Source organism: Gammaproteobacteria bacterium, assembly GCA_034522055.1.
Lineage (GTDB): Bacteria > Pseudomonadota > Gammaproteobacteria > JAABTG01 > JAABTG01 > JAABTG01.
This window is the reverse complement of sequence record JAXHLS010000002.1, coordinates 2963737-3079079: the sequence shown is the minus strand read 5'-3', so window position 1 is coordinate 3079079 and position 115343 is coordinate 2963737. Positions and strand designations below refer to the sequence as shown.

Genomic DNA, 115343 nt, shown 5'->3' with positions numbered 1-115343 from the left:
GCCGGGCATGCCGGTCACGGTATCCCTGCCCTACCTGCCGGGGCGTACCTTCGCAGGCATGGTGGATTACCTCTATCCGTATCTGGACGGCCAGAGCCGCACCGGGCGGATCCGCGTCGTGCTCGATAACCCCGACGGGATGCTCAAACCGCAGATGTACGCACAAGTGCGGCTCGAGGCAAGGCTCGGCCCGCGGCTCACCGTGCCCGAAGAGGCCGTCATCATCGCCGGCGAGACGCGCGTGGTGTTCGAGGATCTCGGAGGCGGGCGGCTCGCCCCGCGCATCGTGGAGACCGGCCAGCGCGCCGAGGGGCGCATCGAGATCCTGAGCGGCCTCGAGGCCGGGGACCGCGTGGTGACCTCCGGCAATTTCCTCATCGCCTCGGAAAGCCGGCTCAAGGCAGGTATCAAACAATGGTAGATCAGGAACACCGACAAAAACCCCATGTCCCGCCCCCGGAGGGCGAATCCATAGGCTGGCTGCAAGGCGTGATCGGTTACTGTGCCCGCAACCCTCTCCTGACCGTGGTGACCGTCGCGGCATTGGCCTTCGGCGGCTATCGGGCCTTGCTCAATGCCCCCCTGGACGCCATCCCCGATCTGTCTGACGTGCAGGTGATCATCTTCACCGAATGGCCGGGACGCAGCCCGGACCTGGTGGAGGACCAGATCACCTATCCCCTCACCACCACGCTGCTGGCCGCGCCCGGCGTGAACTACGTACGGGGCCAGAGCTTCTTCGGGCTTTCCTTCGTCTACGTGATCTTCGACGACGGCGTGGACATGTACTGGGCGCGTTCCCGGGTACTGGAATACCTCAACAGCGCCACCGCCCATCTGCCCGAGGGCGTCAACCCGACCCTCGGGCCCGACGCCACCGGCGTGGGCTGGGTCTACCAATATGCCCTCAAAGATACCACCGGGCAACACAGCCTGGATGAGCTGCGCGCCCTCCAGGACTTCAACCTGCGCTACGCCTTCGAATCCGTGGAGGGCGTTTCCGAGGTCGCCGCCGTGGGTGGTTTCGAACGGGAGTACCAGATCAGCCTGGATCCCAACAAGCTGGCCTCCTTCAACATTTCCCTCGCAAGGGTGAACGAGGCGGTGCGCGACTCCAACAACGACGTGGGCGGGCGCATCCTGGAGGTGGCGGGACACGAACAATTCATTCGTGGCCGGGGCTACGTGCGTTCGGTGGCCGATCTCGAAAAGGTGGTGCTCAAGACGACGCCGGGTGGCGTGCCCGTCACCATCAGCGACGTGGGCACGGTGGCCCTGGGGCCGGCCATGCAGCGCGGTCAGGGTGAGCTCGACGGCCAGGGTGTGACCGTGGGTGGCATCGTGGTGATGCGCTATGGCGAGAACGCCCTGGCGGTGATCGAGCGGGTCAAGCAGCGCCTGGCGGAGATCGAGCCGGGGCTGCCGGAAGGGGTCGAGATCATACCGGTCTACGACCGGTCCACCCTCATCAAGGAGGCCATCGACACCCTGCAGACGACCCTGCTGGAGGAGATGGCCATCGTCTCCCTGGTGATCCTGGTGTTTCTGCTCCACGTCCGCTCGACCCTGGTGGCCATCATCACCCTGCCGGTGGCGGTGCTGCTGGCCTTCATCCCCATGTACTACCAGGGCCTGACCGCCAACATCATGTCCCTGGGCGGCATCGCGGTGGCCATCGGGGCCATGGTGGATGCCGCCATCGTGATCATCGACAACGTCCATAAGCGCCTGCACCACTGGCAGGCGGACAACGCGCCGCCGGAAGAGAAGGCCAAGGCGCGTACCGACGTGATCATCGAGGCCATGCAGCAGGTGGGCCCGAGCATCTTCTTCTCCCTGCTGATCATCACTGTCTCGTTCATGCCGGTGTTCGCCCTGGAAGGCACGGAGGGCCGGTTGTTCAAGCCCCTGGCCTTCACCAAGACCTACTCCATGGGTTTCGCAGCGTTGTTGTCCATCACCCTCGTTCCAGCGCTGGCCGTATGGCTGATCCGCGGCAGGATCCGGGCCGATCGCAGCAGGCTCAATCAATGGCTGGTGGCCGGTTACCGGCCCGTCGTACAGCTCGCGGTCAGACTGCGCTGGGCGGTGGTGGGGCTGGCCGTTGTCACCCTGGCGGTGACCGTTATCCCGTTCCGCTCCCTGGGCAACGAATTCATGCCCCCGCTCAATGAAGGCTCCATCCTCTACATGCCCACGGCGCTGCCGGGCATGTCCATCACCGAGGCCACCCAGACTCTGCAGACCATGGACCGCATCATCGCCGATATCCCCGAAGTGGAGCACGTGTTCGGCAAGATAGGCCGCTCCACCAGCGCCACCGATCCCGCGCCCCTGTCCATGGTGGAAACGGTGATATCCCTCAAACCCAGGGACCAATGGCGCGAGGGGCTCGACTGGGACGGCCTGATCCAGGAGATGGACGGCAAGCTGCGCTTCCCCGGTATGCCCAACATCTTCTGGATGCCCATCCAGACCCGCACCGAGATGCTCGCCACCGGCATCCGCTCCACCCTGGGCATCAAGGTCTTTGGTCCGGACCTGAAGACCATCGAGAACACCGGCGTTGCCATCGAGGAGGCCCTGCAGGCCGATCCGCGCACGGCGCCCTATACCCGTAGCGCCTTCGCCGAACGGACCACCGGCGGCTACTTTCTCGATTTCACCGTCGACCGTGGCGCGGCCGCACGGTTCGGTCTCAACGTGGGTGACGTGGAACGGGTGATCCTCGCCGCCATGGGAGGCACGGTGGTGTCCCAGACCGTGGAAGGCCGGCAGCGATTCAATATCCTGGTGCGCTACGCGCGCGACTACCGCGACAACGTGGAGGCGCTAAAACGTGTGCTGGTACCCACACCCACCGGTGCCCAGATCCCCATCACCCAGGTGGCCGACATGGCGTTTCGTACCGGACCGCCCAGCATCCGCAGCGAGGACGGTCAGCTCGCGGGCTTCGTGTTCGTCGATGCCAAGTCCGACATCGGCATCGCCGACTACGTGGCCCTGGCCAAACAGGTGGTCGCCGACCGGGTGGACATCCCGGCCGGCTACCGCCTGGCCTGGGCCGGCCAGTTCCAGTACTTCGAACGGGCCAAGGCCAAACTGAAGGTCCTGGTGCCCCTGGCGGTGTTCCTGATCTTCTTCATGCTCTTCATGCACCGCGGTTCCCTCATGGAGACCCTGGTGGTCATGGTCAGCGTACCGTTCTCCCTGGTGGGTGCCGTGTGGCTGCTGTGGTGGCTGGACTATAACCTGAGTGTCGCGGTGTGGGTGGGCATGATCGCCGTGGCCGGCCTGGCCGTCGAGTTGGGGCTGCTGATGATGGTGTACCTGGACATCGCCTATCGCGACCGCCTGGCGGGACAAAACCTCCGTACTCGCACGGACCTGAACGAGTTGATCCAGGATGGCGCCGGACAACGCATCCGCCCCATGCTCATGACCGGCCTGGCCCTGTTCATGGGCCTGGTGCCCATCCTATGGAGCAGTGGCAGCGGCGCGGACGTGATGAAGCGCATCGCCGCGCCCATGGTGGGCGGTGTCCTCTCCGCGCTGATCATGGTTTTGATCGTGTTTCCCGCAATATTCGCCGTGTGGCGCGCTGGCGGATTGCCGAAGGATGAGCCCGGCGCCTGAGACGCCGGCGGTTAGCCTCTCTGGCCCTCGTTCTGGCCCTCGTTCCGGCCCTTGTCCTGGCCGAGGCTGGCGATGATGGCGCAACGTCCCTGCCGAGACGCATGGTCCCGGCAGGCCACGATCAATGCAGTCAGCTCATGGGCCATGGCACCGAGATCGTCCATGCGCCGGCGAATGGCCTCGAGCTTGTGCTCCGCCATGAGGCGCGCCTCGTTGCAGTCACCGTCATTCAGGGACAGCAGCTCCGCGATTTCCCGGAGATTGAATCCCAGCTCCTGGGCGCGCTTGATGAAGCGGATACGCTCCACGGCATCTGGCGGATAGCGACGGTAGCCACGGGCGGGCTTCACGGGTGCGATGATGAGGCCGATGCGCTGATAGTAGCGGACTGTCTCCACGTTGACGCCCGCCACCGCGGCGAGGCGCCCGATGGTAAGCCCTGGTTCCGCCCGCCCGGCCGCCTTCGTATTCACCTTACTGCCCCCTTGCCGAACACATATTCTCCGGGCGCCATTCTGGGCCACCCGGGAGGCCCCGTCACCCGGCACAGCAGGAGAGTCGGGCCACGTCCCGGGAAAAGGTCTGGGCGCAGAGCTTGAGGCCCTCCACCATGGTGAGATAGGGAAACATCTGATCGGCCAGCTCCGGGATGGTCATGCGGTTGCGGATGGCCAGCACGGCCGTCTGGATGATCTCGCCACCCTCGTGCGCCAATACCTGACAACCCAGGATGCGGCCGCTGTCCTTTTCTGCCACCAGCTTGATGAAGCCACGGGCGTCGAAGTTGGCCAGCGCCCGCGGCACGTTCTCCACATGGAGGCTGCGACTGTCGGCCGCGATCCCTTGCGCCTTCGCCTGTGCCTCGGTGAGGCCCACCGTGGCCACCTGTGGATCGGTGAACACCACCGCCGGCATGGCAGTCAGGTCCAGGGCGACATCTTCGCCGGTCATGTTGCGCGCCGCCCGCGTGCCGGCGGCTGCCGCCACATAGACGTACTGAGGCCGGTCGGTACAGTCGCCGGCGGCATAGATGTGCTCGACGTTGGTACGCATGTGGTCGTCGACGACGATGTTGCCGGCCCGGGTGGTGGCGACGCCCGCGTTTTCCAATCCCAGCGTGTCTGCATTGGATCGCCGTCCGGTGGCGACCAGCAACCGATCGCCGTGGATCTCGCCCGCGGCGGTACGCACCACGAAGCCCTTGCCATCATGGTGTATGCTCTCGGGTACCGTGTGCAGCGCGATCGCCATGCCTTCCCCTTCCAGCACCGTCTTCAGGCCTGCACCGAGGTCAGCGTCCTCCCTCGACAACAGGGTACTGCGTGCCAGCACCGTGACTCGCGCGCCCAGCCGGCGGAAGGCCTGCGCCAGTTCCAACGCGACCACGGAGCCGCCCAGCACCATGAGGTGCTCCGGGATCGCTTCGGCCACCAGGGCTTCTGTCGATGTCCAGTAGGGCGTCGCGGTTAGACCCTTGATGGCGGGTATCGCCGGGCGCGCGCCGGCCGCCAGCAGGATGCGATCGGGGCGCAGGATCTGTTCAGTACCATCGGCCCCGCGAACGATCAGGGTAGCGGGATCTTGGAAACGCGCCATACCGCGCAGCAGCTCGATGGCCGGATTGGATTCCAGAATTCTCTCGTACTTGGCGATGCGCAATCTCTCGACGAGCCGTTGTTGCTGGCCCACCATGGCGCGACGGTCGATGACCGGCGTGGTGCGGGGGATGCCATCAAAGGCGTGATGAGTCTGCATCTCGGCGATCTGGGCGCCGCGGATCATCACTTTGGACGGTACACAGCCGACGTTGACGCAGGTACCACCTATCAACTCCCCGCCCTCGACAAGGGTGACGCGCGCAGCCCGATCCGCGGCCTCGATGGCGGCAGCGAAGGCGGCTGAGCCGCTGCCCACGATGGCGATGTGCAGGCTCATGGTCTCACCACTGCGGAACCACAATCCCGCGGGCCGCAACGGTGATGGGCGGGGGCCACGAAGTCCCACACAGCCACCCCCAGCATCAGTATCAACCCGGCATACAGGGTCCAGGTGCTCCAACCATAACGGAACCATGGGTAAAGGCTCAGCAGCACCACCGCCGGGCCCACCATGCCGAGCACACTGCGATGCCATTGGCGGTGGCCGAGCCAACCCAGGCCGTTGGCGGCCAGAGCCAGCCAGGCGAACAGCGGCAGCAAGGTATTGATGAACAGGCTCTCCCATTGCGCCAGGAATCCCAGGCCCGGGGCCGCGCCGATACTGGCCAGGGCCGGAAAGCACATGGCGCAGCCCATGGTGGAGACGATGGCGCCGAGGGCGCCCGTCTTGTAGCCCAAGCGGGCGAGCCAGATCATCATGGCATGCATGGATTGCTCCCGGTGGAAGGTTTATGTCTCAGTTCGTCATGCAAGGCTAAACGACGTACCCGCGTACGGAGTCAAGACCGAACCGCCGCCCCGGTGAGCGGCCCGCCGATACAGCCATCGGAGCTTGACCTGGAGTCGGCTCCAGGGGATACCCTGCTCTTCAAACCCCAACGGCAATATTCCATGAAGAGCCTCATGATTAGATCCCTCATCATCAGATCCATCATCGCCGCCGCCCTGGTGGGGCTGGCCATCGCGGCAGCGGCCGCCGGCACACGCTACGAGCTGCGGGTGGACGGTCTGGCCTGTCCTTTTTGCGTCTACGGCATCGAGAGAAAGCTGCAGGAAATCGACGGCGTGGAGCAGGTGGATGTCGATCTGAGCCAGGGCCGTGTGACCCTGCAGGTGCGTGACGGCGTGGAGATCGCGGAATCACAGATGAAGACCGTGATCCAAGAGGCGGGCTTTACTTATCGCGGCATGACGAAACATCCACAATGAAGGCCGAACACCGACAGCTGAGAGCCAGTGGAGTGACCATGGCCGCTTGCCACTCACGGCGATGGCGCCCGGGCCCCAGCCTTGCCTTGGCGCTGTCTTGCTCGCTGGCCTGGAGCAATTCCCCTCAGGCCGCACCCATCACCTTCAACACCGCCCTGCCCGTCGCCCGAGGGGTGTTCATGGCCCGCGAGCAATTGGTCGTCCATCGGTCTGGTGAGGACCCCAGTGAGGCCCAACGGGAGCGCACCGAGGTCGCCGCCATCAGCGTGCTGGGTTACGGCATCACAAATCGGTGGGCGCTGTTCGGCGAACTCGCCTACCGGGACATCGATCTGGACCGGACCACGGACGGGCAACGGATCTCCCGCAGCACCAGCGGCTTCGGTGACCTTTCCCTCCTCGCGCGCCATACCGCCTATCGGCATGATCGGCTCGGGCAAACCCTGCGCGTCGCGCCCTTCGCCGGGATCAAGGCGCCCACGGGCGAGCATGACGACCGTGATTCCCATGGCCGGCTGCCGGCCAGTGTGCAGGCGGGCACCGGTTCGTGGGACTATTTCGGCGGCATCGTCATGACCTACCAGACCCTGAGATACCAGATGGATGGGCAGATCGCTTATCGGGAGAACACGGTGGCCGACGACTTCGAGGCCGGGGATGTCTGGCGCCTGGATGGATCTTTGCAATATCGCTTGCATCCTTTGGAGCTTGCCGGTGGCGTACCGGCCTTCATCTACGGCGTCCTGGAGGCCAACCTGGTCCATGAGGGCAGGAACCGTATCGATGGCCGCAGGGACCCGGACTCGGGCGGTACACGGTTCTTCCTCACACCGGGGCTTCAATACGTCGGCCGACGGTGGCTCCTGGAGGGGGCGCTGCAGGTGCCGGTAGCACAGAACCTCAACGGCGGCGCCCTGGAGACCGACTACCTCCTTCGCGCCGGTGTCAGGTTCAATTTCTGAGCGTCGGGATCTGTGCGTGAAGGACACGGACATGGGATGGGAAGAACATGAAGACATCCGCGTCACCCAGAGATGGCCATCATCGTATAGGCAGGGTGTCCCGCTCGACAGGCCTATCCGTGGATACCCTGCGCTACTACGAACGCATCGGCCTGTTGCCGACGGTGATGCGCACTTCTTCCGGTATCCGTACTTACACGGACGAAGACATCGCACGCCTCAGATTCATCCGGCGGGCCCAGGGCATGGGCTTCAGCCTCGCAGAGATCGGGACCCTCCTGAAGATGCGGGACGACCCCCAAAATGCCCGCAGCAGCGTCCGGGCCATCACCGCCGCAAAGCTGGAAGAAGTCGAAACCCGCCTGCAGGAGCTGACGACCCTGCGCGACGAGCTGCGACAGCTCGTTGAGAGCTGCCATGGAACCGACAAGGGTTGCCCCATCATCGACGCCATCGGCCAGAACGATCCAAAGGTTCGGTGCCGCCGCCAATGACAACACCAGCGTCGCCTCGTAGAGCGAAACAGGACCGACGGCGGGCGACGCGGCTTGTCGGGCTTTACTTTTTCGGGAGCCTGCCACGAGCAGCAAGAACAGAACGGCGAAGCAACTGTTCGCCTCGCATGACATAAAGAATATAGGCGCGCGAATCCTCTTCCCGATAAAAGATGCGGCATGGAGGCTCGACGATTTGTCTGTAACGCCACCCCTTGAGTTCCTGGGGCTTGGAGCCGCTCTTGGGGTGATCAGCGAGCTGATCTACGTGGCGAAAGACGCTTTGAACCAAGGTTCTTGCTGCGTCTGGGTTATCCAGAGCAATATAGTCCGCAATGGCATCCAGATCGCTAAGTGCGGGCTCGGTCCAAATTATTTCAGCCATCGATCCATGCGCTTCCTTGCCTGCGCATGGGTGAGGGTTCGCCCATCCTCGATGGCTTTCTCCCCTCGTGCGATCCCCTCAAGCAGTCTCATCCTATGTTGCATTGCTTCGTATGTTTCGACATCCACCAGGTAGGCGCTCGGAACGCCATGCTGCGTGATAAGAATGGGCTCCCTGCTCCTTTCAAGTTCGGAAAGCAGTTCGGTGGCCTGACGCTTTAGAGTTGTGACGAGTTCAGTTCTCATGAAGTGATACTATAGTGGCACTTCCTCCCCGGCAAGCCCTGATTCAGCTTTGCGCGGCGACGGCGGCTACCCGGTGCCCTCTGGTGAATACAAAGGCCGGGCAGGATTGGACCTTGACTCCTACGCGCTGGCGAATGTGGGTCCTTCCTGTCGGACTATTGCCGGAGCGTTAGTAGATAATCTGGTAGATTATTCTTGATAGTGATATAAGGTTATTCTTGCAACTTATTGATTTTATTGGTGGGCCGTGAAGGATTCGAACCTTCGACCTACTGATTAAGAGTCAGCTGCTCTACCAACTGAGCTAACGGCCCTTCGAGATTGAGCTTTCCTCGCCATCCGTGGCGCTGCCTCATGATGCCCCGGCCCGGTGACAGGGCCGGTGTTCCGGCACCGGCGTGAAGCGCGCAAGTATATAGAAAAACGCCCCCGCTTTTAAATAGGCGGGTGACGATTCACTGCGCGGGCTCCTCTGGAGTGGGGGCGGGTCGCGGGTCGCCCAGGGCCTTGTGCAGCAATACCACGTCGTCTTCGTAGTTCACCTCGGCCTTGAATCCACGCTTCTTGAAGGCCTCCAGCATGCGCCGGTTCTGGGGGTCCGTCTCCGCCATTACCCGCTGCACGCCCCATTTGGCCGCCAGTTCCAGGCAGTAGTCCAGCAGCATGCCGCCTATCTTGCGCTGCTGCCACGGGTCCGAGACCAGCACGGCGAATTCGGCCGTCTCATGGTCTGCGTCCGCCAGCAGTTGGGCGATGCCGGCCATCTCGGGACCGTCCTCCAGGACCACCTCGGCGACGATGGAGATCTGGCGTTCGTGGTCGATGACGCAGTGTTCCACCGCCATGCGGTGGGAGGTCTGGCGGAACACGGAGCGGAAGCGAAAGCGGATGGACTCGGTGGAGGAACTGGCCACCAGCCCATGCCACATGGGCTCGTCCTCGGCGCGTACCGAACGCAGGGTGACGGGGGTGCCGTCGGCGGCACGGCCGTGGCGGACGAAGTCTTCGGGATAGGGCCGGATGGCGAGGTGGGGGAAGGCCTCGGCGTCAGACCCTGCGCGGGCCGCGTCCAGCACCATGAAGGCATCCAGGGCCACCACGCCGTCGCTGGTGCAGCGCAGGGGGTTGACGTCGAACTGGTCTATCTCGGGGTAATCCGCGATGAGCCGGGAAAAGCGGATGATGACCTCGACGAGACGGTCCACGTCCACCGGCGGCCGGCCGCGATAACCCTGGAGCAGGGGCCAGGCGCGCAGGGACTCCAGCATCTGCCGCACCAGGCGCTCGTTCAGGGGCGGCAGTCCGAGAGCGCGGTCGTTGTGGACGTTGGTGGCCACGCCGCCCATGCCCACCATGATCACGGCGCCGAAGGTGGGGTCCTTCTTGGCCCCCAGGATCAACTCCACCCCCTCCAGGGCCACCATGGGCTGCACGCACACGCCGTGGATATCCACGTCACCGCAGTGGCGGTGGGTATCCTCCAGAATCCGGTGGTAGGCCTTGCGCACCGCCTGCTCGTCGGGCAGGTCCAGGGCCACGCCGCCCACATCCACCTTGTGGGGGATCTGGGGCGACATGACCTTCAACACCACCGGGAAGCCCACCCGGGTCGCGGCCCGCACCGCCTCGTCGGCGGAGGCCACCATGCAGGTGGGGCACACCGGGATGCCGTAGGCCTGGAGGAAGGCCATGGCGTGCCCGGCCATGGAGGGCCGCCGTCCCGCCAGCAGGGGTTCGAGGCGCCGGCGCAGCTTGCGGCGGTTGAGGTCGAAGGGCACGGGTACGTCCCTGGGGGTCTGGTAGAGGGCCTCCAGGTTGCGCGCGTAGGAGACCAGGTGCATGAAGGCCCTGACGGCCTGCTCGGGCGTCTTGTGGGTGGGCAGGCCAGCCTCGTTGAGCACCTGGACCCCCTGGCGCACCCGCGCCCCGCCCATCCACGCCGCCAGCACCGGTTTGGCGGCCCGGCGGGCCTTGTCCACCACCACGCGGGCGGTGGCCAGGGGGTCGTTGCCCGATTGCACGGAGAAGACCACCAGCACGGCATCCACGTTGTGGTCCGCCAGCAACAACCCCAGGGCCGTGCCATAGCGCTCCGGGGGCGCGCCGTCCAGGATGTCCACCGGGTTGCGGTGACGGGCGGCGGGGGGCAGCAGATCCCGCAGCCCCGCCTCCGTGGCCTCCTCCAGTGCGGCCATCTCGCCGCCCCGACTGAGCAGGGCATCGCTGGCGATGATGGCCGAGCCGCCGGCGTTGCTGAGGATACCGAGGCGCGCCCCTCGGGGCAGGCGCTGGGAGGCCAGCACCTCGGCCACGTCGAAGATGTCGTCCAGCTCGTAGGCCCGCACCACGCCGCAGCGCCGGAAGGCCGCCTCGAACACCGCATCCTCGCCCACCATGTCGCCGGTGTGGGAGGCCACGGCATCCACGGTCTCGGCGTAGTGGCCCGCCTTGTACACCACGATAGGCTTGGTCATGGCGAAGGCCCGCGCCGCCGACATGAAACGCCGGGCATGGGTGAGGCTCTGCAGGTAGACGATGATGGCCTGGGTCTTGGGGTCGTTGCCGCACCAGTCGATGAGATCGCCGAAGCCGATGTCGAGGCGGTTGCCGGTGGAGACGAAGGCGGAGAAGCCGATGCCCTCCTCGGTGGCCCAGTCGATGACCGAGTTGCACAGGGCGCGGGATTCGGAGATGAAGGCCAGATGGCCCGCCTTGGGCATGGTGACGGCATGGCTGGCGTTGAGGCCAATAGTGGGCAGGATGACCCCGAGGGAATTGGGCCCGAGGATGCGCATGCCAACATGGCGCTGGCGGATGGCCTCCAGCTCGTCTTCCAGGGCGGCCCCGTCCCTACCCGTTTCGCGAAAGCCCCCCGACAGTACCAACACCCCCTTGATGCCCCGGGCACCGCAGGCCTCGACGATGGCGGGGACCTCCACCGCCGGATTGCAGATGACGGCCAGGTCCGGCACCTTCGGCAACTGCCGGACATCGGCGTAGGTGGCGACCCCGTGCAGGGCCTCGCGGGTGGGGTGGATGGGGAAAATCACGCCGTCGAAGGCGCCGCCCATGAGGTTGGCCTGGACCGCTGCGCCGAGATTGCCCGGCCGGTCCTCGGCCCCGAACAGGGCGATGCGGCGCGGCCGAAAGATCTTGTCCAGGTTCTTGACAGGAATAAGCCTGTCTCCCCTTGTCGGGCGCCGGTGCACGCCCCTGCCGGCCACGATTCAACTACGTAATTTACGAGTTTAGTCGTCTTCGTGCCCGGGGGTGGACCATCGGATGACAAACTCGGCACCCGGGAAAGAACGACGTCAGGCACAGGACGATTCCGGGCGCCCGTTCCTTACAGTAACCTGGCTTTATCATCTTCGCTCGCCACCGGGGTCCCCGCCGTCATGACCATGGCCATCGTCACCCACCCCAGCTGCCGTCTCCACGACATGGGTGACGACCACCCGGAGCAACCGGCCCGCCTCGGCGCCATCCATGACGCCCTCCTGGCCTCGGGCCTCGACTTCACCGTGCGCCATGTGGATGCCCCCACCGTCACCCGGGAACAGCTGCTGCGGGTCCACGACCCGGAATACCTGGACCTCATAGAGGCCGTCAGCCCCACCACCGGCCTCAAGCCCCTGGACGACGACACCCTCATGAACCCCCACAGCCTGGAGGCCGCGCGCCACGCCGGCGCGGTCATCAAGGCGGTGGACCTGGTGATGAACGACGATATCGACAAGGTATTCTGCAACGTGCGCCCGCGCCACCATGCCGGGCACGATCACGCGGGGTTCTGCATTTACAACAACGTCGCCGCGGGCTGCCTGTGCCCTGGATGCCTACGGCCTTGAGCGCATCGCCATCGTCGATTTCGACGTGCACCACGGCAACGGCACCCAGGACATCTTCGAGGGTGATCCCCGGGTGCTCTTCTGTTCCTCCTTCCAGCACCCCTACTACCCCTTCAGCGGCGACGAGGCCACCGCCGACAACGTCATCAACATCCCCCTGCCCGCCGGCACCGGCGGCGAGGACTTCCGCCGCGCCGTGGAGGCCCGGTGGCCTGCGCCCTGGATGCCTTCCGGCCGCAGCTGGTGATGCTGTCCGCCGGCTTCGATGCCCACGCCGCCGACCCCATGGCCCAGTTCAGGCTGCGGGAGGCCGACTTCGCGTGGATCACGGACCAGGCCCGGGAGCTGGCCCTGCGCCATGCGGGCGGCCGGGTGGTCTCGGTACTCGAGGGCGGCTACGACCTGCCGGCCCTCGGCCGCAGCGTGGCCGCCCACCTGGACAGCCTGTTGGGGTTCAAATAGCGCTGCCGAAACGAAGGACGCCCTCGGAAGACCTGCGCTTCCCGGGCCAAGGCGGCATTCCGCGCCCAACCACCGAAGAAGCGACGTCATTGTGGCGCAAGCCGCAATCGAGGAGAAGGCCCCGGGCGGCGTTCCGGGATACCGGCTTACGCCGGCATGACGGGCGACCGGCTAAGCCCGGGGTTTCGCAATGCATCCTCTGGGCGAGACGCAAAGAGGCCGTGCAGTCGCCTGCACGGCCCTTCCTTTTCAATTAATGATGGGGTGAGCGAGGGGATTCGAACCCCGACCACTGGAGCCACAATCCCGACTCGCGCCTATTTCCGCTGCTTACTCGGTTTTCCTACGCTTTACTTTTTCTTTACGCCACAGGCATTTAGCGGCTACTATCTATGCAGTGGTGGTGACAGAATTTACCCGAATTTGCCGCCGTTTGCTTACTAGGTGCTTATTCGGCGATTACTCAGGAACCGAGGAAAACCCCGACATGGCCCGCATTTCCAAGCGACTCGTGGACGCTACTTCCCTGGAGAAAAGGCCCTCTTCGTCTGGGACGAAGACTTAAAGGGCTTCGGTATCGTGGTGCAGAAATCCGGCGTCAAGAGCTACGTCTTTCAGTACAGGACCGCCGAGGGACGCACCCGGCGAAAGACCATCGGCAAGCATGGGGAGGCCATGACCCCGGACCAGGCCCGCAAGGAGGCAAAAAAGCTCGGCTATCCAAGTGGCGGGCGGTATCGACCCCATGGAAGAGAAGCGTTCCCTTCGGGAGTCCCTGACCGTGAACGATCTCCTAGACGCGTATCTGAAGGGCGGCAAGTTCGCGGAGAAGGCCCAGAGTACCCGGGACATTGACGAGGGCCGCATCAAGCGCCATATCCGCCCGACCCTCGGCACCAAGTACCTGCACAAGCTGAGGGCCGAAGACGTGCGCCGCGCCTTCGCTGAAATCCGGGATGGCAAGACCGCCGCAAGCGGCCCCTCCGACAAGCCCCGGGGGCGCATCCGGGTGAAGGGCGGGGAAGGCACCGCAGCCGCAACCGTGCGGCTACTCAAGGCGATCTTTTCCTGGGGCGTGTCCGAGGGCTACATGGAGGCCAACCCGGCCGCCACTGTCAGTGTGCAGGGCACAGGCACCCGAGACGCCACCCTGAAGACCGCAGAAGATATGCCCGACTGTTTAAGGCCCTTGACCGCATGGAGGAGGAGCACCGGATCCGACGGCCCGCCGCCGACGCCATTAGGCTGATCGCACTGACCGGCGCTCGCCGAGGGGAAATTGTCGGCCTGCGGTGGCGCCATGTCGATCTACAGCAAGGCGTGATCACCCTGCCGTGGAAGGAGCACAAGAGCGGGGAAGCGCACCGGCCGGCCGCGGGTGATCGGACTCCCGACGGCGGCACAGGCAATCATCAAGCGACAGCCCGAAGGCGAGTCAGAAGACCTCGTGTTCAAGGCGGCCCGGGGCAAGGGGCCTAGTTCCCTTTCTCAGATGTTTCGGGATGTCCGGGCGGAGGCTGGATTCCCGGAGGGGATTGTCCTGCACAGCTTACCGGCACTCGCTCGGGAGCTGGCTTGCCATCTCGGGAGCGGAGTCCGCGCAGATCATGGAGGCCCTGGGGCACCGCCAGCTATCCACCGTGGCGCGCTATCTCCACTGGCATCAGGACGCCCGGGCGGAGCTGGCAGAACGCGCGTCTAGTCATATCAGTGCGGCGCTGGAAGGCAAGAAGGCGGCCGCCGACGTGGTGCCCATCAAGAATGGTGAGGTGGGCTGATGGCTAAGTCCGACGGAAAGGCACGTTTCAGTGAACGACTCAAGGCCATCGAGGAAACCTATCTACACGGGACGGAAATCAACTATGAAAACCTGTGGCGCTTCATTCAACAGGCGGTCGCACTACCGCGGCCCGAAACCCGCCCGGAAGGTATGTCGGATGAGGTGTGGAACTGGTATCAGGAACAGCCGTGGGGAGGCGACCCCGATCCCGAATCAACACCGAGTGGCGGGTTTTTTCCTTGATCGAACTGCTGGAGGCCGCAAAGCGGGGCGAGGATCTAAACGTCGCCGTGAACCAAATTCGTGGAGTGAACAAGGATCTCATCCAAGAAATTCCACCCCGACCGGGCCACCATCGACACGCCTGCATTCGGGATCGTAATGGCCTATGTCGAAGGAGAGATCGCGCGGGCGGAGGCGATGAAGGAATTCGGGAGCGCGTCATGCCCGCTTCGCCCAGGCAGATCGGCCGGTGGATTGACGCCATCGAGCCGCGGGCGGAGAAGTCTGCTCAGGCGTTCGCAATGATGGAGAAGGATCCGCTTGTCACCAAATACCCGCCGCCGCGAGAAGAATGAAGAAGGACATTTTTTGCTATGGAATTTTGTCCAGTTAAAACAATGAGCTGGTCAGTAACCGCCGGCTATCGTGACCCCTCAGGCATCGGCAACTCGGAGACACAGATGGCCGTATCGGAATACCTAACCCGCGCGGAGGCCGCCGAATACCTCCAGGCCCGTGGCGTCCACCGCACTCGGGCGACGCTGGCGAAGTTGGCCGTCAGCGGCACCGGCCCCACCTTCCCGAGTTCGGCGCCGGCCGCGGTGCGCGCGCCCTCTATACCCCTGAGGACCTCGATCGATGGATTCGATGATCAGATGTCGGCACCGGCCGCAACGACATCGGGCACGACGAGATCGGCGTCTACCAAGCCGCAGCCGGGAGGGGGTGATCCATGGCCCAGACGCGACGACGCCCGGCGGGTGGGCCGGGCGTCTGGGTCGACACATCGAGCGGACAGCTCGGCATTGATGATACTGCCGAAGACGCCGAGCAGTCTACCGACCTACACGACCCCACGAGCGGGATGGAGCGCGCCCGACCCGTGGTGCGACTGACTGAGCCTCGCCGAGTCAGTGGACGCAGCTTGCAGCCTCCTCCGAGGGTCCGCGGCACCTGTATACGTGAGGGGCGGCCTGCTGGTCCGCCCGGTGCCGCCACATGGCATCACAGGATGGCACCGGGATCAACCCGTCGGGCCGGCGCCGTGCACCTTGGCGACTGTAGATCCTGCATGGCTACGGCTTGAACTGGATCGGCGGGCCACATGGCAACGATGGGACGTGCGTTCGCATGACTGGCGAGACACAGCTCCACCGGCCGATATATCCGCCACCCTTTGCGTCGCGCCTGATGTGGGCGACTGGCCTACCCTGCGAGGCGTGGTGCAGCACCCCATCGTAGACCGCGGGGCGAGTCGTAGCCGCGCCCGGGTATGACCGCGGTACCGGACTACTCGATAGACATCGACGAGGGATGGCCCATCCCGCGTCGGCCGACCGCGCCGCCGCCGTCCAGGCAGTGGCCACCCTCGCTGACCTCATCCGACACTTCCCATTTGGGGGAGACGCAGACCGGGCTGTTGCGCTGTCCCTGCTGGTGACGGCCATCGCACGGCAGACCTTGCCGACGGCACCCATGCACGCCATAGATGCACCCGAGCCCGGTACCGGCAAGTCCCTGCTGGTCGATGTGGCCGCACTGCTGGCGACCGGCCAGCGTGCTCCGGTGCTGGACTATGGGCGCGACGAGGCCGAAGCAGCTAAGCGGCTGGACGGTGCGCTACTGGCGGGAGATAGATGGTCACCATCGATAACATCGAGCGGCCGCTAGAGGGTGCCACCCTGTGCCAGATACTCACGCAGACCCATCGACGTGTCCGGCCCCTGGGGACGTCCACGCTCGCGACAGTCCCATGCACCATGACACTGGCCGCCACCGGCAACAACCTGGTCTTACGCGGAGATATTGTGCGCCGGGCGCTGGTGTGCCGGTTCGATGCCGGGACCGAACGACCGGAACTGAGGGTGATCGATCAGGACCTCATAGCGGAGGTGCGGGACCGTCGTCGGGACCTGGTAGGCGCCATCGTTACGCTGCTGGTGGCCCACGCCGATGCGGGGTATCCGTCTCAGCTGTCGCCGTTGGGTGGCTATGCCGAATGGTCCCGCACCGTCCGCGCCGCCCTGGTCTGGGCCGGGACTGCCGATCCGGTTGATGCGATGAACAGGACGCGGGACGCCGATCCGTCGCGACAGGATACCGCCGCGCTATTCAGGGCTTGGCATGAGCACTTGGGGACGCAGCCGGCCCGTGCGGCTGACCTCATATCGGCCGCCGAGACGGTGCCGCCGTTGGCGGACGCGCTGGCCGCGGTGTCACCCCGCGGAGTAGCCACCGGCCGCAGCCTGGGTTACTGGCTGAGGGCGCACCGGGACCGCCGCGCCGGGGGGCTGGTTCTCACGCAAGGGAACCTACAACGAGGAGCACCCACGTGGGTAGTGGCCCCCGAGCAGTGGTGGACATAAGGACATGGGTGGACATAGCTACACGCAGGGGAAAAGTGTCAGTGAATATAGGTGACACGTGGGAGATGAGCCGGAAAATGCCAACCCATGTCCACCATGTCCACCATGTCCACCTGCCCAGCATGTGACGGCGAGGGGTGCGGATACTGCGAGGCTACCCCATGAAGACGAGTGAGCGGAGGCCACCCCCGTGAATAATAACCCTTTGGGTCCTGTGGTTATACCCTCAACCAACGGGGCATTGCGGCGGCGGTCGAGACTGGTGTGCGGGGTTGAAAAGTTGAATTGAATTCAAGAGGTTACGGCATGACGGGACCAAAACACGGTGGCGCAAGGCCTGGCGCCGGCCGGCCGCGAGGCACGAAAAGCACAGTTCGGCAGATCGCTACTACGAGGCACGCAGCCTCAAGGAAGAAAGTTTAAGCCGGCTGCGGCACATGGAGGCCATGGAGAAAGCGGGCACCTTGGTTCCCATTGCCGACTTCGAGATGGTCCTTGCCGAACATGCCAGACAGGTGATTATGGTCCTGGACACCTTGCCGGATGTGCTGGAACGCGATGCAGGCATATCCCCTGCGGCGGTGGAACGGTGCCAGCAAGTGATCGACGGCCTGCGCCAAGAGCTAAGCGAGCGCTTGGCGAAGGTCGCGGACCAACGGAAAGCCGCCGAGGCCGAGGGCGGGCCGCGACGCCAGTGACCACCGAGAGATCTCCGCACAGGCCACCGCCGCCATCGCGCGGGCCGAGGCATTGTCGGCACGCGATAACGCGCTACACGTTCTTGTGACCCTGCTCGACCGGGTGGCAGCCTGACCACATGGCGCCATGCGTCCCTGGTGGCGCTGGAGCTACGTCGATCGGTGGCATGGCAACGTATTCAAGCAGGCCACCGTGAGCCCCGAGACGCACGAGAGACGGCCTTAACTGCCTGCCTGCGGGCGGGGTGCCCCGAGACACAGCGGAAGCTTTACCCCCTGCTGGTGGATATTCGCTGTGACTGACCGCCACGGTCAGTGATTCACGGATACGCTTTCACCATCCACCATCAAAAGGTTCACGAGCATGACCGACTACATACCTGGCACCCCCCAGTTCCGCGAGAACGAGAGACTGAAGGCTGCACTGACCGCCGCCGCTGGCCGCCGTTTGGATACGGAGTTGGATGCATACCGGCCTTCCGGCCGTCGCCAGGACGGGCTTGAAGCGTTGGCCCACAGTCTCGGCCACATCTTCGGGCTTCGGGTGGATGAACCGCAGGTCCCGAGGCACTCGCCGTGATAGTCCGGCAGGCGCGAGCTTTCGTGATGGCAGCCATGAATGCAGCCCTGGAGTTGGAGGGCCGGCAGATGCCGCCGGGAGCATCCGCCCGAATGGTGGTGCAGGCCGCCTACAACGTCGCACTTCCCGTCCCTGCTGGAGGAAACGCTACGTGGCGTGACTGCCGCCGAGGCCGCCCCAAACGAACACCTTGCGGCCATGGCGGCGCTCACCGTGGACAACCCGGTGAAGGATTGCAGGATCGCCAGCTACAGCCGTGCCGGCCTGGAGGGTGTGCCGGAGCCGGGTACTGACAGCGATGCGCTGTACCATTTTATGCAGCCAATCGTAACGGCCGAGGGAGTGCAGGCCACGGCAAATTTGTTCTCACCCTGCCGCTCGAGCCGAACCGAGTGAGTTGTCGGTCAGGCGCAGGTAGTCGAGGATCCTTCGAGAGCTGGAGGCAAGTTGGCGCATCATTTGCGCGATCGACTGGCGGGGTTTCTGGAACGACTTCAAGATCCCCACCGCGAAGCGGCGCAGGCGCGTGACGTTCTCCGGGCCATAACCGGTGCGTATGCGGCTGCGATCCTCGTCGTAATTCCAGTCGATGATGTAGTGGGTGCTCTCGATGCGCCAGTGTTCGCGATTGATTCGCGAGCAGGCGCTCGGGCGATGCCTGCTGTGGCGAACGGCTGGTGATGCCGAGGGCGATTTCGCAGCTGCGCTTTGCGGTTTTCTTGATGAGCACCTCGCGCTCGATCAGAAAGACCTGTCCGACATGGGGGAAATCGAGGTAGCCGTTCAGTGCCGTGCTCGCCCAGATCCGCCGCGTCTCGATCCGCCCATGCGCCAGGGTGGGTGGCTCGGCGAAGTCTGGCGCGCCGGGCCGCTCGAAGTGCAGCGCGATGTCGTTTGCGAGGGTGGGCTGATTGCCTTTGACCGTGAAGTGGTAGTGCGCTTGGCGCTCGACGATGTACGCGGCGAGTGCGCGTTGTGTCAGGAGCGCATCGGCGGTGATGTCGCGGCCCGCAATCTCGCATTGCGCGAGCAGCGGGATCGCCATGCCGATTTCATTGGTCCGTTTGAGCGCGTCGCTTCCCGTTACCGGCAGCGAGCCGACTTTTTTGGGTGTAGCAGTGTCCGGACTCATGGCCAACGACGCTCATGATATGCGTTTGTTCTCCGACTTCATTGATGGCGTTCTTCATCGTCTTGCCATCGATGGCCAGCGCCTCCTCCTTGGCCGCCCAGGCCTGGTTCCAGGCATCGAGCGCCCATTCGAGCGCGCCCGGTTCGATGCGCACCAGACAGTCACGGATCACGTACTCGCTGGGCACCTCGGAATGGACCTTGCCGTTGACGCGGGTGCGGCGGCAGCCGAAGCGGGATCGTGCGCCCTGGCCAAGCCCTTTGGCCCAATCGGCCATGGCCTTGTAGCCGCGCATGCCACACAGGCTTGCGCCGGCCGCGAGCGCCAACACCACTGGCAGGCGATGACGGCGCCCGTGGGCACGGCGTGGATCGGGGATTCGAGGCAAAACAGCGAGGCAGCGAGTACATTTGTTCGGCATTGAGTTGCATCTTGGGGACTCCAGCAAGGCCCAGGTGGGCACGATCGGGATGGTTCAGGCGAGCCGGGACATTGCGGCACAGCGGCCGCACGAATACCCGTTTGGGGCACAGGCCTCGGTCGAGTAGCCCTCGCGCGTACGTCGGAAGCCGCGCGTCAGCCCGAGTTCAAGCCAGTTCGCGGCGCGGTAGACACCGCCATGGAAGCGGCGCGGATCGACAAATGTTTCGAGCAACAGCAGCGGATGCCCGAACTGGCACTGCCAATCGGCACCGATGCGCCGCTCCAGCAGCGACAGCACCTTCGAGCCCACATTCGGCCAGCGGCCTTCAGGCAGGATCAGAAAGCGGCTATCGTTCAGCGACCAGCTTGAGCCGGTCGTACTGAAGCCGGAAGTCCCAGCCGATCCAGCGATCCCGCACGCCACATTTGAGCGCCGCCGCTGAGACGCTGAGCAGCGCGACCCATTGCTCGCGCCAGGTTGCCACGTACCACAGCGTCTCGCCGATCTCGGCAGATCGCCCAGGTAGCGGTGCCGGGCCATCTGCGCTTGATAGCGCGCCTGTTCGCTGCGCGTGACCGGGCGAAGGATCAGTTCGGACAGGCATTGGCCTTGGAAAATCGTTGATGAGTTCATGCGCCCGTTATACCGGGCTTTTTCGGTCTTGTCCAGCGGTAGAGGCTAAGTTATTGGCTTCACCCAAGAAACTTGGGAGGACAAATTCGCCTGGAGTGCAGGCGCATTCCGTTTTCGGTCGGATCCTGTGGAGTGAACAGGCCATCGTCAACGATGACCGGGGTTATGTTTCGGCGGCGCTGGCCTCGGTGGGTGTCGTCGTCCCTGAGGAAGCAGGATGCAGATACTCTGTAGCCTGCTGGAATCCAACCCTGTCCTTTCGGACGGCCGTACCTTGTTCAACGCCACTGACGGCAACCTGGCGGACCCCGGCGGGCCCCGAGCCGGATCACACTTAACGCTGCCCGCAGTGCTTTACGCCACGCGCTGACTGTGGGTGGAGAGAAGTCCGACGCCAAGGCGGCAACCCTGCTGGTGCCTGCCGAGCTTGAGAGCACCTTCTACCAGGTTATGGACGAGCTGCCGGATGAGCATCGATTGCAGGTTATCGCGACGAGCTACCTCACCGACCCTGCGGCCTGGTATTTGCTGGCGGCACCGGGCCAGCACCCGGTTATTGCACGGACCCGGCTGGAAAATTCCGACTTCTCGGCAACGTCTTTGTCTGGCCTTGGCCCGGCCGCATTCGCGGACGCCAGCGGCAAGCGCTTTGAATTTCCCGGGTGAGTTTCGATCGTGGGCCACAGCGTCGGCTTTGCGGCGGTCGGGCGCACCGGGATTTACAAGAACGCAGGCGCCTAAAGAAATCGGCGCGCACGCCGAAAGGCGGGCCACAAGCCCGCGCCTCCTCGGGAACGGTCTGGCCCACCGTGTGCGCAAACGGGCCACCTAACATGAAGCCATTTGACGAGCTTGTGGCCATTGTCCGGGAGCTGCAACCGGACCTGGCCGACCGCTTTATTGAAGCTGTCACAAGCCGGCTGGCCGGCTCCCACGTCTACATTCCGCAACGCCCAAGGCTGACCCGCACCGAGGCCCAAGGCCACAGCAAAGACGCCCACCGCCTGACCAAGGCCGAGGCACTGCGACGAGTGTCACCCCCACGGGCACCCGGCCGCTGCGGTAAACCGCCCGGTATGACGATTCCCGAGAAGTTATGCCTCGCGCCTTCCCTTCACTCGTCAATTATTCTTGATATCCGCCGGACGCCACCTTTGCCGCCAGATCCGGCCGTTCCCGGTCGAGCTGGTCCATGCGCTCGACCGTGCCCGCGGTTGGTCTTGCTGGCCTTGGCTTTGGCGGTGCTTCCGGCGTAGGCGTTCTGTTTGGTGCTACCGCGGAGTAGTGGTAGCGCCGAGAAGCCCGCTCACCTTTTCGCGGGTTGCTTGTCTCGTGCTGCGCTTTCGCCTTCTCGGCCCTTGCCGCGTTCGCTTCGGCCTGGAAGCGCCGCTGTTCGGCTTGCCTAGCCGCTGTTCACCCTGTCTGGCGCACTGATATCGCCACCGGCCTATAGGCGCCCGACCGGCCGAGGCTGCACGGCGCATGGCCGCCGAAGTCCGGGAGCGTGCGCAGCAGCCGTGCACGCACCCCGACCGCCTATCCGCACAGGCCACCGCCGCCGCTGGCCGCCGCGGAGGCGCCCTCCGCAGTCACGAGGACTTCCAGCTACCGCCCTGTTGGGCTATCAACGCCTGACCCCTGCCCACGTCCTGCAACGCGCTGTGAGGTGCTTGAATGAACTGCATGGGGAGATCGTCGGAGTAAACGCCATAGGGCCGTAGGCATGTCCTCTCGGACTTCTGGAGAATGCAAATATTCATGCTAGACTTCTAAGCTCCAACATACCCCCAAGAAAGCTACAAGGAAGATGTCGATGGCTGAGATTTCCCGACCGAAGCGAGCTGCGCCAAAGAAGTCCTCGACGAAGGAACCTTCCAAGCGCACACAGAAATCACGGATCCAATTCAAGTATATATTGCTGAGGACTATCAGCCTCTATATGTAAATGGAGCGCATGGCGGTATTTCCCAAAAGGGAGAAATAGTGGTTAATTTCTTTATGGAACGGCACGGGATTCCTTACTCTTTGACCCAAGAAATTGAAAAGGATGGCACGTTGGGAAAAGAGGTAGAACGCGCACCAGCGGCTGACAATCTTTTAATGGTTCGATATGTTCCAACTGGCGTGATTCTGAGTCTCAACGCAGCCAAGCTTATACACACGTGGCTGGGAAGCCATATGGCAAACTTTAGAGAGCCTGGAGAAGACGGATGCTTCACGCGATTAGGAGAGCAAATACCACACGCTCGGGTGGCCATTACTATCCGAGCGCCTACAGTGCAGATGGAGCGGTGACCAGAGAGACTGAAGATATCTCTATAAGTAGCCATGGAAGCGTGCTAGTAGGCTATTTTAATACCACGCCATCGCGCGCGCCTCGCATGAGCTCTGAAGCATACATTAACCACCTCGTTACTCGCCCACTCGAAGAAAGCTGCAAGTATTCGTGAAAGTTGAGGACGGCGACTACTATCGCTTCTCGCCACGGACTGGAAAGATATATGGGTACGGCGAAAACCATAATGAGGCGGTCGAGGCGCTGAAAGATCAAATAGAATCTGTATACGAAGATTTAATGGAGGATGATCTCTTTACCAACGACTGGTTGGTTGTAAAGGAATATTTAAAGGGAATAGTTGTAGATGAATAATGCGCAATATAATGCTAAACAAATAAAAGATAAATGTTCGAACAAGCTGTCGATACAATTTTGAAGCAAAGAAGGAATATAATGGCTGGTATTATATTGGCGAGCTTAGAGCCGCCCAGACTTACCGTACCTAAGGGTCGAAAAAGAATAGGTATCGGCCTTTACAAAAGTATGGCCAATCAACTCTGTTTAACTGCCAAAGAGTTTGACGATCTGCTTTCTTGTTCGTTGTCAGCCGAAGCGTATGATCAAAAGCTTCGTGAGCAAAAACAATTTAACGAAACGGACTAATTTCTGGCCAAAACGCAACTAGCGTCGGGGATGTAATAGTTGGCCTAGTATTTTATTCATTCGTTTTGAGTTGTTTCCCGCCTCGATGTCGGCGTAATACGTGCATCATCTAGTCCCCGTCTTCCTGGGACAAGAGGGCATCCGAAACGTCTACCGAGAACTTCCGTTGACCGTCTATTACCTCCGCCATAAGACGGTTGAGTTTTCTCTGTTCTTCCGTCGCCTCTTCGTCATAGGGAAATCTCTCAACATCCATTTTCAAGGCCGAATTTCCATATAGGAGTTGCAGTAGTCCTCTGCGAAGCAGTTGGTTCTCCGTTTCTTGCGTTGAGTGCGCTCTCGGAGAGTAGATCCCTTTCTTGATATCCACTAAGTCGAAGTCATAATTTAGCCCCTGCCCCATCTCCACAAGCAAGGTGGCTAATAGGTCATTCGTTTTGTTTGACCAGACAGTCTGTTCCGTCTCGTTGCCGTTCTCGGGAAAGGTTCCGAGATGATCAAGATACGCGCGCCAAGCTTGTCTTGTTCTCTTAAATTCCTTTTCCCTGAACTCCAAGTCAATCAGGTTTAAGGCTTGAACATGCTCAGCTGACACACCGGCTGCTCTGGTGGCCATAAGCGTCTTGTAGATTTGAACTTTCCGCCTGTTGTCATCACGCCTTAGTTCAAGAAACTTCTCCACCTGAACGGCCAGTATGGGGCCGATGACTATAGCGGCAATAACAAGAACGTCATTGAGGGTCAGCGTCGTGTCCATTGTTTATACGCTATAGCAAGGACGTCATGGCCACGCTCACCTCCAGGGGTGCGCCGATTCCGATCCGCACTTGGTTTCCCTTCACCCTGAGGCCCGGCCCCGTGCCGGGCTTTTTTGTGCCCAGCGACTGCTTACTAGGCGCTTATTTGGCGTTCGGCGCGAATCGGGAAATCACCGCAACTTACTGCTTTTATGGGGTGAGCGAGGGGATTCGAACCCCCGACCACTGGAGCCACAATCCAGGGCTCTACCAACTGAGCTACGCCCACCATCGAACCTGTGACAATACTGGCGCCATGATAATGGCGCGCCCGGCAGGATTCGAACCTGCGACCCACGGCTTAGCTTACCACTACGCCTTTCGACGCCCCCCAGGGGCTTTGTGGTCCCAGGGGGTTTGTGGTCTGGACTATCTCTTCGCCCTCTCAGGCGCCGCACGTATAGTCTCTACGGATCCCCCCTATGCCGCCAGGGGTTTCCTCGGGATTGCCATCGGCACGACCCGTTAAGGTTTCCCCGATACGGTGCGGTCCACTCTGCGGGTTCCTGTTCCCCGCAGAGGCTCCTCGTTTGTGCGCTGTCGCGCACGCCACAAAAGGCCGTTGCTCTATCCGACTGAGCTACGGGCGCAAAATCCGGGGCGTCCGGCACCTTCACGAGGCACCCGGCGCCCCATGGGCCATCCCGGGGCCGGCATCGCGCCGCGGTGGGCGACTCGGCTTCGGGCCAGGCCCGGCCGACGGGCCTGATGGTCGGGGTAGAGGGATTCGAACCCCCGACTCCCTGCTCCCAAAGCAGGTGCGCTACCAGACTGCGCCATACCCCGGGGGAACCGTTTCAAGCAAGCGCGCAATGATCAGCCCCGCGGGTTTCGGCCGTCAATCAAGCCGCGGCCTTGCCCGGCGCCGCTACCGCAACGGCGCCACCGGCCGCGACGATACCCCGTGCCGCTGGTGGAACGGACCGGGTCATGCGAGAATTTGCCGCCCATGAAAGCCATGATAATCGACGGCAAGCAAGTTGCGGGAAACATCCGGCGGGAGATCCGGGACCGCATCGAGCAGCGCACCGCCGGAGGCCGTCCGCCCCCGGCCTGGCGGTGGTGCTGGTGGGCACCGACGCCGCCTCCGAGATCTACGTGCGCAACAAGCGCCGGGCCTGTGAAGGGTGGGGTGTTCTCCAAGTCCTACGACCTGGCGGCGGATACGCCGGAAGACGAACTCCTCGCCCTCATCGACGACCTCAACGCCGACGGCGCCATCAACGGCATCCTGGTGCAACTGCCCCTGCCTGGCCATATCGATCCGGAAACCGTCATCGAGCGCATCCATCCCGACAAGGACGTGGACGGTTTCCACCCCTACAACGTCGGCCGCCTGGCCCTGCGCCTGCCCCGCCTGCGGCCCTGCACCCCCCACGGAATCATGACCCTGCTGCGCTACGCCAACCAGCCCTTCAAGGGCCAGCACGCGGTGGTGGTGGGCGCTTCCAATATCGTCGGCCGCCCCATGGCCCTGGAACTGCTGCTGGCGGGAGCCACCGTCACCGTATGCCACCGCTTCACCGATAACCTGGCAGACCTGGTGGGCCAGGCGGACATCCTGGTGTCGGCCACCGGCAAGCGGGGCCTCATCGAGGGCACGTGGATCAAGCCGGGCGCGGTGGTCATCGACGTGGGCATCAACCGCCTCGACGACGGCCGCCTGGTGGGCGACGTGGATTTCGACGCCGCCCGGGAACGGGCCTCCTGGATCACCCCGGTGCCCGGCGGCGTGGGCCCCATGACCATGGCCATGCTGCTGGAGAACACCCTCTACGCCGCCGAGCTGGCGGGGGCCGCGGAGGCCGTGGCTGGCTGAAGCGAGGCCCTGTAATAACCCCCATTGCCGGCCCGCGGATCACGACGCTGCTGCTGATTTCCGATTGCCGTTATCTCCAAGAAGGGCAGATCCCATGAGTGGCCTTACCATACCGACCGATTCGGTCCTGCGCCGGCATTTCGAACAGCACGCGGCCGCCCGTGGTTTTCCGCCACCACCCCGAGGACTCCGTACTGCGGCGCCATTATCCGCAGGCCTTGAACGCGGCGGTCCGTCACCTGCCCCCGCCCCGGCGTCCGCCGCCAAGGCGCCCCCCGCCGAAGCGCCCCTCACCCGCGCCTGCGGCGGCACCGCCCCCGGCAAAAGGCACCGGAACCCCCGGCAGCACAGAGCCAGGGCAGCAGCGCCATCCGCCACCAGCGAGCCGCGGGCCACCACCAACGAGCCCCAGGGCTGGTTCGCCCGCCTGATGAGCAAACTCTTCGGCGGCTGACAGGCCGTGTCGAGCGCGTAGCTTGGGGTCTTGAGGAGCTGGAGAGGCAGGGAGAGATGGTTGGCGATTGGGAAATGGGAAATGGGAAATGGGAAATGGGAAATGGGAAATGGGAAATGGGAAATGGGAAATGGGAAATGGGAAATGGGAAATGGGAAATGGGAAATGGGAAATGCAAGAGTGTAGCTTGACCTGGCGCGTCTGCTAGCAACGTTTTTTTGTTTTTGCTTTTGTCTTTGCTTTTGTCTTTGTCTTTGTTTGTTTTTTTTCTTAACTTTTTCCTTTCCCTTTTCCCTTTTCCCTTGTTCGACGTTTGAGCCTGGAAAGCCCTGTCCCTGAGCACATGCGCTCGGCGCGGCCTCGTGCCCGCGGCGCGGCGGCGTGCCGTCGGGGGAGTCCTCCAGGGCGATGCCTTCGTCCACCAGCAGGTCGCGGATGCGGTCGGCCTCGGCGAAGTCGGCGATGGCAGGCCTCCATGCGTTCCGCAGCAGGCGGTCCACTCCTCGTCGCTCAACCCGAGTTGCCGGCCCGGCGGCACCCTTCGAGAAATGCCTGGGGTAACGCTGGAGCGGCCGAAGACGGCCGCGGCGGCGCAGGTACGGGCGGGCGAGGCGGTCGCTGCCGGCCTGCTGGGCACGGTTCACGGCCCTGGGCAGGTCGAAGAGCGCCCCGCCAGGGCCTCGGTGCTGAAGTCGTCCTCCATGGCGGCGCTGAAGCGGGCCGCGAGGTCGGGGTCCAGGGGGCCGTCGGCGCCGTCGTCGGGGACATCCCAGGGCGGTGTAGAGGCGTTCCAGGGCCGCCCGGGCGTTGTCCAGGTGAGTCTCGCCGTAGTTCAGGGGGCTGCGGTAGTGGCTGGTGAGGATGAAGTAGCGGATCGCCCTCGCCGGGATAGTCGGCAGTCCCCGCACGGTGAAGAAGTTGCCGAGGGACTTGGACATCTTCTCGTCCGCCACGCGCACGAAGCCGTTGTGATCCACAGGTTGACGAAGGGCTCGCCGGTGGCGCCCTCGGACTGGGCGATACGTTCTCAGCTGATGCGGGCAGCACGTGCAGATCGCATGCCCGCCGCCGTGGATGTCGAAGTGCGTCGCCGAGGCGGCCGGGTCGACATCGCCGAGCGCTCGATGCGCCCGCCGGGACGCCCCTCGCCCCAGGGGCGAAGGCCAGGCGGGCTCTGCCGGCCTCTGGCGGCCTTCCAGCAGCGCGAAGTCCAGCCGTCGTCACCTGCCCTCGTCGACACCTCCGGCGACGCGGCTGGCGCGGCCCGCTTCCAGGTCCTCGGGCTTGCGGTGCGAGAGCCGGCCGTACCCGTCGAAGCGGCTCCACGCCGGTCGACGACGTCGCCGTTGGCAGCCGCGTCGGCGTCGCCTGTCTCGGCCGAGCGCCCGGACCATGGCGACGATGCTCCTCCAGGTGGCCGGTGGCCCGGGGCACCTTCGGTCCGGCGGTCGGCACGGCCAGGAGCGCGCCCATCGTCCTCGTCGCATGCGCGGCGATGAAGCGCTCCGTCAGGGCGGTGACGGCCTCCCCGTTCTCGGCGGCGCGCTTGATGATCTTGTCGTCGATGTCCGTCACGTCGCGTCGGAGGTGGCGCTCGTAGCCCTCGTGGCGCGAGGAGAGCCAGCGCCGCCGCGTCTGGGAACACCACGCATCGCCCGGGCCGTGGCCCGGGCTGCGCAGGTCACGTCGTACGACGGTCATGCGGCGGCACAGCGACGTGCAGCTGCGGCCGCCCGGGCCGGGCTCGATGGGTTCCAGGGGCTCTTCGTGGCGGGTGAGGGTATTGTGGATGTGCAGCATGGGGGCTCGACATGGGGTGGCGAAGGGGCCGCCATTTTCCCGCCCGGCGCCGCCATTGCCAGCCTGACGGGGGCCGCGTTTTTTCCACGCCGGACCACTGCTATAGTACGCGCGGTATTCCAGCCGCGTTATCCGTACCCATCCCCACTCACCACACCCCAAGCCTCAGGAGCCCACCCATGAGTTTCCAGCGTCTTCTCCCGGCCTTCCTGCTGCTGTGTCTGGCCGCCCAGCCCCTGACGGTCGCCGCCGGCCGCGGGTCAGACATCCAGACCTCCATGGGGGTCATCGTCGTGGAACTCCACGACGCCCGGCCCCCGCCACGGTGGAGAATTTTTTGAGCTACGTGAAGGACGGCTTCTATGACGGCACCCTCTTCCACCGCGTCATCGACGGCTTCATGATCCAGGGTGGCGCGCGTGACCGCCGACCTGCGCAAGAAACCCACCCGGGCGCCGGTGATAAACGAGGCCGACAACGGCCTGAAGAACGACAAGGGCACTATCGCCATGGCCCGTACCTCCGACCCCCACTCGGCCACGGCCCAGTTCTTCATCAACGTTGCGGACAACGACTTCCTGAACCACAGCGGCAAGACGCCGCGGGGCTGGGGCTATGCCGTGTTCGGCCGCGTGGTGGGGGGCATGGAGGTGGTGGAGCGCATCGAGGCGGTGCCCACTGGCCGCCAGCGGGGCATGGGCGGGCGTCGTCCCGGAGACCGTCGCCATCGAAGGCATCAGCCTGGTGGAGGGCTCCGCCGCAGGCGAGTCGATCCCGGCCGGCCGGCCTGCGAACGACCAAGACCATCATCCAACAGGGGTTACCCATGAAAGTACGCATGCAGACCGATCACCGGCAACATCGTCCTCGAACTGAACGAGGAGAAGGCGCCCGAGACCGTCGCCAACTTCATGTCCTATGTCCGGACGGCTTCTTCGACAACACCCTCTTCCACCGTGTCATCAACGGCTTCATGATCCAGGGTGGCGGCTGCGGCCCGGCATGCAGCAGAAGGCCACCGACGCCCCCAACAACGAGGCGGACAACGGCCTGGCCAACGCAGACCGGCGCCATGCTGTCCATCGCCCGCACCCAGGACCCCCACTCCGCCTCCAGCCAGTTCTTCATCAACGTCAACGACAATACCTTCCTCAACCACCAGAGCCCCACGCCCCAGGGTTGGGGCTATTGTGTGTTCGGCAAGGTCGTGGAGGGCATGGACACCGTCAACAACGTCAAAGAGGTGGACACCACCACCCCGCGCGGGCCACGGCGGGCGCCTGCCCGTGGAGGATGTGGTGAATCGAAAAGGCGGAAGAAATCTAAAAACACCGGCCGGGGGCCGGGCCCGTTGGCTGCGCTGTTCATCTCCGACTGTCACCTCGCCGCCGCCCGCCCCGGCCCCCTGGAGGAATTCCTGGGTCTCATGGCGGGCCCGGCCCGGGCCATGGAGGCGGTGTACATCCTCGGGGACCTCTTCGACCTGTGGCTGGGAGACGACGACGACGCCCCCGGCCATGACGAGGTGATGGCGGCCCTCGGCCGGGCCGCGGCCGCGGGCACAGCGGTGTATTTCATGCGGGGTCGGCGCACGAACTTCCTGGCGGGCGGCACGGTTTCGCCCGTCGCAGCGGCTGCCGCCTGCTGGAGGACCCCACGGTGGCCACGGTGGCCAGCCGCGAGGTGCTGCTGATGCACGGCGACACCCTGTGCCTGGACGACGTGGACTACCAGGCCTTTCGCGCCCGCATGCGCAGCCGGGAGTTCGCCGCGGACCTCCTTCGCCCGGCCCCTGGGCGAGCGGCGGCGCCTGGCCACGGACATCCGCGATCGTCCCTGGCCGGCGGTGGCGGCCAAGTCGTCGGATGCCGATGGATGCCACCCCGCGGGCGGTGGAGGACGCCTTCCGCCGCCACCGGCGCGGCGTCTGTGATCCACGGCCACACCCACCGGCCCGCCGTCCACCGGCACCGCGTGGATGGGCGCACCGCCACCCGCATCGTGCTGGACGACTGGTACGAGGCGGGCTCCGGCCTGCTGTGGGAAGAGGCCGGCTTCCGCCCGGTGACCCTATCGACCCTGCTCGCCGACGCGACCATTGAAGAACCGGACCATGAACCCACCCATCGTCATCATCGGCATCGGGGAGATGGCGGCGCGTGTTCGCCCGCGGTTTCCTGCGCTGCGGCCATCCCGTCTATCCCGTCACCCGCCACATGGATCCCGATGCCGTGGCGGCGGAACTGCCCGAGCCCCTGATGGTGCTGGTGGCGGTGGCGGAGAAGGATCTCCAGCCCGCCCTCCGGGAACTGCCCGCCGCCTGGCGCCCCCGGGTGATGCTGCTGCAGAACGAGTTGCTGCCCGCCGACTGGGAGACCCACGACCTCGAGCCCACGGTGATATCCGTGTGGTTCGAAAAGAAGAAGGGCCAGGACCACAAGGTGCTGGTGCCGTCCCCCGTCTACGGCCCCCACGCCGCCCTGGTGGCACGGGCCCTGGATACCCTGGACATCCCCACGACCATCCTCGCCGACCGCGACCAGCTGTTGTTCGAACTGGTGCGCAAGAACCTCTACATCGTCACCACCAACGTGGCGGGCCTCAAGGTGGGCGGCACCGTCAGCGAGCTGCGGGAACACCATCCCCCTCATGCACAAGGAGGTGGCCGCCGACGTGCTCGCCGTCCAGGAGCACCTACCGCGGGGGTCTCCCTGCCGCGGGCGCGCCTCATGGAGGCCGTGCTCGCCAGCACTTCGACGGCGACCCCACCAGGCCCAGTGCATCGGCCGTTTCCGCCCCGGCACGCCTGGCCCGCGCCATCGCCCAAGCCGACGAGGCGGGCGTCGAGGTGCCGGCCCTGCGGCGCATCGCGGCCGAGACGGCGGCCTGAGGCCGTGCTTCGCGGCCCGGCCATGGCCCGCTCAGGGATACGCCCCGCGCCACCCACCTCGATCAATGCCATTCATACAGACCTGCCCTGACCCAGCCATCGCCGCCACGACTGACACCTTCCGCTGGTCCACCGTGGCCGCCCGCAGCGTGCCCTTCGCCATCATCTGGTGGGCCCTGACCGCAGGCGCCCGGCATCATGGTGGGTGGGTGCCGGCGGTGCTGCTGGCGGCGGTGGCCAGCGCGGCCCTCATGCCGCCCGTACCCCTCGTCTGGCGCGAGCTGCTGACGTTCGTGCCCTTCTTCCTCGAGCGCTCGCTGCTGGGCAGCCTCGACGTGGCCCAGCGCCGCCCTGACCCCGTCTGCCCATCGCGCCGGCGGTCATCGATTCCCCTGCGCCTGCCCGCCGGCCTCGCCCGGGTGATGCTGGCCAACACCATCTCCCTCCTGCCGGGCACCCTGGGCGCCGGCGTGGACGGCGACCGGCTGGCAGCCGTTCCATGTGCTCGACGAGCCCGGGCCGAACAGCATGCGCGAGATCGCGGACGTCGGCGCAGGCCGTCGCCCGGCTCTTCGGGACGCCCCTGCTGATACCTGGAGCCCGGCGCCATCGCGAACTACCTGTCCCTGCTCCTGGCGCTGTTTCTGCTGCTGCACACCTGCGGCGCTGGCATGTGGCGGGTGGTACGCGGGACCCACCGCCGCCGACCGCATGTCCGCCGCGCAGTTGTTCGGCACCACCGCGGTGGCCATGCTGCTGCTCCTCGCCGAGGCCTCGATCGCCGGCGCCCTGCGGGACGTCGCCCTGGCGTTCGCCCTGCTGGCGGCGGTGGCGGCGGTGGCCTTCGTGCGCCGCGCATGGATGGATACGGAGGATGATCATGACGGCGATTGATTACCTGTCGGCCGTGCTCCTGCTCACCGCGGCGCCGGGTTCTATCTCGCGCCGGTGCCGTGGCCCTGCTGCGCCTTCCCCGATGTCTATACCCGCCTCCACGCCCTCACCAAGGCCGACAACGTGGCGGGCCTCGGCGTGGTGGTGGCGGGGCTCGGCCCCTGCCGCAGGCGGAGTCCTGGTCGGTGGCGGCCAGGCTGCTTGTTGAGCGTGGTGGCTGGTGGTGATCGCCGGGGCCAGCGTGGCCCAACTGGTGGCCACCGGCGCCCTGCGGCGGGGGGTCAGACCGTGGAAACGCTGCAGCCCAGCCGGCCTGCAGCTACTATGCGATGCCCTGACGGCCTTCGGGCTGGTGGCCCTGGCGTGGCGCCTGCTGGCCTGCCCGCCGGGATCTGTCTCCGGGCCATCGTGCTGTTCATCGCCTTCGGGCTGCTCATGGCGCTGGCCTCGGTGCGGCTGGGAGCGCCCGACCTGGCCCTGGCGGAGGCCGCCATCGGCGCCGGCGTCTCACCGGGGCGTCTGCTGATGGCGGCCCTGGCGCGCCTGCCGGCCGCACCGGGACCGAATGGCGACAACGCGCAGGACGAGGAGACCCCGGATGACTGACAGCCCACGAGCCGCGGCGGCGCCGGCGGTCCGACATGACGGCGCTGCGCTGGTCGTGCTCCCCCTGCTGCTAGCCCTCGCCGGCGGCCTCGGCTATACGGTGCTGACTCTGCCCAGGAGGCCCGTCGGCCTGCGGGCCCTGGCCGACGCACACCTGGATACCAGCGGCGTCGCCCCCATCCGGTCACCGCGGTGCTGCTCGATTTCCGGGGTTACGACACCCTGCTGGAGATGGCGGTGTTGTTCATCGCCCTGCTGGGCCTGTGGTCCCTGGGCGACTCACCGGCCGCAGCGGGACCCCCGGCCCGCTGTTGCTGGACGCCCTCACGCGCCTGCTGGTACCGGTATTCCTGCTGGTGGCGGCCTACCTGCTGCTGGGTGGGCGCCCACGCGCCCGGAGGCGCCTTCCAGGCCGGATCCATCCTCGGTGCCGCCGGGGTGTTGCTGCTACTCGCGGGTTACCGCGCCCCCCGGGTGCTCCTCGGCTGGCCCCTGCGTCTCGTCCTGGCGGCGGGCCTGCTGGCTTTCCTGGCCGTTGCCCTGCTGACCCTGCTGGCCGGGGGTCGGCTGCTGGAGTCTCCCGTGGCCCTCGCCGGCGGCCTCATCTTCTTCATCGAGGCCGCCGCCACCGCGGCCGTCGGCGTCACCCTGGCCGCCCTGTTCCTGGGCGCGGCGCCACCGGACGGGAAGGACCGTTGAGCGCGCCCTTCCTGTACGCACTGCTGGGGGTGGGGCTGTTCTGCATCGGCCTGCACGCCCTCATCGTCCATGCCCACCTGTTACGCAAGATTCTGGCCATCAACATCATGGGCAGCGGCGTGTTCCTGGTGCTGGTGGCCCTGGCCAGACGCGGCGGCGACGGTCCTCCGGACCCCGTGCCCCACGCCATGGTGATCGCCGGCGTCGTGGTGGCCGTACTCGGCCACCGCCCTGGCCCTCGGCCTGATGCTGAAGGTCCACGAGGCCACGGGGCGCCCCGGGCTGCCGCGGATGCCGGCTCGGACTGAGCCAGGTGGCCGCGGCTCATCGCCCTGTCCTGGGAGGGCCTGCTGCTCCTGCTGCCGCTGGCGGGCGCCGTGGCCTGCTTCCTGTTTCCGGCGCTCGGCCAGGGGCCTCGGTACCCGCGCCGCCGTCGCCAGCGCCGTGGCCGTGGCGGGGCTCATCCTGGAGGCCCTGGGCGGCCCGCTGCCCGTCCACGAGGTGGGTGGCTGGGGCGCACCCCTCGGCATCGACCTCGGTGCCGACGGTCTGAGCCTGCTCATGCTCGCCATGACGGCCCTGGTGGGGGCGGGGGTGAGCCTGTATGCCGGCGGCTACTTCGAACCGGCGGCGGGGATCCGCTTCTGGCCCCTGTGGCTGTTCCTGCTGGCGGCGTTGAACGCCCTCTTCCTGTCCCGCGACCTGTTCAATCTCTACGTCACCCTGGAACTCATGGGCCTGGCCGCCGTGGCCCTAACGGCCCTGCCGGGCAGCCGCGACGCCCTCACCGGGGCCATGCGCTATCTGCTCACGTCCCTGCTGGGCTCCCTCGCCTATCTTATGGGGGTGGCGCTGCTCTACCACGCCCACGGCACCCTGGACATCGCCCTGCTCGGCGCCCGGGTGGAACCGTCGCCCGTGGCGTGGGCGGCCTTCGGCCTGATGAGTGCGGGCCTGGCCCTCAAGACGGCCCTGTTTCCCCTGCACTTCTGGCTGCCCCCCGCCCACGCCAGCGCCCCGGCGCCGGTGAGCGCAGTGCTGTCCGCCCTGGTGGTCAAGGCGTCCTTCTATATCCTGCTGCGGCTGTGGCTGGAGGTCTTCCCCGCCATCACCGCGGGCCCCGCCGAACTCCTCGGCGGGCTGGGCGCGGCGGCGGTGCTGTGGGGCTCCCTGCAGGCCCTGCGCCAGACCCGGGTGAAGCTGCTGGTGGCCTACTCCACGGTGGCCCAGTTGGGATACCTGTTCATGGTCTTCCCCCTGGCCGCGGCTACGGGTGGGGCGGCATGGAACGCATGGGCCTTCCTCGCCTTTTCCCACGGCCTGGCCAAGGCAGCCATGTTCCTGGCCGCCGGTAACATGATGCGTTTCGGCGGCCATGATCGGGTGGCCGATCTCGACCGCGTGGTGCAGCGCCTGCCCCTCACGGCCGCCGCCTTCGCGGTGGCCGGCGCGAGCATCATGGGCCTGCCGCCCAGCGGCGGTTTCAACGGCAAATGGCTGTTGCTGGAGGCCGCCATCGGCCAGGGCCGCTGGGGGCTGGTGGCCGTTATCATCGCCGGCGGCATCCTGGCGGCGGCATATATCTTCAAGGTGCTGGGCCACGCCTTCACCCGGGCCCCCGCCTCCCACGCCGCCCAGACCGTGCCGCGGCACATGGAGTGGGCAGCCATGCTGCTGGCTTGTGGGGCCCTGCTCACGGGGCTGCTGGCATCCCGATTCCTGGCCCTGGCCGGCATCGCCGATCCCTTCGGGACGGGGGTGGCACCATGAGCATGAACAACTGGGTCCCGCTGCTGGTGGTGGCGAGCTCCCTCATCCCCGGACTCGTCATCTTCGGGCTCGGCGAACAACGAGTGCGCCTGCGCACCACCCTCAACCTGTTCGGCGCCGCCTTCAAGCTGCTGTTGGTGGGCCTGATGCTGTGGGGCGTCTCCCAGGGCGCCCACTACGAATTGCGCCTGCCGTTGCTGCCGGGTCTCGACCTGGTGCTGCGGGCCGGCCCCCTGGCCCTGTTGTTCATCACCCTGTCCAGCGTGCTGTGGCTGCTCACCACCGTCTACGCCATCGGTTACCTGGAGGGGGCACCCCATCGCAGCCGTTTCTTCGGCTTCTTCAGCCTGTGCGTGACCGCCACCGTGGGCATCGCTCTGGCGGGCAACCTGCTCACCTTCCTCATCTTCTACGAGCTGCTGACCCTGTCCACCTATCCCCTGGTGGTGCACCGCGGTAGCGAACAGGCCCGGCGCGCCGGCCAGACCTATCTCATCTATACGGTGCTGGGCGGCGCCCTGCTGCTGCTGGGTAGCGTATGGCTTTACACCCTCACCGGCAGCCTCGAGTTCACACCCCGGGGCTTCGTCAGCGATCTGGGCGCCGAGCACCGCCCGGCACTGGCGGCCATATTCGCCCTGTTGATCGCCGGCCTGGGGGTCAAGGCGGCCCTGGTGCCGCTGCACGGCTGGCTGCCCAGGCCATGGTGGCGCCGGCCCCGGTCGATGCCCTGCTTCACGCCGTGGCGGTGGTGAAGGCCGGCGCCTTCGGAATCATCCGGGTGGTCTACGAGGTCTTCGGGGTGGAGTTTGCGGCGGACCTCGGGGTGCTGACGCCGTTGTTGGGGGTGGCGGCTTTCACCATCATCTACGGCTCCCTGCGCGCCCTGTTCCAGGATGACCTCAAACGCCGGCTCGCCTTTTCCACCGTGAGCCAGGTCTCCTACATCGCCCTCGGCGTGGCCATCGCCGGACCCGTCGCCACCATCGGCGGCGTGGTACACCTGGTGCATCAGGGGCTCATGAAGATCACCCTGTTCTTCTGTGCCGGCAACCTCGCCGAGACCCTGGGCATCCATCGCATCAGCGAGATGGACGGCGTGGGCCGGCGCATGCCCTGGACCATGGCGGCCTTCACTATCGGCGCCTTCGGCATGATCGGGGCGCCGCCCATGGCCGGCTTCATCAGCAAGTGGTACCTGGGGCTGGGCGCCCTGGAGGCCGGCCAGGACTGGGTAGTCCTGGTGCTGGCCGCCAGCAGTGCCCTCAACGCCGCCTATTTCTGCCCATCCTCCACCGCGCCTGGTTCGGTACACCACCGGCGACTTGGCACCAGGAGCGGGACTTCGGGTCCCGGGGAGACCGGTCGCGCCTTGCTGGTGCCGCCCTGATCACCGCCGCCCTGGCTTTCGGGGGTCGGCCTGTTGGCATCTCTGCCCTTCAGTCCCCTGGACTGGGCGCAACTCATCACCCGGCGGGAGTTCTACCACCCATGATGGACGGGAACCCCCTGCTGCTGGCGCTGGCACCCCTGGCGCCCCTGCTGTTGGCCCTGATGACGGCCCTGGCGACCGGCAGGGGCCTTGCCCTGGCCCGCGCCCTCGTGCCCTGGGCGGCCCTGCCGGCCCTGGCCGTCGGGCTGATGGGGGATACCCAACTGAGGCTCGATACCGCCCTCATGGGAGCCATGCTGGCGCTGGATGCCACGGGCCGGGTGTTTCTGCTGCCGATGTCGGTGCTGTGGCTCACCACCGCTCTGCTGATGCGCCCGCGCCTGCAGGCCCGGGACGCCGGCGACCTCGCCATCCTGATGTTGCTGGCCATGGCCGGGACCTTCGCCATGGCCGTGGCCGGCGATGGCCTGCTGTTCTACACCGCCGCCGCCATCGCCGGCTACGCCCTCTACGGGGTGCTGGCCATCACCGCAGACACCGGCGGCTGCCGGGCCGCCCGGGTGCTGGTGATATTCCTCATCGCCGGCGACCTGATGGTGTTCGAGGTCCTGATGACCCTCGCCCTAGACGCCACGGCGGCGGACTTCCGGGACCCTGCGCCAGGCCCTGTTGCACACCGCTCACCCCGGCCTCATCCTGACCCTGCTGATGGCCGGTTTCGGCGCCAAGCTCGGGCTCCTGGGGCTGCACTTCTGGCTCCCTCCGGTCATGGTGAGCGGCGGGCGCGCCCTCGCCCCCGCCGTGCTGGCCTTCACCCTCGGCGCCGGCCTGCTGGGCGGCCTGCGGCTGTTGCCGCTGGGGGATCTGACGGCCCCGGTGGCCGCCGAGGTGCTGCGATGGATGGCCTGGGTCACTCTGGCCTATGCCCTGGCGAGCGGGTTTGCTGCAGACCCACCGCCGTGGGGTACTGGCCTACGCGGCCATCGCCCTCGGCGGCCTGTGGCTCGCGGTGCTGAGCCAGCAGTTGCAGAGCCCCGGCGTGTGGCAGGGGGTGGCCGGCCCCCTGGCCACGGTACTCATCCAGGCCACCTTCGCGCTGGCGGCGTTGCTGCTCATGCCGGGCACCGCCGTGAAGGGCATAGTGGGCTGGTCGGCCGTGGTGCTGCTGGCCGCGGCGCCCGGCGCGTTGGCGGCCATGGCCCCCGGCCCATGGTTGCCGGTGGTCTCGGCCATGGGTGTCCTCGGCTTCCTCGCCGCCTCCGCCTTGTTGCGGCATTCCCCCATCCGGCGCGGGCCACCGGCCCATGCCGGCAACGGAGGCTCCACAGTACCCGCCGCCCTCATGGTGCTGCTGGCCCTGGCGGCCGCAGCCTACCGGCCGGTGGCGGGGTGGCCGGTGCTGGCTCCGGCGGCCCTCGTGGTGGTACCGGCCGCCTGGCGGCGGCCTTGCTGGCCCGGCGTTTTCTCACACCCCGCCTGCCTGCCCTGCCACCCGGCGACCTCGTGGTGCCGCTACGCCATCTCCTGCTGGCACTCCGGCGCCATGGGCTGCGGGCCACCAGCCACGGCCGGCCGCGGCCAGGCGATGGCGGCCCGACCCTGGCCGGGCGCCTGGATCCGGCTCCGCCCCGCAAAGACTGGCTGCACGGATCGAGGCGTTCCTCGGGCGCTGGCCCGTGGCGGTCATGGCCGGCCTGCTGTTGGGGCTGTTGCTGGCAGGGCCGGGGGCATGACCGGCAGCGCACTGAAATCAACATGGAAAACGGGGACAATGGCGAGCATGAATGACTCACGCGGCTGGCACCATCTGCCCGGGGACGACGTCCTCTCCAAGGTCGACTCCACTCCCTCCGGCCTCTCCGACGAAGCGGCCCGGGAGCGCCTGGCCAGCCACGGACCCAATAAGCTGCCGGAGCCGCCGCGGCGCAGTGCCCTGACGCGCTTCATGCTGCAGTTCCACAACATTCTGATTGACGTCCTGCTGGCCGGCCGATCACCGCCCTGCTGGACCACTTGGTGGACACGGCGGTCATCATCGCCGTGGTGCTGATCAACGCCCTCATTGGCTTCCTCCAGGAGGGCAAGGCCGAGAAGGCCATGGACGCCATACGGCAGATGCTGGCGCCGCGGGCCTCGGTGCTGCGGGCGGCGATGCCCGCCACACGGTGGACGGAGAACGGCTCGTGCCCGGCGATATCGTGCTGATGGAGGCGGGGGACAAGGTCCCCGCCGACCTGCGCCTGCTCGAAGGCCCATGGCCTGCAGATCCAGGAGGCCATCCTCACCGGCGAGTCCGTGGCCGTGGAGAAGGATATCGCCCCGGTGGCCGCGGAGGCTCCCCTGGGGGATCGGCTTCTGCATGGCCTTCAGCGGTACCACCGTCACCAGCGGCCAGGGCATGGGGGTGCGTCGGCCACCGGCGGTGCATACCGAGAATCGGGCGCATCAGCGGCCTGCTGTCGACCGTGGAGACCCTCACCACCCCCCTGGTGGAGCAGATGGCGATATTCGCCAAGTGGCTCACCCTGTTCATCCTCGCCATCGCCGGGCTCATCCTGGCCTTCGGCTACTTCGTGCTGCACCGCGAGTTCGACGAACTGTTCATGGCGGTGGTGGGCCTGTCCGTGGCCGCCATTCCCGAGGGCCTGCCGGCGGTGCTCACCATCACCCTGGCGGTAGGAGTCCAGGCCATGGCCAGGCGCAACGCCATCGTGCGTCGGCTGCCCGCCATCGAGACCCTGGGCTCGGTATCCGTCATCTGCTCCGACAAGACGGGCACCCTAACCCGCAACGAGATGAGCGTCGCCACCCTGGCCACGGCGGCGCACACCTTTCAAGTGGACGCCGGCGGCTACAAGCCGGCCGGCACCATTTGCCTCGACGACCGGACGGTCGCGCCGGAGGACCATCCGGCCCTGGATGCGGCGGGCCTCGCCGCGGTGCTCTGCAACGACGCCGAGCTGAAGAACCAGGAAGGCTCATGGCTGGTGGAAGGCGACCCCGATGGAAGGCGCCCTGCTCGCCTTCGCCGGGAAGACCGGGCGGTTGGTGGCCGAGACCCGGCAGCAGTGGCAACGCACCGATGTCATCCCCTTCGATTCCAAGTACCAGTTCATGGCCACCCTCAACCATGACCACGAAGGCCATGCCGCCATCTTCGTCAAGGGTGCCCCGGAGCGCATCCTCGCCATGTGCCGCGACCAGCGCAGCGACCCGGGCGCCACGGCGCCCCTGGATGTGGGCTTGTGGCGACAGCGGGCGGAGGAGATCGCACAGCAGGGCCAGCGGGTGCTGGCCCTGGCCATCCGGGAGGTACCGCCGGAGCATACCGTGGTGGAGAACGCGGACGTGGAAGGGACCCTCACCCTCCTCGGCCTGGTGGGCCTCATCGATCCGCCGCGGGAGGACGCCATCGCGGCGGTGCGGGAATGCCATGCCGCCGGCATCGGAGTGAAGATGATCACCGGGGACCACGCCATCACCGCGGCCGCCATCGGGCGCCAGGTGGGGCTGCGCCATCCCGACACCGTCCTCACGGGTCGCGGACATCGACCGACTCGATGACGCCGCCCTCGCCACGGCGGTGTTGGAAACCGACGTGTTCGCCCGCACCAGCCCCGAGCACAAGCTGCGGCTGGTGATGGCGCTGCAGGCCCACGGCCTGTCGGTGGCCATGACCGGGGACGGCGTCAACGACGCCCCGGCCCTCAAGCGGGCCGATGCCGGCATCGCCATGGGCCTGGGTGGCAGCGAGGCGGCCAAGGAGGCCTCGGAGCTGGTGCTGGCGGACGACAACTTCGCCTCCATCGCCGCCGCCGTGCGGGAGGGACGCACCGTCTACGACAACATCAAGAAGGTCGATCAGCTGGACCCTGCCCACCAACGGCCGGCGAGGCCTCCACCATCATCCTCGCCCTGCTCCTCGGCATGACCCTGCCCATCACCCCGATGCAGATCCTGTGGGTGAACATGATCACCGCCGTGAGCCTCGGCATGGCCCTGGCCTTCGAGCCCACCGAGGCGAACACCATGCGGCGCCCACCGCGACCCCGCAACGAGCCCCTGCTCTCAGGCAGCCTGGTGTGGCATATCGTGCTGGTGGCCTCCCTGTTCCTGGCCGGCGTGTTCGGCATCGTACGCCTATGCCATCGACAAAGGCTACAGCCTGGATCTGGCACGCAGCCTGGCCATGAACACCCTGGTGGTGATGGAGATGTTCCACCTGTTCTTTATCCGCAACATGTATGGCACCTCCCTCACCTGGAAGGCGGTACGCGGCACCCGGCGTGGTCTGGCTGGTGGTCATCGTCGGTCACCGTCGGCCAGTTCAGCCATCACCGACCTGCCCCCCTGCAGGCGATCTTCGCCACCGCGGCCATCCCCTTCTCGACGGGGTGCTCATCATCCTCATCGGCATGGCCCTGTTCACCATCATCGAGATCGAGAAACAGATGCGCCTGCGGCTGACCACGCCGCCGACGGAAAGATGAGGAGGACTAGTCCTCCACCGCATGACCGCCACGGCTGCCACCGTGGAACATGACCACGGGCGGCCGATTCGTCGCAGAACTGGATCGCCAGCGAGCCCGGCATTATCCACGTTCAGCCGGTAGAAGTTCTCGTGAGGGAAGGTGATCGAGGACCCCGCCGAGGATGGCGCGGATCGCCCCGGCATGGTCTTGACCCGCCGGCGACCGCTCGCCCTGGTGTGGCCCGTGGTCCACTGCATGCCAACCGGCCGTCACGCGGCTGGCGATATCTGGCCAGCGGCTCGGCACCTCGCCTAGGGCGGTTGGCCATGGGCGCGGCATCGAAGCGCCCGAGGCTCCGCCCCCAATTCGGCCTGCAGCTCGTCGCGACTGCGGCCTTCCCACACACCGAAGCCCACCTCCATGAAGCGGGGCTCCACGTGCAGAGGGACGCCGTCGGTCTGGGTTAGGGCCTCGGCGAAGGCCCGGCAGCGGATGAGCGGCGAGGTGATGACCCGCTGCCAGGGTCGGTCCTCACCCACCGCATGCCACATCTGTTGCCAGCCCCGTTCGCTCGAGGGGATTCGTCCCGCTGGCCACGATAGCGACGCCCGCCCACCGGCTCACCGTGGCGGATGAGGTCCACGAAACCCCGGGTCATGGGCCCTTCCCTGCGAGCAGCCGGTGCAGCCGCGGCCAGGCGAAGCGCGGCCCCGGGATCGGTCTTGCGTACAAGGGCGATGTCGCCAACTGCCGCCCACCATGTCGTCGACCGATGGCGGGGCCGGTGGCGCCGGATTCTCCGGATCAGCCGCCGCCAGGCGGGTGTATTGGATGTCCTCATAGGGGTCGTCATCGGTGCCTTCCAGCTCGATGCCGATGGAGAAATCGTTGCAGGCGCCGCGGCCGCGGAAGCCCGAGGGCCCGGCATGCCGCGCCCGGCCGTGCAGGGGCACGTACTCGGTGAGGCCGCCCGCGGCGGTCGATGAGCAAATGGGCGGACACTCTGAGACCCTCTATCTTCCTGGAGGAAGACGGTCTTGCCGGCGCGGGTCCAGGGTGTTGGTGAACAGGGCATCCACCTGACCCTGGCCGCCGCCATATTGGCCGGGGCGGCAGGGAGATGCCATGCACCACCACCAGTTCCACATCGCAGCCCGCACAGGGCTCCGTTGGTCGCAGTTCGGGGACACCACCCCGGGCGGCGCCCTCCGCCAGCCAGCCCGTGGTCCCGTCGAGGGCGATGGCGCTGCCCTCCTCGGGGCTTTTTACCATGTTTCCGCGGGCCTTTGGTTACAGGGTGTCGCGCACCCTCGCCGGCGCCGCGCGGCTGCCGCGTCCTCGCGATCGGCCACGCCCGGCGAGGATGAGGAGGATAGTCGCCGCCGTCGGCCTCGTAGGGGGCGAGCACCTCGAGGCCCCGATTCTTCCAGCAGGGCCGCCAGGGCCGGATAGGCGGACTTGCCGCTGATCTCCGTGAGAATGGCCTCGCCCTCGTCGAACTCGATGACATGATCCAGGCGTCCCAGCCGCACCCGTTGGGGGCGCAGGGAGGCCAGGTACATCTCGATGCGGCGCTTGGAGGGATTGAAGCAGGCGTGGTGGGCGAAGGCCGTGGGGTCGAAATCGGCCTCCAGCTCGCGGTTGAGAACCTCGAGCAGGTCGAGGTTGAAGGCGGCGGTGACGCCGGCGGCGTCGTTGTAGGCGGCATGGAGCCGGGCCGGATCCTTGAAGCGGTCGGCCCCCAGCAACAGCCGGTCGGCGGGCTTCATGCGGGCCGCCAGCTCCGTGAGGAAGGCCACCGCCTCGTCGTGGCTGAAGTTGCCGATGGTCCCCCCCAGGAACACGTAGAGGGTGGTCTCGGCGAAGGCCGGCAGGTGGTCGAGGCCGGCATGGTAATCCCCCACCAGGGGCATTCACCGTCAGCCAGTCATAGTCCGCCACCAGGCCCTGGCCGCGCTCCAGCGTGGCTCCCGGCACGCCTGAAGGGCGCGTAGACGCTGCGGGCAGCCGGCCGCCGCGCAGGCATCGAACAGGCGGCGGGTCTTGCGCGAGGTGCCGCCCAGCTCCACGATATGGAAGGGATGGACCGTATCCACGATGTGCGCCGCATGGCGCCGCAGCAGGGCGTCCTCCACCCGGGTGGGGTCGTGCTCGGGGGGTCGTCAGATGCGGTCGAAGAGGTCGGGAACCCCTGGGCGTCGGTGAGAATATACTTGGGCGGCAGGGGAGCGGGGCCGGCTGTGCACCAGCCCCTGGCGAGGGCGTCCGCCTCCAGGCTGGACGCCGGACGGGCCGGGGGAACGGCGGCGGCGCTCGAGCCGGTCGACCGCCTGCGGGCCGTCCGTCGATGTAGTCATGGGAATGGATCCTCCAACGACCATCCGCCGCGGATCGGCGTGGGACCGGAGAGACGAAAACCGCCCGGCGGCGGGTACCTTCCGCCCGCACGGGCGGCCGGCAGGGCGGTGGTTCCCGGCATGACAGCCGCCTCCACCACCAGATGCCAGCCGATGGACGCGATGGGATGGTCAGGCGATCGCTTCAGGCCGGCGCCATGTTCTCCGGGGGCCAGAGCGCCGGGGATGTCCCGCGCGTATCCCGGCGCCCACCCCTCCGTGGGGATCGAGGGCGATTTACGATGTAGGAGGCCACGCCCTGCCGCCGATTGGGCGCTGGGAGCGCCACGGCCCAGGGTTAATCGCCGAGGGGCTCGCATCCTCCGGGGCGAATCGCCGAGGGGGCTCGGCTCCTACCGGGAGGCGATTTACGATGTAGGAGGCCAGCCCCCTGGCCGATTGGACAGTTGCCGCTGAGTCTTTCGGCCACGAAAAACGACCGCCAACTGCCGGAATCCCTCGCGCTGGCACCGGGAAAAGGCCAACCGCCCTTCTCCGACCTTCCCGCGCCTTTCGCGGATTTTCGTGGTTAAACAAACTAGAGGTCGGTTACCCCGCAACCGACATCCCCGCTCGGGAACGGCCCCGGCGAGAGCCCGGGCCACTTCGTCGTGACCGGCGCGCTCTCGCCAGGGTCGTGGCGGTGTCGCCGCCCTGGTCCGCGAGTTCGACGTCGGCCCCCCGTTCCACCAGCAGGGTGGCGGTGGCGGCGTGGCCGTTGGCGGCGGCCGCCATTAACGCCGTGCGGCCGCGGGCGTTCTGGGCATCGGGGTCGCCGCCCTGGGCCAGCGGCAGGCGCCGAACGCCTCGGCCTGGCCGTCGCCGGCCGCCTCCATGATGGCGGTCTGGCCCCGCTGGTCCGCAAGGTTGGGGTCCGCCCCTTCGGTAAGAGGGATCCCCGCCGCCGTGGCGTTGCCGTAATAGGCGGCCGCAGCAGGAGAGCCGTGCGGCCCGCGGCATCGGGCTCCCGTTCGCCACTGCCGCGCATCACCAGGTCCTTCACCTCCTCGGTGCGGCCGTCCCGGGCGGAGGCCGTCGGCGCCGGGTCTCGAGGTCGGGCTGGGCGACGGCGGCGCGGCGGAGAGCGGCGAGGGAAGGAGCAGCCGGCAGCTTCGTACCATCATGGCCTCGCGCTCATGCCCTTCAGCACCAAATCCGTGAGGCTGACGATGCCGGCCACTCACGGTCCCTGACCACCGGAGCACGGGACAGCTCGAAGCGGGTGAACGGCGACGGCACAGTAGCGGATGTCGGCCATGTCCGGTGCACATTGGCGCGGGCTTGCAGATGGATCTCGTCGTTGATGCGGTGGGGGCGCGAAATCCTTCGCCAGCACCTTGCGCGCGATGTCCGAGATCGACAGCGTCCACCTCGTCGTGCTCGTCCCGCTTCTGCACCGATATGGCGCTTGGTCTCCACGTGCTTCGTCTGCGCCAGGGCCTCGGCCACCGTGGCCATGCCATCCACGGTCGAAGGAGGTCTTCATCACCTCCGACACCTTCATGATCCGACTCTTCTCAATCATAGCTCGCCCTCCACCGTTGCTCTCAGAAGCTCGGCCTGATCGGCAGCGCCCACCGGCGTCTCCGCATCGACCTGGAAAGCGATGCCCGTGCCCTTCCTGGCGGTGAACTCGCCGATGTCCATGATGGTCTCGAGGATGCGCCCGCTCAGGTGCTCCTCCACCAGGAACAGCAGCACGTTGCCGCGCTCGGTGGTGCAATTGAGCCGAAGAAGGTCTTCTCCTTCTCGATGCCCTCCCCGGGCGCTGTTGATGACGGTGGCACCCGTGGCGCCGGCGTCCCGCGCCGCCTTGAGCGCCGCGTTCGGTCTCGTCCATCCACCAGGGCGATAATCAGCTTGAAATGCATGTCGACAACCTCCACCGGCGTGGACACGCCGAATACCAGCTTTCCATGCCCCCACCCTTTCCGGGCTTCGGCGCCCGTGGGAGCACCCCGTCAATGACAATCAACCGCCGCCTCCCAATCTTCGCATCGTTCATCCCGGGGCATCATTCAGCGACATCTCGGGACCGCGCCCGCCATTCAGTTGATCTGGGCATAGCCCATACCGGTCATGATGGGGAACATAGGCGGAAGGCGATCGGCCGAACGGTACAGGCAGGTATTTCCTTCCACGGCGCATCCTCGCGGCGGGGCCCAGCCCAGGCCATCACCGGCATGCTGACCGTTGATGTGGTCGCCCACGAAGTCGTAGGCCAAGGCGATGATCAGCCGCGGCGCGGAAGAGGGTCTGCACCATCACCACCACGTAGGCGGCCATGCCCAGTGCAGGGGCGTGCCCGTGACGATGCGGTAGGTGCCGAGGAGGCGATGGCGAACAGGCGGCCGGCAGCCGCAGCCCCCATGCCCGGATGGCGCCGCCGGACACCTCCTGGGCCTTCATGGCCACGGCGATGAGGGCCGGTTCGGCGATGGCGACAGCGAAACCGATGGCCAGGGCGAAGAGATCGACCCGATGATGATCGTGCCACCGCCGCCGCCTTGGGAAACGGCACACCGGCACCATGGCTGGATGCCGGATGCCCCCGTGAGCTGGCGGGCCATGAATCTCCCCGAGGGGAAACAGGGCCTCCTGCAGCCCCACCAGAAAGCGGTCAGCCCCACCAGCACGTAGATGAAGCCGACCAGCACCTGCACCGGGTTCGCGATGGGCCGCACGCAGTCCAGGAACTGGAAGACGAAGATGATGACCACGATGGGCAGCACATCCCAGATGGTGGACAGGCCGGTGTCCATCGAGGGTGCGCAGGGTCTCCATTCAGTACGCCATGCCGTAACCCATGACGAAGATCATCGGTGTGAGGGAGGCGAAGGCGATGAGACCGAAACCGTCACCATGGGGTTACGGCCCTCGATGCTGGAGGCCAGACCGACACCGAGGGCCGTCACCAGGGGCACGGTGATGGTGGAGGTGGTGACGCCGCCGGAGTCATAGGCGACGCCGGTGATCTCCTTTGGGGCGAAACCGGTCATCACCACCACCGGATGCGCCGATGATCAGGCACTGGATGGGCCAGCCCGGATGATGCGCAGCACACCCATGACGATGGCTACCCCCACCGCCAGGGCCACGGTGTAACGCAGCCCGGCGGCATCGGCATCGCGGGCCTCATCCGTGGCCGCGATGACCCGGCCCGCCGCCGCCACCTCGGCGGCCTTGCGGCTCGCGCGATGAGGGCGGGTTCCGCCACCGTGGTGCCGAAGCCCAGGGCGAAGGCGAAGAGCAGCAGCCACGGCAGGCTGCCCTTGCGGGCGAAGGCATGGGCCATTGTCTCCCCCAGAGGGAACAGGGCCATCTCCGGCGCGGATGAACAGGGTGAGCCCAGCCACCACCGACAGGGTCCCCACCAGGATGCGGCCGGACTTCGGGGATCGTGGAGTTTATGCAGCACCAATAGCTGGAAGCCGGCAATCACCAGCAGAATGGGCGCCAGGTCCCGCGCGCTGCTTGTCATGGCCTGCAGGAAGCGCAGGAGCCCCTGTGTCATGGATTATGCCGTAGCTTTCGGTGGGTTAATCGTTCCTGAGCCTGGCATAGGCTTGAAGAGAGCAATACGCCCTCATGTTACGATTTACGGCCATTGGACGCCACGCCATGAACCGCCCCAATCCCCAAAGCACCCGCAGCATCGGCATCGCCATGACCATCGGCGCCTGGATCGTCGGTCTCGGCCTGGTGACCCTGCTGTTCCAGGTGCGCTCACCCAGCGGGACAAGCCCAACCAGGACCTCGCCGTCAGTATCGATGGTGGGGACGAGGTCGTGCTCAAACGCAACCGCATGGGCCATTACGTCGCCGGGCACATGAACAAGCGGAACCCGTTGTGGAGTTCCTGCTGGATACGGGGGCCACCACAGTATCCATCCCGGCCGCCTGGCCCGCGAACTGCACCGGGCCTGCGCGGGCCACCCCATGCGCGCCAACACCGCCGCGGGTCAGGTGACGAGCTACGCCACCCGCCTCGACAGCGTGCAACTGGGGGGCATCACCGAGCGGGACGTGTGGGCCACCATCAACCCCGGCGTGGACCTGGACAAGGTGCTGCTGGGCGTGAGCTTCCTGAAGCGCCTGGAAATAGCCCAGCGCGGCGACACCCTGACCCTGCGCGCCCCCGGGGACTAAAACGATTGCTCCTGTAGGAATGATCCGGACCTGCTAAAAGCGTAACCGGTCGGGTGGCCACGGGTGATTGCTTCGCCCGCGGCTCCCACAGAATCCGGACGTGCCCAATTAAGGCATCCGGCTCCTCGATGTAGCAAACGCTACGTGGCGTACCGCCACGTACCCGCTGGTCAAGACAGGCCCTCGGATGGGCATGGCCCACCTGCCCGGGCTGCGCTCGCCGGTGCCACGCACTTCCCGTTGTCGCGTTCGGGATGATTCCTCGCGGCTCGATGTCTGCGTCATCTGTCCCTCCCGAAGCTGTCTGCACCGGCCGGCCGCTTCCTCCCGTGGGGTCCTCTCGGTGTGAGTTCCCCACGCTCATCGGTACTATCCGCCGACTCCGAATGCTCATCCGCCATCCCGCCGCACTTCGTTGCCTTCGCTTGGCGGTACCTTGCGTCGTGCAGCGTCTTCGCGTCCACCACGCCCGGCACCCCTCGGTGGTCGTTCCTGGGGCACTATCTCATGCGACGCCCGCATCGCACTACGCGCAAGGAGCGCATGGAGCCCTCTCCAGGTTCCTGGGTGACCCCTCGTGTACACGCCCTGCCCCTCCGACCCCGGTGGGGAGCGCGGACCCGACCCACTCGGTCCGCACCCTGTTGCCTTCCGTCACTTCGAGAAGCGTCGGCCCCACATTTGCGCCTTTCGAGGCTCTATCACACGGCCTGCACACCCCCTGGTGTACGCTTCGCCGAACGGGGGCGCCCCCAATCCACGCAACACTCGGTTCCGGTCGCGGGATCCGGCCTTACCGGTTCGGGACTTGCGCGCCGACGGGGTCACAACGAAGGTTGCAAGTCGTTACATTTCGCGCGAGTTATTTCAGGAGTTTGCGGATTTCGGATTTCGGACGGATTTTTAAAGAAGCGTTGGCGTAATCGCTGTACCGGGAGTTATGAGGGAGCGAAGTTCCACCATCCGTCGCGGAGTTGTCGATAGACGTTATCAGGAAATCAACGACGTCTTCTCAAGACCTGCTCGTGCAAGGGTGTGAGCCCCTTGAGGGTGGAGCGGATGGGGCTGCCGTCTTGAAGGATGGTGCTGAGGTTGATGCCCTCGAAGAAACGACGGATCACCCGCCAGGTCGGCGCCTTGGTCTTCAGCCGTGAAGAAGCGGATGGGTGGCGCTGATATTGTGCTCATGCATCTGGGCCCGGATTTTGCGTTCGATGAGGCTCAGCAGCATCGAGGCGACGAACCACGGCGAACCTTGTGGATTGGTCGCAACCTCGAATACGTGGGTTATGTTTGGGGTTGGGAACATTTAGCACAGAGCCATAATCGAGGGGCAGGTCGTGAACGAGTTTACCAGTGATTACGTGGGATTAGATGTACACAAGGGACAGCATTGCGGTCGCGGTGGCGGGTTGGGGACGGGGCGAGCCGGTGTACCGTGGGGACGATTGGGCCTACGGCGGCGGCGGTGACAAAGCTGGTGAAGCAGGCTGAGTCCGGATGGTGAGGTGCTGAGCTTCTGTTATGAGGCGGGGCCCTGCGGTTACGGGCTGTACCGTGACTCTGACGGCCGTTGGGTCACGAGTGCGACGGTGGTGGCCCCGTCGTTGATTCCGCGCAAGGCGGGGAGCGGCTGAAGACGGACCGGCGCGATGCGCTGATGCCTGGCGCGGCTGCACCGGCCGGGCGAGCTGACGGCGGTGTGGGTGCCGGACACTGGAGCAGGAAGCCATGCGCGATCTGACCCGGGCCCGTGACGACATGAAGTCGCTCGGAGCTGCAAGGCCCGCCAGCGGCTGGGCGCTTTCCTGCTGCGCCACGGGCAGGTGTATCGCGAAGGGACGAGCCGCTGGACCCAGGCGCATTTGCGCTGGCTGGAGCGCGGTCGAAATCCGATACGCCCGTGCAGCAGATCGTGCTGCAGGAGTACATCGAGGCTGTCAAGGTCGCCCAGCGGCGGGTGGCACGACACTGGAGGCGCAGATGCGCCGGGCGCTGAAGAGCTGGTCTCTGCGCGCCGGTGGTAGAGGCCCTGATGGCGCTTGCGCGGGGTCAGTCTCATCACGGCCATGACGACGCTGGCGGAGTTGGGTGACATCACCCGCTTCGACTCGCCCACGCCAGCTGATGGCCTATCTGGGACTGGTGCCGAGCGAGCACTCCAGCGGCGGGTCGCGGCGCCAGGGCAGCATCACCCGCACCGGCAACGGCCATGTGCGCCGGGTGCTGACGGAGGCCGCTTGGAACTACTCGCTTCCCGGCGCGCACAGACGCGGTGCATCGAGCGACGGGCCGAGCAAACCTCGCCGGCGGTGCAGGCCATTGCCTGGGCGGCGCAGAAACGCCTGTGCGGGCGCTACCAGGCCCTGATGCGGGCCGGCAAGGAGAAGAACCGGGTGACCAGCGCCGTGGCACGGGAACTGGCCGGCTTTATCTGGGCGATCGCCTGCGAGGTCATGGGCAGGCCGCACGCCAGTCGAGGCAGCTGGCCTGATGTCGTGCCCGTCAGTGGTTTGGGTTCAGGGTATGGGAGGCCGGTGAGGAGAACCCCTGGCGCTCCTATGTGGCGTCCTCTTGCGGGAGGGCAGACCCTCGACCGTAGAGAAGGGCAGCTCCGCGACGCAGTGAAGTCCGGTCGGTAACCAACCCACGCATATCAGAGTGATCCACCGTCGCTAAACGCCTTCCGTGTCCTGAACTGAAACCATTGACGGGAAACACAAAGATGAAGAACCAGTGCCAGTAGTTGACAGGTCAATCCATATCAGGAGCATGGCCTCGATGCGCGGGTTATTTTTGAATACCGGGCGACCTGCAAGACGGTCTTCCGGCGCTGAAGCGCTTCTCCAGATGGGGTTGGTCCTTGTAGGCGAGGAAGACCTCCTCGGGAGATAGGTCGGTATTGTGCAGCAGCGGGAACAGTCCGTCGGTGCGCCGGGCGGCGGCGATGGCGCGGTCGTTGCGCTGCCAGTGCAGCTCGAAGGTGACGTGCTCGCGGGTTTCGTGCCGGCTGTTGGGGCCGGGGCGTCCGGGCCGACTTTCACCCTTTTCGGAGCGGTGGTGCTCGCTCAGCTGCGCGTCGATGTCGGGATGGGCGCTGCCGAGCGCCTTGTCGCCGGCCTTTTCGATGGCCTGCCGGGACTTGAGTCGATGCCGGCCGAGCTTGCCGGCCAGTTCGGTTGGCGCCTGTTCGGCCTTGTCGAGGGTCCGATCACGATTGCCTCGTTCCAGGCGGCTTTGCTCTCGGTGTGGACCCACACGATGCGATGGCCCTGCCAGCTGTGGGGCCTGGAACCGGCGATCGTGTTGTTCGTCGCCTTTCTTGCGCGGATTGGGGCGGCTCAGCTGCTGTTGCCAGGGGATGTGGGTTCCTCGCCGGATCTGCTCGAGGAAGGCGGTGACGGGCTTGAAGTTCCGGGGCATGACGGTGATGAACTGCCCGCCGTGTTGGGCGATGCGGTCGAGGTTGTCCTGGGCGCAGAGCTTTCTGTCGGCGACGTCGATGAAGTCGCTGCGGCCGAGCAGCTGGCGTAGCGCCTGCCAGTTGGTCTGATGGGTGGTGGCGTCGCTGCGGTTGCCGTCTTCCCAGTGCAGTGGCGGCACATGGCCGTCGGCGGTGACGTTCAGGCCGAAGGCGATCTGCTTGCAGTCTGGCCGGTGGTCTTTGTTGTAGCCGTGGCGGGGGATGAGCGCATCGGGATTGGGGTCTCGTAGGCGCCCGTGAGGGTCACGCTGGTGGTGTCGTTGTGCCAGCGCTCGGTTTTCGAGTTGGTGGACCTTAATGACCCGTGCGCTCAGCTCCGTGAGCAGGAGCCGATCGGCATCGAATAGCTTGTCGAGCACCCGCGCGCTGCGGTCGTCGTTGTACTTCTGCGCCTGCGTTCCCGGCTCGCCCAATCCATCCGTAAAGGGCTCCAGCCACTGTGGGATGTGGTACAGCGGCGTCGGGGCGTGCAGGATGTTCGTGAGCACCATGCACAGCACCTGCGCCGGTTCGATTTCGGCATTCGTGTCATTGGGGACGTACTTGTCGAACAGCGCATAGAGCTGGAGTTCCTGCATGGCGTGCTTGAGCAGCGGCATCGCATCGACTTGTTGGGTCCGGGTATCGAGATCGTTCATCGGCTATGGGCACAGGCGTTGGTTTGAGCCCATAGCGTGCCGCTTCCCCGCGCCCTTGCCTACTAAAATTTTGATCGGGCCATAACGAGTTGATCGACAAGCCATTGAGTTGCCACACAAATCCATGCACCATCCACCCTACATTCATACGCCTTCGCGCCAACCAAGTAATTCGGAAAAACTTCGTCGCGGGGCGCGAAATGTAAGGTGAAAGGTTTCAAGTCGTTTCATTCCTCGATACTTCTTTCCTCCTTTCCCAGGCTTTGCCTGGCGCACCGAAAGACGCGAAACAACACGAAAAGGGAAAAGGTCAGGAAGGAGTGGCCCGGCACGGGGTGCGTGGGGTGGGATTGAATGTCGGGATGAATCCCGACACTACAGCCGTGCCACAGGAACAGGCGGCGGCTGATCCTTGTAGGTCGGGCTTCACCCGACACCCACTAAAAGCGTAACCGGTCGGGTGGCCACGGGTGATTGCTCACCCGCAGCTCCCGCGAATCCGGACGTGCCCAATTAAGGCATCCGGCTCCTCGATGTAGCAAACGCTACGTGGCGTACACCACGTACCCCGCTCGTCAGAGACAGACCCTCGGATGGGCATGGCCCACCTGCCCCGGGCTGCGCTCGCCAGTTCCGCGCGCTTCCGTTGTCGCGTTGGGATGATCTCGCGGCTCGATGTCCGCGTCATCTGTCCCTCCGAGAAGCTGTCTGCGCCGGTCGGCCGCTTCCCTCCCGTGGGTCCTCTCGGGTGAGTTTCCCCCACGCTCATCGGGTCCTATCCGCCGACTCCGATTGCTCATCCGCCATCCCGCCGCACTTCGTTGCCTTCGCTTGGCGGTACCTTGCGTCGTGCCGTCTTCGCGTCCACCCGCCCGGCACCCCTCGGGTGGTCGTTCCGGGGCCTTTTCTTAGGCGACGCCCGCATCGCACTATCCGCAAGGAGCGCATGAGCCCTCCCAGGTTCCTGGGTGACCCTTGTGTACATGCCCTGCTCTCCGACCCCGGCGGGGAGCACGACCCGACCCACTCAGTCCGCACCCTGTTGCCTCCCGCCCCTTCGAAAGCGTCGGCCCCACGCTGCGCCTTTCGAGGCTCTATCACGCGGCCTGCACACCCCCTGTGTACGCTTCGCGGCGAACGGGTCGCCCCCAGCCCGCGCGACGCTCAGAGTTTCCGGTGGCGGGTCTGCCTTACCGGTTTCAGGACTTACACCGACGGTGCACGGTGGAACCGTTTCAAGCCGTTTCATTCCTCAGATACTCTCTTTCCTCCTTTCCCAGGCTTTGCCTGGCGCCACCGAAAGACGCGAGAACAACGCGAAAAGGGAGAAGAATCGGGGATGAGGGGCCGGTTTGAAAAGGCGCACCGGATCCACCCGTTTCGGCGTCAGCGGAGCCGACGCACGAATGGTAATCTTTTCCCATTTACCCCTTCCCATTTCCCCTGGGGAGAGAGGACAGGGTGAAGGCATGTTGGGCGGGGATATGGGGGCAGAAGCTGTCAGTCGGCTCTCGGCAGCCGACGGGAGTCTTGGCGGTTTGCCGGCACGGATGTCGGTTGCCGAGAGCAACCGACGTGCCGTGCACCGAACAGGGCGGTGGCAAATGTTCTGTAGGTCGGGCTTCAGCCCGACAGCCCGCGCGGTGGTTCGGCCCGGCACGGGGTGCGTGCGGGTCGGATTGAATGTCGGGATGGATACCCGACCTACAGCCCGTGCCACAGGAACAGGCGGTGGCCGCCGCTGATCCTCCAGGTCGGGCTTCAGCCCGAGCGGCCCGCGGGTGGCTGGCCCGGCGCCAGGTGCGTGGCGGCGGAGTCGAAGGTCGGGATCGAACCCGACCTCGAGCCGCGGCGCGGCAGCGATGTGCCTTCGGAGCGCGTCGTCGTTGACCACGGTGCCGCCGGGCGCCTCGGAGCCCGGGCGATGACGACGCGTGAGCGATCCAGTCCGTGAGGTAAGGGAGAACCCGCCAATGGGAGACCGTCGAACCCGCTGCTCGAATCCTGTCGGGCTTCGTCTGGGGGCCGCGCGATGCTGGCCCTGCTGCTCGGCGTGGGCATCTACCTGACGGTGGGCCTGCGTTTCATGACCGTCGGCCGGGCATCGGCGCGGATCGCCGCGGCCTGTGGCGGAGTCCGGCACTCCGCCGAGGAGGGCGACATCACTCCCTTCCAAGGCCCTCATGACCGCCCTGGCCGCCGCCATCGGCACCGGCAACATCGCCGGCGTGCGCCGCGGCCATCCGGCCATCGGCGGCCCCGGGGCGGTGTTCTGGATGTGGGCTCATCGGCCCTGCTCGGCGTGGCCGCCGAGTACGCCGAGGCCGGTGCTGGCGGTCCGCTGCCGGGAAGACCGACGAGGCGCCGGCATGCATGTGCGGCGGCCCCATGTTGCTACGTCAGGAACGGCCTTCGGCACCGCTGGCAGTGGCTGGGCCTGCTGTTCGCCGTGTTCGGCATGGTGGCGGCCTTCGGCATCGGCAACACCATCCAGTCCAACTCGGTGGCCGAGCGCCGTGGCCGCCAACTTCCATGTCTCCACCTGGGTCACCGGGCTCCTCCTGGCCGTCCTCGCGGGGCGCGGTGATCCTGGGCGGCGTTCGCCCGCATCGCCGAGGTGGCGGCGCGGCCGTGCGCCCTTCATGGCCATCGCCTATTTCCTGTGCGCCTGATCATCATGGGCTCCAGGTGGACCAGGTACCCGCCGCCCTCGCCGACCGATCGTAGGCGATGCCTTCGCCCGGCACCGCGGCGGCGCAGCGGCCTTCCGCAGCGCCAGCGTCTGGATGGCCGTCGGTCGGCGTCGCCCGCGGGGTGTTCTCCAACGAGGCGCGGCCTCGGCGAGCGCCCCCATCGCCGTGCCGCGGCGCGCCCGGGAACCCGGTGCGCACGGGCGCCATCGGGCTGCTGGGCGCCTTCATCGACACCATCATCGTCTGCACCATGACGGCCCTGGTGATCGTCATCTCCGGCGCCTGGATCACCGGTGGAGCCGGAGGCCCACTGTCTGCGGCGGCGCTTCGACGCCGGGCTACCCCGAGGGGCGCTACGTGGTGAGCATCGGCCTCATCATCTTCGCCTTCACCACCATCCTCGGCTGGAGCTACTGCGGCGAGCGTTGCGCCGAGTTCATCTTCGGCGTGCGGGTCATCCTGCCCTACCGGCTGCTGTGGATCGTCGCCATCCCCTGGGGGCCCTGGCCGCCGGTGAGAACGAGGGGGTGAACCTGCTGTGGCTGCTGGCGGACGCCATGAACGGCCTCATGGCCGTACCCAATCTCATCGCCCTGGCCCTGCTGTCGCCGGTGGTATTCAGCCTCACCCGCCAGTACCGCGCCGCGCGCTCGGATGAGACACGCCCGTAGATGTCGGGGACCGTGACGCCACGAAGACCGAACGGGATATTCGGACCCGCCCATCGAGGAAGCCCCATGCCCGCCCGCGCGAATCTCCGTAACACCGTCGCCCGCGCCCTGGCCGAGGACATCGGGCGCAGCGAGCGTCACCGCCGCCCTGGTGCCGGAGGATGACGACGCCTCGGCCGTGGTGACCAGCCGCGAGCACGCGGTGCTGGCGGGCGGACCGTGGTTCGACAAGGTGCTACCTGCAGGTCTCTCGACGGCGCCGCCCAGGTGAACTGGACGGCCCGGGACGGCGACGTGGTGCAGGCCCGACCGGATGCTGTGCACCAGTGGATCGGCCGCGCCCGCCGCCTGCTCACGGCCGAGCGTCGCCGCGCCTGGAACGCCTTCCTCCGAACGTCCTGTCGGGCACCGCCACCGTCGCCCGCCACTACGTCAAGCGGGGTGCCGGGGACAGCGGCGGTGCCCATCCTCGATACCCGCAGAGCACCGGTGCCGGGCCTGCGCACCGCCCGGGAAATCGCCGTGGCCTGCGGCGGCGGCACCCAGCCACCGCATGGGTCTCTACGACGCCGTGCTCGTCGAGGAACCGCATCGCCACCGCCGGCTCCATCGGCCCCGCGAGCTCGCTGACGCCCGGCGCAAGCTCGAGCGACCCAGACCACCGTGGAGGTGGAGGTGGAGGACCTGGCCCAGTTGCGGGAGGCCCTGGCCAGCGACGTCGACCGGCCCCGAGTCCTGTTCGACGACCTTCGCCGTGGAGGACCTGGCCCGCGCCGGTGGCCGTCAGCCGGCGGCCGCGTCCCCCTCGGCGGCCTCGGGCAAACGTCAACCTTCAAGACCGTCGCCGACGTCGCCGCCAGCGGCGTGGACTTCATCTCCGTGGGGGGCATCACCAAGCACATTCACGCCGTGGACCTGTCCATGCGCTTCGTCTGAGGGGGGCGGGAATCGGGATCGGGGATCGGGGTCAGGATCGGGGGTCAGGGTCGGGGGTCGGGGGTCGGGGGTCGGCCAGCTACGCTCTATGCTGGCAGGTGCTGTAGGGCGGAACAAGCAGAGCGGTTCCGCCGTTGCGGGGGCGGTGGATGCAGCACCCCAATCCCGCCGATTTCCGACCCCGCCTGGCATGCGCCGGGAATAGGGCATCTTCCCCGACCTCTGCCCCGGGAGGATGCAAGGGAACGGCGACATCGGCTTACCTTCGGGAACCGAATGGAAGGAACTAGCGAGCTGGCCGCCGTCGCGCCGCGAGTCCCGGCGGCTGGCGGGGCTGATTGCTTTCCCCTGCGGGTACCCCAACGCCAAGGACGCAGACCCGTGATCGACTCCCGCACCTTCCCCCGCAACGGAGACAAAGAGAACTCCGCCTTTTTCGAGGACTACCTCGGGCGCCTCCTCGCCGAGCGCGACGCCAGCGGCCTCACCGACCTCATCCGGGAGGTGGAGGCGGTGATGCTCACCGTGGACCCGGGCCGCTCGGCCAAGTACATCGGCGAGCTGTGCCTGATGACGCCCTACCATTACCTGGTCACCCTGGAGAGCGAGACCCACTTCACCCACGTCCTGCGCATCGACATGGACTCCCCCGACCTGCTGGTGCGGGAGGTGAAGGACCCCAACATCCGCGGCATCTTCCGCAGCCTCAACGAGGTCTATCCCATCGGCGCGCGCAAACCCAACAGCCGCTACATGGGGGAGATCCTGCGGGTCACCAACCTCCACGAGGTGGCGGCCGCCCAATCCGGGCGCGGCTTCCGCTTCTTCTCCGCCGACGAGGTGCGGCGCCTGGAACTGCCGGGGAATCTGGCAGTCAGCAAACCCTCCCCCTACACCCACAACATCGTGGCCTACATGGAACGCCCCGGGGAACAGCGGCGCATCTACGCCCTCGGTATCAGCAGCATCCGCGACGACATCCAGGCCGTCTACGAAGAGGCCAAGGCCCTCCAGGGCCGCCTCGGCCTGGACGGCCTCATCCTGCCGGTGGACCACCTGGCGACCCGGGTCTACAGCCAGAATCGCGAGGTGGCCATCCTGGAGTGGCTGTCCCTGTCCAGCTACTACTACTGGGGCTCCTACGACATCCGCGACCAGAACTCCTCCACCAACGTCACCAAGAGCGTCCATTTCCACCAGGAGGCCCGCAGCCCCGCCAAGGTGTTCACGGCCAACAACACACCCTACTTCGTCAATCATCTGGACGGCCTGCCCTCCCCCACGGAGAACTTCGTGCGCAACTACGGCCCGCGGCTGCACCACATCGCCGTGGGGGTGCGCGACGGCGATCAGGGCGGGGTGGAGAACATCGAATACGTGGTACGCCACATCGAGGAGCAGGGCACCCGTTTCCTGCTGGACGTCATCGGCTCCAAGGAGCAGGGCCTGAAGCAAATCTTCTCCAGCGCCTCGGAACACTCGTCCCTCATCATCGAGTACGTGCAGCGCTTCGGCGACTTCGATGGCTTCTTCGCCCGCGACAACGTGGCGGAACTCACCCAGGCCGCCGGCGCCGACGAGGAGTTGCTGGATATGCAGGCCGCCGCCCAGACCACGGCACCGCCGGCCGGCGGCCTGCACTGATATGGCGCGCCCCCGCCATCACCATCGCACCAGGCGTTGCCCGGCCCACGGCGCGGGCCACTCGGGCGCGGCGGTGGGCGAAGCCCGCTCCCGCCGGTCTCGCGAGACAGGCTCCACTGCCACACCGCCATCCGTCCGTCATTGACCCGGGCCCAGGAGGAGAATCGCCATGAACCTCAACCAGACCAAACGCGCGGAGGACGGCTGCCGGCGGGAGCGCCTGCGCCTGATCCGCCAGATCAATCTCAAGCTCGCCACCCTGGGGCAGCCCATCCACCAAGTGTGTGACGACACCGAGACCCAGATCGCCGCCCAGGACCTGTTGCGGGTGTTCCGCCAGCAGCGGCATCTGCTGGCGGAATATCAGTGCCCCGTGGACGAGCGCATCGGCGACTTCATTACCCGCTACCTGGCGGAGCATGGCCTGCATGTGAACGCCGTGCTGCCCCGGGACTCCTTCATCCTCGACCGCCCCGGGCTGGCCCGGGAACTGTCTCTGCCCGCCAACGGCCACCACTTCAGCAGCACCCGCATCGATTCCTACCGGGTGGCCCAGGGAGTGCTGCACAATCCCCGCAGCGATCGCCGCACCACCAGCGGTGTGTTCCACGTCGTGGCCGGCGGGCTGCCCATTCCGGGGGACAAGAAGGCCGTCCCCGTGGTCGCCTTCGCGCGCCTGCTGGAACACGCCCTGAACCCGCCGGCGGACATGCTGGAGCTGCCCTTCACCGCCGATCAGGAGGAGCGGGCCGCCACCTGGGTGTCCCTCTACCTGCGCCCGCGGGTGGTGCCCGAGGTAGCCGGCGTGGGACCCGGCCGCCGCATGGAGACCCGCTTCTTCGTCCCCGGCGGCCTGGTGGCCAACCTGGACTTCGTGGAGCGCATCTTCGGCAACGCCGGCGACCCCTTCCTGCCCGAGTTCGACGCCGGCCTGGACGTGGACGGCTGGACCGGTACCACCGGCTGCGTCATCCTCGCCCCCCATCTCACCACCCTGCGCAAACAGGACCTCGGGCTGCCCCCCCACGCCGAGGCCGATGCCCGGGCACGCCGCGACGGCATGTGCTGGCGCATGCCCGACGAACTCTACAATGACGGCCAGCCCTTCAAGCTGGTGTGCCGGGACGAGCGCGGCGTCGTCTTCACCATCATCGCCGACAACTACTTCGGGTACTCCAAGAAGGAGATCAAGTCCCAGATCAGCTACTCCGCCAACCTCATGGGCGGCGTGGAGGAGGAGCACGCCGGCGGCGCCCTGGCCTTTCCCAGCTACAACCTCGGCGACACCTTCCGCCTCGACGAGCGTATACGCAGCGACGACCACCGCTTCGCCGACACCGTGGCGACCCTCGGCGACGCCATAGAGGTACGTCCCGAGGGCTACGGCATCGACCGCGCCTTCCCGGAGATCATCTATGTGCCCGATGACGTGCATATCGACCTGCAGCGCCAGCGCCTGAGCTGGCAGGGCAAGAAGCGCGAGGAGTCCCTGGAGCTGCTGGCGGAGCATGTCTACGTCCATCCCTGCGGCTACAAGATCCGGCTGGAGAAGAACCCCAACGCCCCCACGTGGCGGCTGGTGGGCACCGACGCCGAGGGCACCTTCTGCCACAAGCCCTGCACCGTCTCCGGCGGCGGCAAGTCCGAGATATCCAAGTCCATCGCCGGCGCGCTGCTCACCGGGCCCCTGTACGTGGCGGACTACCACACCGACCTGGACACCGTGGACCGCATCTTCCGCCACGACTACTCCGACCGCTTCCGGGACCCCAACCGCCGGGACGACCGCGGTCTGCTGTCGCCGGAGCGCTCCCTCGGCTCCGTCATCCGCCTGTTGACGCCCTCGGAGGCCGAGTACTCCGATGCCTACAACGCCTGGGTGGCGAGCATCCCCCAGCACATCCGCGCCCTCGTGTTCATCATCAAGCGTTTCTATTCACCGGCCTGGGGAGACGACTGGCGCCGCCACTTCTCCGTGGACCAGGTGAACGGCTACCCCGGCAACCATCTGCGCTTCATGGGCCGCAAGCTGGTGGGGGACTACCTGCGGGTGGGCCTGGACGACGACGAGGCCTGGCGCCTGTTCAAGACCCGCCAGGACTACATCCCCGCCGACAAGGTGCAGATGGAGGACGACATATCCGTCTCCCTCACCCTCCCGGCCGCGGCCCTCGGCGGCGGCGACGGCCCGTCCCTGAAGCTGGTGGAGAACTGCGAGTCCTTCCTGTTCCAGCGCCCCGACGAGGCGGTGGTGCGGGGTGCCGACAAGCAGACCGAGCTGGACCTGGCTGGTGGCGATAACTTCATCTCCAACTTCGAGCCCCTGGACCGCACCCACATGGAACGCCTGGTAAGGGACGCCGTGGGCCTCGACCAGTTCTCGCCCCCCATGCAGGCCTTCGTCCGCCGGGTGGTGGCCGGCGACCAGTGGAAATACCTGGTGTCCTCGGCCCATCCGCGGCTGGTGAACGGCCGCCCCAGCCCCAACGTGCGCTATCTGCAGAGGCGCCCCGACCACGCCCGCCCCCGGGACCGTCACCTGGCCGAGGTGGGGATGCGCCTCTACCGCCGTATTCCCGTGGGCCGGCCGGTGCTCTTCCCCGTCGACGCCGTGCTCGCCGGCCGGCGCAACAACCCAGGGGAACCGGCCCGCGACATCCGTCCCCTGGCGGTCTACAACCCCATCCACTACCAGGAGCTGCCGGAGCTGTTCATGGACTTCATCGCCAGCCTCACCGGCAAGTCCCCCTCCACCACCGGCGCCGGCTCCGAGGGCGCCCTCACCAAGGGCCCCTTCAACTGCCTCGCGGCCACGGCGGACCTCAATGCCGCCCTGCTGTCCTTCATCCTCTGCGGCCACCAGGGCTTCAGCTCGGCGGCGGGCCACGTGGGCGAGACCCGGCGCGTGGACCACGACATCAGCCTGCTGGTGCCGGAGATCTGGTGCCGCATCCCCCGCGAGGAGCGCGATGCCGATTTCATGATCGCCCGGGGCTATCTGGAGAAGCTGGAGGATTTCCATCACGACGGCGAGCGGATAGAGGCCAGCCGCCTCGGCTACCGCATCACCGAGCGCTTCGTCCACGCCTACTTCGGGCGCATCTTCGACAACCCCACGGCGGTGTTCGACGAGGCCATGCTGCGGCCCGAGACCCAGGACCCCGACGCTTACGCCGACGGCATCCGCAACATCACCGAGGCCCAGGAACGGGCGGCCCGGGCCTACCTGGACGACGGCACGGTGGCCGACGCCTGCCCGCCCCTGGAGGCCCTGCTCCACATCATGGCCACCGGCAGCCATCGCGGCCGCGGCCTCGACCATCCGGAGATCCGCCGCCTGTTCACCCGCGACTACGTGCTCCACAGCGACTGGTACGCGGAACGGCTGGCCATCCAGCGGGACCGCGAGCTGGACATGGCCCGCCGCCAGCTGGCCCTGCTGCTGCGCACGCGGCTGCGGCATGGCGAGCACATCAACGGCGCCGTGGATCTCGAAGAACGCATCGCCCGCGCCGAGGCCCGGGTGGCCCGCCTCTCCGCTCCCGACTACCCCACCACCCTCCTGGGCGGCCTCGGGGCCGATCCCCTGCACCGCGATACCCGCGCGGCCCGCTGCCCCTGGCCCGCGGCCGCCCATACCATGGGGGCCTTCGAGTACGGCACCTTTCTCATACCCTCCTACCGGGCTACCCAATGAGCCGGCCGGATGCCGGGGCAATATCTCCACCACCCCAACGGCGGAACCGCTGCGCTTGTTCCGCCCTACACACTGAAACGGCGTAGGTCGGGTGCTCTTGGCAGCCGACGGGGCCTGGGCGGGGATGTCGGTTGCCGAGAGGGGCAGCCGGCGGGTCCGCTGCGCTTGACCCACCCTACGGGCCTGGTCATGTTGGGCTTCGTTCCTCACCCCAACCTACGAGTTATTCCGTAATGCCGGGCTTGACCCGTCCGGGGCAGTGACACCAACCAGCGCATGGGCATTACACCCGCCGCGGCCGCCATTGGCCCTGGGTGACGGCGTGGGTGGGTAGACACTCCCGGTCCTATCCGGGTGCCCTCAGGCACCTCACGCCCTGCGACCATTTGTCGCATCCCCGGTCACACCTCGGTATATAAGGCCTCGCAGCCTCTACGGCCCGATATCCCCCATGGCACGCTTTGACGGCCCGGCGCAAACTCGCTAACGTCCTTTGCCTGTGCTTTACGCCCCTCCACCGGCCATCGTCGCCGGCCGTGGCATCGGCGCCCCCTTCCTGATGAGGTATAGCCCATGAACCCCACACCCAGCCTCAAGCATCTGCTCCTGCTCATGGTGCTCGCCTGCGTCACGCCGGGCGCCGCGGCGGCGACCGTGGATATCCCACCACCCGGGCCCGAGGCCCGCTGTCCGGTGTGCGGCATGTACCCCGCCCGCTTCCCCGACTGGGTGGCCGCGGTGCGTTTCGAGGATGACCAAGTCCATTATTTCGACGGCCCCCGGGATCTGTTCAAATTCCTGAATGACGTCCCCCGCTACGCCACCGACAGGGTCCGGGAGGATGTGGATGTGGTGGCTGTCACCGAGCACTTCGGCGGGCGCCTGATCGATGCCCGCGAGGCCTGGTTCGTGGTGGGTTCGGACCTCATGGGGCCCATGGGCCACGAGGCCGTGGCGGTCGCCACGGAGAACGCCGCGCGGCTGTTCATGGCCAAGCACGGCGGTGTGGCCGTCCTCGCCCTGGAGGCATTCGACCGCCGCCGGGTGGCTCACATGGAACGGGGTGAGCTCGAGGCCTTCGTTGCAGCCGCTGAAGAGGGCACGGCGCCGGTTGATACCGCTGCCCCAGGCATCGAGGTCACGGAGGCCTACATCTTCGAGTTGCCGCCGGTGCAGAAGAACAGTGCCGCCTATTTCACCCTGGTGAACCCGGGCGCTAACGACCGCGCCCTGGTGGGTGCGCGCACGCCGGTGGCGCGTAAGGCGGAACTCCACACCCATATCAACGACGACGGCGTGATGCGCATGCGCCAGGTGGACCGCATCGACGTACCGGCCGGCGGCACCACGCGGCTGCAGCCGGGCGGCCTGCACATGATGTTGTTCGGCCTGACCCGCGGGCTGACGGCCGGAGACGAGGTGGAAATCGAACTCCGGTTCGATGACGGCAGCACCACGGATGTGGTGGCCACCGTGCGCAAGCGCGACGCGGGCAGTGCCGGCCACCACCACCATGACCACTAGACGGCACCGTCCTTGCCGACCGGGTGCCGGGGCACCGCCCCTGCGCCGCAACGGTGGAACCGCTGCACTTGTTTCACCCTGCGCTCCTCCCCGGCCTTCGTAGGACAGGTCAAGCACAGCGGACCGGCCGGCCGCCGGGGCCGACATCTGAACCGCGCCACCGCAACCTGCGTAGTCCTCAGGGTACGCCACGCCGTGGCGTGTGAAACCTGCGAGGCCCCGATGCCCCCCGACACCTTGAGCACCCCGCCTGCGGACGCCCGCCCCATGGTCTTTTTCGACGGGGGCTGTAGCCTGTGCAGCCGCGAGATCGCTCACTACCGCCGACTCGACAGGGCGGGACGCGTGCAATGGGTGGACATAGTCCGGGAACCCCACCTGCTGGAACGTCATGGGCTGGATTACGCCTCCGCCATGGCGGTGTTCCACGTCAAAGACGGTGTCGGCCACATGCACCGGGGGGTGTGGGGCTTCGTGGAGTTGTGGCGGCACCTGCCCTATTACAAGGCCCTCGCCTCCGTGACGCAGGCCCTGCGCCTGACGGGGCCCCTGGATCGGATCTACGGCCCCTTCGCCCGCTGGCGGCTCGGCAGGCGTGACCGCTCCTGCCCGGTGGACCGGGACGCGGGTACCTGAGCAACCATACCTTCGGGGGCCGCGTACCGGCCCCCGAAGGTCGCCTAAATTAGCGGATTCGAGTCAGCGCGCCACCTCCAGCATGGTCACCAGAACCGTGGCAAATATCACCGCGAGGGCGCACAGGGAACACTTGAGGATAAAGAACTGCTTGTCGGTCATAGGACTTTCCTTGGGTCAAAGATGACCCTGTTGTCCAAAGCTGCACAACGTCTCGCAATTGAAAACGCGTCTCGCTATTGAAAACGGAATAACATCGCCGGCGGCCTCGCCCACGCTCCAGCAGCCGGCGACTCTAAGAAAGCATCTCCGCGTCGATGGGCAATCCGCACCAATGGCGGCCTCATCGAAAGGGACCGCGGTGACGCCTCCGGTTCATCGCAAACACAGGTTAATCGAGACCGCGTTGCAAAACCATGACAGCCTGTGGGGGAACTCCGGAATCACGCGAAGGGTTTCCATCCCCGTCCAGCCACCTCCGCGCCCCGGGTTCGCGCGCAAACGCGCTCCACAGGGGCGGGCTGGCGGAGTGGCCCCGGCCGCGGATAGCGCTACCGCCTTACGGGACGCTTTGCCAGCTTACGCTGAAGGGTGCGGCGATGCATGTTCAACTGGCGCGCGGCGGCGGAGACGTTACCGCCGCACTGGTCCAGCACCATCTGCAGGTACTCCCATTCCAGGCGCCGCACCGAGGGTCGCTCGGCCGGCGCTTCCAGGTCCGCGTCGCCGTCGTCGCGGTCGAAGGCGGCGATGACACTGTCGGCATCGGCGGGCTTGGCCAGGTAGTGGGTGGCCCCGAGCTTCACCGCCTCCACCGCCGTGGCGATGCTGGCATACCCGGTGAGCACCACGATGCGCGCCAGGGGCAACTCGGCCCGCAACCCGGCCACCAGCTCGAGGCCGGACTCGCGGCCGATGTGGAGGTCCACCAGCACGTACTCCGGGCGCCGCTCCAGGGCCAGGGCCAGGGCCCCCGCCACATCCCGGGCACTCCACACCCGATAGCCCCGCCGCGACAGGGCGCGGCTCATCACCCCACAGAACACCTCATCGTCATCGACCATCAGCAGGCCCGGGAGGTGCTCCAGACCGGGCGGATCAGGCGTCGTCATGCGGGGCTGCCCATGGCGCCGAGGGGCAGCACGACATTCACCACCGCGCCGCCCCGGGGCCGGTTATGGATGGTGGTGCGGCCACCGAAGCGCCCGATGACGGCATGGGACAGGAACAACCCCAGGCCGAGGCCGTGATCCTTGGTGCTGGGGGGACAATTCACGGCCCCGCCGGCGCCGTCCGCGGGGAAACCGTCGCCATCGTCCTCAATGGCGATACACAGGGACTCCCCGTCCCAGTGCGCCATCAGCCCGATACGGGACGGCGAGGCATCCGCGGCGTTGTTCATGATGTTATGCAGGGCCTGGGTCAGGGTACGGTCGGTGACAATGGGCCGGTCGCCGGCCCCACCCTCCAGGGTCAGGTCGATGGGGGTGTGGGGCCGCAGGCGCCGCCACTCCGCCACCATGGCCTCCAGCCAGGCGGCGATGGGCATGGCCCGGCCGTCCCCCGCCCGCACGCCGCCGGCGGCGGAGGTGATGGCCCCCAGGGCCTCGCGGCTGCGTTCCACCTGCTCCCGCACCAGGGCCATGTCCCGGGCCAACTGCGGATGCCGGGCCGCCGGATAGTCCCGCTGCACCTCCCCCACCACCGTGAGAATGGTGGCGAGCGGCGTACCCAGCTCGTGGGCGGTGCCGGCGGCCAGGGCACCAAGGGCCACCACCTTCTCGTCCCGCAGGGCCTGCTCCCGGGCCCGGTGAAGCTGACCCTCGCGCTCGCGCAGGTTGCGGGCCATGCCGGCCACGAACACGGCGATGAGGGCCGCGCTCACCATGAAGCCGATCCACATGCCGAACACGTGCAGGCCGAAGTCATGGGCGCCGTGGCCGCCGCCATGGCTGCCGCCTTCCGGCAGGGCGGGCTGGACCCCCATGAGCAGGCTGTAGCAGGCCACGGTCACCGCCACCATGACCCAGGTGGCCCCCGCCCCGAGGATGGTGGCGGTGATGGTCAGGGGCAGCAGCAGGAACCAGGTGAAGGGGTTAGCGGCGCCCCCCGTCAGATAGAGCAGGGCCGTGAGCTGCAGCACGTCCACCAGCAGCTGGATGAAGAACTCCGTCTCCCCCGCCGGGGCATGGGCGCGGCTGCGGGCCAGGGTGACGACGTTCCACGCCACCAGCAGGCCGATGACCAGACCGATGGCCTCGAGGGGCATGTCCCAGCCATAGTGGAGGCTGGCCACCGCCACGGCGGCGGTCTGACCGATGATGGTGAGGGTGCGCATCAGGATGATGCCGTGCATGTTCCTGACCGCCTGGTCCGTGGCCGGCACCGTCCCGTCCATGGGGGCGAAGGGGAACCCGCGCAGGGTGATGGTGGGCATGATGGTCTCTCCGGTAACGGTATCCCCGCGGGCCCTGGACGGAGGGCCACGGGGTACCGCATTTATCTTAAGGAAACGCTGATTATTGGCCATAGATGGCCCGATCAGCATGAAAAAAGAGAACGCGGTTCTCGTCTTCCGTCATTTGCAATGGCGCAGCCATCGAAAACGCTGGGGGATCCTGCCCCGCTCGGGAGTCGCGGAATTCTTCAGCGTTTCCCTCACGCCCCGAACCCGTCTCGCCGGCCGCGATCAGGCCGAGGGGATCCTGCGAGTAAAACTTACGCGGAAAGGCTCAGGCGAGGGGTGGGGCGCGGATGGGTCGCAGGCCGGCGACGGCGCTCGATGGCGCGGTGCGACGGATGTCCCCCACCGGGAGGGTATCGAATACGGCGGGCGTGGCCAGCGGCATCTGGAGACTGCCCAGAACCTCGGCCGTGAGCAGGGAGAATTGGACGGCCGGGTTGATGTCGTCCCCCGGCGGGGCCTCGGGGGACAGCCGACCCTGCTGGTCCACGACGCGTGTCTGCAGGCCATCCAGGGTGCAGATCTGCACCACCTCGCCACGGCCGTCCACGGCCAGGGTGGTGTGGGAGGCCACGGGCAGCAGGCCCTGCACGACGAGCAGCAAGGCGAGCAATCCCGCCAGATGTCGTGACATGGGCGCAACGCGTAATGACCGCATGGGCAGTGGATTCTTGAATGAGGGCCGCTTGGATCCACGGCGGCCATGGACACCCCGCGGCGCCATCAGACACCACCCTGGATGCCGGGTCAAGCCCGGCATGACGATGGGGGCGGATGCCGCGTCCAGCCCGGCATGACGATGAAGGCAGTTGCCGGATCAAGCCCGGCATGACGACGCCAGCTTCGTCCTTCCGGAGCCGTTATTACTTACGAGCCTCCGGGGACCACGATGGACTCTGCGGTATATGAGGGAAACCTGACAAGCCCCACCGCCCCCCAGGGCGGCACGGAGGACTGCAGAGCCTGTAACTACCAGCTGTAATTCATCCGGGCGAACAGGCTGCGGCCCGCGCCGGGCAGGCGCTCACCCACCGCCACGTCGCTGTCCCGTACCCGGTTGTAGCCGTTCAGATGGCCGGCATGGTCCTTGTCGAACAGGTTGTTGATGCCGACCCCCAACATCAGACCGTTGGGCAGGCGATAGTGACCGAACACGTTGAGCAGCCCGTAGCCGCCGGTGGGGTCCTCCTCGTTGGTCTCCGATACCCGGTCCTGCTCCGCCACTAGCTCCGCCTCGGTGGTGACGGACCACGCCGCGGTCTCGTAGGTCAGGGCCAGGGTGGCCGTGAGGGGGGCGATGCGGTAGAGGTCGTCGTCGATGTCGCGGCGCTCGCCACGCACGTAGCTCACCACCCCATCCATGGCCAGACGCTCCGAGAAGGCGAGGCCGAAGCGGGCATCGAAGCCGTAGAGTTCGGCATCCACGTTGGCGAACTGCAGGGGCCGGGGATCACCGTTGGCCTTACTCACGGCGATCACCACGGGGTCGGTGGCGGGCACGCCCTGGATGTAATCGTCCACCCGTTTGTAGAACACCCGCGGCGCGGCATAGGCCCCACCGCGGCGCCATTCCAGCCCGGCGTCCACCTCGTAGGCCACCTCGGGGTCCAGACCCACGTCCCCCACGTAGCGCTTACGGTCCGCCAGCCCGGCGGTGGCCTCCAGGGGCAGCCACAGGTAGGCCTCCTGGTAGGAGGGCGAGCGGGTCTTGCGGCCGAGGCCGATATCCAGCCGCAACTCGTCCGACAGGTCGTGGAAGAACGTGGCCACCACGTCCACGTTGTGGTCGGTACGGTCCCGATCGGCGGCGTTGAAGCGGCCCCGCAGCACCCGCGGTCCCATCATCACCCGCGCCGGCGTACCGTCCACCTCATCGGCATCCATGTCCACGCGGGTATAACGCACGCCCAGCCCATAGCCGCTGCGCTCGCCCGCGGGGGCTTCCCACTCGGCGAACAGGCCCAGGCGGTCCCGCTCCACGCCGTTGAAATTATTGACGAAGAAGGCCGGATTGTTGGGATTGAAGATGTCCGTGTCGTGGTCGGCGAAGTGGCCGTCCACGCCGAGGGCCAGTTCCCCCGCGCCCGCGGCCCTTTGCACACCCACCTCGAAACCGCGGGCATCGCTGGTGGCCGCGGCCTGGCGGAACCCGGCAGGCGGCGGCTGGCGCAGGTGGAAGTTGGTCATGAGATGGTCCACGTCCGTATAAAACAGCCGCGCCTTGAGCCGGTGAGCGCCGACGGCCCTCTCATAGGAGAGGCTGACCTTATCGGTGTCGAAAAAGCGGATATCCATGGGCAGGGCCGGAGTGCCGGCGTCGTCCGTCTCGTTGCGCAGGACGTCGATGGCGAACTCATGGCCCCCGCTGCGAAACCCATAGCCGACGCCATGGGCGCTGCGCTCGTATTCCGTGGGGTGAATGTCGCTACCGGGAAAGCGGGTGTCGTCGCCCTCCTCCGCGACCCCCAGCACGTGGACCCGGTGACTGCGGTTGGCGCCCCACAACAACCCCCCCAGGCCGTAACCATCATCCCCGGTTTGGGCGCTGGCACTGATATCGCCATGGAATTCCAAGTCGGCGCCGTCCGTGAAGGCGCTGGACTTGAGTCGCGCGGCCACGTGGCCGCCGATGGACTCATTGCCGGCGCTCACCGGCGCGATGCCGCGATGGACCTCCACCGCCTCCAGCAGCGGCATGGGGGCATAGTGCAGGGGCGGGTCCATGAGGTTGGGCCCGCCCGAGGCCATGGGCAGGCCATCGACGCGGGTGTTGACGCGCGGGCCGTACATGCCCCGGTACTGAACGATGCCGCTCAGGGGACCGTTGTGGTTGACATTGCCTCCCGGCACCCGCTTCAACAACCCGGCGGTAGTGGGCCCGGCGACCGAGGTCCGGGCCGGCACCACCGTCATGCGCGGGCCGTCCTCCGCCTCGCCGGTGACGGTGACCGGGGGCAGGCTCAGGGGCTCCGCCGCCGTCACGGGCATTGCGCCGGCGGTCATCACGAGCACCACGGACCAGACGAACACTGAACGAAACATGGGTACCTGCATCGAGGACTCCTGGACGAATTCATAGGGGGCGTAAGCGAACGGCACCCTAACCACGGATCCGCGGAGGGTAAATGCGACACGTTGTCGCAACCGGCCGCGGTGGATTCCGACCCGGCGCGAGGTGCGTGCGGTGGGGTTTAATGTCGGGATAAATCCCGACCTACAAAAAGCGTAACCGCGAAAGACGCGAAATCACGTGAAAAGGGAGAAGGTCAGGGTTGTTAAAAAAAAGCGGTAACTACGAAAGTCGCGAAAGGCGCGAAAGGGAAGAAGGCTGGGGGCTTCGATGACCCCTGTGGAGCGACGCCCTCGTCGCGATTTTCCGGCCCCTTCGCGGCGGGGTGCCGCTCCTAGTGGCGCTTCCACCGTCATCTCTTTGTTCTTTCGCGTCTTTCGCAGGGAGGAGTAGCAGTTTGAAAAGGCGCAGCGGATCCACCGTTTCGGCTTCAGCAGAGCGGACACACGGGTGGTAATCTTTTCCTATTTCCCATTTCCTATTTCCCCGGGGGAGAAGGACAGAGGCGTAGGTCGGCTGCTCTTGGCAGTCGACGGGGGTCGGGGCGGAAATGTCGGGATGAATCCCGACCTACATCCGTGCCAAAGGAATGGGCGGTGGGGTGTTGCGTAGGCCCGGCTGTAGGTCGGGCTTCAGCCCGACAGCCCGTGGGGGGCTACGTGGGGGGCTACGTGGACATCCACCCCGGTGAAATCAACCAAGGCAGCCGCCAGTCTTGTGGATCAGACATGAATGACCCCACAGCGGCCGGAGAATGGCCATGGTACAAAGACGTAAATTCCTGCGCGTGGGCGCCGGTGGCGTGTTGCTCCTCGGCATTACCGGGGGGCGCACCACTATAACCAGAGCCCATTCCAGGCCCGGATCGGCGAATCGTGACCTCGAATCCCTGGTGGCGGTACTGGTGGAAACGCCCCGTGAGGCCCTGCTGGAAAGGCTGGTGTCGCGGATCCGGGGCGGCCTTGGCTATCAACCGCTGTTGGAAGCGGCGGCGGTGGCCGCCGCCCGGCAGGTGGCGCCCTATCCAGTGGTGGGATACAAGTATCACGCCCTCATGGTGCTGCAAGCGGTGCACCTCTGTACGGTGAAGGGCCGGGCGGCCGACCGCTGGCTGCCCGTGCTGTGGGCCGCGGATACCTTCAAGGGGGCCCAGGCCCGAAACCTTTCGGAAGGCGGCTGGCATATGTCGCCGGTGATCGAGGCCCGGGTTCCCGCCGGGGAGCGGTCCGCAGCCGCTCTCAGGGACGCCCTGGAGGCATGGGATGTCGAAGGCGCCGATGCCGCCATCGTGGGGCTGGCGCGTGCGCACCCGCCGCAGCGGGTATTCGACCTCCTGTTCCATTATGGTGCGAGGGATTTCCGCCATATCGGCCACAAGGCCATCACCGCCGCCAATTGCCATCGCCTGCTGGAGGTCCTCGGGTGGCGTGCCGCGGAACCCCTGCTGCGTTCCCTGACCTACGCCCTGGTCAATCACCAGGGCGAGCCCAACCCCGCCCACCACGACTTGGTGCCGGACCGACCCTGGCGCCACAATCTCGTGCTCGCGCGGGAACTGCCCCGGCGCTGGGGCGCGGGCGAATCCGACGACGAGGCCATCCCCGAACTCATGGCCCTGTTGCGGGAAGGCGACGACCTGCAGGCCGCCGAGGCCTTCGCCGCCCGGCTCGCCGGCGGCTTGTCCCCCGCCACCCTCTGGCAGGCGATACACGCCGCCGCCGGCGAACTGATGCTGCGCCGATCCGGCATCATCGCGGTCCACGCCAACACCACGGCCAACGCCCTGCACTACGCCTATCGCCATACCACGTCGGACCTGACACGGCGGCTGCTGTTGCTGCAGGCCGGGGCCTTCATGCCCCTGTTCCGCGAGCGCCTGGGGGACGACCAGCGTCCTCTGCGGCTGGACCAACTGACGCCCCTCGAGCCCGACGCCGCACCCGGCGACGCCCTGACCGCCATCTTCCGGGAGATCAGCCACGATCGGGTGGCCGCGGCGCGCCGCGTGCTCGGCTATCTGGAAGGCGGCGGCAGCGAGGCGGCCCTGATGGAACTGGCGAGACACCACACCGTGGTACGCAACACCGGCACCCATGATTACAAGTTCGTGGAGGCCGCCTTCGAGAATGCCGCCTTCCTCGGCCCACCGTGGCGTCGGCGCTATGTCGCCGCCAGCACGCTGTACTACAACGGCAGCGCGGATGCGGATAACCCGGTGGTGGCCGCGGCCCGCTCCCTGCTCGCGCAGGCCTGAATCGTCGAAGGGGGAGGCCACCATCGACCACCGGAAAGGCGATCATCGGGTCAGGGCCTCTATGACCTGGCAGAAACGGGTATGCCAAATTCCTTATACTCCTATTCTGACAGGTGGTTCGTCCATCGCGGACTACCACGGCGGACACCCGCGAAATCGATATCCAGCCGAGAAGCGCGACACTGAACTCTGGACGGTCGATGAACGCTACCCCATGAGACGACCCCCTTGAAGATCCTCCCACCCCTCATCTTGCTGGTCGTCGGGCTGGTACCTTGGTATTTCGCTTTCCAGGCCTACGAGACCTCGCGCCAACTGGTGGCGAACACGGTACCCGTGGAAGGCACCGTGGTGGACTACACCTCCGGTTACGAGACCGCCTCGCGGCGTTATCCCGCCCTGTTCTACTACCCGGTAGTGGAATTCCAGGACCACCAGGGCCACACCCAGCGCATCACCAGCGAAGTGGGGGCGGGCAAGAAACTCTACGAGGCGGGAGAACGGGTGACGGTGCGTTACGATCCCCGTAATCGACAGCGAGCGGTGGTGGATTCCTTCCTGCGCCTGTGGGCCAAGCCGACATTGTTCGCCCTTGCCGGCGTGCCCCTGGTGTTGCTGGGCGGGGTACGCCTGGTGCGGGCTCTGTTCACCTGACCCCCGGCGGCGTACTCGCACAACCTCCCGGATCACGCGCCCTGTTCCTCTCGATGGCCCATCGTCGCTCGAACCCTCGTTGCCCCGCGCCATCAGCCTGTCTAGACTCTTGGCAGGTTTTTCGGAGGCCTTTCCATGGCGACACTGAACATCAACGGCGAACGGCTCGAGGTGGAGGCGGATGGTGACACCCCCCTGCTTTGGGTGCTGCGCGAACAGCTCGGCTTGACCGGGACCAAGTATGCATGCGGCATCGGCCGGTGCGGTTCGTGCACGGTGCATGTGGACGGCGAGGCGGTGCGCTCGTGCATGGTGCCGGTGTCGGCCATGGACGAGTCCAGACCCATCGTGACCATCGAGGGACTGTCGGCCGATAACAGTCATCCGCTGCAGCAGGCCTGGAAGGAGCTGGACGTGCCCCAGTGCGGATACTGCCAGCCGGGGATGATCATGGCCGCCGCGGCGCTGCTCCACGGGCATCCGGAACCCAGTGACGAGGAGATCAACCGGCAGGTGACCAACATCTGCCGCTGCGGCACCTTCAACCGCGTGCGGCGGGGCATTCATCTGGCGGCCGCCCGGATGAATCGAGGCAAGGACGGGAGGTCGTGATGAAACAGAAACCTCTAGATCCATCCCGCCGCGAGTTCCTGATCACCGGCACCCGCGTGGCCGGCCTGGGGGCCGGCTTCTCCCTCGGGCTCTATCTGCCCCTCGGCGGCGGCGCCCGGGCGGGTGAGTGGGACGAATTGCCGTCCGAGGGCACACCCGAGATCGGGGCCTGGGTGGTGATCCAGCCCGATGACACCGTGATCATCCGTATCGCCCGTTCCGAGATGGGTCAGGGCACCCTGACGGGGCTGGCGCAACTGGTGGCCGAGGAGTTGGAATGCGACTGGGACAGGGTCATCACCGAGTATCCCACCCCCGGCGAGAACCGTGCCCGCAATCGGGTATGGGGCAGCTTCTCCACCGGCGGCAGCCGGGGGATCCGCGACAGCCACCGCTACGTGCGTAAGGGCGGGGCCGTGGCGCGGCAGATGCTGATCCAGGCGGCGGCCGAGCGCTGGGACGTATCCACGGCTGACTGCCGTGCCGCCAACAGCGTCATCACCCACGGGCCCAGCGGGCGCACCGTCACCTACGGTCAGGTCGCCGCGGCGGCCGCCGAGCTGTTCCCGCCCCAGCACGTGGAACTGAAGGATCCCGGCGAGTGGCGTCTCATCGGCAAGCCCGTCCCGCGCCTGGATACCGACGACAAGCTCAACGGCCGGCAGATCTTCGGCGCCGATTTACAACTGCCGGGGATGCTCAACGCGGCCATCAAGGCCTGCCCGGTGTTCGGTGGCAGGCTGGAATCCTTCGACGGGGAAAAGGTGCGCGGCATGCCCGGCGTACGCAAGGTGGTGCGGGTCGGCGAGGAGGCCGTGGCCGTGGTCGCCGACACCTGGTGGCAGGCCCACAAGGCCCTCGAGGCCTTGCCCATCACCTGGGACAAGGGCCCGAACGCGGAACTGGACAGCGCCGCCATCGACAGGATGCTCGAGGAGGGACTGACCTCCGACGGGGATGTATTTGTCGGCAACCAGGCCGGTGATGTCAGGGAGGCGCTGGACGGCGCGACGAGGACCATCGAGGCCACCTATCGCTATCCCTATCAGAACCACGCCACCATGGAGCCGATGAACGCCACCGCGGTGTGGACCGAAGACAAGTGCGAGGTCTGGTGCCCCACGCAAAACGGCGAGGCGGCGCTGGCGGCGGCGATCGAGGCGTCGGGGCTGCCGGCCGACAGATGCGACGTCTACAAGATCCACCTGGGCGGCGGATTTGGCCGGCGCGGCGCGTTTCATGATTTCGTCACGCAGGCGGTGACCATCGCCAGACAACTGCCGGGCACCCCGGTCAAGTTGTTGTGGAGCCGCGAGGAAGACATGGCCCACGGCCACTATCACCCCATCACCCAGTGCAGGCTCACGGGCGGCCTCGATGAGGACGGCAACCTGACCGGGCTGCACGTGCGCATCTCCGGCCAGTCCATCCTCGCCACGGTGCGTCCCGCGGCCTTACAGGACGGCGCCGATGCGGTCACCTTCCAGGGCTTTCATGCCGAGGGCGATCATGCCATCAGCTATACCGTGCCCAACCTGCTGGTGGAACACGCCATGCGCAACCCGCCGGTGCCACCGGGGTTCTGGCGCGGGGTGAACATCAACCAGAACGCCATATATATGGAATGCTTCATGGATGAACTGGCCCATGCCGCCGGCCGGGACCCCCTCGACTTCCGGCGCGGCCTGATGGCGGGCAACCCCAAGGGCCTGGCGGTACTCGACGCCGTGGCGGACAAGGCCGGATGGGGCCAGAGCGCGCCCGAGGGCATGCATCGCGGGCTGGCGGTGGTCAAGACCTTCGGCAGTTACGTCGCCGCCTGCGCGGAGGTGTCGGTGGATGACGGGGGCGGACTCAGAATCCATCGCATCGTCGCCGCCACCGATCCCGGTCACGCGGTCAACCCGCAACAGATCGAGGCCCAGGTCGAAGGCTCGTTCGTCTACGGGCTGTCGGCCCTGCTCTACGGCGAGTGCACCATCGCAGGCGGCGCCGTGGCCCAGAGCAACTTTCATGATTTCCCGTCACTTCTGATGGACGAGATGCCCGCGGTGGAGACCATCGTCATGCCTTCGGGCGGGTTCTGGGGTGGCATCGGCGAACCCACCATCGCCGTCGCCGCGCCGGCGGTGCTCAACGCGATCTTCGCGGCCACCGGTCAACGCCTGCGCAACCTGCCGATCAAACAGCAACTGGCTGCCACGGGATAGTCCCCGGGGCCACTGGCAACGGCCCGCAAGCCCCGGGGCAGGGACTGAAGCCCGCAAGGACCCTGTGATTCCCCGGGGCGGGGCGTGTGCCAGCGGTGGCTGGCGCCACCGCTGGTGCAGCTATCAGTTGTTCTTAGGCGCCTCGTCGGCGGCGCTCCAGGCCTCGGAAAATGCGTCCCAGGCGTTGTAGAAGCCGGACTTGAGCTCATCCCACGCGCTGCTGGTACCCGCCTGGAGCGCACCGTAGCGCTCCCCCAGGGCATTGCGCGCCCGGCGCAGATCCCGCAGCCGCTCGCGGGCGGTGTGTTTCGCGGCCTTGGACATATCGGCCCAGTTCTCGCGCAGCGCGTGTTCCCGGCGCTCGATCTCGGCATCCAACTGCTTCAGGGTCTCGCGGGCCTTTGTCAGCGCCTGATCCCGTTCCTGCGCCGAATATTCTGCGATCGCCTCCATCGCCTCGGATACCTCCGCGCGTAAATCGTCCGTGGTGGTCAGCGCCTCGTTGTCCTGGGCGCCGTCCTGGGCGACAGACGGCATCGCGACAAGGGACAGGACAGCAGCAAGCAGGCACGCCTGTATGGATTTTCGGTAAGCCATCATATGCACCCCCATCACTTGAACCGGTTCATGGCATCGTCGAAGGCCTTCGACATGCTGTCCCAGGCCTGATCGAAGCCGGACTTCATGTCGTCCCATGCCGCGTCGCCGGCCTCCTGCATTTCTTTCATCCTCCGCTCGGCCTCGTCGCGCTGCGTACGCAATTCCTCAATCTGCTTTTGGTACTGGATCCTGGCCTCGGCCTCGGCCTCGTCGGCCTTGGCCTTTAGCTTGTCGATCTCGGCGTTCCACTGGTCGAGACGGGCCCGTGCCTTCGCGATATACTCTTCCCTTTCAGACATTCGATGATCTCCTGGTGAGTTGGGTGCGGCGGCGATCGGCCACACTGCGCATATCATAGCCAGTTGCCCTCTGTTGCCGATCATCCTTTGTTAATGCGCGCGGAATGCCCCCCTTCCGGTTGCGCAATGCTACTCCACCAGGGGCAGGAAGAAGCCGGCACCGAAGGCCACGGCGTCGTCGAGGGTGTACTGGCTCTTGTCTTCACCCTCGCCCGTCGCCAGCCAGCGGCGGGCGGTCTCGCCGTCCTTCAGGAACACCATCTCCATGCACATGCTGTGGGCGGCATGGCCCTCCGGCTGCTGCCAGCGCACCCCCACTCGCACGTCGTCGGAGGGCTCGGCGGCCAGGATCTGCGCACCTCGCTGGCGGATGCGGATGGGCTCCCCCGTCACCGCGCAGCGCGATTCGATGGCCACCTCCGCATCGAACATAGGGCCCACGGACACCGCGTCCAGGGCGCACATGGCATGCACCGGCCGGCCGTTCACTCGCAGGCGGTGGGGGGTGTCCTCTATGGTCATGGGGTAAGCGCCCACGGCCGTACCGTCACTGTTCAACACCACGAGGTCGTCTTTGCCCAGGCGTTCCAGGGCGCCGGCGGTGTCCCGCGTACCCACCAGGGCGGCCAGTTCCTCAGCATCGAGGGGCCGTCCCCGCTCCGCCAGCGACCTCAGCATGGCGCGGTGGGCCGCTGCCAGGGGCTCTGGGAGTCGCCGCTGGCGCGCCGTGAGGGGCAGTTGCTGATTCAGCTTCGCCACGGCTGAGGTGGTCTTTTCTCCGTTTACATCATGCATGGTTCGCCTCCTTGAATGCTCGGTGATCACGGGGGACAGGATAGCGCGGGCCAGGCTCCGACACCTTGAGCCAGGGCATGGCGGAACGGCTATTCCCAGCAGAACGCGCGGGCAGCCACGATCATAAACACGGTGGACATGGCCAGCAGGACGGCGATGCCCGGCGCCACCTCCGCCAGGCCGTGGCCCTCCACCATCACGCCGCGGGTGGCGTTGACCACGTGGGTGAGGGGCAGGAGTTCCGCCAACAAGCGGGCGGGGGCGCTGGCACTCTCCATGGAGAACCACACCCCGGACATCAGCATCATGGGCCAGGAGAGGAGGTTCAGCACCCCGTCCGCCAGCTCCTCGGAACGCAGCCGCGCGGCCACCACCAACCCCAGGCTGATGAGGGACAGGGCGCCGGCGGCATACACCAGCAGCAAGGTGAGGAAGGCCCCGCGCATGACGAAGTCCAGCAGCAGGTGGGCCCCGGCATATACCACCACCGTGGCCACCATCACCACGCCGAGGCGAGACAGCACCTGGGCGGCGAGGAACTCGAAGGCGGTGAGGGGTGTGGCCTTGAGGCGCCGCAGCACGCCGTTCTTGCGGTAGCGCACGATGACCCAGCCCACCCCCCACAGGCTGCTGAACATGATGTTGACCCCCAGGATCCCCGGCAGCACCCAGTCCACGTAGCGCAGGGCCCGCCCCGTCACCGTCTCGCGGCGGGGTTCCGTGCCCGGCGTACCGTAGGCCCCCAGCAGCAGGCGCTCGGCCACGTGGCCACGGGGGGCGTTGGCGTTGATCCAGTAGACGGGCGCACCCCGCAGGTCCACCAACAGGTCAATCTGGTGGCGTTCCACCTTCACCATGCCCACCGCCACGTCCGCGAAGGGCGTAAAGGCGATGTGCTCCAGCTCCAGGAAGGGCGAGTCCACGGCCTCCATGGCCTCATCGCCCGTCACCACCCCCACCTCCAGCACGTCCTCGGGCTCGCCCTGGAACAGGAAGGCGAAGGCCACCAGGATGAGCAGGGGCATCAACACGTTCCAGGCCAACCCGGCGCGGTCGCGGTAGAACTCGCGGTTACGGGCCACCAGGATGGCGGCGATTCGTTGCCACATGAAGCTAGGCCCTCAGGGCATGGCCGGTGAGCTTGAGGAACAGGTCCTCGAGGTTGGGCGTCTCCACCCGCATCTCCGTGAGGTCCGCCCCGGCGCGCCGCAGCAGGTCCAGCAGGGGCGCCACGTCGTCGGTGAACAGCTCCACCTCGCCGTCGTGGACCGCGCCGCCTGGCGGCAGGGGCTGCTCCGCCGGCCAGTGGGCGGCGGGCAGGCGCACCACCACGTCGGGGAAGTGCTCGCGGATGAGTTCCCGCGGGCGCCCGTGGGCGATGACCCGGCCGTGGTCGATGATGGCCACCACGTCGCACAGACGCTCGGCCTCCTCCATGTAGTGGGTGGTGAGCACCACGGTCTTGCCGCGAGCCAGCACCGACTCGATGAGACCCCAGAAGTTGCGCCGCGATTGAGGGTCCAGACCGGTGGTGGGCTCGTCCAGGAACACCAACTCCGGATCGTTCACCAGGGCGATGGCCAGAAGCAGGCGCTGGCGCTGGCCGCCGGACAGGGTGCGGGTGTCCTGATGGAGAATATCCCCGAGATTGCACATCCGCACCAGTTCATCCCGATCGGCGCGGCGGGCATAGAGCCGCGAGAACAGGGTCAGGGACTCGCTCACGCTCTGGAAGTCCTGCAGGGCCGTGGCCTGGAACTGGATCCCCACCTCCTCACGATAGCGGGCATCCAGGGGCCGCCCCTTATAACGTATCTCCCCCGCCGTGCAGACCTGAATGGCCTCCAGCATCTCCAGGGTGGTGGTCTTGCCGGCGCCGTTGGGACCGAGGAGCCCGAAACAGGTACCCTGCTCCACCTCGAAGCTCACGTCGTCCACCGCCCGGGTGCCGGGAAACACCTTCACCAGGTTGCGGGCGGTCAACAGCAGCGGCATGTCGGGGACCTTCATCGGAGCGGCGCATTGTACGGCATGGGAAAGCAAAACCGTGCGCGCAGGGTCCATTGCGGGGACACCTGTTTGGCCCCGGTGCGGCCAAGTGTTTCCTCCTTATCCCACCGCATCGGGGTCCTTTTACGACCAGGGCCGCAGACGGGCCCCGCCCGGCTCACCGGCAGCTACCGGCTGCTGCGCCGGCCCGGTTCCTGAAGGCGCACCAGCAGCTCGTCCACGGGCATGGGCCGGGCCAGCAGGTAGCCCTGCAACTGGGATACCCGCTGCTGCTGCAGGAACGCCGCCTGGCCTTCCGTCTCCACGCCCTCCGCAACGGTCTCCAGGTCCAGTTCCTGGGCCAGTTTGATCATGGCCTTCAACAGCGCCTTGTCCGCCGGATCCGTCTCCAGGTCGCGCACGAACTCCCGGTCCAGCTTGAGGGTGGTCACCGGCAGGCGCTTGAGATAGCTCAGGCTGGAGAAGCCGGTGCCGAAATCGTCGATGGCCAGCCGCAGCCCGGCCTCCCGCAGCAGATCCAGTTGTGGAATGGTGGCGGCCATGATGCTCTCCGTGACCTCCAGTTCCAGCATGGCCGGCGCTATGCCGAATTGCTCCAGCAGATCGACCACCCCGGTCACCAGGTTGGGGCTGTCGAACTGGCGCACGGAGACATTGACGGCCATGGTGAAGTCCGGTGCGACGGCCTGGATGCGCACCAGATCCTCCACGGCCCGCACGAGCACGAACTGGCCCAGGGCCGCGATGAGTCCGGTGTCCTCGGCCACTGGGATGAACTCGCCGGGGGACACCTCGCCGAGGGTGGCGCTGTGCCAGCGCAGCAGGGCCTCGGCCCCCATCCAGCGCCGGCTGCGGGCATCGCATTTGGGCTGATAAACCACCCGCAGCTCATCCCGCTCCAGAGCCAGGTGCAGGGCGTTCTCCACCACCACCCGGCGGGTGGCGGCGCGGCTGTATTCCTGCCTGAAGAAACACACGCCGTGGCGCCCGGCGTCCTTCGCCCGATACAGCGCCGTGTCGGCGTTCTGCAGCAGGGTCCCACTGTCCGTGCCATCATCGGGACACAGGGCCACGCCGATGCTGGCGGTGGAGAAGAGTTCCCGGCCCTCCACGAGGAAACGGCCATCGAAGGCCTCCAGGACCCGGTCCGCCAGGGGCTGGGCATCCGCCGCCGAGTGGAGATCGGGAAACAGCAGCAGGAACTCGTCACCCCCCAGCCGCCCCACCGTGTCCCCCTCCCGCAGACAGGCATTGAGGCGGTGGGCCGCGGCCAGCAACAAGCCGTCCCCCACGGTGTGGCCGAAGCTGTCGTTGACGCGCTTGAACTGGTCCAGATCCACGTACATCACCGCCAGGCTACGCCCCGAACGGCCCACGCGGGCGATCTCCTGGCGCAGCCGGTCCTCCAGGCGCCGGCCCAGCACCCGCAGCATGGACTCCTGGTGGGCCAGCACCACGGTGGTGGCATCATGCAGCATGCGGCTCGCGTGCTCGAGCTCGTTGGAGGCAGTGCGCCGGGTCTCGATCCAGGAACTGATGGCGAACAGCAGGAAGGCCCCGGTCATCAGGAACACCGTCGCCAGATAGATACGTCGCACCTGGAGGCCCCGGCGCCGGGGCGGCGCGACGTGGAAACGGGTTTCCTCCTGGATTGTCTGCTCCATGAACCACTCCTCACATGCCTTTTACGTATTCGGCCGGGAACGGGGCGGGCTTGAGGGCCGCGGGTATCCGTGCCACATCATCGCCCCCCTTCCCGGCGGCCGGATGGCGGTTCATCATGGGCCCATGCGTTACTGGCTGCTGGCCCTGTGGGGCGTCCCCTTAGCCTTCCTGTCCCAGGGCCTGTGGCCCGTGGGGATCCTGCCCATGATCCTCGTCACCGTGTGGGTCTTCGGCGCACCGCGACACCCCAAGCGGCGGCGCCACGACCGCTCGTAGATACTCCGTTTCCTGTCAAGCAGTCTGTAGGTCGGTTGCTTTCGGCAACCGACATGCGCGCCCGCAAAGCGCCGAGTTTCCGTCGGCTGCCAAGAGCAGCCGACCTACGCCTCTGCCCTTCTCCCCAGAGGAAATGGGAAAGGGGAAATGGGAAAGGGGAAAAGATTACCGCCCGTGCGTCCGCTCTGCTGACGCCGAAACGCTGAATCCGCTGCGCCTTTCGAACTGCCACTCCTCCCTGACCTTCTCCCTTTTCGCGTCATTTCGCGTCTTTCGCGGTTACGCTTTTTGTAGGTCGGCTGCTCCCGGCAGCCGACGTTTTCGCTCCGTCCCGGCCCCGGGTTGTGAGTTGCCAAGAGCAACCGACCTACAGGCCTCCCCCGGCCAGGCGCATACCCCGGGGAACCAGCCGGCGCTCCAGCAGGCCGAACAGGCCCTGCACCGCCAGCGCCAGCAGGGCCGCCGGCACCGCCCCCTGGAGTATGACGGCGGTGTCGTCCAGCCGGATCCCCGTGAGAATAGGCTGGCCGTAGCCCCCGGCGCCGATGAGGGCCGCCAGGGTGGCGGTGCCCACGTTGATGACGGCCGCGGTCTTGATGCCGGCGAGGATGGCGCGAGAGGCCAGGGGCAGCTCGATCCTGAACAATCGCACCGGACCGGCGAGGCCCAGTGCCAGGGCCGACTCCCGCAGGGCCGCCGGGATCCCCATGAGGCCGGCATGGGTGTTGCGCACGATGGGCAGCAGGCTGTAGAGGAACAGGGCCACCACCGCCGGTGCCGCGCCGATGCCGAGCAGCGGGATCATGAACACGAACAGGGCCAGGGAGGGGATGGTCTGCACCACCCCCACGACGGCGAGGATGGCGTAGCCGAGGCGGGGCCGGTAGGCGGCGGCGATGCCCAGCGGCAGCCCCACGGCGATGGCCGCCGACAGGGACAGGGCCACCAGGTACAGATGCTCCAGGGTGCGCCGTCCCACTTCCGCCGCCACGGAAGGCGCCTCGTGGCGCCCGCCCACCCCCAGGGTCCGGGCCATGAATTCCTGGGCCACCGCGCCTTCGCTGCGGCCCTCCAGCTTCACCGCGGCGTTCATGGCGATCATGGTCGCCTCGTCGATAGTGCCCGCCAGGCGGCCGAGGATGGCCAATACCTCCGGTGCTTGGTGGGCCAGTTCCCGGCGGTAGAGCACGACCGCCCGGTAGTCGCGGAAATAGCCCCGGTCGTCCTCGAGGGGGCGCAGATCGTAGTCGTCGATCTCCGCGTCGGTGGTGTAGAGATCCGTGACATCGATGCGCCCGGCGGCCAGGGCACGGTAGGCGAGGTCGTGGTCCAGCCCCGTGACCCGCTCCTGGGGCAGGCCATAGCGGGCCTTGAGGCCCGGCCAGCCGTCCTCGCGGTCCATGAACTCGTGGGAGAAACCGAGACGCAGGCCGGGATGACGGAGGAGGTCCGACACCGTCCCCAGGCCGAGTTCCCGGGCCCGTACCGCGGTGACGCCGACGGCATAGGTGTTGTTGAAACCGAGGGGTGCGAGCATGGCGAGGCCACGGGCCGCCAGGGCCCGTTCCAAAGTCGGCCCCTCCATCACGTTCTCCCGCGCCAGCAGCTCCTCCATCAGGGTGCCGGTATATTCCGGATAGAGATGGATATCCCCCGTCACCAGGGCACTCCACAACACCGGGCTACCCCCCAACTCGGCGCGATGGCGGGCCGGCCAGCCTGCGGCCTCTATGGCAAGCCGCAGGATCTCACCCAGGATCACCGATTCCGTGAACTTCTTGGAACCCACCACCAGCTCGTGGGCCGGTGCCGGGGCAGCCCAGCCTGTGACCCAGCCGAGGGCCAGGCTCAGGGCCAGCAGCGGCCCCGCGGGGGCCCTCACGGGGTGGCCGCCATGAGGGCCTCCAGGGGCCGGCGCTGGGCGGTGATGAACTCGGTGACGAAGGCCTCGGCGGGGCGCCGCACCAGGTCCTCGAGGGTGCCCCGCTGCACCACGTGGCCGGCACGCATGAGGATGATGGAAGAGGCGAAGAAGGCGGCCTCGGCGATGTCGTGGGTCACCAGCACCACGGTCTTGCCGAGGCGCCGGAAGATGTGCCGCAGATCCTCCTGGAGGCGGCTGCGGATCATGGGGTCCAGGGCCCCCAGGGGCTCGTCCAGCAGCAGCAGCTCCGGATCGGGCATGAGGGCGCGCATCAGACCCACCCGCTGGCGCTGGCCGCCGGATAGCTCCGCCGGATAGCGCATGAGCAACTCTGGAGCCACATGCACCAGCCGGGCGAGTTCTGCCAGACGCCCGGCGATGCGTGTCTCCGGCCAGCCCAGGTGACGCACCAGCAGGCCGACGTTGGCGCCGGCCGTGAGGTGGGGGAACAACCCGCCCTCCTGGATCACGTAGCCCATGCGATGGCGCAGCGCCCGCACGTTGTCGGGGCCGAGCACCTGCCCCGCCACCACCACCTGGCCCGCATCCGGCGCCACCAGCCCGGTGATGAGGCGCAGCAAGGTGGACTTGCCGCAGCCGCTGGGGCCGATGAGCACCGTGGTCTCCCCCGGCAGGCAGGCGAGATCCAGGGGCGCCACCGCCACGGTACCGTCATAGCTCTTGGACAGGGCGCGGAGTTCCAGCATCACGGGGCCACGGTGCTTGCCACGATGGTGGGAAAGACCTCTGGCGGCGGATGGTTTTTGACCTGGGTCATTTTACTCTTGCGGCCGTTGGGAGATGATGCAGGCGCTTCCAACGTGCAATAAGTATCCTCCTAAGAATGACCCCGCGCCCGCGGGGTCTTTTTTTTTGCTCGTCAGCAGAATTCGTGGGGCTCAGGCGGGCGGCGGCCCGCCCGAGGATCGCCTGTCCCTCGGATCCACGCCCACCAGGCGCTCCTCGCCGCTCTCGTCGTCGTACTCCCGGCGCAGCAAGCCACCACATTCGGGACAGCTGAACACCGTATCCTCGCCCGGCGGCGGGCGCATGGGTTCGAACAGGGGGGCGTCGCACAGGGGGCAGTGGGCCCACAGCATGGGATGGTCCTCGTCGTTGGTTCAGGTCCCAGGGGCGGGAGACGGGCGGATGTCAGCCGGAAACGCCCCGCACGTCCACGTAGCCCCGCTGGATGGCCGTCTCCATGGCGTTGGCGGCGGCCACCAGTTCCTCGTAGGCGTGGCGCAGCCCCTTCAACATCTCCACCTGGTGGCTGGAGGGCATGTCGCCGTCCATCCTGGCGATGTCGAGGAACTCCTTGAGGTAGGCGAGGCGCACCTTGGCCACCATGCGGATGATGGGCTCGATGTCCGCCATGGACAACTCCGGGATCTCCGGGTTGATCACCTCACGGTTCACGTCCCGCCGGATCTTCTCGAGTTCCAGCAGTAATCGATTATTTTCGTAAGCCAAGAACGCCCCCTTGCCTGGATGCAGATAGGTATGCCAAGTGTGGCCTAAGCGCTGCCATTTACAAGCCGGTCGCGCATGGCCCTGGGCCCGGCCCTCGTCCTCAACGCTCCCGGGCACTCTCGTCGAGGCCCCGCAGCAGAGGGCTGAGAAAATACTCCAGCAGCCGCCGCCGGCCAGTCTTGATCTCCACCGTCACGTTCATCCCCGGTGCCAGGGCCACCGGCGCCCCGCCCACCTCCACGGCCGTATGCGCGAGAGCCACCCGCGCCGGATAGAGCAGTCCGGCGCCCTCCATGGTCACCGCCTCCCGCGACAGGTCCAAGATGGTGCCCGCCACGGTGCCGTAGCGGGTGAACGGAAAGGCCTCGACCTTGACCTCCGCCGCCTGGCCGCGGCGCACGAAGCCCGCGTCCTTATTTTCCACCCAGGCCTCCACTTCGAGCCGGTCCTCCCCGGGCACGATGACCATCAGGGTCTGGGCCGGCGTCACCACCCCGCCCACGGTGTGGACCGCCAACTGCTGGACCACGCCGCCGATGGGGGCCACCAGCCGCTGCCGCCGGCGCCGGCCCTCGGCCTTGTGCAGCTCCTCGGCGATAGAGCGCAGGCGGGTCTCGTGTTCCGCCAGGGCGGCGCGCCAGCCATGCCGGGCTTCCGCCGTGATATGGGTCATGCGGGCCCGGGCATCCTCCAGAGCCGCCCGGTCGCGCTCGAGCTGATGGCGCAGGGTGTCGAGTTCCCGGACCTTGTCCACGCGCTCCTCTTCCAGTTCCAGGAACGCCATGCGCGAGCCGTAGTGCTTACGCTCGAGGTCCGCCATGGCCGCGGTGCGCTCCTCGATCAGGGGCAGCACGGCCTCCAGGCGTGCGATATGGGCCCCGGTGACCGCAACAGTGGCAGCACGCTCCCGCACCTGCAGCCGCGCCGACTCCAGGCGGGCGGTGTATTCATTGCGCTGGTCCACCAGCAAGCGTTCCTGCAGGGCCGCCAGGGCGCCATCGGCGCCGGCCGGTACCGCCATGGCGTCGGCACCCGCCAGCAAGGCCCGCAGGCGACCGGCCTGCAGCGCCGCCGCCTGGGCCTCATTGGCCAGCCGCGCCACGTCGGCATCCGCCGCCGTGGCATCCAGTTCGATGAGCACATCCCCCGCAGCCACCCGTTGCCCGTCCGCCACACGAATCGCCCTCACCACACCCGCCTCCAGGGGCTGGATGACCTTGGAGCGGTCGCTGGGGACGATCTTCCCCGGGGCCACCGCCACGATGTCCATCTGCCCCAGGGCGGCCCACGCCACCCCCACCACGAACAGCAACATGATGACGCCGGCCGTGGCCCGGCCCACCGGCGACGGCGGCGTCTCCTGGAGTTCCAGCACCGCGGGCAGGAACTCCAGCTCGTCCCCCTGGCGGCGGCCCGGGCGCACCATCATGCCCAGCTCCCGTTGTTACCGGCACGGGGCGCCACGGCTCAGTTGGCCACCGCCGGCAGCGGCCCCTGCTGCATGCGGTGGAGCCGGGCATAGTAGCCACCGCGGGCCACCAGGGCGTCGTGGTCGCCGTCCTCGGTGACCCTGCCGTCGGCCAGCACCAGGATGCGATCGCAGCGGCGCAGGGTGGACAGCCGGTGGGCGATGACGAAGGCGGTGCGTCCCGCGACCATGCGATCCATGTTGGCCAGCACCATGGCCTCGGACTCGTAGTCGAGGGCGCTGGTGGCCTCGTCGAAGATGAGGATGCGGGGGTCGGTGATGAGGGCCCGGGCGATGGCGATGCGCTGGCGCTGGCCCCCCGACAGAGTGGCCCCGTGCTCCCCCACCCGGGTGTCGTAGCCATGGGGCATGGCGAGGATGAAATCGTGGGCCCCCGCCAGCCGGGCCGCCGCCGTCACCCGCTCCATGGGCACGCCGGGATCCGCCAGGGCGATATTCTCCCGCACCGTGCGATGGAAGAGCATGCCCTCCTGTTCCACCACGCCGATCTGCCGGCGCAGCCCCACGGGATCCGCCTGGGCGAGGTCCATCCCGTCCACCAGCACCCGACCGCGTTCCGGCACGTGGAGCCGCAGGATCAGCCTGGCGATGGTGCTCTTGCCCGAACCGGAGGCCCCCACGATGCCGATGGTCTGGCCGGCCCGCACATCGAAGGAGACCCCGCGCAACACCTCCGGCCCGCCGGGCCGGTAGCGGAAGCCCACCTGCTGGAACTCCACCCGCCCCGCCAGCCGCGGTAGGGGCAGGCGGGTACCCTCGTGGGTGGGTTCCGGCGGCGCGTTGAGCACGTCCCCGAGGCGCCGCACGGAGATCCCCGCCTGCTGGAACTCCTGCCACATCTGCACCAGCCGCAGGATGGGGCCGCTGACCCGGCCCGCCAGCATGTTGAAGGCGATGAGCTGGCCCACCGACAGTTCGCCGCGGATCACCAGGTCGGCGCCGATCCACAGGATCATCACGGTAGTGGCCTTGCTCAAGAAGCCCGCCATCTGTCCCGCGATATTTCCGAGCGACTGGGTGCGGAACGCCGCCCGCACATAGGCCGCCAGCTGCTCCTCCCAGCGCCGCTCCATGGCGGGCTCCACCGCCATCGCCTTGAGGGTACCGATGCCGGTCACCGATTCCACCAGGAAGGCCTGGTTCTCGGCGCCGCGGTCGAACTTTTCGTCCAGGCGCCGGCGCAGCACGGGGGTGATGAGGACCGACAGGGCCCCGTACAGGGGCAGGGTGCCCAGCACCGCCCAGGTGAGGAGGGGAGAGTAGAAAAACATCACGGCGATGAACACCCCGATGAACAGGACGTCGATGACCAGAGTCAGGGTGGAGCCCGTGAGGAACTGGCGGATGGTCTCCAGCTCCCGCACCCGGGCCACCGTATCCCCCACCCGCCGGGCCTCGAAGTAGGACACCGGCAGGCGCAACAGATGCCGGTACAGCCGCGCCCCCAGGGTGACGTCGATGCGCGAGCTGGTATGGGTCAGGACGTAGGTACGCAGGCCGCCCAGCACAGCATCGAAGAGCAGCAGGGCCATCATGCCCACCGCCAGCACGTGAAGAGTGGTATAGCCCCGGTGCACCATCACCTTGTCGATGACCACCTGGAAGAACAGGGGCGTGAGGAGGGCGAACAGTTGCACGAAGAGAGAAGCCACCAGCACCTCCCCCAGCAGGCGGCGGTGCTGCATGAGGGCCGGCAGGAACCAGGCGAAGCCGAAAGGCCGGGCGCCATCGGGCCTGGTCGCGCGCCGGGTGACCAGGATGACGCGGCCCGACCAGGTGTCCTCGAACTCCGCCCGGGTCATCACCTGGGGATGAGGATCCGCCGGGTCATGGACCAATACCCTGTCGTCCCTGAAGCCCCCCACCACCGCGAAACCGCCGTCCCGGCGCACCACGATGCAGGGCGGCGCCACACCATCCAGGCGCCGCCACGAGCTGTCGACGGCACGGGCTTTGAGGCCCAGATGACGCAACCCCCGCAATACCTCCTGCACGCCGAAGGGGGCGCCTGCCCTACCGAAGCGATGGCGCAGTTGGTCGCCCGCCGCCGGCACGTGGTGGAAACGCGCCACCAGCAACAGGCAGGCGAGCCCCGAATCGGCGGGTACGGGATCGATGGCGGGATCGGGAGCGATGACAGACCTCCTTGTCTGAATGGATTGCCTATTCGGCCTCTTGTCCTTGCCGGCCTTGCGGCTTCTTTTTAAGGTCCGACGAGGCGCCTGTCAAGCGCGATCCCGGGACACCATCGATTAGGCGACCGGGTTGGCGGCCATCGAGCACACCCTGGGCAGCCTCATCGCCCGTCACGGCCTGGGGGGCGAGGCCCGCCACCGGGCCCTCGGGGACGCCCGAGTGCTGTAGCGCTTCCTGGACAAGCTGGAGGATCTGCGGGACCCGCCGGGGGTGGTCGCCGCCGTGGCCGAGCGGCCGGCGCGTAGGACCGGGGTGGATCCCCCCTATAAGGTTCCTTCATCCCACCATGGACATCAGGGCGCGGTAATAATGGGCGTCCACACGGGACATCTTGATACCGACGCCGCCGGGGCCATGGTGCACCACCCTGCCGCGCATGGGGTATCGGTCGCCGAACACCATGACATTCAGCTCGATGTCGTCGCCGTGGGCGAGGAAGGTAGAACCGGTCTCCAGGAACATACCCCCGGCACTGACGTTGCGGGACATGAAGCGGCCGGACAGCCGGTTGCGCTCGAACACCTCGGTGACAAAGGTTGCCGATATACGTTGATGGCGTCGTTGTTCGCTCGATTTACGTCTTTCCATCGTTCCATGTTGCCTCGACATGAGATCCATGAGCCAAGGTCGATGCTCCCGCCGCAGCCCCGGTATAAAAACACGAAACCATGGCTCAAGGGCTCCACTCCAATGCCCCAAGCCATGGCTCAATAACCATGGCCCTGGGACAGGCCACGGGCATTGCCGCGGATGATCAACACCCCTTCGAATTCGCCCCAGGGCGTATACCAACCGTGGGCGTAGATGCTCGGCCCGCCGGTGACGGGCACCCGCCGATAGCGAAAGGCGGTGGGCGCCGCCTCCCAGAACCCCATCTCCGGATTGCCCCCGGAACGGGTGTTGAGGGGATTCGGCGCGCCGGGAAAATCGGGTGTCCAGGGCTCAAACAGAGGGGCTCGAACAGGGCCTTCCCAAGCGCCGTAAGCAGAGGCACCGGACCCATACCACCCCGAGCCGCCGGGCCGGCCGAAGCCCCCTGGCGAGGCACCGTACGGGATATGGGAGGAGAAGGGCTCCGGGTAGGCGCCGGCATGGCCATGCCCCGGACCAGGGGAGGAGCCAAGGCCGGGTCCCATCAGGGCCGGGTCGAAGCCCGCGAAAAGGGCCTGGCCGGCACCCCCCGGGGCCCAGGGATGGTCTTCACCCGCGAGTGGATAACCGCCTTGGCCAAAGTCCTGGGCGCCAACGGGATAGGCCCTGACCAGCATCATGATCACAAGGCCCCACGCCAGCATCGCCGCCGCCTGATTGCCGGTACGTCCCGCAGATGTCACCGCCGCCTCCCTGTTCTCCGTTCCGACTGATGCTGAATTTTAGACCTCACGGCGCGCGGTTTCCCGCAAAAAAACGTAGTGAAATGGCTCGGTCACATCGGTAATCCGTGGATCACCGCAAATCGGCGGGCGGCGTTGCGGCCGCCGCCCATCCTCGCGGCGGACCATTTCAGGCGGCGTCGCGGGCATCCAGCCAGGCCTCCAGATCGGTGGAACCTCCGACCCGTTCGCCGTTGATGAACACCTGGGGCACCATGTCGCCCCCCGTCACCGCCCGCAGGGTACGGTCAGTATAGTCACGGTTGAGTTCCAGTTCCTCGAACTCGATGCCCTCGTCGTGCAGCATGCCCTTGGCCTTGGCGCAGAAGGGGCAACCCTTGCGGGTGAACACCGTGACATCCAGGGGCTTGACCGCCTCCGGGGCGATGTAGGCCAGCATGGTGTCGGCATCGGACACCTCGAAGGGGTCGCCCGGCTGTTCCGGCTCCACGAACATCTTGTCGATGACGCCGTCCTTCACCAGCATGGAGTAGCGCCAGGAGCGCTTGCCGAAGCCCAGGTCGTCCTTGTCCACCAGCAATCCCATGCCCGCCGTGAACTCGCCGTTGCCGTCCGGGAGGAAGGTGATGTTGTCCGCCTTCTGATCCGCCGCCCACTCGTTCATGACGAAGGCGTCGTTGACGGAGATGCAGACGATCTCGTCCACCCCCGCGGCCTTGAAGGCGGGCGCCAGCTGGTGGAAGCGCGGCACGTGGGACGACGAGCAGGTGGGTGTGAAGGCCCCGGGCAGGGAGAACACCGCCACCGTCCTGCCCTTGAATATATCATCGGTGGACACGTCCACCCATTCGTGACCCTGGCGGGTGTGGAACACCGCATCGGGTACGCGTTGACCTTCTTTCAATGGATCCATGACAACCTCCTGAATGGTTTGCTGTTGAATCGATGGTTAAATTTTATCTCGATGGATGACACCATAACCAAAGGCGGATGATTAATAAAATGATAACTTTCAATGAAATCGTTAGTTATTATCTATAACCAACCCCTGTCATGATAGCCTCCACCCCTCGGCCGGGCGCGCGAGAAGCAGCCGGGAACTGATGACCATGGAATACTGCGAGCGCTCCCTGGACGCCTTCTGGGCCGAGCCCGTGAACGCCCTCACCAACCTCGCCTTCATCGCCGCGGGCATCGCCCTGCTGTGCCTAGCGCTACGCCGGCCTCCGCCGCCCATGGCGTGGGAGGTGGTGGTGCTGATCTTCCTGGTGTTCTCCATCGGCGTGGGCAGTTTCCTGTGGCATACCCTGGCGACGCCCTGGTCCGCCATGATGGACGTGGTACCCATTACCCTCTATATCAACGTCTTTCTGGTGAGCTATCTGGTCCGGGTGGCCCGCACGGACCTCGGCACGGGGACCCTGCTGTTCCTGGCGTTCCACGGGGCCAACGCGGGTGTGCAGGCGGCCCTGCCGGCGGATTTCCTCAACGGCTCGGTGTTCTATCTGCCCGCCTGGCTGGCCCTGGTGATCATGGCCATCCACGTCCGCACCCTGGCACCGGCCCGCGCCGGGCCGTTGGCGATCGCGGTGCTGGCATTCACCCTCTCCCTGGTCTTCCGCAGCATCGACGACGCCGTCTGCGCCACCCTCCCCGTGGGCACCCATTTTCTGTGGCACCTGCTGAACGGTTTGGTTCTCTATCTCACCACCCGCTTTCTCATGACATGGCCGCCAGGCCCGGCGCATAACCAGCGTTCACGACCCGGGGTCGCTTGTCCCTGAGCCGCCGGCCCACCCCGCGGGGCGGGCCGGCGGCTCCGTGGAGTATGGACTACTCCTCCACAATCACCTTGCCCACCATGCTGGGATGCAGGGAACAGTAAGCAGGGACGTGTCGACATGTGCCCTACGCCACCGCGTCCCCCATGGATCAAGCTCCAGCCGATGTGTAGAGTCTGGATATTCGCCTTTGATTGCAGTTTTTGAGCACAGACAGGTTTAATCGCCCATGGGCACGATCAGCGACTTGGATGTCCAGCGACGCCGGGATATGGCCCGCGTTGTTTTGCAGGTCATGCGGGACTGGGGCGTGCCGCCCGCGGGCCAGGCGCGGCTGATGGGAACGGCTGACGATGATCCCCGGCATCTGCTGGCGGGCTTCGGCGATGGCCTAGACGAGGCGGAAGAGGCCCGCCTGCATAGGCATATGAGCGCCGTCCTCACTATCCATAAGGCCCTCCAACAGATGCACCCCCAGAGCACGGAGATGGCCAACTACTGGGTCAGTACCCCCCATCCCTATTTCAACGGCAGGCCGCCGCTGGATCTCATGTTGAGCCTCGGTCTCGAGGGCATGCAACGGGTCATCGAACATCTCAACGGCCGTGGTGAGTGGGGTTGAGAGCGACTCGCAACGATTAAATGGTGAAAGGACGTCTGTTCTCATGGTTGCAGGATTGGTCGCCGGAAGACCTCCGCGGCACTCTGAAGGCCATCTACCTCGCTCCCGTCGCCGGCGCACCCATGGAGGCCGCGGACGCCGTGCATGCCGTGGCCGGCCAGGGCCTGGCCCGTGACCGCTATGCCAATGGCGCTGGACATTGGCGGGCCACCGACGGCTGCCAGGTGACCCTGGTGACCCTGGAGGACCTGCAGGCGGCCGAGCAACAATCCGGCCTGTGCTTTTCCCGCGGCGAGCATCGACGAAACCTGGTGGTGGCCGGCATACCCGTGGCGGCCTTCCGGGACTGTCATATCCGCATCGGCGAGACCCGGCTGCGCTTCCACCGCCTGCGTCCGCCCTGCGGTTATCTCGAGCGCATGCTCGGCCCCGGTACCATGAAGGCCCTCGCCCACCGCGGCGGCGTCGGCCTCACGGTGGTGGAGGACGGCTCCATCAGGGTGGGGGACCCCGTCATCGTGGAACCCCGGCGGGCCCGCAGCTGAACCCGAGCCCGTTCAGCTCCTTCGCGATAGCGTTCGCCACACCCTTCACGCCCCATGATCCGAGGCCGCCGGTGCGGCGTACTGCTCCCCATGAACAGGCAATCGAATATCGCAGCGAAACGGGGCCGGAATCTGTCCGGCCTCGTGCTGTTACTGGGTTTCCTGGCCGCCGGCGCTGACGCGAGCATCCTCGCCCTCCCCTTCGTCTCCCCTCAGTCCGGTGGACAGGAACATTTATCGGCCCCGTCTGCCGGGGACATCATGGAGGCACCGCGCAGATGAAGAATTTCCTCATCGTCGGGGCCACCTCCGGTATCGGCCTCGGGCTGGCTTGTCGCCTCAGCGATGAAGGCCATGGGGTGATCAGCATGAGTCGCCGTAAAGAGGGGCCCGCAACGGCGGCCGTGGCGGCCCACTGGTCATGCGATGTCACCGATTTTTCTTCGGCCCTGCCGGACTGGGATGGCCCGCTGGACGGCCTGGTCTACCTGCCGGGCTCCATCACCCTGAAGCCGTTCAGTCGGCTGAATAACGAGCAGATCATGGCGGATCTGCAGGTGAATTATCTCGGTGCGGTGCGGGTGATCCAGCACTATCTGAAGAATCTCAAGCAAGCGGGCAGCGCCGCGGTGGTGACCATGAGCAGCGTGGCCGTTGCCACGGGCATGCCCTATCACGCCTCCATCTCGGGCGCGAAAGGAGCGGTGGAGGGCCTCACCCGGGCCCTCGCCGCGGAACTCGCGCCCGCCATTCGCGTCAATGCCGTCGCCCCCTCCCTCGTCGACACCCCCCTGGCCGCTCCCTTGCTGTCCAGCGCGCGCAAGCGTGAGGACATGGCCGCCCGCCACCCCGCCCGGAGCATCGGCGATGCGGACAAGGTAGCCGCCCTCATCGCCTTCCTACTCTCCGACGACGCCAGTTGGATGACCGGTCAGATCGTGGCCATGGATGGTGGCATGGGAACGCTGCGTACAGCCGGCGCTTAGTCGGCGTCCAGGCCCAGGTAGGCCAAACAGGCGGCGGGCAGTTCCGCCCGGCAACGTTCCAGTATGCGGGCCTCCTGCGCCGGAGACAGATGGGTCCGGTAGTCCCCGGTCCGGCCCTTGCGGATGAAACCGCCGGGACGGAAGACGGGCTCGCCGTCCTCCCCCTGGCCCACGAAGCGGTGGGCGTTGGCCTTCATCCACGAAAAGGAGGCGTACTCCAGGACCCGGGCCCGCTCCGCCTGCGTGGTCGTCCAACCGAGGAAATCCAGGATCTGTCCCAAGGCAGCGGGCAGGTCGGCCTTGAGATCGGCATAGGGCAACAAGAGCACATTGTCCCGCTCCCGCCGCGGCCACCAACTCGCGACGTTGCGGAACCACGCCCCGAAAGCCAGCCAGGCCGACACGTGTTCATCCATGGTGGCGGGGCGCGTGAGTCCGGTGCGGGAGAGGGCCGCGTCGGTCATGTCCATCAGGTGATGATAGAAGCTCACGCAGCAGTCCCGCGGGTCCCGCAGGGTGAGGATGATGCGGGCCGTGTCGCGGCCCGGAGTCTGTTCCCAGGTGCAATGGGTCTTGAACACCCGGGGGTCCGGCAGGGCCTCGAAGTCCGCAAGGATCTGCCGCCAGTCCCGGCCGGGGCGCTGGCGTTCCAGCCACGGCACCACGCCGTCGATCTCCGCGAAGTCCGGGTCGCCACCGCTGCGCAACTGATGGAGGATCTGCTGCATCCAGGTGGTACCCGCCTTGGGGGCGGTGGTGATGAGGACATCCGTGGGCCGGGCCTCGAAGTGGGCCAGGATCCATGGGTCGTGGAGCGGCGAGGCCTCGCCCCATTGGGCGGCGGGTCGGGTATCGTCCGCGCCGGGTTGCCCCCCCAGGGCCGGTTGCACCAGCGCCGCGAACACACCCCCCGTGAGGCGCACCAGATCCTGGGGGGCGATCTCCAACTCCAGGCCCCGGCGGCCGGCGCTGACATGGATGGTGGAAAAGCCCTGGGCGGAGCGGTCGATGAAGGTGCGCAGGCGCTTCTTCTGTCCCAGGGGGCTCACGCCGCCCAGCACGTAACCCGTGGCCCGCCGCACCTCCGCCTCATCGGCCATGGCCGCCTTGCGGGCACCGGCGGCCCGGGCGATGGCCTTCATGCCCAGCATCCCCGAGACCGGCACCAGCCCCACCGCCAGGGTCCGGCCGTCCAGTTCCACCACCAGGGTCTTGAAAACCCGCTGGGGGTCCACACCCAACTTCTCCGCGGCCTCGAGGCCATACGCCGCAGCCGAGGGGTCATGGGCATACTCGTGGAGACGGAAAGTGATACGCCCCACCTCGGCCGCCTTCACGGCCGGCGTCATGGCGCATACCGCCGCGGCCGCTGGCCCGCCATCGCCATGGAGGCGAGTCGCCACCGGTGCGGTGACGCGCTACGGGGCCAGGAAATCAACGGGGCGAAAACCCTCGATGCCCTCCGCGGCTCGATACTCATGGCTATGCCCCCCGACTCTTTTTCACCCTGCCGCGGATGCCGCGGCGCGAGCCATTCTCGCACACTGCGATGCCGGTATGTCCGGGAGGCCCGTGATTACCAACGTGGCCTTTGCGGAAGGAGCCACCGTCGACCCGGCCGGAGAGCCACGACCGGCATTCCCATCGGCATCGGGCCGTGTCAGGCCTCTTGTTCCTCTTCCGGTGCGCCCTTCTTGCCGGCGCCACCCGCAGCCGGGGTCCTGCTGAAGGACTGCAACCACTCCATGGGCAAGGGAAACACCACCGTGGTGGCCCGATCACTGGACATGTCCGCCAGGGTCTGGAGGTAACGCAACTGCAGGGCCTCGGGGTGATCGGCGATGACACCGGCGGCATCGCGCAGGCGCTCCGAGGCCTGATACTCGCCATCGGCATGGATCACCTTCGCGCGCCGGTTGCGCTCCGCCTCAGCCTGGCGGGCGATGGCGCGGATCATGTTCTCGTTGAGGTCCACGTGCTTGATCTCGACGTTGGTCACCTTGATGCCCCAGGCGTCGGTCTGTTCATCGAGGATCCCCTGGATATCGCTGTTCAGGCGGTCACGCTCCGACAGCAGTTCGTCCAGATCGTGCTGGCCGAGCACCGAGCGCAGGGTAGTCTGGGCCAGTTGGCTCGTCGCCATCTCGAACTGCTCGACCTGGATGACCGCCTTCTCCGCATCCACCACCTTGAAGTACAGCACGGCGTTCACCCGCACCGTGACGTTGTCCTTGGTGATGAGGTCCTGTTCCGGCACGTCCATGGTGATGATACGCAGGTCCACCCGCACCATCTGCTGGATGCCGGGCACGAGGACGATGAGCCCCGGCCCCTTGACCGCCTGGAAGCGGCCGAGGAAGAACACCACGCCACGCTCATACTCGCGCAGGATGCGCAGGGCCGCGGCCAGAAACGCCACCACCAGAAGTATGGGCAGCAGATAGGTCAGCATCAGTTCGTTCATCATCGCGTTACTCCTGTTTCTCCGGTTCAACCTCGAGGCGCAGGCCGTCGACGGACAGGACCCGCACGGCGTCGCCCTTGTGTACCGGGGCGCGGGTATCCGCCTGCCAGACCTCACCCTCCACCCGCACGTGACCACTGTGGTCGAAGTCCTCCCGTGCGGTGCCGCTCATCCCTACCAGCCGCCCGGTGCCACTGACGACTGGCTTGTGGCGCAGGGCCGCCAGGCGGCCCACCACCCAGATGGAGAGGCCCGCGCTTAGGGCGCCGGTGATGAAGACCACGGGCAGGGAAACGGCCACACCCTCCTCGTCCATGAGGATCACCGAGCCAAACAGGAAGGCGGCCAGCCCGCCGAGCCCGAGGACACCGAAACTCGGGGCGAAGGCTTCAGCCGTCATGAGAGCCACCCCGAGGAGGATCAGCGCCACCCCCGCGTAGTCCACCGACAACACCTGGAGGGCATAGAGGGCCAGCAACAGGCTTACCGCACCGATAGTACCGGGGATCACCGCCCCCGGATTCGCGAGTTCGAAGATGAGCCCGTAGATGCCGATCATCAGCAGGATGTAGGCGACGTTGGGATTGGCGATGATGGACAGCAACCGCGTCCGCCAGCCCGGTTCGACGCGATTCACCATGAGGCCCTCGGTGTCCAGCTCGTGCTCCATCCCGGCAACATTGACGGTGCGGCCATGGATGGCCTCCAACAGCTCGGGGATACTGGCGGCCACGACATCGATGACGCCGTCCTCCAGTGCGGCCGATGACGACAGGCTCACCGCTTCCCGCACGGCCCGCTCCGCCCACTCGGCGTTGCGGTCTCTCATTTCCGCCAAGCCCCGGATATAGGCCACCGCGTCGTTCACCATCTTGCGCTCCATGGCGTCGCCGGCGGGCTCCCCGTCATCACCTTCCGCCTCGTCCCCGTCGCCCGCGGGCGCCTTATCCCCGAGGCCGGGAAGCCCGCCTACCTGCACCGGCGTGGCCGCCCCGAGATTGGTAGCGGGGGCCATGGCGGCCACGTGGCTGGCGTAGAGGATGTAGGTGCCGGCGCTGGCGGCCCGCGCCCCCGAGGGCGACACATAGGTGACCACAGGCACGTCGGAGGCCAGGATGGCCTTGACAATGTGGCGCATGGCCGCATCGAGGCCCCCGGGGGTATCCATCTCCAGGATCACCAGAGCGGCGCCCTGCTCCTTTGCCTCGCCGATGCCACGCACCACCATCTCCCCGGTGGCTGCACCGATGGGACCCTGCACCGGAATCAGCATCGCCTCCCCATCCGCCCGCGCGGGCGTCGCGATGAAGGCGAGCAGTAACGGAATGATCAGAATGTAAAGAAGGGTCGACATGTTCGTGCGATGGATTGAACCACGGCGGCGGTTGGAAAAAAGATCAGGCGAGAACCATGCCAGGTGCCCGCAAAAGGCCACGTACAAACCACCACCGACACCATCTCTGGCCAGCCATCAGCCAAAAGCGGTTGTTTTACACCGGTCAATAGGTCCAAATGCCCCACGCGCCTCGGCAGCAAGCCCGCCGTATCGACTCCAGTATCAACGGTAGTCACAATCCGATTCTTCCTTAGGTTTCCGAAGTCGCAAGCAATTCGTTAGACATCCCATACTCCATTCTTACGCCATCCCCCTATCCAGACACCCACCCTCTTACCCAGACATCCAGTCGTCTACCCGAATGCCCGTCGTCGCCTACATGGACATCCGTCTCGCCCCCCCACAGCCGAATGTCGGGATGAATCCCGATCTACAAAAAGCGTAACCGCGAAAGACGCGAAATGACGCGAAAAGGGAGAACGTCAGGGAGGAGTGGCAGTTCGAAAAGGCGCAGCGGATCCACCGTTTCGGCGTCAGCAGAGCGGACGCACGGGTGGTAATCTTTTCCCATTTCCCATTTCCCATTTCCCCTTTCCCATTTTCCCTGGGGAGAAGGACAGAGGCGTAGGTCGGCTGCTCTTGGCAGCCGACGAAATTCGGCGGTTTGCGGGCGCTACATCCGTGCCACAGGAACAGGCGGTGGGTGTGGCTGTGGGTCGGGCTGTGGGTCGGGCTGTTGGTCGGGCTGTAGGTCGGGCTGTAGGTCGGGCTTCAGCCCGACAGCCTGCGGGTGGTTCCGGCACGGCCTGTGGTATGCGCGGCGGGCTTTAATGTCGGGATGAATCCCGACCTACATCCGTGCCACAGGAACAGGCGGTGGGTGTGGCTGTGGGTCGGGCGGTAGGGATGTGTTTGTAGGTCGGGCTTTAGCCCGACATTGAGAAGACCCTGTTATTACGAAATTTAGTTTTGTATGATTAATAGACCTTCCGGACCCCTGGGCGTGGCCACGGGGTCCACCCACCAATCCCGGTAATGACACGACAAGCAGAGGCCGCAGATGAACCGAATCGGTGCCATTCTAATACTCACGGGCACATCGTTGTGGCCGGCGATGGTCGCGGCCCATTTCCTTGAGATGATACCCGACCGAGATATCGTGGAAGACGCCGATAATCGCACCGTGGGTCTCGATCTGAGATTCACCCACCCCATGATGGGTGGCCCGGCCATGGAGATGGCACGGCCCGCCCGCTTCGGCGCCCTCGGCCCCCACGGGCACGAGGACCTTGCAGCATCCCTGGCGACCCGCCGCGTGGACGGCAAGACGGCGTTCCAAGCCGACTACACCTTCCGGCGTCCCGGCGACTACGTGTTCTACGTCGAGCCGGCGCCGTACTGGGAACCCGCCGAAGGCGTGATGATAGTCCACTACACGAAGGTGGTGGTCTCCGCCTTCGGTGCCGGGGAAGGCTGGGACCACAGTGTCGGCTTCCCCGTGGAAATCGCCCCCCTGGTCCGCCCCTACGGCCTGTGGACGGGCAACCTGTTCCGCGGCGTGGTGAAGAAGAACGGCGCCCCGGTACCCTTCGCCGAGGTGGAGGTGGAATGGCGTAACGACGGGTCCGTCACCCCGCCCGCAGACGCCTATGTCACCCAGGTGATCAAGGCTGATTCCAACGGCGTCTTCGCCTACGCCATGCCCCGCGCCGGCTGGTGGGGTTTCGCCGCCCTCCTGGAGGGGGACGAGACGATGACGAATCCCGAGGGCGCGGAGGTGCCGGTGGAACAAGGTGCCCTCATGTGGGTCCACGCCCGCGATATGCAGTAGGGAGGCGCCGGACCATCGCCCATATCCCCGACGGCGTCCTCGCCGCTCCCGTGCTGGTGGGCGGCGGGGTGCTGGCCGCCACCGCCCTGGCGGTGGCCGTGCGGCGCCTGGACTACGAGCGCATCCCCCAGGCGGCGGTGATGGCGGCGGCCTTCTTCGTGGCCTCTCTGGTGAGCGTGCCGGTGGCGCCCAGCAGCGTGCATCTGATCCTGAACGGCCTCATCGGTCTCATCCTCGGCTGGGCCGCGGTACCCACTATTTTGGTAGCCCTGGTGATGCAGGTCACTTTCTTCGGCCACGGCGGCCTGCTGGTGCTGGGCGTGAATACCTTCAACATCGCGGCCCCGGCCCTGGCGTGCGCCGCCCTGATCGGACCTTTCATCGCACGTGCCCGCGGCCGCACGCCGTTGTTCGCCCTGGGGGCCCTGGCCGGCGCCCTGGGGGTGGCGCTTACCGGCACCCTGGTGGCCCTGTCCCTGGGGCTCTCGGGCCCCGCCTTCCTGCCCGCCGCCAAGGTGATCCTGGCCACCTATGTCCCGCTGTTGCTGGTGGAGGCGGCGGTCACCGGCGGGGCCGTGGTGTTCCTGCGGCGGGTGGCACCGGAACTGCTGGCACGCCGGGAGGACTCCCTTGGCTAGACGCATGCTGTTACTGCTGTTGGCCGCCGCCTGGAGCGTCCCGGCAGCGGCGCACCTGCTGAACGTCTTCGCCTGGACCGAGGGCGACACCATCCATGGCTACGCCTATTTCGCGGGCGGCGGCCGCGCGGCCGGGGCCCGCATCGCCGTGCGGGGACCGGACGACACCATCCTGGCCACCCTCGAGCCCGACGCCGCGGGGGAGTTCAACTACGTCACCGAGAGTCGGGTACCACACCGCATAGTAGCCGACACCGGCGACGGCCACCGCGCCACGTGGACGGTGAGCGCCGCGGAGTTGGGCGCCGCCGCCGACACCACGGCCCAGAGCACCACCGCCCCCGCGCCGGCCACGGACCCCGGGGCGCCGCCTGCCGGCGACCCCTTGGCGGCCCTCGTGGAGCGCGCCGTGGCCCGCCAGGTGGGCCCCCTGCGGGCCGAGTTGCAGGCCCATGCCCGGCGCGCCCGCCTCGGCGACGTGGTCGGCGGCATCGGTTTCATCTTCGGCATCGCCGGGGTGGTGCTGTGGTGGCGCAGCCGCCGGCGCGGCCCATGAGCGTCCTCGCCCTCGTCGTCGCGACACCGCGACCGTGGCTGGCCGACCTCGACCCGCGCCTGCGGGTGGTGGCCGCGCTGGCCTTCGCCGGTGTGGTCGCGTCTCTCCAGGACCTATGGGTACTGGCAGGCGCCCTGACCATCGCCCTCGCGGTGGCCGCCGCCGCGGGCCTGCCGGCGCGGCTGCTGGGGCGCCGGCTGGTGGCTCTGGAGGGCTTCATGGTGGTGGTACTGGCTTCCCTGCCCTTCACCGTGACCGGCGAGACGCTGTTCGCCGTCGGACCACTGGTGGCCACATGGGAAGGACTGCATCGCGCCGTCGCCATCGCCCTGCGGGCCAATGCCATCGTGATCATGCTGCTGGCACTTGCGGGCACCCTGGATCCCGCCATTCTCGGCCATGCGCTGGCGCGCCTGGGGGTGCCTCACAAGCTGGTGCATCTGTTCCTGCTCACCGTCCGTTACATGGGGGTGATGTACGACGAATACCGGCGCATGCGCCTCGCCATGCGGGCGCGGGCCTTCACCCCGGGAAGCAACCGCCACACTTGGCGCACCTACGGCTGGCTGGTGGGCATGCTCATGGTGCGCAGCCTGGAACGCTCCCGGCGCATCCTCGATGCCATGAGGTGCCGCGGCTTCCAGGGACGCCTGTACCTGCTGCCCCAGGAGCGTTGGCGGCCGCGGGACAGCCTGGGCGCCATGATGATGGCGCTGCTGCTGGGCATGCTGATCGCCCTGGAGTATGCGCGCTGAGGGCCTGCGGCGGCGCTGAAGAGACGGGACCCCGTCCGTGGAGAGCGGACCACCCTATCTAAGGCATGCCCCGATCTAAGGGATGACCCGGCCCGGTGCACGACCGGGCCGGGCAGTCAGTTCCAATCGCTGGCGCGATTGACGCAGGCTTCCTAACTCAACACCTGGTTGGCGTAGTCCGCCAGCCCGGGGTTGCCCTCCACGTTGCGGAGTTTGGGCGTGTTGAGTTTATCGATACGGGCGGATTTGCGGTCCCGCAGATAATCCGCCACCACATCCCACACCGGGGCCCCGGGCGACTGGGAACCCACGGTGGCCCAGCCCGCTACTTTATAGGTCTTGTCACCTTCGATGAGGCTGCCGTCGTCGAGCCTGAGTTCCTGGATACGGTTACCCATCTCCGCGGTGGGATCGCAGGTGTAGTCCAGGCCACCCACTCGCACCATGTCGCCGCCCTGCTGGTAGTAGGGGTCGGGATTGAACAGGTTGTCGCAGACATCCTCCAGGATCAGCTTGATATCCGAACCCTTCATGTCACGGGCATAGGTCTCGGGATAGGTCATGCACGTCTGGGTCAGCACGTGATCCATGGTGATGGCATCACCCTCCGGCACCGAGACGCCCCAGCGGAAGCCCGGCGAGAGGGAGACCTGGGCATCGAGCTGGACCCGCAACGCATCGCAGATGACCTGGTCGAAGGTGCCGTTGAAGTTGCCGCGGCGGTACAGCAGGTCCTCGGCCACCGCCAGCTCCTCGGTGAGCCACGGCAGGTGGGGCCTGCGCACCTCGTCGATGTAGGCCGCCATCCCCGCGTCGGGCGCGAGAAGGTTGGAGAACACGGGCAACAGACGGTACTTGAAACCCTGCACCCGGCCATCACGTACATCGAGGTCCATGACGCCGAGGAACTTACCGTTGGAGCCGGCATTGGTGACCAGGGTGGTACCGCCGCGGTTCTTTATCGGTATCGCCCCCGGCACACCGTCGTGGGTATGACCACCGAAGATGGCGTCTATGCCGGTGACGATGGAAGCCATCTTGAGGTCCACGTCCATGCCGTTGTGGGACAGCACCACCACGGCGTCTGGCTTCTCCGTATCGCGCACCCGGTCCACGATCTCCTGCATGGCATCGTCGCGGATACCGAAGGTCCAATCGGGGATGAAACGCGCCGGGTTGGCGATGGGGGTATAGGGGAAGGCCTGGCCGATGACCGCCACCCGCACGCCACCGAGATCCTTGATGACGTAGGGCTCGAAGGCCCTGCCGCTGTCGGGCTGAAAGCCCTCGAAGTCCTCGAAGCGGTAGTCGAAAAGGGCATCCTCCGTGACCTTGACGTTCTGGGCCACGAAATCGCCCTTGAACTTGCCTACGTTCTTAATCACCTCCTCGTCCAGGTAGGTGAACTCCCAGTGGCCCGTCATCACGTCCACACCCAGCAGGTTGGTAGCCCCCACCATGTCGAGACCCCGGGTCTTGAAGGCAGTGCCGGAGCCCTGCCACGTGTCGCCGCCGTCCATCAGCAGGGTCTTGGCGGGGCCGTACTCGCTGCGCAGCTTGTCCACCAGGGTCTTGAGATGGGCAAAGCCCCCCACCTTGCCGTAGGTCTCCGCGCCCTCCTCGAAATTGAGATAGGTGAAGGCATGGGACTCGATGCCGCCGGCGGGTATATCGAAGCGTTCCAGCAGGTGTTTACCCACGAGATGAGGCGCCTTGCCGTAGGCGGGCCCGATGCCGAGGTTGACGTTGGGCTCGCGGAAGTAGACGGGCAGCAACTGGGCGTGACAGTCGGTATAGTGCAGCAGGCGCGCATTGCCGAAGCTCGGGACCTCATAGAGGTCGGACGGGGCCTTGCGGGCGGCGAAGACGGAACCGGGCACCAGGCCGGCCGCGCCGGCCAGGCCCATCAGGCGCACGAACTCTCGACGGCTGAGATTCATAAGGCAACTCCTCCTCTATCTAGCTCTACTTATAACGTGAAAGTCGCGAAGCACGAACTCCCCCTCTCCCTCTGGGAGAGGGATGGGGTGAGGGAACGAACATGGCGATACGCGCTCCTCTTTCATCATCTTGGGCGACGCGTATCGCCATGCGAGTTAATAGTGTGAATCCATCCCCGCCGGCGAGCCGCGAGGTCACCGGAATCTAACACAGAACAACCGGCGCCAGAACTTGCCATGCATTCCTCAGCCGTCGAAGCGCCGAGCGTCCTGGCCGGCGTAATCGGCCACCGAGTTGTCGATGGCATTGGTGGTCTTGATGCGCTGCACTACCTCCTCCAGGCGTGCCCCGGGGATGGCGCAGGTCATCTCGGTGTTGGGCATGGCGGTACGCACCCGGCTCAACATGCAGCCCACGCTGAGGGCCACCTGCCCCCGCTCCTTGGCGATGGGAATGATGTGGCACTGGGGCTTGCCCTCGAACCGCATCTCGGGGAAGGCGTCGGACAGGGTCATGGCCTGCTTGGCGTTGACCCGCAGGAACACCACGTCGGGGGCCACCGGGGTCTCTCTCAGGGGGCCATAAGTCACGACACCGGGTTTCTCCGCGACCACGGGGATGTCCGGAAACACCTCCGGCGTGACCCAGCCCGCCTCCACCAGGGTGCCCACATCGGCCTTGGCGCCCGCCTCATCCAGGGTCTTGAAGCCATGGGTCAGGCTGCCCACGCTGCAGTTGCCGTGGTCCGCGGCCACGGTGCTGAAGGTCCGTTCCGCCGCCTTCATCCAGAACACGCATCCCGCCGCCACGCGCCCGGTGCGGCCGTCTGCCGTCGGGCTCGGCATGGGGTCCGCGAAGGGCTCGACACCGGCGGGCGCCTCCTCGCCGAAGGTGATGGCCAACGGCGGATTGGCGAGGGCCAGGGATTGCGTAAGGTCCTCGGCAAGCTTGGCGTAATCGGTCATGGTGGATACCCCTTTCCTGGAATAATTCGTTGGACAGGCGTCGAATCCTCGGAGCCTTGGCCGCGGGATGCAACCCCTGGCGCGGTCCGGGTTTATCTCCGTGTCATTCAATCCGGTCTGCCGCGCGCCTCGTGTCTCTTTTCAGTTTCGTTTCAGCTTACGGGATTAGATTGTTCTCCAGGGAGACGACAAGGCGTCGGGCTCCACTGGCAATCTACGAGAGGACACCATCATGAAAGCGAGAAAAACCATCATCACCGCCGCAGGCATCGCCCTGCTCATCCCCTTGGCCGGCACCGTTATGGCCGGCGACGAGTACCCGATACGCCACGGCCGCGACCTCATGAGCGACGAGGAATTCGCCACCCATCGCGCCGCCATGGTGAACATGACTACCGAGGAACGCCAAGCCTACCGGGTGGCTCGCCATGAATCCATGAAGGAACGCGCCGCCGAGCAGGGCGTCACCCTGCCCGACGAGCCCGGTATGCGCGGCAGGGGCATGGGCTACGGCCGCCATGGCGGCGGACGCTTCGCCACCCAGTGAAGCGGTACCACCCGTTGCGGTTCCTGCTCGGGACCGGGTTGCGGGCAATGAGGACCCGGCGCTTTCTCTCCTGGGATGGCACCGGGCACCGCAAGTCGCCGGCCTGCACCCATAACATCCAAGGAATAAACCATGAACACCATCAAAGTCTGGGACCCCTTCGTGCGCATCGGCCACTGGCTGCTGGTGGGCGGCTTCCTGGTGCTGGTGGCGGCACATATCGGCGGCGTCATGGTGGAGAGCATCTTCACCGGTGAGAACCTGCCCAAGTCCATGGTGACGGGCATCAAGCACATCGAGACGGAGGAGAAATCATGATGAAAGGGCATAATGTCTACCTGCTGAGGGGCGCCCTGCTGGCCGGGACGGTTGCCACCGCCATCGTGCTCATGACGGCGACCGCGCCGGCCAGTGACGATCACGGTGACCGGGCCCGGCGGGACGACCACCACGCCGCCCGGGAACTGGTGCGTAATGGCCGCATCCTGCCCCTGCGCCAGGTGCTGGGGATGGCCGAGGGCCACCAGGCCGGCCGCGTCCTCGAGGCCGAGTTCGAGAAGGACGACGGCCGCTATATTTACGAGATCGAGATCGTCGACGACAACGGAATCGTGTGGGAACTCGAGATGGACGCCATGGACGGCAACCTGCTGAAAAGGGAGCACTGATTTGCGGCTGTTGCTGGTCGAGGATGACCCGGATCTGCGAGGGGAGGTGGTGCCCCGCCTCGTGGCCGCCGGTTTCGCCGTGGACGAGGCGGACAATGGCGTGGATGGCGAGTTTCTCGGCACCGAAGTGGACTACGACGCGGTGGTGTTGGACCTCGGCCTGCCGGACCGGGACGGCCTCCAGGTATTACGCAACTGGCGAGCCAGGGGCCTGCGGCTGCCGGTCCTCGTCCTCACGGCCCGGGGTGCCTGGTTCGAAAAGGTGGAGGGCTTCAAGGCCGGGGCCGATGACTACCTGGCCAAGCCCTTCCACGTGGAGGAACTGGTGGCCCGCCTGCTGGCGTTGAGCCGCCGCGGCGGCGGCCAGGAGGGCAGCCGTATGACCCGCGGCGACCTGACCCTGGACGAGGACCAGCACACGGTGACGGTGGCGGGGGCCGCGCCGGTCGCCCTCAGCCCCATGGAGTATGGTTTGCTGCGGCTGCTCATGACCCGATGCGGGCGCATCGTCTCAAAGGGCGCCCTGACCGAGCATCTCTACGACGAAGCCGCTGAGCACGACAGCAACGTCATCGAAGCCCATATCCGCCGCCTGCGCGTGAAGATCGGGAGCGAACGCATCGAGACCCTGCGTGGCCACGGCTACCGGCTGCGGGCCCCGGGTCGGTGAGGTCGATTCACAACCGCCTGGCCCTGGGGCTGGGCGGGGTTCTGGTCATCGTGTTCCTGCTGGCGGGCCTGGGCTCCAGCCTGGCCATCCGGCACGGCATCCTCGATTACATGATCACGCGCCTCGATCACGACGCCGAGAGCCTGCTCGCCGCCATCCGCTACCAGCGCCGACGCGGCGGCAGCCCCACCCTGCTGGCCACGGACCCGGTATTCGAGCGAGCCTACTCCGGCCACTACTTCGCCATCGCCATCGACGGCGAGGTGTTGCGTTCCCGATCCCTGTGGGCGCATGAACTGGCGGTCCCTGACATTGGCGTAGGCGAGGTCCGCACCCTGGAGGTAGCAGGCCCCGACGCCTCGCGGCTACTGGTGAGGGCCCACGGCTTCCAGCGCCGGGGCAATGCCATCGTCATCGCGGTGGCGGAAGACCTCGGGCCAGTGCGTGCCACCATTTTAGGCTGGCAGGCAGGCTTCGCCATCGCCACCCTGGTGGCCATCCTGCTGGTACTGGCCCTGCAACGACAACTGTTGCGGCGCGGTTTGAGCCCCCTGGAACGTACCCGTGGGGAGGTGCGGGAACTGGAACTCGGCACCCGCCACCAGCTCAGCGGCGATGCTCCGGCCGAGATCCAGCCCCTCATCCAGGCCTTCAATCGCCTGCTGGAAACCCTGGAGGAACGCCTCAAGCGCTCGCGCAAGGCCGCCGGTGACCTGGCCCATGGCCTCAAGACGCCGCTCTCCATGCTGGGCAGCCTGGTGGAACGGCCCGTCATCGATCCACCCCTGCGGGCGGAGATGACCCACCAACTCGCCCTGATCCAGAGCCGCATCGAACGAGAGCTGCGCCGCGCCCGCCTCATGGGCGGCATCGCCCCCGGCGCCCTGTTCCGGCCCGCCACCGATGCCGCCGATCTGGTGGCCACCCTCGAACATATACACCACGATGCCGGCCTCGCCCTGGAGACCCGTTTCACGGGCGATGAGGCCTTCCCTGCCGATCGCGAGGACATGATGGAGCTGCTGGGTAACCTGTTGGACAATGCCTTCAAGTGGGCGGCACGCCGCATCGAGCTGACGGTGGAGTCGTCGCCGGAAACCCTGATCATCACCCTGGATGACGACGGACCGGGGGTGCCGGAAGAACAACGGGAGACCCTGGCCCGGCGCGGCCGGCGCCTCGACGAAACCCGGGAGGGCCATGGCCTGGGTCTGGCCATCGTACGGGACACCGTCGACTTCTACGGAGGCAGCCTCACCATCGGGCCCTCCCCCGGCCTCGGGGGCCTCCGAGTGCAGGTGCGCTTGGACGCACTCGGCCAACGGGTATCTTGAATCCATCGCGCGCCGCGCCCGTGGCCCTGAGCCCTGGCCCGACGCGGTCAGCGCCTCGACAAGACCCGAAAGAGTCACGGTCTCGGGCTTGCCAGCATGAGGGATGTGGTGGGTTTCTATGACGGACAGATGTCCGTGGGCGCTTCATTGGCTGGGGAGGAGGACGAGAGGCCCGGGAGAGGCTTCAAGTGCCCGAATGCGGCTCGTCCCGGCTTACGCCATCTAATCTGAGGATCCGGCGAAGGCCAAGCCAGCGTAGTGTCTTGAAGCCCGATTCCCCCTTGGACGGAACTCCGCTAAACTTGGGCTTTAATCTTACCAATCCCCCGACTCCCCACTATGGAGGTGAATCTGATGTCTACCTATACCACCGGTACGAGACGGTTTGGCCCGATGGCATTGCTGCTGACACTGGCATTTCTCATGCCGCTGACCTCGGGATGCTCGAACGACGAAAGCGCCACTGGCAACCAGGCGGCCGCACCGCAGACCACGGAGTCCGCCAAGTCATCCCCAGCCCCCGATCCGACGGCAAAGCCAGAGACAACCCAGACGGCCGCGCAGGAACCCGCAGCCGGCCAGAGCGCCTCAGCCGACGGTAAGAAGATCTATCAGCAATCCTGCCAGTCCTGTCATGCCACCGGGGCGGCGGGCGCGCCGAAGCTAGAAGACAAGGAGGCTTGGGCACCGCGCATCGCCAAAGGCCAAGACGCCCTGTTCTCTTCCGTCAAAAATGGGTTGAATGCCATGCCGCCGAAAGGCGCCTGCATGAGTTGCAGCGACGATGATCTGCGGGCTGCCGTCGCGCACATGGTAAACGAGAGTTCCTGATCGTTTGAAGCAAGCCACGGAGGCGTGCCGCCTCGCCTCCGTGGCCAGTGCGCGCAGCCGTTCTACGTCACCCCCCCCCGCGTGCTCGCCCCAAAAGTTCGCTTCAGCCGGTACTCCAGGCCCTTGGTCTTCTCATTCCCGCCACCTTGCAGGCCTGCTGCATGTAAAACCATAAGGAAACAGCTCGTAGAGCTTGCTGCGGGCCCCGCGCCCATATCCCTTCTCCTCGTCGAGGTACTTGATCACGAAGCGGGCGTCTGCGGCAATACCGTGCTCGAAGAAGTAGTCACGCATGAACTGGCGGTCCCTGACATTGGCGTCGGCGAGGTCCGCACCCTGGAGGTAGCAGGCCCCGATGCCTCGCGGCTACTGGTGAGGGCCCACGGCTTCCAGCGCCGGGGCAATGCCATCGTCATCGCGGTGGCGGAAGACCTCGGGCCGGTGCGTGCCACCATCATGGGCTGGCAGGCGGGCTTCGCCATCGCCACCCTGGTGGCCATCCTGCTGGTACTGGCCCTGCAACGACAACTGTTGCGGCGCGGTTTGAGCCCCCTGGAACGTACCCGTGGGGAGGTGCGGGAACTGGAACTCGGCACCCGCCACCAGCTTAGCGGCGATGCTCCGGCCGAGATCCAGCCCCTCATCCAGGCCTTCAACCGCCTGCTGGAGACCCTGGAGGAACGCCTCAAGCGCTCCCGCAAGGCCGCCGGCGATCTGGCCCATGGCCTCAAGACGCCGCTCTCCATGCTGGGCAGCCTGGTGGAACGCCCCGTCATCGATCCACCCCTGCGGGCGGAGATGACCCGCCAACTCGCCCTGATCCAGGGCCGCATCGAACGGGAACTGCGCCGCGCCCGCCTCATGGGGGGCACCGCCCCCGGCGCCCTGTTCCGGCCCGCCACCGATGCCGCCGATCTGGTGGCCACCCTCGAGCATATACACCGCGATGCCGGCCTCGGCCTGGAGACCCGTATCGTCGGCGATGAGGCATTTCCTGCCGATCGCGAGGACATGATGGAGCTACTGGGCAATCTGTTGGACAACGCCTTCAAGTGGGCGGCGCAACGCATCGAGCTGACGGTGGAGTCGTCGCCGGAAACCCTGACCATCACCCTGGATGACGACGGACCGGGAGTGCCGGAAGAACAATTGGAGACCCTGGCCCGGCGCGGCCGGCGCCTCGACGAAACCCGGGAGGGTCATGGCCTGGGTCTGGCCATCGTCCGGGACATCGTCGACTTCTACGGGGGCGGCCTCGCCATCGGGCCTTCCCCCGGCCTCGGGGGCCTGCGCGTTCAGGTGCGCCTGGGCCCTCCCGGCGACCGCGTCTCCTGACCCCGGACGCTATAGATACACAACCACCGCCTGCTCCTTTGGCACGGATGTAGGTCGGGATTCATCCCGACAATCAAACCCGCCGCGCATACCTCGCGCCGGGTCGGTACCACCCGCCAGCGTTGGGTGTCGGGCTAAAGCCCGACCTACAGCCCGACCACAGCCCAACCTACAGACACACCACCACCGCCCGCTCCTTTGGCACGGATGTAGGTCGGGATTCATCCCGACATTCAATCCCGCCGCGCATACCGCGCGCGGGGTCGGTACCGCCCGCCAGCGTTGGGTGTCGGGCTAAAGCCCGACCTACAGCCCGACCTACAGAGGCACCACCACCGCCCGTTCCTGCGGCACGGATGTAGGTCGGGATTCATCCCGACAATCAAAGAGGTTCCTTGGCGTTCTTGGCGTTCTTGGCGAGAGGAAATTATTCTCCCTACACCCACGAAATCTGCTTACGAGCCAGTTCGTCGCGGCCTTCAAAGAGAGGCTTTCTCTTCGGCGCAGGTCTTCGATCTGAGCCATGACATCGTCATCGATGGTGATGGTGGTACGCATATATGGCATCCTGTTGATTGATGCTATTGATGTCAAAAATGCGAATAAAGAACCCATATGACCGATACCACCGCCTCCCGCAACATGAACATGGCCCTGTTCTGCGATTTCGAGAATATCGCCCTTGGCGTACGCGATGCCAACTACAAGGCCTTCGACGTGCAGAAGGTGCTGGAGCGGTTGCTGCTCAAGGGCAACATCGTGGTCAAGAAGGCCTATTGCGACTGGGACCGCTACAAGGAATTCAAGCCCCCCATGCACGAGGCGGCCTTCGAACTCATCGAGATCCCCCACATCCGGCAATCGGGCAAGAACTCCGCCGACATCCGCATGGTGGTGGATGCCCTGGACCTCTGCTACACCAAGGCCCACCTGGACACCTTCGTGATCATCAGCGGCGACTCCGACTTCTCGCCCCTGGTGAGCAAGCTGCGGGAGAACAACAAGCTGGTGATCGGCGTGGGGGTGAAGAACTCCACCTCGGACCTGCTCATCGGCAACTGCGACGACTTCATCTTCTACGACGACCTGGTGCGTGAACCACCGAAGCGGCGGGCCAGCAAGAAGAAGGGTTCCGGCCAGAAAAAGCCCACCGCCGCCCCCACCGACGAGGACAAGGCCCAGGAGGCCCTGGACCTGGTGGTGGCCACGGTGGAGGATCTGTTCGCCGAGCGCGGCGAGGAGGAGAAGGTGTGGGGCTCCATGGTCAAGCAGGCCCTGAAGCGCCGCAAGCCGGGCTTCAACGAGAGCTACCATGGCTTCCGCTCCTTCGGCCTGCTGCTGGACGAGGCCCGCAAGCGTGGCCTGCTGGAGCTGGAATACGACGAGAAATCCGGCGGCTATATCGTCAAGGGCTACAACCACGAGTCGTGAGGCACGGACTGCACCATCAGCCGCCGGTCTCCTGGGCCAGGGTGGCGTGGATCTGGCGCACCAGGCCATCCTCGAGTCCCAGCTCCCGGGCCAGGCTGTCCAGGTAGATACGCTCCGGCGGTGACGGCGGGTCCACTACGAGGGCCGAGGCGGCATAGACCTCCACCCCATGCTCCGGCGAATCCACATCCCGGGCGATGGCGGCGATGTCCAGAGGCCGGCTGTACTCCTCGAACAGGAACGCCTTGTCCTCGGCCGGCAGCTGGAGTTCGTTGATGCGGTTCAGGATGGCCTGGCTCTCCTGGGTATCGATGTTGCCGTCGGCCTTGGCGGCGCCGATCATGGCGCGCACCAGCAGCACGCTGAGATCATCGGCACTCCGAGCATCGTTTTCCGACGGCAGGAAACCGGCGCCCGCCGGCGGTACCGGCACCTCCCCCGCGGGGGCTGCCTGGCCCTGCTGATAGTCGCGCCACGCCTTATAGGCCAGGCCACCCACCAGGGCGAGTCCGCCGAGCTTGAGGGCGTTGCCACCGAGCTTGCGGCCCTTCTTGCTGCCGAGGACATTGGCCAGGGCACCGCCCGCCAACCCCCCGGCGAAGCCCCCGGCGGCGCCACTGCCCACCAGTTGATCGAGTAAACGCTTGGCATCAAACATCATCAGACCTCCAGAGGAAAAATACGTTAACGGACATCAGGAAGGCGCCTTGCCGGCCGCACCGTCCTGACGGGCGCTGGCGGCGGCCAGGGATTCACGCAACTGGGCCTCCAGGGCATTCAGCTCGGCACTGGCCTTGGCACGCGCCGCCCGGCCCTCGTCGGCGATGCGTAGGCTGTCCTCGATGGTCCCGATGAGGCTGCGGTTGGCCTCGCTCACGGCCTCGATGTCGAACACCCCGCGCTCCACCTGCCGGCGGGTCTCGGCATTGGCCTCGCGCAGGTTGTCGGCATTGGCCCGCAACAGCTCGTTGGTGAGGTCCGAGGCGGCGGCCACGGTCGCGGTGGCCGCCCGGGAACGATGGATGGTGAGGGCCTGGGCCAGTTGCTGGCGCCACAGGGGCACGGTGTTCACCAGGGTGGACGTCATCTTGCTCACCAGGGACTTGTCGTTCTCCTGCACCAGGCGCAGGCTCGGCAGACTCTGCATGGTCACCTGGCGGGTGAGACGCAGGTCATGCACACGCCGCTCCAGATCGTCCCGGGTCCCCCGCAGGTCACGCAGGCGCTGGGCGGCCAGGGTGTCGCCCCCCGCCTCCACCGCCTTCGCCAACTCCGGGATATGCTCCTCGTCGAGTTCCCGCAGCTTCTCCTCGCCGGCGGCGATGTAGCGTTCGAGGGTGTGGAAGTATTCGAGATTCGCCGCGTACAGGCGGTCCAGGGCCTCGATGTCCTCCATGAGGGCCGTCTTGTGACGCTCCAGGCGCTCGGTGACGGCCTCGATCTGGTCCCGCACCCCCTCGTAGCGCTGCAACAGCTTGGCGGCGTCCCGGCCCTTGCCCATCAGACGTCCCAGCCAGCCCACCCTGGCATTGGGGTCCAAGTCGCTCACATCGAAGCCGCGCAGGGTCATGACCATGTCGTTGAGGGCGTCCCCCGCCGGCCCCGCGTCCTTGGCGCGCACCCGCTCCAGCAGGCTGTCCGAGACCTCGGTCAGACGCTCCTGGGAACGGCTGCCGAAAAACAGCACGGAGTGGCTGTCGGTGAGGTCCAGCTCCGCCAGCAGGGGTTCGATGTCCTGGCGCGACAAGCGATCCGGCACGGTCCCGTTCTCGGCGGCCGGTGCATCGACCGGTGTGATGGCGCTGCCATGGGGTTCCGGATCTTGGGACATGGTGGTTTCCTCAGGGGGTGAAGGACAGGGTTCAGCGGATGCCTTCCTGCTCCAGCCGTTTGCGCAACACTTCGATCTGGACATCCAGGTCGAGGACATCCTGCTCCAGCAGGCGCACGCGCTGGCGCTCGAAGACCGACTCGATCTCCGCCAGCACGGCACGGAAATTCCGCTCCAGCTCGCCACCGCGGGCTAGGCGGTGGGTGCGAGCATAGCGGGCGGCCACCCGCTCGGCACCCTCCAGATAGACGTTCAGAAACTTACGTGCCCGGTAGAGTTCCTGCGGACGCTCGACGATAAGATCGAGGATGCCGTGCCCCTGGACCGCGATACGCCGCAGCCGCTGCTCCAGTTCCGCATTGCGGACCCCCAGGGCTGCCTTCTCGATAGCGATCAGGCGGCCCTCCGCCTGTTCGAGGGCCCGGCGCAGGGGACGATCCGTACCCCCCGGCGACGGGCGGCTCAGCAGCACCCCGGGGCGGGGCAGCCCGTAGGCCAGATGAAAACCCGCCACTGCCAACAGGCCGAAGGTCAGGCTGACGAGCAGCCCCTGGCCCACCGCACCATAGGCAGCGAGGGCCGTGCCGGCCCCCACCAGGGCCGCAGCAAGATACTTGTAGGGCAGGCGCGAAGGGCGCGTATAGCGCCGCTCCGGCGCCACGAGTTCTTCCACCAGGCCACGCCGGTTGAGGTAACCACCCACCACCACCAGGGCGAAGGCCGCCGCGGCGGCCATGGCGGCTGGAAAGCTGCCCGAGGCCAGGCTCACCAGGGCCGCCAACGCCAGCGGCAGCGGCAGGATGTAGAGCAGCACACCCCGCACTCCCCGGCGCAGGGCCGTGAGGCGGTCCCCTACCTCCCGCACGCCCTTGCGCAGCAGCGCCCCCTGGGCCTCGGTCAACAGCGGCCGGGGTTCAGAAGGCATGGATGAAGGCCTGACAGGAGACCAGGCCCACGCTGGCCAGCAGCAGCAGGCCGCCGAGCAATCTCATCAGCATTGAAGGTCTCCCCATCGAGGTGCGCCCAAGGCAGGTGTGAACATAGGGTCCGGTGGTGGTCGATTCAAGCGCAGGGTTAGCGGTGTGGTTGAAGTGCTATGCCTTCGACCATGGCAAAGCCCCGGTGTTCAGTGCCTTCTCGGGAGGAGCTGTCCGCGGGTTCCGCGCCCATCACGCCCCGGTATCCGGACGCCTGAACACGCGCAGGAGGGTGGGTCGAGGTGCCTGGTGCGGGGGCGGCTGAAAAGTGCTGCGGATAACGCGGCCGGCCTACATCTGCAGGGCGACCCGGCGCGTCACCCGTTGCACGTAGCGCCGGGTCTCGGCGTAGGGGGGAATGCCGCGATACCTGCGCACGGCATTCTCGCCGGCGTTGTAGCCGGCCAGGGCCAACTCCACATCGCCGTCGAAGTGGTCGAGGAGCCAGCGCAGATAGGCCAGCCCACCGCGCAGGTTCTCCACCGGGTCCCAGATGTCCTCCACGCCGAAGCGTCGGGCGGTGGCGGGAATGAGCTGCATCAGGCCCCGGGCGTCCTTGGGAGAGCGGGCCCGGGGGTCGAAATTGGATTCGGTACGGATGACCGCCGCCACCAGGGCCGGGTCCAGGCCATACTCCGGCGCCAGGCGCTCCACCCACGTCAGGATGAGTTCGGGGCTGGGGTCGGGCACGCTCTCGATGGGGGCCAGGTATTCGCTACCGTCCGGCAATAGGCATCGGGGCTCGACGGGTTTCTCCCCCGCGGATACCAGGCGCAGCAGCCGCGCGGCATGGGTATCCTGCGCCGCCGCCCGGGACAGCCAGGCGGCGGCCAAACCATCATCCCGCACCACGCCGCGGCCATGCATGTAGATGACACCCAGTTCGTAGGCGGCCGGCGCGTGGTTATCCCGGGCGGCCTTGCAGAAGAGCTTCACCGCCCGCGCCACGTCTCGCTCCACGCCCTCACCGTGGGCGTAACGCAGGCCCCAGCGGGTAAGAACCGCGGGGTCCTCCTGCTGCAGCAGGGCCTCTACGGACGGCGCCTCCATGGCCCACGCACACTGGCCGGCCAAGGCCAGGACACCCACCGCCAGCCAGTTGGAGAGCTTCAGTCGCTGCATGGCCCCGGGGCCCGTGAACGCGGTTGCATGGTCATACTCAACTCTTAGGCAAGATCAACGCCATCCGGCCTTTGACACAGTTTAAAACCCTCCATATCAATTAGTTGCGGATTAGGCGTGGCCGGAGATGGAACATTAAACAGGCCCGCGTGTAAAAAATACCGACAAATCCCTGTTTCATCTCGAGGCTCGTCCGCGAGATCTGCTGAAGAGTCCGGGGTCGCGGGCTGCTCAGGATCCGCTCGCCGGTGGGGGAAAGGAACGGGCGTTGCTACACTGGCCATCCACCATAGCCGACAATTCCCCCGCCATGACCCCCGCCACCTGCAGCCTCGATGACTCCCTCGCCCGAATCGTGCGTGCGCTCCGCGACGGCACCGTCACCGCCGCGGCCCTGATCGAGGCCGGTAACGCCCGCTACGGGGAATACGACCAAGGGTTCGGGGCGTACATCGAGCGCAACGACGGGCTGGCGCTGGGCCAGGCGCGGGCGGCCGACGCGGCGTTCGCCACCGGCGCAGACCTCGGCCCGCTGCAGGGGATCCCCATCTCCATCAAGGACCTATTTGGGGTCACGGGTTTCACCACCCGCGCCGGCAGCCCCCGTCCCCTGCCGGCGCCATGGGCCGTGGATGGGCCGGTGGTGGCCGCCCTGCGCAATCGTCTCGGCGTATTCACCGGCAAGACCCACAGCGTGGAGTTCGCCTTCGGCGGTCTCGGCACCAATCCTCATTGGCCCGTACCGGTGAACCCCTGGGACGCCGGGGTCCATCGCGTGCCCGGAGGCTCCACCGCCGGCGGCGGCGTAAGCCTGCACGTGGATGCCCTCGTTGCTCTGGGCACGGACACCGCCGGCTCGGCCCGCATCCCCGCCAGCATGACGGGCACCGTGGGCTTCAAGACCACTCGCGGCCGCTGGCCCACCGGCGGCATCGTCCCCCTATCCTCCAGCATCGACTCGGTGGGGATCCTGACCCGCACCGTGGCCGACGCCCGGTTGGCCTTCCAGGCCCTGGACCAGGCGCTGGACCAGGCTCTGGGGCTGGAACCCGCCCCGGCGTCATCGGCGTCGATGCCCCTTGCCGGCTGCCGCCTCGGCCTGTGCGAGCATC

General features: G+C 66.7%; 101 protein-coding genes, 3 tRNA genes and 15 pseudogenes (2 of these 119 only partly in view). 64 read left to right on the top strand and 55 right to left on the bottom strand.

The annotated features are described in order from the left end of the window. Positions 1–421, top strand: partial view of an efflux RND transporter periplasmic adaptor subunit gene (locus U5S82_14890; protein MDZ7752901.1) — the end only. 1472 nt of this gene lie to the left of the window's left edge; 421 of the gene's 1893 nt are visible here — the last part of the coding sequence; its start codon lies off the left edge, out of view; the stop codon is at positions 419–421. Next, a complete protein-coding gene (locus tag U5S82_14885; protein MDZ7752900.1) occupies positions 415–3636 on the top strand; it encodes a CusA/CzcA family heavy metal efflux RND transporter in 3222 nt (1073 codons plus the stop codon). The genes U5S82_14890 and U5S82_14885 overlap by 7 nt, the downstream gene beginning before the upstream one ends. An 11-nt stretch (positions 3637–3647) precedes the next feature. Here U5S82_14885 and U5S82_14880 read toward each other — a convergent pair whose 3' ends face one another. The 3 genes from U5S82_14880 to merC form a co-directional block, all read right to left on the bottom strand. After that, positions 3648–4109: a MerR family transcriptional regulator gene (locus tag U5S82_14880; protein MDZ7752899.1), complete on the bottom strand. Its 462-nt coding sequence runs from the start codon at positions 4107–4109 to the stop codon at positions 3648–3650. A 64-nt stretch (positions 4110–4173) separates the two neighbouring features. Beyond that, positions 4174–5571 (bottom strand): mercury(II) reductase, encoded by a 1398-nt coding sequence (merA, locus tag U5S82_14875; protein MDZ7752898.1) that lies wholly within the window; start codon positions 5569–5571, stop codon positions 4174–4176. Further along, positions 5568–6002 (bottom strand): organomercurial transporter MerC, encoded by a 435-nt coding sequence (gene merC / locus U5S82_14870; GenBank protein ID MDZ7752897.1) that lies wholly within the window; start codon positions 6000–6002, stop codon positions 5568–5570. Before merC ends, merA begins: the two co-directional genes overlap by 4 nt. A 195-nt stretch (positions 6003–6197) precedes the next feature. Between merC and U5S82_14865 the strand changes: the two genes are divergently transcribed. From U5S82_14865 to U5S82_14855, 3 genes are all read left to right on the top strand, one after another. Further along, on the top strand, positions 6198–6503 hold the full coding sequence (locus tag U5S82_14865) for a heavy-metal-associated domain-containing protein (protein MDZ7752896.1): 306 nt from the start codon (positions 6198–6200) through the stop codon (positions 6501–6503). 86 nt (positions 6504–6589) lie between these two features. After that, positions 6590–7465, top strand: coding sequence for a transporter (locus tag U5S82_14860; protein ID MDZ7752895.1), 876 nt, complete (start codon positions 6590–6592; stop codon positions 7463–7465). Between the two features lie 47 nt (positions 7466–7512). Then, positions 7513–7959, top strand: coding sequence for a heavy metal-responsive transcriptional regulator (locus tag U5S82_14855; protein ID MDZ7752894.1), 447 nt, complete (start codon positions 7513–7515; stop codon positions 7957–7959). A gap of 64 nt (positions 7960–8023) precedes the next feature. Here U5S82_14855 and U5S82_14850 read toward each other — a convergent pair whose 3' ends face one another. The 4 genes from U5S82_14850 to U5S82_14835 form a co-directional block, all read right to left on the bottom strand. Continuing rightward, positions 8024–8344 carry a type II toxin-antitoxin system RelE/ParE family toxin gene (locus U5S82_14850; protein ID MDZ7752893.1) on the bottom strand — a complete coding sequence of 107 codons (321 nt, stop codon included), beginning with the start codon at positions 8342–8344 and terminating at the stop codon, positions 8024–8026. After that, positions 8332–8589 carry a type II toxin-antitoxin system Phd/YefM family antitoxin gene (locus tag U5S82_14845; GenBank protein ID MDZ7752892.1) on the bottom strand — a complete coding sequence of 86 codons (258 nt, stop codon included), beginning with the start codon at positions 8587–8589 and terminating at the stop codon, positions 8332–8334. The genes U5S82_14850 and U5S82_14845 overlap by 13 nt, the downstream gene beginning before the upstream one ends. A 238-nt stretch (positions 8590–8827) precedes the next feature. Next, a tRNA-Lys gene (locus U5S82_14840) sits at positions 8828–8903 on the bottom strand. A 141-nt stretch (positions 8904–9044) separates the two neighbouring features. Then, positions 9045–11813 carry a bifunctional acetate--CoA ligase family protein/GNAT family N-acetyltransferase gene (locus U5S82_14835; GenBank protein MDZ7752891.1) on the bottom strand — a complete coding sequence of 923 codons (2769 nt, stop codon included), beginning with the start codon at positions 11811–11813 and terminating at the stop codon, positions 9045–9047. Positions 11814–11987: 174 nt separating this feature from the next. Here U5S82_14835 and U5S82_14830 point away from each other — a divergent pair. From U5S82_14830 to U5S82_14790, 9 genes and pseudogenes are all read left to right on the top strand, one after another. Then, positions 11988–12902: pseudogene (locus U5S82_14830) on the top strand (histone deacetylase family protein). Positions 12903–13647: 745 nt separating this feature from the next. After that, positions 13648–14151, top strand: coding sequence for a hypothetical protein (locus U5S82_14825; GenBank protein ID MDZ7752890.1), 504 nt, complete (start codon positions 13648–13650; stop codon positions 14149–14151). 358 nt (positions 14152–14509) lie between these two features. Continuing rightward, the gene (locus U5S82_14820; GenBank protein MDZ7752889.1) at positions 14510–14680 is read left to right on the top strand and encodes a hypothetical protein; all 171 of its coding nucleotides are present in this window, start codon (positions 14510–14512) and stop codon (positions 14678–14680) included. Next, a complete protein-coding gene (locus tag U5S82_14815; protein MDZ7752888.1) occupies positions 14680–14925 on the top strand; it encodes a hypothetical protein in 246 nt (81 codons plus the stop codon). The genes U5S82_14820 and U5S82_14815 overlap by 1 nt, the downstream gene beginning before the upstream one ends. Beyond that, entirely contained in the window at positions 14922–15260 is a 339-nt protein-coding gene (locus U5S82_14810) for a hypothetical protein (protein MDZ7752887.1), read from the top strand. The genes U5S82_14815 and U5S82_14810 overlap by 4 nt, the downstream gene beginning before the upstream one ends. 958 nt (positions 15261–16218) lie before the next feature. Next, complete coding sequence (locus U5S82_14805; GenBank protein ID MDZ7752886.1) at positions 16219–16575, top strand: hypothetical protein; 357 nt, start codon at positions 16219–16221, stop codon at positions 16573–16575. Next, positions 16542–17270: a hypothetical protein gene (locus tag U5S82_14800; protein MDZ7752885.1), complete on the top strand. Its 729-nt coding sequence runs from the start codon at positions 16542–16544 to the stop codon at positions 17268–17270. Before U5S82_14805 ends, U5S82_14800 begins: the two co-directional genes overlap by 34 nt. A gap of 437 nt (positions 17271–17707) precedes the next feature. Continuing rightward, positions 17708–17968 (top strand): DUF1441 family protein, encoded by a 261-nt coding sequence (locus tag U5S82_14795; GenBank protein ID MDZ7752884.1) that lies wholly within the window; start codon positions 17708–17710, stop codon positions 17966–17968. Positions 17969–18332: 364 nt separating this feature from the next. Continuing rightward, positions 18333–18548 (top strand): hypothetical protein, encoded by a 216-nt coding sequence (locus U5S82_14790; GenBank protein MDZ7752883.1) that lies wholly within the window; start codon positions 18333–18335, stop codon positions 18546–18548. A gap of 313 nt (positions 18549–18861) precedes the next feature. Here U5S82_14790 and U5S82_14785 read toward each other — a convergent pair whose 3' ends face one another. From U5S82_14785 to U5S82_14770, 4 genes are read right to left on the bottom strand one after another with little or no spacing between them, the layout of a single operon-like run. Beyond that, a complete protein-coding gene (locus U5S82_14785) occupies positions 18862–19680 on the bottom strand; it encodes a hypothetical protein (GenBank protein ID MDZ7752882.1) in 819 nt (272 codons plus the stop codon). After that, positions 19601–20101 (bottom strand): transposase family protein, encoded by a 501-nt coding sequence (locus U5S82_14780; GenBank protein MDZ7752881.1) that lies wholly within the window; start codon positions 20099–20101, stop codon positions 19601–19603. Before U5S82_14780 ends, U5S82_14785 begins: the two co-directional genes overlap by 80 nt. Before the next feature lie 54 nt (positions 20102–20155). Beyond that, positions 20156–20401, bottom strand: coding sequence for a DUF4338 domain-containing protein (locus tag U5S82_14775; protein MDZ7752880.1), 246 nt, complete (start codon positions 20399–20401; stop codon positions 20156–20158). 49 nt (positions 20402–20450) lie between these two features. Beyond that, positions 20451–20708 carry a DUF4338 domain-containing protein gene (locus U5S82_14770; GenBank protein MDZ7752879.1) on the bottom strand — a complete coding sequence of 86 codons (258 nt, stop codon included), beginning with the start codon at positions 20706–20708 and terminating at the stop codon, positions 20451–20453. A gap of 401 nt (positions 20709–21109) precedes the next feature. Between U5S82_14770 and U5S82_14765 the strand changes: the two genes are divergently transcribed. From U5S82_14765 to U5S82_14755, 3 genes are all read left to right on the top strand, one after another. Continuing rightward, positions 21110–21403 carry a hypothetical protein gene (locus U5S82_14765; protein ID MDZ7752878.1) on the top strand — a complete coding sequence of 98 codons (294 nt, stop codon included), beginning with the start codon at positions 21110–21112 and terminating at the stop codon, positions 21401–21403. A gap of 1780 nt (positions 21404–23183) precedes the next feature. Next, the gene (locus U5S82_14760; protein MDZ7752877.1) at positions 23184–23387 is read left to right on the top strand and encodes a hypothetical protein; all 204 of its coding nucleotides are present in this window, start codon (positions 23184–23186) and stop codon (positions 23385–23387) included. Between the two features lie 33 nt (positions 23388–23420). Further along, a complete protein-coding gene (locus U5S82_14755) occupies positions 23421–23678 on the top strand; it encodes a hypothetical protein (protein MDZ7752876.1) in 258 nt (85 codons plus the stop codon). A gap of 109 nt (positions 23679–23787) precedes the next feature. Here U5S82_14755 and U5S82_14750 read toward each other — a convergent pair whose 3' ends face one another. The 3 genes from U5S82_14750 to U5S82_14740 all read right to left on the bottom strand — a co-directional run bounded on the left by U5S82_14750 (position 23788) and on the right by U5S82_14740 (position 25261). Then, on the bottom strand, positions 23788–24435 hold the full coding sequence (locus U5S82_14750) for a DUF6680 family protein (protein ID MDZ7752875.1): 648 nt from the start codon (positions 24433–24435) through the stop codon (positions 23788–23790). 193 nt (positions 24436–24628) lie between these two features. Continuing rightward, positions 24629–24704 (bottom strand) — tRNA-His (locus U5S82_14745). 480 nt (positions 24705–25184) lie between these two features. Beyond that, positions 25185–25261, bottom strand: a tRNA-Pro gene (locus tag U5S82_14740). A 163-nt stretch (positions 25262–25424) separates the two neighbouring features. Between U5S82_14740 and folD the strand changes: the two genes are divergently transcribed. Beyond that, entirely contained in the window at positions 25425–26294 is an 870-nt protein-coding gene (gene folD / locus U5S82_14735; GenBank protein MDZ7752874.1) for a bifunctional methylenetetrahydrofolate dehydrogenase/methenyltetrahydrofolate cyclohydrolase FolD, read from the top strand. An 819-nt stretch (positions 26295–27113) separates the two neighbouring features. Here the strand turns inward: folD and U5S82_14730 are convergent. Beyond that, positions 27114–28548: pseudogene (locus U5S82_14730) on the bottom strand (DALR domain-containing protein). Between the two features lie 278 nt (positions 28549–28826). Between U5S82_14730 and U5S82_14725 the strand changes: the two are divergent. The 12 genes and pseudogenes from U5S82_14725 to U5S82_14670 all read left to right on the top strand — a co-directional run bounded on the left by U5S82_14725 (position 28827) and on the right by U5S82_14670 (position 41290). Next, positions 28827–29378: pseudogene (locus tag U5S82_14725) on the top strand (peptidylprolyl isomerase). A gap of 18 nt (positions 29379–29396) precedes the next feature. After that, a complete protein-coding gene (locus tag U5S82_14720; GenBank protein ID MDZ7752873.1) occupies positions 29397–29525 on the top strand; it encodes a peptidylprolyl isomerase in 129 nt (42 codons plus the stop codon). Then, entirely contained in the window at positions 29522–30241 is a 720-nt protein-coding gene (locus U5S82_14715; protein MDZ7752872.1) for a peptidylprolyl isomerase, read from the top strand. The genes U5S82_14720 and U5S82_14715 overlap by 4 nt, the downstream gene beginning before the upstream one ends. Before the next feature lie 420 nt (positions 30242–30661). After that, a pseudogene (locus U5S82_14710) lies at positions 30662–31438 on the top strand (hypothetical protein). A gap of 65 nt (positions 31439–31503) precedes the next feature. Continuing rightward, entirely contained in the window at positions 31504–32028 is a 525-nt protein-coding gene (locus tag U5S82_14705; GenBank protein MDZ7752871.1) for a Na+/H+ antiporter subunit E, read from the top strand. Positions 32029–32109: 81 nt separating this feature from the next. Then, positions 32110–32332 (top strand): annotated as a pseudogene (locus tag U5S82_14700) (monovalent cation/H+ antiporter complex subunit F). A 313-nt stretch (positions 32333–32645) separates the two neighbouring features. Continuing rightward, positions 32646–33637 (top strand): annotated as a pseudogene (locus U5S82_14695) (MnhB domain-containing protein). Then, positions 33634–33895 (top strand): annotated as a pseudogene (locus U5S82_14690) (NADH-quinone oxidoreductase subunit K). The pseudogenes U5S82_14695 and U5S82_14690 overlap by 4 nt, the downstream one beginning before the upstream one ends. Positions 33896–34087: 192 nt before the next feature. Continuing rightward, on the top strand, positions 34088–35407 hold the full coding sequence (locus U5S82_14685) for a proton-conducting transporter membrane subunit (GenBank protein MDZ7752870.1): 1320 nt from the start codon (positions 34088–34090) through the stop codon (positions 35405–35407). Then, a pseudogene (locus tag U5S82_14680) lies at positions 35404–36902 on the top strand (proton-conducting transporter membrane subunit). Before U5S82_14685 ends, U5S82_14680 begins: the two are co-directional and overlap by 4 nt. Next, positions 36899–37816, top strand: a complete 918-nt coding sequence (locus U5S82_14675) for a hypothetical protein (GenBank protein ID MDZ7752869.1) — start codon at positions 36899–36901, stop codon at positions 37814–37816. The pseudogene U5S82_14680 and the gene U5S82_14675 overlap by 4 nt, the downstream one beginning before the upstream one ends. A gap of 764 nt (positions 37817–38580) precedes the next feature. Continuing rightward, positions 38581–41290, top strand: a pseudogene (locus U5S82_14670) (HAD-IC family P-type ATPase). A gap of 293 nt (positions 41291–41583) precedes the next feature. Here the strand turns inward: U5S82_14670 and U5S82_14665 are convergent. The 8 genes and pseudogenes from U5S82_14665 to U5S82_14630 all read right to left on the bottom strand — a co-directional run bounded on the left by U5S82_14665 (position 41584) and on the right by U5S82_14630 (position 47182). Beyond that, a complete protein-coding gene (locus tag U5S82_14665; protein ID MDZ7752868.1) occupies positions 41584–41811 on the bottom strand; it encodes a histidine phosphatase family protein in 228 nt (75 codons plus the stop codon). Between the two features lie 81 nt (positions 41812–41892). Further along, positions 41893–42225 (bottom strand): N-acetylmuramoyl-L-alanine amidase, encoded by a 333-nt coding sequence (locus U5S82_14660; protein ID MDZ7752867.1) that lies wholly within the window; start codon positions 42223–42225, stop codon positions 41893–41895. A gap of 312 nt (positions 42226–42537) precedes the next feature. Then, positions 42538–43416, bottom strand: a pseudogene (locus U5S82_14655) (L-histidine N(alpha)-methyltransferase). An 801-nt stretch (positions 43417–44217) separates the two neighbouring features. After that, complete coding sequence (locus U5S82_14650) at positions 44218–44628, bottom strand: hypothetical protein (protein ID MDZ7752866.1); 411 nt, start codon at positions 44626–44628, stop codon at positions 44218–44220. A gap of 561 nt (positions 44629–45189) precedes the next feature. Continuing rightward, positions 45190–45539: pseudogene (locus U5S82_14645) on the bottom strand (P-II family nitrogen regulator). Positions 45540–45716: 177 nt separating this feature from the next. After that, complete coding sequence (locus U5S82_14640) at positions 45717–45893, bottom strand: hypothetical protein (GenBank protein ID MDZ7752865.1); 177 nt, start codon at positions 45891–45893, stop codon at positions 45717–45719. 180 nt (positions 45894–46073) lie between these two features. Next, positions 46074–46430 (bottom strand): DUF1538 family protein, encoded by a 357-nt coding sequence (locus U5S82_14635; protein ID MDZ7752864.1) that lies wholly within the window; start codon positions 46428–46430, stop codon positions 46074–46076. Positions 46431–46452: 22 nt separating this feature from the next. Then, positions 46453–47182: pseudogene (locus tag U5S82_14630) on the bottom strand (DUF1538 domain-containing protein). A gap of 371 nt (positions 47183–47553) precedes the next feature. Between U5S82_14630 and U5S82_14625 the strand changes: the two are divergent. Continuing rightward, positions 47554–47817 (top strand): retropepsin-like aspartic protease, encoded by a 264-nt coding sequence (locus tag U5S82_14625; GenBank protein MDZ7752863.1) that lies wholly within the window; start codon positions 47554–47556, stop codon positions 47815–47817. 998 nt (positions 47818–48815) lie between these two features. Here U5S82_14625 and U5S82_14620 read toward each other — a convergent pair. Then, positions 48816–48938 (bottom strand): hypothetical protein, encoded by a 123-nt coding sequence (locus tag U5S82_14620; GenBank protein ID MDZ7752862.1) that lies wholly within the window; start codon positions 48936–48938, stop codon positions 48816–48818. A gap of 1006 nt (positions 48939–49944) precedes the next feature. On the opposite strand from U5S82_14620, the gene U5S82_14615 reads away from it, so the two are divergent. After that, a complete protein-coding gene (locus U5S82_14615; GenBank protein ID MDZ7752861.1) occupies positions 49945–50187 on the top strand; it encodes a transposase in 243 nt (80 codons plus the stop codon). 420 nt (positions 50188–50607) lie between these two features. Here the strand turns inward: U5S82_14615 and U5S82_14610 are convergent, their stop codons facing one another. Then, entirely contained in the window at positions 50608–51939 is a 1332-nt protein-coding gene (locus tag U5S82_14610; protein MDZ7752860.1) for an IS1634 family transposase, read from the bottom strand. Positions 51940–54122: 2183 nt separating this feature from the next. Here U5S82_14610 and U5S82_14605 point away from each other — a divergent pair. From U5S82_14605 to U5S82_14560, 10 genes and pseudogenes are all read left to right on the top strand, one after another. Further along, positions 54123–54176 (top strand): annotated as a pseudogene (locus tag U5S82_14605) (hypothetical protein). 41 nt (positions 54177–54217) lie between these two features. After that, complete coding sequence (locus tag U5S82_14600) at positions 54218–54526, top strand: alanine:cation symporter family protein (GenBank protein MDZ7752859.1); 309 nt, start codon at positions 54218–54220, stop codon at positions 54524–54526. 143 nt (positions 54527–54669) lie between these two features. Continuing rightward, on the top strand, positions 54670–54996 hold the full coding sequence (locus U5S82_14595; protein ID MDZ7752858.1) for an alanine:cation symporter family protein: 327 nt from the start codon (positions 54670–54672) through the stop codon (positions 54994–54996). Then, a complete protein-coding gene (locus tag U5S82_14590) occupies positions 54990–55163 on the top strand; it encodes an alanine:cation symporter family protein (GenBank protein ID MDZ7752857.1) in 174 nt (57 codons plus the stop codon). Before U5S82_14595 ends, U5S82_14590 begins: the two co-directional genes overlap by 7 nt. Further along, a complete protein-coding gene (locus U5S82_14585) occupies positions 55160–55303 on the top strand; it encodes an alanine:cation symporter family protein (protein ID MDZ7752856.1) in 144 nt (47 codons plus the stop codon). The genes U5S82_14590 and U5S82_14585 overlap by 4 nt, the downstream gene beginning before the upstream one ends. A 675-nt stretch (positions 55304–55978) precedes the next feature. Next, positions 55979–56239: a hypothetical protein gene (locus U5S82_14580; protein ID MDZ7752855.1), complete on the top strand. Its 261-nt coding sequence runs from the start codon at positions 55979–55981 to the stop codon at positions 56237–56239. Between the two features lie 381 nt (positions 56240–56620). Then, positions 56621–57883: a hypothetical protein gene (locus U5S82_14575; protein MDZ7752854.1), complete on the top strand. Its 1263-nt coding sequence runs from the start codon at positions 56621–56623 to the stop codon at positions 57881–57883. A gap of 169 nt (positions 57884–58052) precedes the next feature. Beyond that, the gene (locus U5S82_14570; protein MDZ7752853.1) at positions 58053–61580 is read left to right on the top strand and encodes a hypothetical protein; all 3528 of its coding nucleotides are present in this window, start codon (positions 58053–58055) and stop codon (positions 61578–61580) included. A gap of 573 nt (positions 61581–62153) precedes the next feature. Next, the gene (locus U5S82_14565) at positions 62154–63104 is read left to right on the top strand and encodes a copper chaperone PCu(A)C (GenBank protein ID MDZ7752852.1); all 951 of its coding nucleotides are present in this window, start codon (positions 62154–62156) and stop codon (positions 63102–63104) included. A gap of 222 nt (positions 63105–63326) precedes the next feature. Continuing rightward, the gene (locus tag U5S82_14560) at positions 63327–63740 is read left to right on the top strand and encodes a DUF393 domain-containing protein (protein MDZ7752851.1); all 414 of its coding nucleotides are present in this window, start codon (positions 63327–63329) and stop codon (positions 63738–63740) included. 551 nt (positions 63741–64291) lie between these two features. Here U5S82_14560 and U5S82_14555 read toward each other — a convergent pair. From U5S82_14555 to U5S82_14540, 4 genes are all read right to left on the bottom strand, one after another. Beyond that, positions 64292–64852 (bottom strand): response regulator transcription factor, encoded by a 561-nt coding sequence (locus U5S82_14555; protein MDZ7752850.1) that lies wholly within the window; start codon positions 64850–64852, stop codon positions 64292–64294. Next, the gene (locus U5S82_14550) at positions 64849–66177 is read right to left on the bottom strand and encodes an ATP-binding protein (protein MDZ7752849.1); all 1329 of its coding nucleotides are present in this window, start codon (positions 66175–66177) and stop codon (positions 64849–64851) included. Before U5S82_14550 ends, U5S82_14555 begins: the two co-directional genes overlap by 4 nt. A gap of 295 nt (positions 66178–66472) precedes the next feature. Beyond that, entirely contained in the window at positions 66473–66838 is a 366-nt protein-coding gene (locus tag U5S82_14545) for a hypothetical protein (protein MDZ7752848.1), read from the bottom strand. A 335-nt stretch (positions 66839–67173) separates the two neighbouring features. After that, complete coding sequence (locus U5S82_14540; protein MDZ7752847.1) at positions 67174–69258, bottom strand: TonB-dependent receptor; 2085 nt, start codon at positions 69256–69258, stop codon at positions 67174–67176. A 776-nt stretch (positions 69259–70034) separates the two neighbouring features. Here U5S82_14540 and U5S82_14535 point away from each other — a divergent pair. From U5S82_14535 to U5S82_14520, 4 genes are all read left to right on the top strand, one after another. Beyond that, on the top strand, positions 70035–71528 hold the full coding sequence (locus tag U5S82_14535; protein ID MDZ7752846.1) for a hypothetical protein: 1494 nt from the start codon (positions 70035–70037) through the stop codon (positions 71526–71528). Between the two features lie 228 nt (positions 71529–71756). Next, positions 71757–72182 carry a DUF3592 domain-containing protein gene (locus U5S82_14530; protein ID MDZ7752845.1) on the top strand — a complete coding sequence of 142 codons (426 nt, stop codon included), beginning with the start codon at positions 71757–71759 and terminating at the stop codon, positions 72180–72182. A 135-nt stretch (positions 72183–72317) separates the two neighbouring features. Beyond that, complete coding sequence (locus tag U5S82_14525) at positions 72318–72794, top strand: (2Fe-2S)-binding protein (GenBank protein MDZ7752844.1); 477 nt, start codon at positions 72318–72320, stop codon at positions 72792–72794. After that, on the top strand, positions 72794–75004 hold the full coding sequence (locus U5S82_14520; protein ID MDZ7752843.1) for a molybdopterin cofactor-binding domain-containing protein: 2211 nt from the start codon (positions 72794–72796) through the stop codon (positions 75002–75004). The genes U5S82_14525 and U5S82_14520 overlap by 1 nt, the downstream gene beginning before the upstream one ends. A gap of 123 nt (positions 75005–75127) precedes the next feature. On the opposite strand, the gene U5S82_14515 is transcribed toward U5S82_14520, so the two are convergent. The 6 genes from U5S82_14515 to U5S82_14490 form a co-directional block, all read right to left on the bottom strand. After that, on the bottom strand, positions 75128–75604 hold the full coding sequence (locus U5S82_14515) for a hypothetical protein (GenBank protein ID MDZ7752842.1): 477 nt from the start codon (positions 75602–75604) through the stop codon (positions 75128–75130). A gap of 11 nt (positions 75605–75615) precedes the next feature. Further along, a complete protein-coding gene (locus U5S82_14510; protein ID MDZ7752841.1) occupies positions 75616–75903 on the bottom strand; it encodes a hypothetical protein in 288 nt (95 codons plus the stop codon). Positions 75904–76032: 129 nt separating this feature from the next. After that, positions 76033–76698: an alkylmercury lyase family protein gene (locus U5S82_14505; GenBank protein MDZ7752840.1), complete on the bottom strand. Its 666-nt coding sequence runs from the start codon at positions 76696–76698 to the stop codon at positions 76033–76035. A gap of 89 nt (positions 76699–76787) precedes the next feature. Beyond that, positions 76788–77807 (bottom strand): ABC transporter permease, encoded by a 1020-nt coding sequence (locus tag U5S82_14500; protein ID MDZ7752839.1) that lies wholly within the window; start codon positions 77805–77807, stop codon positions 76788–76790. Positions 77808–77811: 4 nt separating this feature from the next. Then, positions 77812–78693 carry an ABC transporter ATP-binding protein gene (locus U5S82_14495; protein ID MDZ7752838.1) on the bottom strand — a complete coding sequence of 294 codons (882 nt, stop codon included), beginning with the start codon at positions 78691–78693 and terminating at the stop codon, positions 77812–77814. A 182-nt stretch (positions 78694–78875) separates the two neighbouring features. Further along, on the bottom strand, positions 78876–80372 hold the full coding sequence (locus tag U5S82_14490) for an EAL domain-containing protein (GenBank protein MDZ7752837.1): 1497 nt from the start codon (positions 80370–80372) through the stop codon (positions 78876–78878). Between U5S82_14490 and U5S82_14485 the strand changes: the two genes are divergently transcribed. Further along, positions 80371–80649 (top strand): hypothetical protein, encoded by a 279-nt coding sequence (locus tag U5S82_14485; protein ID MDZ7752836.1) that lies wholly within the window; start codon positions 80371–80373, stop codon positions 80647–80649. The two genes, U5S82_14490 and U5S82_14485, sit on opposite strands and share 2 nt — an antisense overlap. Positions 80650–81016: 367 nt before the next feature. Here the strand turns inward: U5S82_14485 and U5S82_14480 are convergent, their stop codons facing one another. From U5S82_14480 to U5S82_14440, 9 genes are all read right to left on the bottom strand, one after another. Further along, complete coding sequence (locus U5S82_14480) at positions 81017–82495, bottom strand: glycine betaine ABC transporter substrate-binding protein (GenBank protein ID MDZ7752835.1); 1479 nt, start codon at positions 82493–82495, stop codon at positions 81017–81019. Positions 82496–82527: 32 nt separating this feature from the next. Continuing rightward, entirely contained in the window at positions 82528–83280 is a 753-nt protein-coding gene (locus U5S82_14475; protein MDZ7752834.1) for an ATP-binding cassette domain-containing protein, read from the bottom strand. A gap of 192 nt (positions 83281–83472) precedes the next feature. Then, positions 83473–83673, bottom strand: a complete 201-nt coding sequence (locus tag U5S82_14470) for a hypothetical protein (GenBank protein ID MDZ7752833.1) — start codon at positions 83671–83673, stop codon at positions 83473–83475. Positions 83674–83725: 52 nt separating this feature from the next. Beyond that, the gene (locus tag U5S82_14465; GenBank protein ID MDZ7752832.1) at positions 83726–84046 is read right to left on the bottom strand and encodes a hypothetical protein; all 321 of its coding nucleotides are present in this window, start codon (positions 84044–84046) and stop codon (positions 83726–83728) included. A gap of 100 nt (positions 84047–84146) precedes the next feature. Next, positions 84147–85475 carry an HlyD family type I secretion periplasmic adaptor subunit gene (locus U5S82_14460; protein ID MDZ7752831.1) on the bottom strand — a complete coding sequence of 443 codons (1329 nt, stop codon included), beginning with the start codon at positions 85473–85475 and terminating at the stop codon, positions 84147–84149. A gap of 38 nt (positions 85476–85513) precedes the next feature. Further along, positions 85514–87652: a type I secretion system permease/ATPase gene (locus U5S82_14455; GenBank protein ID MDZ7752830.1), complete on the bottom strand. Its 2139-nt coding sequence runs from the start codon at positions 87650–87652 to the stop codon at positions 85514–85516. Positions 87653–88007: 355 nt separating this feature from the next. Then, the gene (locus tag U5S82_14450) at positions 88008–88319 is read right to left on the bottom strand and encodes a PilZ domain-containing protein (protein MDZ7752829.1); all 312 of its coding nucleotides are present in this window, start codon (positions 88317–88319) and stop codon (positions 88008–88010) included. 119 nt (positions 88320–88438) lie between these two features. Further along, positions 88439–89065, bottom strand: coding sequence for a hypothetical protein (locus U5S82_14445; protein ID MDZ7752828.1), 627 nt, complete (start codon positions 89063–89065; stop codon positions 88439–88441). A gap of 169 nt (positions 89066–89234) precedes the next feature. Continuing rightward, positions 89235–89978, bottom strand: coding sequence for a glutathione peroxidase (locus U5S82_14440; GenBank protein MDZ7752827.1), 744 nt, complete (start codon positions 89976–89978; stop codon positions 89235–89237). A 190-nt stretch (positions 89979–90168) separates the two neighbouring features. Here U5S82_14440 and U5S82_14435 point away from each other — a divergent pair, with 190 nt between their 5' ends. The 4 genes from U5S82_14435 to U5S82_14420 all read left to right on the top strand — a co-directional run bounded on the left by U5S82_14435 (position 90169) and on the right by U5S82_14420 (position 92999). Continuing rightward, the gene (locus tag U5S82_14435) at positions 90169–90849 is read left to right on the top strand and encodes a ceramidase domain-containing protein (protein ID MDZ7752826.1); all 681 of its coding nucleotides are present in this window, start codon (positions 90169–90171) and stop codon (positions 90847–90849) included. 226 nt (positions 90850–91075) lie between these two features. Continuing rightward, entirely contained in the window at positions 91076–91468 is a 393-nt protein-coding gene (locus U5S82_14430; protein ID MDZ7752825.1) for an MbcA/ParS/Xre antitoxin family protein, read from the top strand. A gap of 20 nt (positions 91469–91488) precedes the next feature. Next, positions 91489–92013 carry a sulfurase gene (locus U5S82_14425; protein ID MDZ7752824.1) on the top strand — a complete coding sequence of 175 codons (525 nt, stop codon included), beginning with the start codon at positions 91489–91491 and terminating at the stop codon, positions 92011–92013. A 278-nt stretch (positions 92014–92291) separates the two neighbouring features. Further along, positions 92292–92999, top strand: a complete 708-nt coding sequence (locus U5S82_14420; GenBank protein MDZ7752823.1) for an SDR family oxidoreductase — start codon at positions 92292–92294, stop codon at positions 92997–92999. On the opposite strand, the gene U5S82_14415 is transcribed toward U5S82_14420, so the two are convergent. The 4 genes and pseudogenes from U5S82_14415 to U5S82_14400 all read right to left on the bottom strand — a co-directional run bounded on the left by U5S82_14415 (position 92996) and on the right by U5S82_14400 (position 96817). Continuing rightward, complete coding sequence (locus U5S82_14415) at positions 92996–93889, bottom strand: sulfotransferase domain-containing protein (protein ID MDZ7752822.1); 894 nt, start codon at positions 93887–93889, stop codon at positions 92996–92998. The genes U5S82_14420 and U5S82_14415 overlap by 4 nt on opposite strands. Further along, positions 93884–94348: pseudogene (gene ybaK / locus U5S82_14410) on the bottom strand (Cys-tRNA(Pro) deacylase). Before ybaK ends, U5S82_14415 begins: the two are co-directional and overlap by 6 nt. A gap of 311 nt (positions 94349–94659) precedes the next feature. After that, positions 94660–95466, bottom strand: a complete 807-nt coding sequence (locus tag U5S82_14405) for a slipin family protein (protein MDZ7752821.1) — start codon at positions 95464–95466, stop codon at positions 94660–94662. A 4-nt stretch (positions 95467–95470) separates the two neighbouring features. Next, a complete protein-coding gene (locus U5S82_14400; GenBank protein ID MDZ7752820.1) occupies positions 95471–96817 on the bottom strand; it encodes a nodulation protein NfeD in 1347 nt (448 codons plus the stop codon). A 1096-nt stretch (positions 96818–97913) separates the two neighbouring features. Here U5S82_14400 and U5S82_14395 point away from each other — a divergent pair. From U5S82_14395 to cbiQ, 4 genes are read left to right on the top strand one after another with little or no spacing between them, the layout of a single operon-like run. Beyond that, on the top strand, positions 97914–98630 hold the full coding sequence (locus U5S82_14395; GenBank protein ID MDZ7752819.1) for a DUF4198 domain-containing protein: 717 nt from the start codon (positions 97914–97916) through the stop codon (positions 98628–98630). A gap of 14 nt (positions 98631–98644) precedes the next feature. Further along, positions 98645–99268: a cobalt transporter CbiM gene (cbiM, locus tag U5S82_14390; GenBank protein ID MDZ7752818.1), complete on the top strand. Its 624-nt coding sequence runs from the start codon at positions 98645–98647 to the stop codon at positions 99266–99268. Beyond that, positions 99261–99824, top strand: a complete 564-nt coding sequence (locus U5S82_14385; GenBank protein MDZ7752817.1) for a hypothetical protein — start codon at positions 99261–99263, stop codon at positions 99822–99824. The genes cbiM and U5S82_14385 overlap by 8 nt, the downstream gene beginning before the upstream one ends. Next, the gene (gene cbiQ, locus U5S82_14380; protein ID MDZ7752816.1) at positions 99821–100579 is read left to right on the top strand and encodes a cobalt ECF transporter T component CbiQ; all 759 of its coding nucleotides are present in this window, start codon (positions 99821–99823) and stop codon (positions 100577–100579) included. The genes U5S82_14385 and cbiQ overlap by 4 nt, the downstream gene beginning before the upstream one ends. 152 nt (positions 100580–100731) lie before the next feature. Here the strand turns inward: cbiQ and soxB are convergent, their stop codons facing one another. Together soxB and U5S82_14370 are read right to left on the bottom strand one after the other, a co-directional pair. Then, a complete protein-coding gene (gene soxB / locus U5S82_14375) occupies positions 100732–102519 on the bottom strand; it encodes a thiosulfohydrolase SoxB (GenBank protein ID MDZ7752815.1) in 1788 nt (595 codons plus the stop codon). A 246-nt stretch (positions 102520–102765) separates the two neighbouring features. After that, positions 102766–103485, bottom strand: coding sequence for a DUF169 domain-containing protein (locus U5S82_14370; protein MDZ7752814.1), 720 nt, complete (start codon positions 103483–103485; stop codon positions 102766–102768). 232 nt (positions 103486–103717) lie between these two features. Here U5S82_14370 and U5S82_14365 point away from each other — a divergent pair, with 232 nt between their 5' ends. From U5S82_14365 to U5S82_14340, 6 genes are all read left to right on the top strand, one after another. Continuing rightward, the gene (locus tag U5S82_14365) at positions 103718–104032 is read left to right on the top strand and encodes a hypothetical protein (protein MDZ7752813.1); all 315 of its coding nucleotides are present in this window, start codon (positions 103718–103720) and stop codon (positions 104030–104032) included. Positions 104033–104164: 132 nt separating this feature from the next. After that, positions 104165–104350, top strand: coding sequence for a hypothetical protein (locus U5S82_14360; protein ID MDZ7752812.1), 186 nt, complete (start codon positions 104165–104167; stop codon positions 104348–104350). Further along, a complete protein-coding gene (locus U5S82_14355) occupies positions 104347–104700 on the top strand; it encodes a PepSY domain-containing protein (protein MDZ7752811.1) in 354 nt (117 codons plus the stop codon). Before U5S82_14360 ends, U5S82_14355 begins: the two co-directional genes overlap by 4 nt. A gap of 1 nt (position 104701) precedes the next feature. Next, positions 104702–105370 carry a response regulator transcription factor gene (locus tag U5S82_14350; GenBank protein MDZ7752810.1) on the top strand — a complete coding sequence of 223 codons (669 nt, stop codon included), beginning with the start codon at positions 104702–104704 and terminating at the stop codon, positions 105368–105370. Continuing rightward, complete coding sequence (locus U5S82_14345) at positions 105367–106704, top strand: sensor histidine kinase (GenBank protein MDZ7752809.1); 1338 nt, start codon at positions 105367–105369, stop codon at positions 106702–106704. The genes U5S82_14350 and U5S82_14345 overlap by 4 nt, the downstream gene beginning before the upstream one ends. Positions 106705–107058: 354 nt before the next feature. Next, entirely contained in the window at positions 107059–107535 is a 477-nt protein-coding gene (locus U5S82_14340) for a c-type cytochrome (protein MDZ7752808.1), read from the top strand. A gap of 103 nt (positions 107536–107638) precedes the next feature. Here the strand turns inward: U5S82_14340 and U5S82_14335 are convergent. Continuing rightward, positions 107639–107835, bottom strand: a pseudogene (locus U5S82_14335) (TusE/DsrC/DsvC family sulfur relay protein). A 156-nt stretch (positions 107836–107991) separates the two neighbouring features. Between U5S82_14335 and U5S82_14330 the strand changes: the two are divergent. Together U5S82_14330 and U5S82_14325 are read left to right on the top strand one after the other, a co-directional pair. Then, complete coding sequence (locus U5S82_14330) at positions 107992–108870, top strand: ATP-binding protein (protein ID MDZ7752807.1); 879 nt, start codon at positions 107992–107994, stop codon at positions 108868–108870. A gap of 615 nt (positions 108871–109485) precedes the next feature. Beyond that, the gene (locus U5S82_14325) at positions 109486–110301 is read left to right on the top strand and encodes an NYN domain-containing protein (GenBank protein MDZ7752806.1); all 816 of its coding nucleotides are present in this window, start codon (positions 109486–109488) and stop codon (positions 110299–110301) included. Positions 110302–110317: 16 nt separating this feature from the next. Here U5S82_14325 and U5S82_14320 read toward each other — a convergent pair whose 3' ends face one another. The 4 genes from U5S82_14320 to U5S82_14305 form a co-directional block, all read right to left on the bottom strand. Next, the gene (locus U5S82_14320) at positions 110318–110962 is read right to left on the bottom strand and encodes a tellurite resistance TerB family protein (protein ID MDZ7752805.1); all 645 of its coding nucleotides are present in this window, start codon (positions 110960–110962) and stop codon (positions 110318–110320) included. Between the two features lie 33 nt (positions 110963–110995). Beyond that, positions 110996–112132: a toxic anion resistance protein gene (locus tag U5S82_14315; GenBank protein MDZ7752804.1), complete on the bottom strand. Its 1137-nt coding sequence runs from the start codon at positions 112130–112132 to the stop codon at positions 110996–110998. 31 nt (positions 112133–112163) lie between these two features. After that, entirely contained in the window at positions 112164–113057 is an 894-nt protein-coding gene (locus U5S82_14310) for a 5-bromo-4-chloroindolyl phosphate hydrolysis family protein (GenBank protein MDZ7752803.1), read from the bottom strand. Between the two features lie 343 nt (positions 113058–113400). Further along, on the bottom strand, positions 113401–114231 hold the full coding sequence (locus tag U5S82_14305; protein ID MDZ7752802.1) for a transglycosylase SLT domain-containing protein: 831 nt from the start codon (positions 114229–114231) through the stop codon (positions 113401–113403). A gap of 268 nt (positions 114232–114499) precedes the next feature. Here U5S82_14305 and U5S82_14300 point away from each other — a divergent pair, with 268 nt between their 5' ends. Continuing rightward, on the top strand, positions 114500–115343 hold the 5' portion of the coding sequence (locus U5S82_14300; protein MDZ7752801.1) for an amidase family protein. The gene runs 662 nt beyond the window's last position; the window shows 844 of its 1506 coding nt (coding positions 1–844); the start codon lies at positions 114500–114502; its stop codon lies off the right edge, out of view.

Bases quoted from the DNA above. Each gene is read 5' to 3' on its own strand.
- U5S82_14885 (MDZ7752900.1), top strand. From the start codon at position 415: ATGGTAGATCAGGAACACCGACAAAAACCCCATGTCCCGCCCCCGGAG.
- merA (MDZ7752898.1), bottom strand. From the start codon at position 5,571: ATGAGCCTGCACATCGCCATCGTGGGCAGCGGCTCAGCCGCCTTCGCT.
- merC (MDZ7752897.1), bottom strand. From the start codon at position 6,002: ATGCATGCCATGATGATCTGGCTCGCCCGCTTGGGCTACAAGACGGGC.
- U5S82_14865 (MDZ7752896.1), top strand. From the start codon at position 6,198: ATGATTAGATCCCTCATCATCAGATCCATCATCGCCGCCGCCCTGGTG.
- U5S82_14855 (MDZ7752894.1), top strand. From the start codon at position 7,513: ATGAAGACATCCGCGTCACCCAGAGATGGCCATCATCGTATAGGCAGG.
- U5S82_14850 (MDZ7752893.1), bottom strand. From the start codon at position 8,344: ATGGCTGAAATAATTTGGACCGAGCCCGCACTTAGCGATCTGGATGCC.
- U5S82_14845 (MDZ7752892.1), bottom strand. From the start codon at position 8,589: ATGAGAACTGAACTCGTCACAACTCTAAAGCGTCAGGCCACCGAACTG.
- U5S82_14825 (MDZ7752890.1), top strand. From the start codon at position 13,648: ATGGAAGAGAAGCGTTCCCTTCGGGAGTCCCTGACCGTGAACGATCTC.
- U5S82_14820 (MDZ7752889.1), top strand. From the start codon at position 14,510: ATGGAGGCCCTGGGGCACCGCCAGCTATCCACCGTGGCGCGCTATCTC.
- U5S82_14815 (MDZ7752888.1), top strand. From the start codon at position 14,680: ATGGCTAAGTCCGACGGAAAGGCACGTTTCAGTGAACGACTCAAGGCC.
- U5S82_14805 (MDZ7752886.1), top strand. From the start codon at position 16,219: ATGGCCCATCCCGCGTCGGCCGACCGCGCCGCCGCCGTCCAGGCAGTG.
- U5S82_14800 (MDZ7752885.1), top strand. From the start codon at position 16,542: ATGGTCACCATCGATAACATCGAGCGGCCGCTAGAGGGTGCCACCCTG.
- U5S82_14795 (MDZ7752884.1), top strand. From the start codon at position 17,708: ATGGAGGCCATGGAGAAAGCGGGCACCTTGGTTCCCATTGCCGACTTC.
- U5S82_14790 (MDZ7752883.1), top strand. From the start codon at position 18,333: ATGACCGACTACATACCTGGCACCCCCCAGTTCCGCGAGAACGAGAGA.
- U5S82_14785 (MDZ7752882.1), bottom strand. From the start codon at position 19,680: ATGAGTCCGGACACTGCTACACCCAAAAAAGTCGGCTCGCTGCCGGTA.
- U5S82_14780 (MDZ7752881.1), bottom strand. From the start codon at position 20,101: ATGCCGAACAAATGTACTCGCTGCCTCGCTGTTTTGCCTCGAATCCCC.
- U5S82_14770 (MDZ7752879.1), bottom strand. From the start codon at position 20,708: ATGCCTGTCCGAACTGATCCTTCGCCCGGTCACGCGCAGCGAACAGGC.
- U5S82_14755 (MDZ7752876.1), top strand. From the start codon at position 23,421: ATGTTCGAACAAGCTGTCGATACAATTTTGAAGCAAAGAAGGAATATA.
- U5S82_14750 (MDZ7752875.1), bottom strand. From the start codon at position 24,435: ATGGACACGACGCTGACCCTCAATGACGTTCTTGTTATTGCCGCTATA.
- folD (MDZ7752874.1), top strand. From the start codon at position 25,425: ATGAAAGCCATGATAATCGACGGCAAGCAAGTTGCGGGAAACATCCGG.
- U5S82_14715 (MDZ7752872.1), top strand. From the start codon at position 29,522: ATGATCCAGGGTGGCGGCTGCGGCCCGGCATGCAGCAGAAGGCCACCG.
- U5S82_14705 (MDZ7752871.1), top strand. From the start codon at position 31,504: ATGCCATTCATACAGACCTGCCCTGACCCAGCCATCGCCGCCACGACT.
- U5S82_14675 (MDZ7752869.1), top strand. From the start codon at position 36,899: ATGATGGACGGGAACCCCCTGCTGCTGGCGCTGGCACCCCTGGCGCCC.
- U5S82_14650 (MDZ7752866.1), bottom strand. From the start codon at position 44,628: ATGCCGCGGGCCGCACGGCTCTCCTGCTGCGGCCGCCTATTACGGCAA.
- U5S82_14635 (MDZ7752864.1), bottom strand. From the start codon at position 46,430: ATGGACACCGGCCTGTCCACCATCTGGGATGTGCTGCCCATCGTGGTC.
- U5S82_14615 (MDZ7752861.1), top strand. From the start codon at position 49,945: ATGGCCTATCTGGGACTGGTGCCGAGCGAGCACTCCAGCGGCGGGTCG.
- U5S82_14610 (MDZ7752860.1), bottom strand. From the start codon at position 51,939: ATGAACGATCTCGATACCCGGACCCAACAAGTCGATGCGATGCCGCTG.
- U5S82_14595 (MDZ7752858.1), top strand. From the start codon at position 54,670: ATGCCTTCGCCCGGCACCGCGGCGGCGCAGCGGCCTTCCGCAGCGCCA.
- U5S82_14570 (MDZ7752853.1), top strand. From the start codon at position 58,053: ATGAACCTCAACCAGACCAAACGCGCGGAGGACGGCTGCCGGCGGGAG.
- U5S82_14565 (MDZ7752852.1), top strand. From the start codon at position 62,154: ATGAACCCCACACCCAGCCTCAAGCATCTGCTCCTGCTCATGGTGCTC.
- U5S82_14560 (MDZ7752851.1), top strand. From the start codon at position 63,327: ATGCCCCCCGACACCTTGAGCACCCCGCCTGCGGACGCCCGCCCCATG.
- U5S82_14555 (MDZ7752850.1), bottom strand. From the start codon at position 64,852: ATGACGACGCCTGATCCGCCCGGTCTGGAGCACCTCCCGGGCCTGCTG.
- U5S82_14550 (MDZ7752849.1), bottom strand. From the start codon at position 66,177: ATGCCCACCATCACCCTGCGCGGGTTCCCCTTCGCCCCCATGGACGGG.
- U5S82_14545 (MDZ7752848.1), bottom strand. From the start codon at position 66,838: ATGTCACGACATCTGGCGGGATTGCTCGCCTTGCTGCTCGTCGTGCAG.
- U5S82_14540 (MDZ7752847.1), bottom strand. From the start codon at position 69,258: ATGCAGGTACCCATGTTTCGTTCAGTGTTCGTCTGGTCCGTGGTGCTC.
- U5S82_14535 (MDZ7752846.1), top strand. From the start codon at position 70,035: ATGGTACAAAGACGTAAATTCCTGCGCGTGGGCGCCGGTGGCGTGTTG.
- U5S82_14525 (MDZ7752844.1), top strand. From the start codon at position 72,318: ATGGCGACACTGAACATCAACGGCGAACGGCTCGAGGTGGAGGCGGAT.
- U5S82_14520 (MDZ7752843.1), top strand. From the start codon at position 72,794: ATGAAACAGAAACCTCTAGATCCATCCCGCCGCGAGTTCCTGATCACC.
- U5S82_14515 (MDZ7752842.1), bottom strand. From the start codon at position 75,604: ATGATGGCTTACCGAAAATCCATACAGGCGTGCCTGCTTGCTGCTGTC.
- U5S82_14510 (MDZ7752841.1), bottom strand. From the start codon at position 75,903: ATGTCTGAAAGGGAAGAGTATATCGCGAAGGCACGGGCCCGTCTCGAC.
- U5S82_14505 (MDZ7752840.1), bottom strand. From the start codon at position 76,698: ATGCATGATGTAAACGGAGAAAAGACCACCTCAGCCGTGGCGAAGCTG.
- U5S82_14500 (MDZ7752839.1), bottom strand. From the start codon at position 77,807: ATGTGGCAACGAATCGCCGCCATCCTGGTGGCCCGTAACCGCGAGTTC.
- U5S82_14495 (MDZ7752838.1), bottom strand. From the start codon at position 78,693: ATGCCGCTGCTGTTGACCGCCCGCAACCTGGTGAAGGTGTTTCCCGGC.
- U5S82_14485 (MDZ7752836.1), top strand. From the start codon at position 80,371: ATGAACCACTCCTCACATGCCTTTTACGTATTCGGCCGGGAACGGGGC.
- U5S82_14490 (MDZ7752837.1), bottom strand. From the start codon at position 80,372: ATGGAGCAGACAATCCAGGAGGAAACCCGTTTCCACGTCGCGCCGCCC.
- U5S82_14475 (MDZ7752834.1), bottom strand. From the start codon at position 83,280: ATGCTGGAACTCCGCGCCCTGTCCAAGAGCTATGACGGTACCGTGGCG.
- U5S82_14470 (MDZ7752833.1), bottom strand. From the start codon at position 83,673: ATGCTGTGGGCCCACTGCCCCCTGTGCGACGCCCCCCTGTTCGAACCC.
- U5S82_14460 (MDZ7752831.1), bottom strand. From the start codon at position 85,475: ATGATGGTGCGCCCGGGCCGCCGCCAGGGGGACGAGCTGGAGTTCCTG.
- U5S82_14450 (MDZ7752829.1), bottom strand. From the start codon at position 88,319: ATGGAAAGACGTAAATCGAGCGAACAACGACGCCATCAACGTATATCG.
- U5S82_14440 (MDZ7752827.1), bottom strand. From the start codon at position 89,978: ATGGATCCATTGAAAGAAGGTCAACGCGTACCCGATGCGGTGTTCCAC.
- U5S82_14435 (MDZ7752826.1), top strand. From the start codon at position 90,169: ATGACCATGGAATACTGCGAGCGCTCCCTGGACGCCTTCTGGGCCGAG.
- U5S82_14430 (MDZ7752825.1), top strand. From the start codon at position 91,076: ATGGGCACGATCAGCGACTTGGATGTCCAGCGACGCCGGGATATGGCC.
- U5S82_14425 (MDZ7752824.1), top strand. From the start codon at position 91,489: ATGGTGAAAGGACGTCTGTTCTCATGGTTGCAGGATTGGTCGCCGGAA.
- U5S82_14420 (MDZ7752823.1), top strand. From the start codon at position 92,292: ATGAAGAATTTCCTCATCGTCGGGGCCACCTCCGGTATCGGCCTCGGG.
- U5S82_14405 (MDZ7752821.1), bottom strand. From the start codon at position 95,466: ATGATGAACGAACTGATGCTGACCTATCTGCTGCCCATACTTCTGGTG.
- U5S82_14400 (MDZ7752820.1), bottom strand. From the start codon at position 96,817: ATGTCGACCCTTCTTTACATTCTGATCATTCCGTTACTGCTCGCCTTC.
- U5S82_14395 (MDZ7752819.1), top strand. From the start codon at position 97,914: ATGGTCGCGGCCCATTTCCTTGAGATGATACCCGACCGAGATATCGTG.
- cbiQ (MDZ7752816.1), top strand. From the start codon at position 99,821: ATGAGCGTCCTCGCCCTCGTCGTCGCGACACCGCGACCGTGGCTGGCC.
- soxB (MDZ7752815.1), bottom strand. From the start codon at position 102,519: ATGAATCTCAGCCGTCGAGAGTTCGTGCGCCTGATGGGCCTGGCCGGC.
- U5S82_14370 (MDZ7752814.1), bottom strand. From the start codon at position 103,485: ATGACCGATTACGCCAAGCTTGCCGAGGACCTTACGCAATCCCTGGCC.
- U5S82_14365 (MDZ7752813.1), top strand. From the start codon at position 103,718: ATGAAAGCGAGAAAAACCATCATCACCGCCGCAGGCATCGCCCTGCTC.
- U5S82_14360 (MDZ7752812.1), top strand. From the start codon at position 104,165: ATGAACACCATCAAAGTCTGGGACCCCTTCGTGCGCATCGGCCACTGG.
- U5S82_14355 (MDZ7752811.1), top strand. From the start codon at position 104,347: ATGATGAAAGGGCATAATGTCTACCTGCTGAGGGGCGCCCTGCTGGCC.
- U5S82_14340 (MDZ7752808.1), top strand. From the start codon at position 107,059: ATGTCTACCTATACCACCGGTACGAGACGGTTTGGCCCGATGGCATTG.
- U5S82_14330 (MDZ7752807.1), top strand. From the start codon at position 107,992: ATGGGCTGGCAGGCGGGCTTCGCCATCGCCACCCTGGTGGCCATCCTG.
- U5S82_14325 (MDZ7752806.1), top strand. From the start codon at position 109,486: ATGACCGATACCACCGCCTCCCGCAACATGAACATGGCCCTGTTCTGC.
- U5S82_14320 (MDZ7752805.1), bottom strand. From the start codon at position 110,962: ATGATGTTTGATGCCAAGCGTTTACTCGATCAACTGGTGGGCAGTGGC.
- U5S82_14315 (MDZ7752804.1), bottom strand. From the start codon at position 112,132: ATGTCCCAAGATCCGGAACCCCATGGCAGCGCCATCACACCGGTCGAT.
- U5S82_14310 (MDZ7752803.1), bottom strand. From the start codon at position 113,057: ATGCCTTCTGAACCCCGGCCGCTGTTGACCGAGGCCCAGGGGGCGCTG.
- U5S82_14305 (MDZ7752802.1), bottom strand. From the start codon at position 114,231: ATGCAGCGACTGAAGCTCTCCAACTGGCTGGCGGTGGGTGTCCTGGCC.